Raw genomic sequence first — 114,140 nt, 5'->3', positions numbered from 1 at the left:
GGGCACGGACGGCGTCCACGAGCGCGTCCCTGACCCCCGCGACCGCGCTGTGCGGGTCGGCGGCGGGCGCGGCCGAGGCGAGGGAGGCGACGGGCTCGTACCCGGCGACCTCCCGTGCGCCCGCGCGCAGCACCAGCGCGTGTCCCGGGGGGACGCGCCGCACTCCCTCGTACGGCGTCGAGTCGTGCAGGGCGGCCGGTACGTCGGGGGCGGCGAGCAGGGCGGCCAGGTGGCCGAAGTCGAGGTTGGCCTCGATGAGGTCTGCGAGCGGCAGCGCGGCGGTCGCGTACGCGGTGCCGCCGGCCCACGGGGTGCAGAACACCGGCCGGGCGCCCGCGAGATCGCCGAAGACGGTGATCCGGCGGCCGGCCTTGACGACGGCGGTGTAGCTGCCCGCCCAGTTGGTCAGGTGGCGAAGTGCCCCGCCTCGCGCGGCGAACAGGCTCGCGCGCAGTTGCTCGTCGGTCGCCGCGCACAGGCCGAGGACCGCGATGCGGGTGTCCGGGTCGGCGGACACCACGCGTATCTCGTCGGGCCGCCAGTCGCCGACCGCCCACAGCGGATCCGGGTCGCCCCACAGGAGTTGGGAACCCACCGGGTGCACCGTCTCGCCGTCGTAGCCCGTGGACCCCGCCGGCCCGCCCGCGACAGGCCCAGCGGTGGTGCTGCTCCACCCCACCAACCACCGCATGCCGCCTCCACAGGCTGTGGACAACCAGTGCCCCCCAAGGGCTGGTTCACCATGCTGCCACGAAGAACGTACCCAGGAAGGGCCGTGAAGGCGCGCCGGATCGCCGGTGCGCCTGCTCGCGCACACCGGCGTGCGAGGGCGGACCGGCCCCGGGACCTGGGCATCGGCGGCGCGAATGCGCCCCCCGATGCGCTCCCGGAATCACTGTTCACGCCCTCAAGTACCGTGGTGGGAGCGGCAATCGCCGGCACGGCACGGTAGCGGTTTTCGGCCAAATCGGCGCGGGCCCGTCGGGCGCGCACACGCTCCGTACAGGCTTTGCGCACCGTACGGGCAGCGCGCGGTCCGGGAGACGGAGGCCGCCTCCCGGACCGTTCCGCCGCCTGCGGGGATGAAGGCGGCGGTGTCCCCCAGCCCACTGGATCCAGTACAGCGGGCCGACCCACGCGGAAACCATGGAACCGCTCCCGGGCCACCGTATGGAGAGCGCACGCACGGGCGCACGGCCGCGCGACGGGAGCACGCCGCAACTGACCGTGCCCGCCCCGCACTTCGGCACGGACCACAATCCCGCCATCCGGAACAATGCCTCTTAACGCATGGGATGCACCGAACTACGCTGTGTTTACGAATGCCGCATGGTTATGCCAGCGCGGCAGCCGTCTGTGTCGAGGGGTGGCGCATGTCCAGGGAGCAACGCGGGCCGAACGAAAAGCTCGGCGCCGTTCTCGCCCTCGCGGGAATCAGCAACGCAGGACTCGCGCGTCGCGTCAACGACCTTGGCGCCCAACGCGGGTTGACACTTCGCTACGACAAGACGTCGGTGGCGCGCTGGGTGTCGAAGGGCATGGTGCCGCAGGGTGCCGCCCCGCACCTCATCGCCGCCGCCATAGGGCAGAAGCTCGGCCGCCCGGTGCCGCTCCACGAGATCGGCCTGGCCGACGCCGACCCGACGCCCGAGGTGGGCCTCGCCTTCCCCCGGGACGTGGGGCAGGCGGTGCGCTCCGCGACCGACCTGTACCGGCTCGACCTGGCGGGACGCCGGGCCGGCTCCGGCGGCATCTGGCAGTCGCTGGCGGGCAGTTTCGCCGTCAGCGCCTACGCCACGCCCGCCTCCCGCTGGCTCATCACGCCTGCGGACAGCTCCGTCGCGCGCGAGGCCGGCCTGGCGGAGGGCACCTCGTCCTCCCTCAAGGTCGGCCACAGCGACGTGCAGAAGCTGCGCGAGGCCGCCGAGGACGCCCGCCGCTGGGACTCCAAGTACGGTGGCGGCGACTGGCGTTCGTCGATGGTGCCCGAGTGCCTGCGGGTCGAGGCGGCGCCGCTGCTGCTCGGCGCGTACTCCGACGAGGTGGGCCGCGCGCTGTTCGGCGCGAGTGCCGAACTCACGCGCCTGGCAGGGTGGATGGCGTTCGACACCGGCCAGCAGGAGGCCGCCCAGCGGTACTACATCCAGGCCCTGCGCCTGTCCCGTGCCGCGGCCGACGTCCCGCTCGGCGGTTACGTCCTCGCCTCCATGTCGCTCCAGGCCACCTACCGCGGGTTCGCCGACGAGGGCGTCGACCTCGCGCAGGCGGCCCTCGAACGCAACAGGGGCCTGGCCACCGCGCGCACGATGAGCTTCTTCCGGCTCGTCGAGGCCCGCGCGCACGCCCGCGCCGGCGACGCCCACGCCGCGGGCGCCGCGCTGCGGGCCGCCGAGGGCTGGCTGGAACGGGCCCGGGACGGCGACAACGACCCCTCCTGGCTCGGCTTCTACTCGTACGGCCGGTTCGCCGCCGACGCCGCCGAGTGCTACCGCGACCTGAAGATCCCGCGCCAGGTCCGGCACTTCACGGAGCAGGCGCTGTCGCAGCCGACGGAGGAGTTCGTGCGCTCGCACGGCCTGCGCCTGGTGGTCTCGGCCGTCGCGGAACTGGAGTCGGGCAATCTCGACGCGGCCTGCGAGCAGGGCGTACGGGCGGTGGAGGTGGCCGGCCGCATCTCCTCGGCCCGCACGACGGAGTACGTGAAGGACCTGCTGCACCGCCTGGAGCCGTACGGCGACGAGCCGCGCGTGGTGGAGCTGCGCGAGCGCGCCCGGCCGCTGCTGCGGGCACCGGCCTGACGGATCCGCCCGGCCTCGGCCGCGTCCGTCCCGTGGACGACGGTCCGTCCCGTGGACGGCGCCCGCTCCGGGCCCTCCACGGGACGCTCCCGCGCGCGCCCACGTAAAATCGACGCATTGTGTCTGACTCCGTGAACCCCTCCGCCGCCCCCGTACCCGCGTCGTCGCCCTCGCCGGTCCCCGCGCCCGCTCCCGGTCCCACCGGTGGCGGTGCCACGCGGGCCAAGGGCGAGCCCCGCTTCCCGGGCGGGCCGCAGGCCGACCCGGCGGGGTCGCACTTCGAGCGGCGGATCCGGAGCTTCCAGCCGCGGCGCAGCCGGGTCACCCAGGGGCAGGGCGACGCGCTCCAGCGGCTGTGGCCCGTGTGGGGCCTGGACATCGACGGCCACCCGGTCCCCGACCCCCGGGCCCTGTTCGACGACGCGCACCCCGTGGTGCTCGAAATCGGGTTCGGCATGGGCGAGGCCACCGCGCAGATGGCCGGCGCCGACCCGGACGTCAACATCCTCGCCGTGGACGTGCACACCCCGGGCCAGGGCAACCTGCTGAATCTCGCGGAACGGAACGGACTGTCCAACATCCGGGTCGCCAACGGGGACGCCATCATCCTGCTCCGCGAGATGCTGGACCCCGGGTGCCTCGACGGCCTGCGCGTCTACTTCCCCGACCCCTGGCCCAAGAAGCGGCACCACAAGCGCCGGCTGATCCAGCCCGAGTTCCTGACACTGGCCGCGACCCGGCTGCGGCCGGGGGCGCTCGTGCACTGCGCGACCGACTGGGAGCCGTACGCCGAGCAGATGCTCGAAGTGCTCACCGCGCACCCCGACTTCGAGAACACGGTGCCCGGCGGCGGTTACGCGCCGCGCCCCGCGTTCCGTCCCCTGACCCGCTTCGAGGGCCAGGGCCTCGACAAGGGCCACACCGTGCACGACCTGCTGTTCCGCCGCCGGGCCGCACAGCCGGCGGCCGAAGCGGCCCTGGCCCGACCGGCGCGGGAAGCGGAGCCGCCGGACCCGGCCGGAAACAGCTGACGGCGACTCCCGGCACCCGGCGCGCGGAAGCACGCGGCGCGCACCTCGATCCCCTCCGCGCCCCCTGAACTCCCGCCGGACACGGGCGGAACCGGACGCACCGTCGCGGCCCGCGCGTTCCGTCGTTAGGGTCGGTGACGTGGTCAGTCGTCCCCCGGCTCCGACGCACCCCGCCGCGCACACCGACGGGGTGCCGTCACCCGCGTCACGTCCCGCGCACTGGTGGCAGCGGCGCGGGGTGCGGTACACGGCGGTCAGCTCGCTGCTGGCCCTCTCCGGCCTGGTCATCCTCGCCCTGGTGCGCCGGCAGACCGGCAACGAGGGCTTCCTGGTCGGGCTCGGCCTCGCCGTCCTGCCCGTGCCGCTGCTCCTGTCCGCGTTCCGCTGGCTGGACCGGGTCGACCCGGCGCCCTGGCGGAACATGGTGTTCGCCCTCGCCTGGGGCGCGTGCGCCGCCGCCCTGATAGCGATCCTCGCCAACGGCTTCGCGACCCGGTGGATAGCCACCGCGACCACCGACCCGGCGGGCGCGGACAACCTCGGCGCGACGGTGATAGCCCCGTTCGTGGAGGAGTCGGCGAAGGGCGCCGCCGTGCTGCTCGTCTTCCTGTTCCGCAGACGGCACTTCACCGGCATCGTGGACGGGGTGGTGGTCGCCGGGGTCACCGCGACCGGCTTCGCGTTCACCGAGAACATCCTCTACCTCGGCACCGCGTTCGGCACCGACCGGCTCACCGGGGACCGTTGGCTCACCTCGGTGACGGCGGCGACGTTCTTCGTGCGGATCGTCATGTCCCCCTTCGCGCACCCCCTGTTCACGGTGCTCACCGGCGTCGGGCTCGGCCTCGCCGCCCGCTGCGGTCCGGGCAGGCGGGTGTCCCGCGTGCTGCTGCCGGCGGCCGGGCTGCTGCTCGCGATGTGCATGCACGCGGCGTGGAACGGCTCCTCGCGGTTCGGCGAGTACGGATTCCTCGTGGTGTACGGGGTGTTGATGGCTCCGGCGTTCGGACTGCTCACCTGGCTCGCGGTGTTCACCCGGCGGCGGGAGCTGCGGACCGTGCGAGAGGAACTGCCCGCGTACGCGGTCGCCGGGTGGCTGACCCCGGCCGAGCCGTACGTCCTCGGCTCGATGCGGGCCCGGCGGGTGGCCCGCGAGTACGCCCGGCACCATCTCGGCCGGGCGGGCGCCCGCGAGGTCGCCCGCTACGAGGCGGACGCCACCTCCCTCGCGCTGCTGCGCGACCGCGCTGCCGACGGCCGGGTGGGCCCCGAATTCGCGGCACGCGAACGGGAGTTGCTGCACGCCCTCTGGGGGCGCCGCCAGGTCGCCCGCCCCGCGCTGGCCCACGCGGCGCGGATCACGGCGCCCCCGGTGCCGGTGCTGCTGCCGCCGGTCCTGCTGCCGCCCGCGCCGTGGACGCCCTACGGCGCCGCCCCCTCGTACGCGGGGTGGACGGCGTACGGGCCGGCGCGGCAGCCCGCGTACAACCCGTACCGGGCGACGTAGCGCGTCCCGCGGAACGCGGGCCGTCCGGTACGGGTGTTGGCCGTACGGGCGCGGCGCCGGCCGGTACGGGCGGGCGTCAGGCGGAGGCCGTCGTCAGCTTCGCGAGGTCCTCGTCCGTGAGGGACAGGTCCACGACGCCGAGCAGCGCCGGGAGCTGCTCCACGGTCCGGGCGGAGGCGATCGGCGCGGTCACCGTGGCCTGCGCCGCGAGCCATGCCAGGGCGACGGTCGCGACGGGTGCGCCGTGGGCGCCGGCGACCTCGTCGAGGGCCGCGAGGACCCGCTGCCCGCGCTCGGACTCCAGGTGCTTGGCCGCGCCGCCGGCCCGCGCGCTGTCGACCTTCTCGCCCGCGCGGTACTTGCCGGTGAGGAAGCCCGCGGCCAGCGAGAAGTACGGGACGGCGGACAGGCCCTCCTTCGCGACGAGGTCCTGGAGGCCGCCCTCGTAGGTGTCGCGGGAGACCAGGTTGTAGTGCGGCTGGAGCGCCACGTACCGGGCCAGGCCCTCGCGGTCGGAGAAGTCGAGGGAGGCGCGCAGCCGCTCCGGGGAGATGTTGGAGGCGGCGATGTGCCGCACCTTGCCCGCGCGCACCAGTTCGTCGAGCGCCCCGACGATCTCCTCCACGGGCACGTCGGGCTGGTCGAAGTGCGTGTAGTAGAGGTCGATGTAGTCGGTGCCCAGGCGGGTGAGGGAGGCGTCCGCCGCGGCCTTGATGTTGGCGGCGGACAGGCCCCGGAAGTCGGGGTGCTGGCTGACCTTGGTGGCGAGCACGACCTCGGAGCGGTTGCCGCGTTCCTTGAACCACTTGCCGATGACGGTCTCGGACTCGCCGCCGTGGTTGCCGGGGGCGAAGGCCGAGTAGGAGTCGGCGGTGTCGACGAAGTTGCCGCCCGCCGCGGCGTAGGCGTCGAGGACGGCGAAGGACTGCGTCTCGTCGGCCGTCCAGCCGAAGACGTTGCCGCCGAGGCAGAGCGGGAAGATGTCGACGTCGGTCGTACCGAGCTTGCGAAGTGAGGTCATGCCCGAATTCAACAGGAGCGCCGGAAGCCCGTATTCCATGCGCCCCGCACCGGGCCGGAACGGGGCGTGCCCGGGACGGGACCGGCGGCCCCGGCGCCGGGGGGATGCCGTCAGGACCGCCGGAGAACGTCCCCCGGGTCCGTCAGGGGTTGACGCCGCGGGCCTGGAGCCAGGCCATCGGGTCGATCGCGGTGGCCTGGCCGTCGGGGTGGACCTCCAGGTGGAGGTGGGGCCCGGTGACGTTGCCGGTGGCGCCGACGCGGCCGATGACGTCACCGGTGGCGACCTTCTGGCCGACCGTGACGTTGATCGACGACTGGTGGCAGAACCACAGCTCGGTGCCGTCGTCCAGGGTGAGGATCGTGCGGTAGCCGTAGGAGCCGGCCCAGCCCGCCTCGGTGATCGTGCCGCTGTGGATCGCCTTGATCAGCGTGCCCGTGGGGGCCGCGAAGTCGAGGCCCGTGTGGTAGCCGGAGGACCAGAGCGAGCCGGCCTCGCCGAACCGCGACGTGAGCGTGTACGAGGAGGTGGGCAGCGTGTACTGCTTGGCCAGTTCGGCCAGGCGCTCGGCCTCGGCCTTCTTCTTGGCCTCCGCCTCCGCCTTCTCCTTCGCCGCGGTGGCCTTCGCCTCGGCCTCCTTGGCCGCCTTCGCGGCGACGGCGGCGACCTGCTTGGCGGCGGCCTTGGTGGCCTCGGCCTGGACCTTGCTGTCCGCCAGGTCCTGCTGCTTCTCGGCCTGCGCGAGGATGCGGGCGCGCAGTGCCTCACCGGCGTCGGAGGCGCCCTGCTCGGCGTCGGCGGTGCTGACGCCGACCGTGCTGAGCGCGGTCGCGGAGCCCTCCGGGGCGTCGGCGCCCGGCTCGACGTCGTCGATCAGCGCGCCGACGGACGGCAGGTGGGGCACGGATATGGAGACCGGCGGCTTGCCGGGCTGCGCGCTGGCCATGCCGCCCGCGCCGACGGCCGCGATGACACCGACACCGAGGACGGTGGAGCTGCGGGCGAGTCCGCCGCCGCGCTGCTTGCCCACGCGGTGCTTGCCCCGGACGACGGGGCGAATGGACTCCTCGGTGGGATTCCACTCTCCCCAGGGGGCCTCGTCGGCGCCGTCGCCGCGGGCGAGGGTCCCGGTCTCGGGGAACCGGGGCTCCGGTACCTGAGGCGCGTAGGGGGCAGGCCTGTTCGACGCCACTCGGGCGTGCTCCTTTCCTTCCGTCTCGCCTACCGGGTTAGCTGACGGGTTCGGAGCAGAAGGTCTCCTACGCGCGTATACGTCCCGTGCGGAGCACGGCCACATACGCTCGATTCACCCCAAGTTGGTGGTTCCCCGGTTCCCTCGCGGGATTCGGCGCGTGCGCACGGAGCCGCCTCTTGTGACGGCTGGGACGACCGCGCTGCGTTATCGAACGTTAATAGACAGGAGGCATGGTTTCCAAGCCGTTCTCCTTGATCATTAACGCTTCTCCGCCGGACACAACCGGCCACCGGTGGTCCAATCCGGGCGAGTTGACCGGCCCCCGCGCGACCTCTCTCATCTGACGGTGTGTCAGTCGTTATGCGCTGGGCTGCCGTCCGGGCACGCTCGGTGACAACGTCCGTGCGGGTGGCTGTCAGGGCCGGCGGACCGCGAGGAGCGCCATGTCGTCCGCGGTGCCGCCCCCGGAGTAGCGCCGCACCTCGGCGGCGACCGTCGCGACCAACTGGTCGGCGTCGTCGAAGGGGCGCCCCGAAAGGCGACGCGCGGGGTCGAAGAAGCGGCCCCGGGCGTCGCGCGCCTCGGACAGGCCGTCGGTGTAGAAGAGCAGGGTCGCCCCGCTCGGGAAGTCCGACTCCTCCACGCGGTCCGGCCACATCCCCAGGTCGCCCATCCCCAGCGGCAGCGACGGCTCGCGCACGAGCAGGGTGGTGACCGCGCCGTCCGCGTCCAGCAGCAGCGGCGGCGGGTGCCCGCGGCTGACGAGGCGGACGACGTCGAGGCCGTGCGGGATCTCGGCGAGGACCGCGGTGGTGAATCCCTCGAAGGCGTCGAGGCCGTTGCGCCGGGTGCCCTCGCGGGCCAGCGCGCGCTCCAGCCGCTGGGCGACCGCCTGGAGCGTGGCCTCCTGCTCGGCGGCCTCCCGGAACGATCCGATGACCACGGCGACCGCCGCCACCGCGCTCATCCCCTTGCCCCGCACGTCCCCGACGACGAGCCGCACCCCGTACGGGCTGTCCTGCACCGCGTAGAGGTCGCCGCCGATGAACGCGTCCGCCTGCGCCGCCTCGTACAGGGCCGCGATGTCCAGCCCGCCGATCCGGTGGGCGGGCTGCGGCAGCACGGCGCGCTGGGCCGCCTCGGCGATCTCCCGCGCGGAGGCGAGGCGTTCGTCGCTGCGCCGCACGACGAGGTTGATGACGACGGCGAGGACGGACACCGTGACCACGGTGATCACCTCGGTGATCGCGTCGACCCGGTCGACGGTGTCCAGCTCCGCCCGGAACAGCGCCACGACCAGGAGACCGGCGACACCGACGAGGACGGTGCCCCGCCGGGAGAGGATCGCCGCCGCGATCAGCGGGGCGGCGGTGAAGAACGGGACGGCCGTGAAATTGGTCGGCGTGAGGTAGTCGTAGCAGGCACCCCCGACGATCAGCAGCGCGGGCAGCATCCGCACGAGCGCGCGGGCGGTGAGCCGCCGCCTGGACTCCTCGTCGGCACGGAAGTGCCCGCGGGTCCCGGCGGGGGCCGGAGCGGTGGTGCCGAGTCCGGGGTCGGGCACCGCGTCGCCGGGAAGCCGGCCCCCGGCCCTGGCGTGCGGACCCACCGGGCCCTGCGGACCGTACGGGTAGGAGCCGCCGCGGCCGGCCGCGCCCTCCGCCGGACCGTCCTGCCCGCGACCGGGGTCGTACGGCTGTTCGCCCTCCACGCCACCAGGCCGCACTCTCGTCTCCTGCCACGTCCTTCACGCCGGACACCGCACCGCCTGTCCAGAGTCCCGGGGGCGGGGGCGCCGGGCGACCGGGGTGGCCCGACCGGATGACGTCCGGCGGGGCGGGGAGGGCGGACGACGAAAACACCGGAGGCCGGAATCCTTCAAAGGATTCCGGCCTCCGGCCTTCAGTAGCGGGGACAGGATTTGAACCTGCGACCTCTGGGTTATGAGCCCAGCGAGCTACCGAGCTGCTCCACCCCGCGTCGTTGTGACTCCAGTGTACGTCACTTTCGGGGCCGCTCGCACACACCTGTCCACGAGGGGCCCCTGAGCTGCTCCGGAGCCGCCCGCGCCGGGCGTGGCGCGGGCGGCCGGAGGGGTCGCGCGGGCCGCGTCAGTTGGCCGGGTTGTCGGCGTGCGTGAGGGTCTCCCAGGAGACGAAGAGGTCGTCGGTGCCGTTGGGCCGGTGCTGGGCGGTGAGCCGGTGCGCGGACGGCAGCGGCTTGTGCAGGCGGTTCTCCATGTGGTTCACGAGGACCTCCAGGTCGGGCCCCATGTTCCGGTCGACCTTGCCGCCGCACAGCCAGGACGGGGCGGCCTCGCCCAGTTGCAGCCTGGAGTGCAGTTCGGCCGCGGCGGTCAGCCGGTCGCCGACCTCCTTGTAGAGGTCGACGCCCTGGTGCCAGGCCGTCTCCGCGATGTGCGAGGAGGCGGCGAGCGAGTAGCCGACGTGCTTGAGGTTGCGGCAGGACTCCTGGGCGACGCCGTCCCGGTAGCTGGCCTGCTTGAACCAGTACGCCGTGAGTTCCGCGGGGGTGTCCACGCTGGAGCCGGCCGGGGCGACCGGGACCGCGCCGTCCTTGGCGACGTAGAAGTAGGCGGGCACCCGCGCGCGGAACCGCTTGAGGGCCGCGTCGAACGCCTTGTGGTCGTCGAGGAAGACGGCGATGCCGATCGCGGCGTCCGTCATCGCGAGGTCCCAGTTGCCGTTGTAGTCGGGCACCGGCGCGGCGACCGTGGGCAGGTACGCGGTGCGCAGCATGGTCCCGAACCGCTCGACGCGCGCCTCGGGCCACTTGGCGCCGGGCGCGTACCGGACGATCTCGGCGGCCCGCGCCCAGGTCGAACCGGACCACGCGGTCTGCAGGCCGGCGTCCTCCTCGGTGTGCCGCTTCATGCGCGCGGACCAGGCGTCCATGATCTCGATCGCCTTGTCGGCGTGCTGCCGCTGACCCGTGACCGTGTACAGCAGCGCCTGCGTATACGCGGCGATGGCGTCCTCGCGCTCCTCGACACAGCCCTGCGCGGGCCGGTCGGTGTGGTCGCCGCCGGGGCAGTCGACGCTCGCGTACGGCTCGGGCTTGTACTTGTACGAGCCGTACTTGCTGTCGCGCATGCCGAGGAACGCCTTGAGCCACGGCTGCTTGCCCGCGTTCACGTTCTTGCGGACGGTGTCCAGCTGGCCCCGGCTGACCAGCACCCCGGGGTGGGTGAACTCGGCGTCGGCGGGCAGGGCCCGCGCCATCGTCCGCGTGTGCGACTCGGTCGCCCCGCAGCCCGCCACCAGTCCCACGAGCCCCATGAGCAGGGGTGCGGCCACCACCGCCGCCGCACGTCTCCCCACTGACCTCATCGCCACTACCTCCGCGTCGTCGTCCGCTCCGGGTCGGCTCGCCGGCGCCGGATGATCACTGGCAGCGTGACCCGGCGGGGACGGGGGCGCAGAATCTGTTGGGCCGATCGGAGGGGGCGCGCCGCGGGGCCGCTCCGCGCGGGCGGGACGGCGTTACGGGAGGCGGACGACGCACGGCGGCACGCCTGCGGACGGGCGCAGGGGGCGGGCGGTGCGCACGGAGCCCCGGGGAGCGGGGCACGGCCCCGGGGCCGCGTGCGGGCGGATCCACGTGAACTCGCCTCCGGCGACGCCCGTTTGGCGAGGGGACCGTGGGCGCCGGGTGGCGGGGCGCGCACGCACCGCACCGTGTCGCACCTCGCCGCGCGCCGTACGTGCGCGTCGGTCGTTCCGTCCGAACGGGCCGCGCTCGCCGCCCGGTTGGCGGACCGCACGGGCCCGCCAGGTCCTCAGCCGTCCGGCAGGAGGTGGCGGTTGGGGGCCTTGGCCCGGTCCTCGTACTCGGGCAGGACGACGACGTCGGTACCGGCGGCCGCCAGCAGTCCGCTGCCGTCGGCGTCCTGGACGAACGTGTCGGGCTCCCACCAGGCCGTCACGACCCGTCGTACGCCCGCGTCGAGGATGAGCCGGGCGCAGGGTGCGGGCCGGGACGCGCGGCGGGCGCACGGCTCCAGGCTGCTGTAGACCGTCGCCGTCGCGAGCCTCGGGTCGGCGGGGTCGGTCTTCGCGAGCGCGGCCTCCTCGGCGTGCACGACCGGATCGTCACCCTCGCGGGAGTGGCCGCGGGCGATCTCGGTGCCGTCCGCGGCGACGACGACCGCGCCCACGCTGAACGCGGTCCGCGAGGGCGGGCACAGCGCGGCCAGTTCGCAGGCGACGCGCATCCAGTGGCGGTCGGCGGGCACCGCCGTCGGGCCGGTGCCGGGCGCGGTGGGCTCGTACCGCGCGAGGACGGTGTCGCCCACGGCCCGCGTCTCCACGAGGCGCAGCCGGCCGCGCCGGTAGCCGCCGGGCCCGAACAGACGCGGCGCGTCCGGCTCCCCCACGAGCAACGGCGTGAGGGCGAGCTGGAGTTCGTCGGCGAGCCCCTGCTGGATAAGCTGCGTGTGGACGAGCCCGCCGCCCTCGACCATGAGCCGCCGCACACCGCGCGCGTCGTGCAGGTGGGTGAGGAGCAGCCCCCAGTCGAGGGTGTCGCCGAGGGGGACGACGTCGGCGGCGACCGGCCCGCCCGGAGTGCCCGGGGTGCGGGAGGCGGCCCCGTGGAGCCGCTTCGCGCCGTCGTCCGTCGTGTAGACGACCTTCTCCCCGCCCGTGTGCCAGATCGCGGCGCCGGGGTCGAGGTCGCCGGAGCCGCTGACCACGACCTTCAGCGGGAACTCCGGCCGTCCCGCGGCGACCCGGGCGGCCCTGCGGGCGGGCGAGTTCACGAGGAGCCGGGGGTTGTCGGCGCGGACGGTGCCGGCGCCGACGAGGATCGCGTCGACGGACGCCCGCACCTCGTCGACCCGCTCGAAGTCCTCGGGCCCGGACAGCCGCAGCCGCTCGGGGCCCGTGTCGTCGAGGTGGCCGTCGAGGGAGACGGCGGCGGACAGCAGGACGTACGGATGGGGCATCGACGCGGTCTCCGTCGGAATCGGGCCGGGGGAGGTGGGGCTTCGGCAGGGGGCACGGGCCGGGACGGACGTGCTCGCGGCGCGGACGGCCCGGTGCGGACAACCGTACGCACGCGCGGCGGCGGACCGCCAAGCACGGGGGTGGCCCGCGCGGCCCGGCCCCTACTCGTCGTCCGTCCGCGGATCCGCGTCGTGCGACGGGGGTGCCGCGGGCACCGGGGGTGCCATGTCGAGGATGTCGCGGGCCTGCTCGGTGGCGCGGGCGAGGCTCTCGGCGACGAAGTCGAGGAAGCGCGCGACGTTCTCCAGGCGCACCGCGGCAGGGCTGCTGGGGCCGAGGACGGCGATGCCCTGCCGGGAGATCTCCGCCTGCTGGGTGAGGGCGCGGACGCTGGCGACCATCGACTGGTACCACAGGCTGTCGTCTATGACGTAGCGCTCCCGGCGGCGTTCGTCGCGCTCCCTGCGCACGAGGGCCTGGCTCTCCAGGAAGGCGATCGACTTGGAGATCGAGGCGGGGCTGACCTGGAGCCGCTTCACGAGTTCGGCGGCGGTCATGCTGCCGGAGTCGCTGGTGACGAGGCTGACCATCACCCGCGCCATCATCTTGTTCGAGAGGCCCGACTGCATCAGCACGGCGATGAACTGCTCCTCGTACTCCGCGACCGCCTCCGGGTCCCGCCCGTGCGGCAGCGCCGCGGCGGTCTGGTCGGCGCCCCGCGACGCGGCCGGCTTGCGCCGGTGCGCGCGGCGCTCGGTGGCGTGGTGGGCCAGGTCGGAGCGGTAGCCGGTGGGGCCCCCGTTGCGCATGACCTCGCGCGTGATCGTCGAGGTCGGACGCTCCAGGCGTCGGGCGATCTCGGCGTAGGGGAGGTTGTCCGCCAGCCCCAGCGCGATCTGCTGACGGTCCTTCTGGGTGAGCCTGCCGCCCGGCATCGCGCCTCCTTGGTGTGGTCGGACGTGGGACGGACGTGACGTCCGCAGCCCGACCATAGCGTTCGCACTCATTCCATTGCAACATTCGCCGCCCCGAAGTTGCGTTACGTTCAGAACCATCGCAACGAATATGTGGCATCCACCTGCACTTACGCAGTTCAGTCGCAACAACACCGTTGCCACACCCGTGAACGCAACGTAGCTTTTCCAATGTCGGAAACACCGACGGCGAGACCACGAGACACGGAGAACACCATGCAGAAGTTCGCCACCACCGCCCCGATCGCCGCCGTCCTCGACGTTCCCGCCGGGCGCGTGCAGATGATCGCCGCCGACCGCACGGACGCCACCGTCGACGTCCGCCCCGCGAACGCCTCGAAGAGCCGCGACGTGAAGGCGGCCGAGCAGACCTCGGTCGAGTACGCGGACGGGGTCCTGCGCATCGCGGTCCCGGCGCGCAACCAGTACATCGGCCCCGCCGGCTCCATCGAGGTGACCGTCCAGCTGCCCGCCGGCTCGCGGGTCGAGGCCAAGGCCGCCGCCACCGAGTTCCGTGCCGTCGGCCGCCTCGGCGACATCGTCTTCGACGGCGCCCACCAGCACATCAAGATCGACGAGGCGGCGAGCCTCCGCCTCACCGCGGTCGACGGCGACATCGAGGTCGGCCGCCTCAACGGCCCCGCGGAGATCAGCACCGCACGCGGTGACATCCGGATCGCCGAGGCCGTGCGCGGCGACGTCGTCCTGAGCACCCGGCAGGGCGACATCACGGTCACCGCCGCCGCCGGTGTCTCCGCCTCCCTGGACGCCGGTACCGCGCTGGGCCGCGTCAGCAACGAGCTGAAGAACGACGGCACCGCCCAGCTCGCCGTGCGGGCGACCACCACCCAGGGCGACATCACCGCCCGCAGCCTCTGACCAGAACCGGCGGCGGGGCCGGACACCACCTCCGGCCCGCCGCCGCCCAGACCCGCTTACCCCTCAACTCCCCCAAGGAGCAGCCCAGATGAGCACCAGCCCGGCCGACTCGGCCAGCCAGGTGAGCCCGGTGAGCACCACCGGCACCGCAAGCCCGGCCGGCGCGGCCATCACGGCCCGCGGACTGCGCAAGTCGTACGGCGACAAGGTCGTGCTCGACGGCATCGACCTGACGGTGCCCGCCGGAACGGTCTTCGCCCTGCTCGGCCCGAACGGCGCCGGCAAGACCACGGCGGTCAAGATCCTCTCCACCCTCATCCGCGCGGACGGCGGCGACCTGAGCGTCGCCGGCCACGACCTCGCCACCGCACCGCAGGCGGTACGGGCCGCGATCGGCGTGACCGGGCAGTTCTCGGCGGTCGACGGGCTGATCACCGGGGAGGAGAACATGCTCCTCATGGCGGACCTGCACCACCTGTCCAAGCGCGAGGGGCGGCGGGTCACCGCCGAACTCCTGGAACACTTCGACCTGTTGGAGGCGGCGAAGAAGCCCGCCGCCGGCTACTCCGGCGGCATGAAGCGCCGCCTGGACATCGCCATGACGCTGGTCGGCAGCCCCCGGATCATCTTCCTCGACGAACCGACCACCGGCCTGGACCCGCGCTCCCGGCACAACATGTGGCAGATCATCCGGGAGTTGGTCGCGGGCGGCGTCACCGTCTTCCTCACCACGCAGTACCTGGAGGAGGCGGACCAGCTCGCCGACCGCATCGCGGTGCTCAACGACGGCAGGATCGTCGCCGAGGGCAGCGCGGGCGAGCTGAAGCGGCTGATCCCCGGCGGACACGTGCGGCTGCGCTTCAACGACCCGGCCGCCTACCAGTCCGCCGCCGACGCCCTGCCCGACGTGGCGGCCCGGGACGACGAGGCGCTGTCGCTGCAGATCGCGAGCGACGGCAGCCAGCGCGAACTGCGGGCGCTGCTCGACCAGTTGGACGCGGCCGGTATCGAGGCCGAGGAACTGACCGTGCACACACCCGACCTCGACGACGTCTTCTTCGCCCTGACGGGCACCACGGTCCCGTCCCAGAACCGGCCCACCGACCCCGCAGCCACCTCCTCCGACTCCCCCAAGGAGAACCTCCGATGAGCGCCCTCTCCCTCGCCGTCCGCGACTCGTCCACGATGCTGCGCCGCAACCTCCTGCACGCCCGGCGCTACCCGTCATTGACCCTGAACCTGCTGCTCACCCCGGTGATGCTGCTGCTGCTCTTCGTCTACATCTTCGGCAACACGATGAGCGCGGGCATCTCCGGCGGCGGGGCGGACCGTTCCGACTACATCGCCTACGTCGTGCCCGGCATCCTGCTGATGACCATCGGCTCCACCGTCATCGGGGCCGCCGTGTCCGTCGCCACGGACATGTCGGAGGGCATCATCGCCCGCTTCCGCACCATGGCCATCCACCGCGGGTCGGTGCTGGTCGGGCACGTGGTCGGCAGCGTGCTCCAGTCGGTCGCCAGCGTGGTCCTGGTCGGCGCCGTCGGAGTGGCCATCGGCTTCCGCTCGACGGACGCCACCGCCCTGGAGTGGCTCGCGGCGTTCGGACTGCTCGTGCTCTTCGCCCTGGCCCTCACCTGGATCGCGGTGGGGATGGGCATGGCCAGCCCGAACGCGGAGGCCGCGAGCAACAGCGCGATGCCGCTGATCCTGCTGCCGCTCATCTCCAGCGCGTTCACCCCGCTCGACGCGATGCCGTCCTGGTTCCGGCCGATCGCGGAGTACCAGCCCTTCACGCCGGCCATCGAGACCCTGCGCGGCCTGCTGCTCGGCACGGAGATCGGGCACAACGGGTGGCTGGCGCTCGGCTGGTGCGTCGTGCTCGCCGCACTCGGCTACCGCTGGTCGACGGCGTCGTTCAACCGCGACCCGAAGTAACCATGGCGAACACGCGGGCCGCACCACCCCGCACCGCACGTCCCACCCGGGGCGGCGCCCACCGGCCACCACGCCGGGGACGCCGCCCCGTCGGCGTTCCACGACAGGAGGCGACGGAACACGACAGGACACGGCCGCGACAGGACACGGCCGCGACCCGGCGGGCGGCTACTCGCCGGTGGTGCCGTCGATCGCCTCGCGGAGCAGGTCCGCGTGGCCGACGTGGCGGGCGTACTCCTCGACCACGTGGAGCAGGACGAACCGCACGTCCGCGTCACCGAACTCCGGGTTGGGCACGATGCGCCCGAGGTCGGCGGTCACGTCCGCGAACACCTGCCGCGACTCCACGCACGCCTTCAGGTAGTCCTCGCGGACGACCGCGGCCGAGGTGGTGTCCGACTCGTCGTACCACTCGCCCCCGTCGGCGGCCGGGTAGGTCCGGTACGGGAAGAAGTGGGGCGCCGTGCCCGCCAACGCCCGCTGGAACCAGGCGCGTTCGACACCCTGGAGGTGGCGCATGAGTCCCAGCAGGGTCAACGCCGACGACCGCAGGGGATGCAGCCGCAGTTGCGCCTCCGAGAGCCCCTCGCACTTCCACAGGAAGGTGGCCCGGTGATGGTCGAGATTCGAGGCGATCACCTCCAGCCACGGGCCCGTTGTCGCACGCGCGGGCCGCACGACCCGCTCAACCACGATCTCACTCACGCCGGAGTCCCCTCACGGTTCGCCGGACCCGTTCGGGTCCGTGCCTGTGCCATGTACGCCGGGAAAGACCGCCGCGAACGCCGGAACTCATCGCCCCGAGCCTCCGAAAGATGACGACACTCCCGGGCGACTGCGACGAGGGCCGTGACCGTCAGCGGCTGATCGAGCGCGGGCGGCCGTGCGCGAGCCATGTGATCGAGAAGGGGCCGGGCGCGGCACCGAACGTGCTGCTTCGCAGCCTTCCGCGCGGGGCACCGCCTCACCGGGCGGCCGGACTCACCGAGAACGGGCGGAGCCCCAGGCCGGTTGACGACTGACCTGGGGCTCCGGAGGTAGGCCCTGTGGGACTCGAACCCACAACCAATGGATTAAAAGTCCACTGCTCTGCCAATTGAGCTAAGGGCCCTGGCGATGTTGCCCACCCGAGCATAGCCGCAGGAACGCGGGACTCCGATCGGGTATCCGGGTCATGGCCCCGTCCGGCGGACGTGCGGGGGCGCGCGGACCGGGACGGGACCGGAGGGATGGGGCGGCAGGGTACGGAACGGGAGCGCCCGCCCCGTTGCGGGGAGCCGGGCCGGAGGCCGGGGCCGCCGGGGGTCCGGGCGACGATGGAACCGGGGCCGGAGGCCGGAGGCCGGGGCGGCGGCGGTCCACGGCCGTGCGGGTGCCGCGGGACCGTCGTCCGGTGCCGGACCGCTCAGGGGTCCAGTGGTTCCGGCGCTCCCGCGCGTGCCGCCTCGCGGGCCCGGGTGCGCTCGTGGTCCGGGTTGAGGAACCAGTGCCGCGCCGAGGCCCACCACCACGTCGCCGCGAAGCCGAGGACGACGAGGACCGCCACCGGCGCGTAGTTGAAGCTGTCCGTGGTGACCGGGGAGACCTGCGGGAGCATGAACAGGATCGTGATGACCACGACCCACACGACCGCGACCACGCCGATCGGCCGCGACCACCGGCCCAGGTGCCACGGACCGCGGGCGAAGTCGTCGCCCCTGCGCAGCCGCAGCAGCGTCGGGATCACGTACGCGATGTAGAGACCGATCACCGCGATCGACGTCACCGCCGCGTACGCCGTGTAGTTGATCAGGTAGGGCAGCCCCAGGAGCAGGGCGCCGAACGCGGCCAGCCAGACCGCCGCGACGGGGGTGCGGGTGCGCGGGCTGACCGTGTGCCACACGTGCGAGAACGGCAGCGCGCCGTCGCGCGAGAAGGCGTAGATCATGCGGCTGTTGGCGGTCACCGAGGCCATCCCGCAGAACAACTGCGCCCCGATGACGACCAGCAGGAGCAGCTTGCCGGTGGTCGCGCCGAGCGCGTCCAGCAGGATCTGCGCGGGCGGCGCGCCCGTCGCCGACTTCAGCTCGCTGTCGTACGACTGGATGGCGTACGTGAAGCCGAGCAGCAGGACGAAGCCGGCGATCCACGACGTCCAGATGGAGCGGACGATGCCCTTCGGGCCGGCCGTGGACGCGTCGTGCGTCTCCTCCGTCATGTGCGCGGAGGCGTCGTACCCGGTGAACGTGTACTGGGCCATCAGCAGGCCGAGGCAGACGACGTAGATCCCGCTGCCCCAGCCGGTGTTGTTCACGAACTCGCCGAAGACGAACGACGTGGACTGGTGCGAGTCGGGGACGAGGGCCAGCGCGCCCACGATCACCGCGACGCCCAGCACGTGCCACCACACGCTGACGCTGTTGAGGATCGCGACGATGCGCACGCCGAAGGTGTTCAGCAGGCCGTGCAGGACGAGGATCGCGGCGAAGAGGAGGACCGTGCGGCCCGGGGTGACCTCGAAGTCGAACTGGAGGTTCAGGTAGGCGCCGAGGAACGACGCGGCGCCGAAGTCGATGCCGGCGGTCACGGCGACCTGGCCGAGCACGTTGAACCAGCCGGTGAACCACGCCCAGGCGGCTGCCGTGCGCCGCGGGGCGAGGCGGTGGGCCCAGAAGTAGAGGCCGGCGGAGGTCGGGTAGGCCGAACAGATTTCGGCCATCGCGAGCCCGACGAACAGCGTCATCAGGCCGACCCCGACCCACCCCCAGGTGATGACCGCGGGGCCGCCGGTGTTCATCCCGAACAGGTAGAGCGTCAGGCAGCCCGAGAGCACGGAGATGATCGTGAACGAGACGGCGTAGTTGGAGAAGGCGGACATGCGGCGGGCGAGGACCTGCGTGTAGCCCATCTCCGCGAGGAGTTCCTCGTCCGAGAGGGCGGACGGCGGCGGCGCGGCCGGCGCCGCGGCCGGAGTTCTGCGCGGTTCGGCGTCCGGTTCTGGTACGGCATCTTGTGTCATGCCCCCAGCGATTCCCTGGTCCGGAGCATGACATGCGCCGCCGGGCGGCCACGTTGGCCGGAACTTTTCCGGCGCCTCCCCGGGCCCAACTCCCTTTGCACGCACGGACGTTGATCACTTCCCGCGGAACGCGGCGACCCCGCCCGGAGGATTCCGGACGGGGTCGTCGTCAGTGCACGTCAGCCGCTCGTCGCGGCATCGGCGGCCAATGCGGCCGGTGCGTCAGCCGTTGCGCTTCCAGCGCGGCTTGTCGTCACGGCGGCCGAAGGAGCCGGTGCCCGTGCCGGTGCCGGTGCGGTCGTCACGACGGCCGTAGGGGCGCTCGTGACCGCCGGCGCGGAAGCCGGGGCGGTCGCCGCCCTGACGGTCGCGGTTGAACGGGCGGTCGCTGCCCCGGTGGCCACCGCGGTCGTCACGGCGGGGGGCCGCGGACCGGTCGTCGCGGCGGAAGCCGCCACGGTCGTCACGGCGGTCGCCGCCGTCGTTGGTGCGCGGGGCGAAGGAACGGCCGCCGCGGTCGTCGCGGCGCTCGAAGGAACGCCCGCCACGGTCACCGTCACGACGGTCGTCGCGGCGGAAACCACTGCCGCCACGGTCGTCACGACGCTCGAACGAACGACCACCGCGGTCGTCGCGGTCGTCGCGGCGGAAACCACTGCCACCGCGGTCGTCACGACGCTCGAACGAACGGCCGCCACGGTCACCGTCACGACGGTCGTCACGGCGGAAACCACTGCCGCCACGGTCGTCACGACGCTCGAACGAACGACCACCGCGGTCACCGCGGTCGTCACGACGGAATCCGCCGCGGTCGCCACCGCGGTCGTCGCGGCGCTCGAAGGAACGCCCGCCACGGTCGCCGTCACGACGGTCGTCACGGCGGAAACCACTGCCGCCACGGTCGTCACGACGCTCGAACGAGGAGGAGGACGTCGCAGCCGCCGGACGCTCGTCGCGCTCGGCGTCCTGGGCGCCCGCCTGCTCCGGCAGCGACACCTCGGCAGCGGCGGCCTGGGCGGCGGCCACGGCCGCCTCCGGGTCCTCGCCCTGCTCGCGCGCGACGCGGGCGACCAGTCGGTCGGCCTCCTCGCGCAGCTCGGTGGCGCGGCGCTGGGCACGCTCCAACTGCTTGGCCAGGTGGGTGACTTCGCGCTCGGCCTGCTGCGCGGCGTTGCCCGCCGACTCGGCCTGCACCTCGGTCATCGACCGGGCGCCGGTGATCTCGGCGACCTCCGGGCTGAAGGTGTCCCCGCCCTGGATCATGTGGCGCGAGGCGTCGACGCCCGCGTCCTCCATGAGGCGGAAGATCTGGCGGCGCTGGTGCGGCAGCGCCAGGGAGACGACCGAACCGGTGCGGCCGGCACGCGCCGTGCGGCCCGCGCGGTGCAGGTAGTCCTTGTGGTCGCCGGCCGGGTCCACGTTGAGGACGAGGTCGATGCCGTCGACGTGGATGCCGCGCGCGGCGACGTCGGTGGCGACGAGGACGTTGACGTAACCGTCCTTGAAGTCGGCCAGCGTCCGGGTGCGGGCGCCCTGGGTCATGCCGCCGTGCAGGGCGTCGGCCTTGACCCCGGAGTCGCGCAGCTGCTCGGCGACGCGGTCGGCGCCGAGCTGGGTGCGCACGAAGATGATGGTGCGGCCCTTGCGGGAGGCGATGGCCGCGGTGACCGGCGCCTTGTCCTTGGGCTTCACGACGAAGATGTGGTGCGACATGGTCGTCACGGCGCCCTGCGCGGCGTCGACCTCGTGCGTCATCGGGTCGGTGAGGTACCGGTCGACGAGGGTGCGGATCTCGTTCTCCATGGTGGCGGAGAAGAGCATGCGCTGGCCGCCGGACGGGACCTGGTCCAGAAGCTCGGTGACCTCGGGCAGGAAGCCCAGGTCCGACATCTGGTCGGCCTCGTCGAGGACGGTGATCTCCACCGACTCCAGCGAGCAGGCGCCGCGGTTGATGATGTCGCGCAGCCGGCCCGGGGTGGCGACGAGGACGTCGACGCCGCGCTCCAAGGCGTAGATCTGGTTGCTCATCGAGGTGCCGCCGCAGACGACCTTCATCTTCAGGCCGAGCACGTCGCCGTACGGCTGAAGGGCGTCGGCCACCTGCATGGCCAGCTCGCGGGTCGGGGTGAGGATGACCGCGCGCGGCTTCTTGCGCTCGGAGCGGCTGCCGGACAGCGTCGCGAGGGTCGGCAGACCGAAGGAGAGGGTCTTGCCGGAGCCGGTGCGGCCGCGGCCCAGGATGTCCTTGCCCTGCAGCGCGTCCGGGATGGTCGCGGCCTGGATCGGGAAGGGGCTGGTGACGCCGTTCTGCGCGAGCTTGCGCACGACGCCCTCGGGCAGACCGAGGTCGGTGAAGGTGAGCTGCGGGGCCTCGTCGGCCTCCGCGGCCTCGGCACCCTCGTGCTCGGCGGTCTCGGCGGCGTCCACCGTCTCGGCGTCCACGGCCGCGACGGCCTCGGCCTCGACGGCCTCGACGACGTCCGAGATGCTCAGGACCTGCTGGTCCTGGGACTGGTCGTTCGGGATGTTCTGGGGGTCCTCGGGCACGACGATGTGGTCAGTGCTGGAAAGGGACATGCGAATGCGAAACCTTCCGGAGTCTCTTCGGCACGCGCCCGTCAACTCCGTGTTTGTTTCGCACAACGACCGCCTCAATGCGGTCAGCCACGGCAAAGGAGAGTACGCGCCCCGCGGCGCGCTCTTAGTGGCGCCGGGCAAATGGGATCAAACGATCTACCACCATACGCACCCATCACCCGTCAAGGCAAACCGAGCACCAAAGTCCAGGTCAACGGGGTCCGTCAACCGGATGGACTCGTTCCGTCACTCCCCGGGAGCCGGTTTTCGCCGGTCACACCGTGGAGGAGCACGAGTGCGTACCCCTTGAGCATGACACCCCGGGCCCCGGAACGACCACCGCTCGCGGGGCAAAGTGACGCGTCAGACACCGCGCCGGGGGCGTGCGCCGACGGCGCCCCGGCCGCGACCCGCGCGCCCGGGGCGTCGCCTCACGCGGGGGTGCCCGCCTCCGGTGCCGGTTCGCGCTGGGCGAGTTGGGGCCCGGAGCCGGTGTCCTCGTGCGCCGAGGACGACGGTTCGGCGGCCGAGGGCGGCGGCTCCGCGGACGGCGGCGGCACGACGACCGGCGGGGCGGGCGGCACGGGGTCGTCGGTCCGCGGCGGGCTCGGCGCCGCCCCCGACGGGGACGGCGCCCCGGGCACCACCGGCCGTCCCGGCCGCGCCCCGGCCGCCGCCGACGCGCTCGACCCGGCCGACGGCGAGGCCGCGGGGGACGCGGGCCGCTCCCCCTTCCTCCCCTTGCCGCGGTGGCCGTGCGGCGCACCGCCCGGGTCGCCGTCGCCGCCCTCCGCGCGGTCCGGGGCGGCGACCCCGCCGTCGGGTGCGTCGCCGCCGCGCTCCGCCGCGGAGTGCGCGGGCCGGGCGGTGCCGCCCCGGGCGTTCTCACCCACGCTCATGCAGCCGGCGGCGGTGGCCACGGCCAGGACCGTGACGGCGAGACGGACGGGTACGTGCAGGGAGGGCACGTGGGCCACCTCCGGGGGCGGGCGTAGGGGGAGTCGTGGTGTCCAACTCCCGTCGCCCGCGCCAGGACACGCGCCGGACCCGGGCGGGCCCGCGACGTCACCCCGGCCCGGGGGACGCGGCACCGCCGCCGGGTACGCGCGTGCCCGTACCCGGACGTCTGCTCGGGCGGGCGGGCCGGTGGGCGGGGAGGCGCGGCCCCGGCCGGGCGGACGGGCGCGTCACCCGTAGCCGAGTGCGTGCAGCCGGGCGTCGTCGATGCCGAAGTGGTGTGCGATCTCGTGGACGACGGTCACCTCCGTCTCCGCGACGACCTCCTCGCGCGACCCGCAGATCCGCAGCGTCGGCATCCGGTAGACGGTGATCCGGTCGGGCAGCACGCCCGCGTACCACTCGCCCCGGTCCGTGAGCGGCGTGCCCTCGTACAGGCCGAGCAGTTCGGGGTCGTCGGCGGGCGGCTCGTCCTCGACGAACACCGCGACGTTGTCCATCAGCCGAGTCAGCTCCGCCGGAATCCGGTCGAGCGCCTCGGCGACCAGTTCCTCGAACTCCTCGCGCGTCATCTCCAGCACGGGCCCCATTGTCCGCCACCCGACGCCCCGACGGGCGCCCACGGACGCATCCGGACACCGGCGCACGCCGCGCGCACGCCGGTGTCGCGCCCCGCCCGGCGGGCACCCGCGCCCGCTGCCCGCACGTACCGGCCCTTCGGCGCGCACCCGCCGCACCGCATGGCGGACCCGCCCGGTGGGCATGTGCGCCGAATGGCCCGCGTCCGCGTCGCAGCCCTGTCCCGCACCGGCACCCGAACCCTGTCCCGCTCCGCGACCCGCGCCGTGCGCCGCCTCCGCGAGGCGGCGCACGGCGGCCGGGGGCGGGCCGGGCGCACGCTGCCCGTGCTCGAACTCGCCCCGCGGCCACGCCTGGCGGCCCGCGCGGCCGGTCTCGTCGCGGTGGTCCTCCTCGGGGCGTGGCTGGGCCTGCTCGCGGTGGGCGACGTGCGCGTGCCGGTCGGCCCGATGGACACCACCATGACGCTGCGCCCGTCCCTCACCGGCGGCACGAAGATCAACGTGCCGCCGCTGGGCGCGCTCCGGCTCGACAGCCACGTCGCGCCCGTACGCCTCGACGTGGACGTCGACCGGCTCGACCCGGAGCGCTCCCAGGCCCTGGTCGACCACCCCGAGCGGCTGTCCGGGCTCCAGGACGAGGTCACCCGCGACGTGGAGCGCGGCACCCTCGACCTCGCGGTGCGGTCCTGCCTGGCCGTGGTCCTCGGCGCGAGCGCGCTCGGCCTCGCGGTCTACCGGCGGCCCCGCCCGGCGCTGACCGCCGGCGGCCTCGCGCTCGCCGTGCTCGCCGTGTCCGGCGCGACGGCCTGGGCCACCTGGAACCCGAAGTCGGTCCTGGAGCCGAAGTTCTCCGGACTGCTCTCCTCCGCCCCCTCGCTGGTCGGCGACGCCCGCAGCATCGTCACCGAATTCGACGTCTACCAGAAGGAGTTGGCGCGCCTGGTGACGAACGTGACGAAGCTCTACGACGTCACGTCCACGCTCCCGGCGTACGCCCCCGACCCGACGACCGTCCGCGTCCTGCACGTCTCGGACATCCACCTGAACCCGGCCGGCTGGAAGATCGTCGCCTCGCTGGTGACGCAGTACAAGATCGACGTGATCGTGGACTCCGGCGACACCATGGACCACGGCTCGGCCGCCGAGAACGCCTTCCTCGACCCGATCCCCGACCTCGGTGCGCCGTACGTGTGGGTGCGCGGCAACCACGACTCGGCGGAGACGCAGAAGTACCTGGAGCACATGAAGAACGTGCACGTCCTGGACGACGGGCACGCCGTGACCGTGGCCGGGCTGCGCTTCGCGGGCATCGGCGACCCGCAGTTCACGCCCGACCGCTCGTCCACGCCGGGCGGCGACGCGGCGGAGGCCCTGGCCGGCGCCCGGCTGGCGTCGGCGCTGCGCGACCAGCGCGCGGCGGGCACGCCCGTCGACATCGCGGTCACCCACGAACCGGCGGCGGCGCGCGGCACGGACGGGGAGGTGCCGCTGGTGCTGGCCGGGCACCTCCACCACGAGGGCATGGAGGTCATGAAGTACGGCACGCGGCTGCGCACCGAGGGCTCGACGGGCGGCAGCGGACTGCGCGCGGTGGAGGGGAAGTACCCGGACCCCATCGAGGCGTCGGTGCTCTACGTCGACCGCGACAGCCGCCGCCTCCAGGCGTGGGACGAGATCAGGCTGGGCGGCCTCGGCCTGACGACGGCGGAGGTGAGCCGCCACCTCCCGAAGGAGAACCTGCCGGGGGCGACGCCGGGCCCGTCGGCCGGCGCGTCCGCGAGCCCGTCCGCGAGCGCGTCGCCGGGCACCCCGCCCGGCGCCCCGGGCACCTCCCCCGGCCCGTCCGGAACCGGCTCCCCGGCGCCGTCCCCGAGCCGGTCGCGCAAGGCTCCCTGACCGGGCCGGGAAACCGTTTTGGCGATACCTCCCGCCATCCCATATGCTTCTCACGTCCCCGACGCGCTGCAAGGCGCTCAGGCGGGCCGATAGCCCTCATCGTCTAGCGGCCTAGGACGCCGCCCTTTCAAGGCGGTAGCACGGGTTCGAATCCCGTTGGGGGTACGCAACACCGTGTGCGACACTGAGTTCCGGTTCGCACACAAAGCTTGGTCCTGTGGAGCAGTTTGGAGTGCTCGCCACCCTGTCAAGGTGGAGGCCGCGGGTTCAAATCCCGTCAGGACCGCTGAGGTTCCCCCGCGGAACCTCGTGGCTGGGTAGCTCAGTTGGTACGAGCGATCGCCTGAAAAGCGATAGGTCGCCGGTTCGACCCCGGCCCCAGCCACAACTCGAAGGTCCCGTCCGACGGACGGGGCCTTCGTCGTGTCCGCCTCTCCGCCGGAGCCCCGGCCGCCCTCATTCCGCCGCGTGCGCAGGGGACTTGGGCCGGCCGCCCGGGTGGCGGTGACGCCAGATCAGGAAGACCGCGCAGGACACGATCGCCCAGGCGGCCAGCACCAGGTACGGCATGATCCGCTGGTGTCCCGCGAAGTACACGGCGGTGTGCTGGGCGTCGACGGAGGCGCCCGGCGGCAGCCAGCGGCCGATGTGGCCGAGCGCCGACGGCAGCAGCGCCCAGGACACGGCGCCGCCCGAGGACGGGTTGCCCAGGAGGACCATCAGGCCCCAGGTCGGGATCATCGCCCAGCGCCCGACGAGGGTGTTGAACATCGTGAAGACCATCCCGGACGCGAACATCGTGAGCGCCAGGATCATCCAGGAGTGCACGAACGGCAGGTGCAGCGCGCCCAGCAGCCAGTCCACCACCGCGGCGATGACGAACCCGCCCAGCAGCGCGTAGACGACGGTGAACGCGATGCGCTCCAGGGGGTTCAGCCCGCGCGCGTGCACGCTGAGCTGGATGGCGCCGACGAAGCCGATGATCACGGCGGCGAGCGAGATGTAGAAGATGGCCAGGCCCCGGGGGTCGCCCTTCTGGAGCGGGTTGAGGTCCCGCACCGTAACGGCGACCCCCGTGGCCTTGCCGACCTGCGGGGCGGCCTGTTCCAGCACCTCGGCGACGGAGGCACCGGACGCCCCGGAGACGTCGAAGGTGACGGCCCTGCCGTTCTCCCGCACCTCGAAGACGGCGAACACCTTCTGCTCGTCCACGGCGGTGACGGCGGCCTGTCGGTCGGGGTAGACGCGCAGCTTCAGCGAGGCGTCCAGCGCCTTCTCCATACCGGCGACGAACCGGTCCGCCTGCGCCTGGTCGTACGTGCCGACGACGGCGGTCGGGATCGTGTGCGGGGTCGGGTTGGCCATGGCGTACGTGTAGGACCCGGCGAACAGGCCCGCCGCGGCGGCGAGGATCAGCACCAGCACGCTGGCGGGCAGGAACGGCGACTCGCGGAAGGCGTTCCAGCGCTCCCGCCCGGTGGGCGACCGGCCGTGGACCCCGTGCGGCACCTGCGGCGACTCGGACATAAGGGTCACGCTAGATGACCTCGGCGGCCCCCGCCCCGGGCGGCGTCCGTCCGGGGCACGGACCCGCCGGGGCGGGGAGAGGGCGCCCGGACCGGCGGGAACGGACGGCGGCCGGACGCGCCCCGGTCCCGGTGGGCAAAAGCGTTCGCCACCCGTTTCGCCGAGGTGAGATCCTGGACGGCGTATGTCTACGCACCCTGCCCCCGCATTCGGCCCGCTGGCCGCCCGCCTGACCGAGCTGTCGCTGCGCGACGAGCACCGGCTCGGGCGCAGGCTCGACGGCGCGCGCCGCATCCGCAAGCCGGAGGCCCGCGCGGCCGTCGTCGCCGAGATCGAGGCGGAGACCGCCAGGGCCGAGGCCCGGATGGCCGAGCGGCGTGCCCGCGTGCCGGCCGTCTCGTACCCCGAGCAGCTTCCGGTCAGCCAGAAGAAGGACGACATCGCCGCGGCCATCCGCGACCACCAGGTCGTGATCGTCGCCGGTGAGACCGGGTCCGGCAAGACCACGCAGATCCCGAAGATCTGCATGGAGCTGGGGCGCGGCGTGCGGGGCATGATCGGGCACACCCAGCCCCGCCGGATCGCCGCCCGCACGGTCGCGGAACGCGTGGCGGACGAGCTGGACACGCCGCTGGGCGAGGCCGTGGGCTGGAAGGTCCGGTTCACCGACCAGGTGAGCCCCGAGGCGACCTTCGTGAAGCTGATGACGGACGGCATCCTGCTCGCCGAGATCCAGACGGACCGCGAGCTGCGCGCCTACGACACGATCATCATCGACGAGGCCCACGAGCGGTCCCTCAACATCGACTTCCTGCTCGGCTACCTGGCCCAACTGCTGCCCAGGCGGCCGGACCTGAAGGTCGTCATCACCTCGGCGACCATCGACCCGGAGCGCTTCTCCCGGCACTTCGGCGACGCCCCGATCGTCGAGGTCAGCGGGCGCACCTTCCCGGTGGAGGTGCGGTACCGGCCGCTGCTCGAAGAGGACTCCGACGACGCCGACCGCGACCAGATCACCGCGATCGGCGACGCCGTCGAGGAGCTGATGGCGGAGGGCAAGGGCGACATCCTGGTCTTCCTGTCCGGCGAGCGCGAGATCCGGGACACCGCGGACGCGCTGACGAAGAAGCAGTACCGGTTCACGGAGATCGTGCCGCTGTACGCGCGCCTCTCGCACGCCGAGCAGCACCGGGTGTTCCAGCAGCACACCGGCCGCCGGATCGTGCTCGCGACGAACGTCGCCGAGACGTCGCTGACGGTGCCCGGCATCAAGTACGTCATCGACCCGGGCTTCGCCCGCATCTCGCGCTACAGCCACCGCACCAAGGTGCAGCGGCTGCCGATCGAGGCGGTGTCGCAGGCCAGCGCGAACCAGCGCAAGGGCCGCTGCGGCCGTACGTCGGACGGCATCTGCGTCCGGCTGTACTCCGAGGACGACTTCCTCGCGCGCCCGGAGTTCACCGACGCGGAGATCCTGCGCACCAACCTGGCGTCCGTCATCCTCCAGATGACCGCGGCCGGGCTCGGCGACATCGAGAAGTTCCCCTTCATCGACCCGCCGGACCACCGCAACATCCGTGACGGTGTCCAACTCCTTCAGGAACTGGGCGCGTTGGACCCGGCGCAGAAGGACGTCCGCAAGCGTCTGACGGACACCGGGCGCAAGCTGGCGCAGCTGCCCGTCGACCCGCGCCTGGCCCGCATGGTCCTGGAGGCCGACCGCAACGGCTGCGCGCGCGAGGTGATGGTGATCGCCGCCGCGCTGTCCATCCAGGACCCGCGCGAGCGCCCCGCCGAGAAGCAGGCGCAGGCCGACCAGCAGCACGCCCGGTTCCGCGACGAGACCAGCGACTTCCTCGCCTTCCTCAACCTGTGGCGCTACGTGCGCGAGCAGCAGAAGGAGCGCGGCTCCTCGTCGTTCCGCCGGATGTGCAAGCAGGAGTACCTGAACTTCCTGCGCATCCGCGAATGGCAGGACATCTACACCCAACTGCGCACGGTGGCACGGCAGATGGGCGTCCAGCTCAACGAGGACGACGCCCCCGCCGACCGGGTGCACGTCTCGCTGCTCGCGGGCCTGCTGTCGCACATCGGCATGAAGGACGTGAAGGACAGCAAGACCTCGGGCACCGACAGCGCCAAGTCGGCCGGGCGCGAGGGTGCCCGCGGCGGTGGCCGCAACGAGTATCTGGGCGCCCGCAACGCCAAGTTCGCGATCTTCCCGGGCTCGGCGCTGTTCAAGAAGCCGCCGCAGTTCGTGATGTCGGCGGAGCTGGTGGAGACGTCCCGGCTGTGGGCGCGCGTCAACGCCCGCATCGACCCCGAGTGGGTCGAGCCGCTGGCCGGCCACCTCCTCAAGCGCACGTACAGCGAACCGCACTGGGAGAAGGACCAGGCGGCCGTGATGGCCTTCGAGAAGGTCACGCTGTACGGCGTCCCGATCGTCGCGCACCGCAAGGTCAACTACGGCCGCATCGACGCCGAGGCCTCGCGCGAGCTGTTCATCCGCAACGCCCTGGTGGAGGGCGACTGGCGCACGCACCACAAGTTCTTCGCGGACAACCGCCGGCTGCTCACCGAGGTCGAGGAGCTGGAGCACCGCGCGCGGCGCCGCAACATCCTCGTCGACGACGAGACGCTGTACGACTTCTACGACCAGCGGGTGCCCGAACACGTCGTGTCCGGCGCCCACTTCGACTCGTGGTGGAAGCACAAGCGGCACGAGCAGCCCGACTTCCTCGACTTCGAGCGCGAGATGCTCATCCGCGAGTCGGCCGAGGCGGTCACCAAGGACGACTACCCCGACTCGTGGCGGCAGGGCCCGCTGAAGTTCCGGGTGACCTACCAGTTCGAGCCGGGCGCGGACGCCGACGGCGTGACCGTGCACATCCCGCTCCAGGTCCTCAACCAGGTCACGGACGAGGGCTTCGACTGGCAGATCCCGGGCCTGCGCGAGGAGTTGGTCACCGAGCTGATCCGCTCGCTGCCCAAGCCGGTGCGCCGCAACTACGTGCCCGCGCCCAACTTCGCGAAGCGGTTCCTGGCGACCGCGGCCCCGCTCCAGGAGCCGCTGACGGTCACCATGGCACGCGAACTGAAGCGCATGGTCGGCGTGCCCTTCGACGCGGAGGACTTCGACGAGTCGAAGGTCCCCGACCACCTGAAGATCACCTTCAGGATCGTCGACGAGCGGCGCCGCAAGGTCGACGAGGACAAGGACCTGGAGGTGCTGCGGCAGCGGCTGCGCCCGAAGGCCCGCAAGGCGATCTCGCAGGCCGCCGCGGCCACCGCCGAGCGCGAGGGCGGCACCTCGCTGGAGCGCACGGGCCTGACCGACTGGACGATCGGCTCGCTGACCCGCGTCTTCGAGACCCGCCGCGCCGGCCAGCCGGTGAAGGCCTACCCGGCGCTGGTCGACGACGGCGACACCGTCTCCGTACGGCTCTTCGACACGGAGGCCGAGCAGGCGCAGGCGATGTGGCGCGGCACGCGCCGGCTGATCCTGCGCAACATCCCGGTCAACCCGGCGAAGTTCGCGTCCGACAAGCTCACCAACGCGCAGAAGCTCGCCCTGTCCGCGAACCCGCACGGCACGATCCAGGCGCTGTTCGACGACTGCGCCATGGCCGCCGCCGACAAGCTGATCGGCGACTTCGGCGGCCCGGTGTGGGACGAGGAGTCGTACCGCAAGCTGTACGAGCGGGTGCGCGCGGAGATCGTCGACACGACCGTCCGCGCCGTCGGGCAGGTGCAGCAGGTCCTCGCCGCCTGGCAGGCCTGTGAGCGCCGTCTGAAGGGGGTGCGCAGCCCCGCGCTGCTCGCGAATCTGGCGGACGTCCGCGCCCAGCTCGACGCCCTCGTGCGGCCCGGTTTCGTCACGGCGACCGGGATACGGCGGCTGCCCGACCTGATGCGCTACCTCGTGGCCGCCGACCGGCGCCTCCAGCAGATGCCGACGGCCGTGCAGCGGGACACCGCCCGCATGGAGAAGGTCCACGAGATGCGGGACGAGTACGCGTGGCTGCTCGAACAGCTTCCGCAGGGGCGCCCGGTGCCGCAGCAGGTGCTGGACGTCCGCTGGATGATCGAGGAGCTGCGGGTCAGCTACTTCGCCCACGCGCTGGGCACCGCGTACCCGGTCTCCGACAAGCGGATCGTGAAGGCGATCGACGCGCTCGCGCCGTAGGAACGGCCCCCGGAAACCGTGACGAGCCCTTCACCCTGGGTGAGTTCGACCGGGGCCCCACCCCTCCTGTATTGTCCTTCTCGCAGCGCACCGCACTGCGGGGCCGGACTTCCGGCACCGGCGGTTGAGCCGCAAAGCCTGGTCCTGTGGAGCAGTTTGGAGTGCTCGCCACCCTGTCAAGGTGGAGGCCGCGGGTTCAAATCCCGTCAGGACCGCATCAGTCGAGAGGCCCGCTTCCCTTCGGGGAAGCGGGCCTCTCGCATTCCCGCCCCGCGCGCGCTCTTCCGCCCGCGGCCTCCCCAACTCCTTCACGGCGCACCGCCGTTCCGCCCGAACGCCCCACGACGGGCCCCCGTCGCCCCGTACGCCCACTCCCGCCCCCCGCCGCGCGCCGCAACGCCCCCGGTGCCTCCGGCGCGCCCCCGGGGCCGGGCGGCCGGTCCGGCCCGTGTCCGGCCGAGGCGGTCTTGACGGCATCGCCGGCCGTCGGTACCCACGAGAGTGGGCCCGTTCCCCGTACCGCTCACGGAGGTGGCGCATGGCCGAACCGACGAGGCACGAGACACGGGCACTGCTCCGCGCTCACCTGGCGGCCGCCGCCTCGTCCTACGGCCACCGGACCCGCCACTGTCCCGTCTGCCACCACCTGTTGCGGATGGTGACGGACGCGCCGCCGCGGGCCGCGGAGGGGCCGCGGGAGGACGAAGGGCACGCCGGGCACGAGGAGTTCGACGAGCGACCCGAGCCGTCCCACGGCGGCCGGACGGCCGTGCGGCCCGCCGACGGGACCGCACGGCCCGGCAAGGACGAAAGTCCCTCCCCCGCGTGACCGTCGGCGGCATCCGCCGCCCTCGCGCCGTGCGACGCTGGAAGCCGGAACTCCTCTAGCGCACCGGAGTCCGGGGCAACAAGACAGCCGGGGTGTGACGGGTGTCACCGCATGAGTTTTGAAAAGGGCGGTATTTACCCCCGTCCTACAACTGGTCAATTTAATATGTGCAATTGCACTCGCCCGGAGGATGGTCCGGACCACTCCGCAGGGCCGGCCCACAGGAGATCCGACAGGCCTCCCCAGACTCCGACAAGGCCGCGCACAGGCCCGCCCGCGACCGGCCGGAACCGCGCGGACCGCGTCGCGCGGAGCCCAACTCCCGCCCGCCGGGGGCGATCCGCGGGCCATCCGCACCAGGGCATGAAAAATCGCGCCGGACCCGGCGGAGTCCGGCGCGATCGACGACGCACCCAGTCATGTGTCTGAAAAGCTCGGGCGGGGGCTCCGTTGGGGCAGAGCCCGCGTCGTGTGGCGCTGTGGTGTGGGGTCCTCGACGGTTTGGGGGAGCCGCCGATTCATCCGGTCATGCGGTACTACGCGTACTTTCAGGCCTCGCTGCGCTGCTGGGGGATGCCCGCGAGCAACGCACGGACCTCCGCCTCGCGGTAGCGGCGGTGCCCGCCGAGCGTACGAATCGACGTGAGCTTGCCGGCCTTCGCCCACCGCGTGACTGTCTTGGGGTCGACGCGGAACATGGTGGCGACCTCAGCCGGGGTCAGCAGCGGCTCGGCATCAGGGGTGCGAGCGGTCATGAGCGGCCTCCTCGGGAGAACCGACGTTCTCGGTTCTTTCCTCTAAATTCTGCACCTTGACCCGCGTTGCCCGAAATGGCGGACGCGGGTCGAGTCGGTTATAGGACGAACGGCTTGTCCTCGGCACTACAACTACACCATCTGTCCAGCCACGTCGGCCAAACCGATGGAATTGCCCTCCCAGGTGTCCAACGGCGACGGAAGCCGATGGACCATGCCATAGCGGACAGTCACACCACTGTGACGATCAGTCACAGGACGATCGGGAGTCACCAGACCCCCCAAAGCACACATTGCATAAATATCCACCCACAACGGGTCGGACAGAGTCCTCCCCGGACTCCTTGTCCTATTTTGGCATGAGGAGGGGCAAGCGGCGCAAGGGCCGCGTAAGTGTGCTCCGTCACCCGCGGGCGGCAGAAGGTCAGTTCGCGGAACGCCGGTCCCGCACCGCGCGCCAGCGCCGCGCCAGCCGTCCGTACGCCTCGCCCGCGGCGGCCCCGTCCCCCTCGCGCAGCGCCCTGATGCTCTCGGCGACGTCCGCCGCCGAGTGGTCGTCCTCCAGGTCGTCGGCCGGCAGCACGTGCACCAGGCCGCCGTAGTCCACCTCGACCAGGGACCGCGGGTGGAACTCCTCCAGCCAGCGGCCCACGTCTACCAGGCCGTCGGTCAGCGGCCCCTCGTCGACCGTCTCCTTCAGCGTCCGCAGCGCCCGCGCCACCCGGCGCCGGGCCTGCACCATCGGCGTGCGGTAGCGCAGCACGCCCGGGTCGTCGCCCGACCCCTTGTCGTACTCGCGCTCCTCGTCGGCCACCAGCACGAACCAGTCGAGCGGCACCTGCCAGGTCGCGGTGCGGATCCAGGGGCGGGCGTCCGGGTTGCGCGCGAGCCACCGCTCGTAGTCGAGGGACGCCTGCCGCCTGACGAGCGGGGGCAGCACCGCGTCCAGCACCGGGGCGGGCAGCTCCTCCGCGAGGTCGTCCAGCGCCAGCCAGCCGCGCAGCCGGGTGCGCCACGGGCAGACGCAGACCACGCCCTCCACGTCGAGCACGAACGCGTCGCCGCTCTCGTGCACCGGCACCGCGACCGGCGGGGTGGGCAGCAGGTCGGCCAGCGCCCGGCGCAGTTCGTCCTGACTGGAGGGAAGCCGGGGGCGCCGCGCGTACCGCTCCCAGTGGGCGCGCTCCGGCTCCGGGAAGGCCGCCAGCGGTTCGTAGACGCGCAGGTAGGTCGCGTAGGGAACGGTCACCGAGGACACCTTGGGCACGCCTGCTCCCTCCCCATCGGGCTCGTCGCGCAACCCGCCCGGCGCCGGATCGGCCGTGGCCGGCCCCGGGGGGCACGGCCCGCGTACGGACGGGAAACCACAGGGAATCGTCCCACGCGCGGGTCCGCGCGCACCGCGCGGGAGGGTGATCCTCGGCACTGATCGGATGACGGTCCGTCGGAGGCCATAGTCTCGGTCCACGGACTCCCACCATCCGCATGGGAGCCTGATCCCAACCGCCGCTAGATACCGGGGAGTCACCACCGTGACCGACGTTGCCGACGGCGTCCTGCACACCCTGTTCCGGTCCGACCGGGGAGGCCATGAGCAGGTCGTGCTCTGCCAGGACCGCGCCAGCGGTCTGAAGGCCGTCATCGCCATCCACAGCACCGCCCTGGGCCCCGCCCTGGGCGGCACGCGCTTCTACCCGTACGCGACCGAGGAGGACGCCGTCGCCGACGCGCTCAACCTCGCCCGCGGGATGTCCTACAAGAACGCCATGGCCGGCCTCGACCACGGTGGCGGCAAGGCCGTCATCATCGGCGACCCGGAGGTCCACAAGAGCGAGGAACTGCTGCTCGCCTACGGGCGGTTCGTGGCCTCGCTCGGCGGCCGGTACGTGACCGCCTGCGACGTCGGCACCTACGTGGCCGACATGGACGTGGTGGCGCGCGAGTGCCGCTGGACCACCGGCCGCTCCCCGGAGAACGGGGGCGCGGGCGACTCGTCGGTGCTCACCGCGTTCGGGGTGTACCAGGGCATGCGGGCCAGCGCCGAGCACCTGTGGGGCGACCCGTCGCTGCGCGACCGCACGGTGGGCATCGCCGGCGTGGGCAAGGTCGGGCACCACCTGGTGGAGCACCTGCTGGCGGACGGCGCCCGCGTGGTGATCACCGACGTACGGCAGGACGCGGTCCGGCGCGTGGCCGACGCGCACCCCGGCGTCCGCGTCGTCGCCGACACGGAGTCGCTGATCCGCGTGGAGGGCCTCGACATCTACGCCCCGTGCGCGCTCGGCGGCGCCCTCGACGACACCACTGTCCCCGTGCTCACCGCGAAGGTGGTGTGCGGCGCGGCCAACAACCAGCTCGCGCACCCGGGCGTCGAGAAGGACCTCGCCGACCGCGGGATCCTGTACGCCCCCGACTACGTGGTGAACGCGGGCGGCGTGATCCAGGTGGCGGACGAGCTGCACGGCTTCGACTTCGAGCGGTGCCGCGCGAAGGCCGCCCGTATCTACGACACGACGCTGGAGATCTTCGCACGTGCGAAGCAGGACGGTGTTCCGCCGGCCGCCGCGGCCGACCGGATCGCCGAGCAGCGCATGGCCGAGGCCCGCGCGACCCGCTGAGCCCCGGTCCCGGGCCCCCGCGTCCGCCGACCGCCGCGCGCCCCGCCCGGGGCGCGCGGCGGTCCGTGCGGTGCGGACGGCGGGGCGCGGGGCACCGGCCGGGGCCGACCCCGGGAGCACCCCGGTGACACAGGGGTGACATCGCGCCGTCCGGCGACCGAATTCCGGCTTCCGCCGGCCCGCCGGGCATGCGCCGCGGGCCGAAAAAGTACCGACGCTTGGAGAGAACTCTCACTTCCAGTGGCGGGTCGCGCGCCGATAAGTGGTTAAAATCGCGATTGACCAGCGAGGACGGGGCACCTCGCAGGTCCTGTGCACACGCGCGTGCTGCGGGCGACGTACCGTATGGGCGTGGGCTCAGGTACCGTGGAAGCCCTACGGACCGGTCTCTCCACGGAGAGTCCGTTCCGGATCATGAACGCGTGTCAAGACTCTGGGGCCGTCGAGCCCCGTCGTTGAGGGGGTCGAGCCATGGGGCGCGGCCGGGCCAAGGCCAAGCAGACGAAGGTCGCCCGCCAGCTGAAGTACAACAGCGGTGGGACGGATCTCTCACGCCTGGCCGAGGAGCTGGGCGCATCGCCGTCGAATCCGCCGCCACCGCCTACTACAGGTGGCGAGCGGTTCGAAGACGATGAGCAAGACGACGACCTGTATTCACGGTACGCCGACCTCTACGAGGACGACGACGCGGATCAGGACGGCAATTCCTCGCAACAGCGTCGCGGCGCTTGACCCGTCGCTGATCACGTACCCGGTCCGTGGCTTCGGCCACGGACCGGGTTCTGTGCTGTCCGGAGCATCCGGGTACCGTCCGGCGTGGCCCAGGAGCCGCGCCGGCGCTTTCCGCTGCCCTGCCGCGGTTCCCGCCGGTGCGGCCGCCGAGGTCGTGGCCGCCGGGCGGCCACGACCTCGTGCTGGTCAGCTCGCGTAGTCCCCGACCAGGGCGGCGCCGGTGGTGTGCTCGCCGCGGTCCGTGATCTCGCCGGCGACCCAGGCCTCGACTCCGCGGTCGGCGAGCGTCGTCAGTGCGACGTCCGTTGACTCCTCGGGCACGATCGCGATCATGCCGACGCCCATGTTCAGCGTCTTCTCCAGCTCCAGGCGCTCGACGTCGCCGGTGCGGCCCACAAGGTCGAAGACCGGGCCCGGCGCCCAGGTGGAGCGGTCCACCACGGCGTGCAGCCCGTCGGGCACCACGCGCGCGAGGTTCGCGGCCAGGCCGCCGCCGGTGATGTGGCTGAAGGCGTGCACGTCGGTGGTGCGGGTCAGCGCCAGGCAGTCCAGCGAGTAGATCTTGGTCGGCTCCAGCAGCTCCTCGCCGAGGGTGCGGCCCAGCTCGTCGATCCGGGCCTCCAGGGCGAGCCCGGCCCGCTCCAGCAGCACGTGCCGGACCAGCGAGTACCCGTTCGAGTGAAGACCGGACGCGGCCATCGCGACGACCGTGTCCCCCGTACGGATGCGGTCCGCGCCCAGCAGCCGGTCCGCCTCGACGACGCCCGTGCCGGCGCCCGCCACGTCGAAGTCGTCGGGGCCCAGCAGGCCCGGGTGCTCGGCCGTCTCGCCGCCGACGAGGGCGCAGCCGGCGAGCACGCAGCCCTCGGCGATGCCCTTGACGATCGCGGCGACACGCTCGGGGTGGACCTTGCCGACACAGATGTAGTCGGTCATGAACAGCGGCTCGGCGCCGCACACCACGATGTCGTCCATGACCATCGCGACCAGGTCGTGGCCGATGGTGTCGTACACGCCGAGCCGGCGCGCGATGTCGACCTTCGTGCCGACACCGTCGGTCGCGGAGGCCAGCAGGGGCCGCTCGTAGCGCTTGAGCGCGGACGCGTCGAAGAGACCGGCGAAGCCGCCGATACCGCCGAGGACCTCGGGACGGCGGGTCTTCCTGACCCATTCCTTCATGAGTTCCACGGCGCGGTCGCCCGCTTCGATGTCGACGCCCGCGGCTGCGTAGCTGGCACCAGTCGTCTCAGACATGGGAAGTGAGAACTTTCGTGTCGTACGGCAGGGAGAACGGACCCGTTACGGGCGACGGATCGCGTCGACCGCGGCGGTGACCGCCGGGCTCGCCAGTTCGGTCTCCAGAAGCTGCTTGCCCAGCAGTTCGGGGTCCGGGAGCTCCATCGGGTACTCCCCGTCGAAGCAGGCGCGGCACAGGTTCGGCTTGGCGATCTTCGTGGCCTCGATCATGCCGTCGATGGAGATGTACGACAGCGAGTCGGCCCCCAGCGAGGCACCGATCTCGTCGATGGTCATCCCGTTGGCGATGAGCTCGGCGCGGGTCGCGAAGTCGATGCCGAAGAAGCACGGCCACTTCACGGGCGGGGACGAGATGCGGATGTGCACCTCGGCGGCGCCCGCCTCGCGGAGCATGCGGACCAGGGCGCGCTGGGTGTTGCCGCGCACGATCGAGTCGTCGACGACGACCAGCTTCTTGCCCCGGATGACTTCCTTGAGCGGGTTCAGCTTCAGACGGATGCCGAGCTGGCGGATCGTCTGCGACGGCTGGATGAAGGTGCGGCCGACGTAGGCGTTCTTCACCAGGCCGTTGCCGAAGGGGATGCCGCTGGCCTCCGCGTAACCGATGGCCGCGGGCGTGCCGGACTCCGGTGTCGCTATGACCAGGTCGGCGTCGGCGGGCGCCTCCGCGGCGAGCCGGCGGCCCATCTCCACGCGGGACAGGTAGACGTTCCGCCCGGCGATGTCGGTGTCGGGGCGGGCCAGGTACACGTACTCGAAGACGCAGCCCTTGGGCTTCGCTTCCGCGAATCGCGAGCTGCGCAGGCCGTTCTCGTCGATGGCGACGAACTCGCCCGGCTCGATCTCACGGACGTAGCTGGCACCCGTGATGTCGAGCGCCGCGCTCTCCGATGCGACGACCCAGCCGCGCTCCAGCCGGCCGAGGACCAGCGGGCGGATGCCCTGCGGGTCGCGGGCCGCGTAGAGGGTGTGCTCGTCCATGAAGACGAGGGAGAAGGCGCCCTTGACCTGGGGGAGAACGGCGCTCGCCGCTTCCTCCACGGTCAGCGGACGGCCCTCGGCGTCGGCCTGGCCCGCGAGGAGCGCGGTCACCAGGTCGGTGTCGTTGGTGGCCGCGACGCGGGTCGAGCGGCCATTGTTGTCCTTGGGCAGGTCGGCGACCATCTCGGCGAGCTGCGCCGTGTTGACCAGGTTGCCGTTGTGTCCGAGCGCGATCGAGCCGTGCGCGGTGGCACGGAACGTCGGCTGGGCGTTCTCCCACACGGAGGCGCCGGTGGTCGAGTAGCGGGCGTGACCGACCGCGATGTGACCCTGGAGCGAACCGAGCGAGGTCTCGTCGAAGACCTGGGAAACGAGCCCCATGTCCTTGAAGACGAGGATCTGGGAGCCGTTGCTGACCGCGATTCCCGCGGATTCCTGACCCCGGTGTTGGAGGGCGTAGAGCCCGAAGTAAGTGAGCTTGGCGACCTCTTCACCCGGGGCCCAGACACCGAAGACGCCGCAAGCGTCCTGGGGGCCCTTCTCGCCGGGGAGCAGATCATGATTGAGTCGACCGTCACCACGTGGCACGGTCCCGAGTGTAGGCGAGATCGACCACTGGTCCGAATTGGGGACGACGGGCCCGCTTTCGGGCAGCGATCCGGCGCCCGGCCGCCGTCTTCCGGGTTTCCGCAGGTCAGAGCCACCGCTACGCGGGTTGCACCGATCGCCCCGCAACCGTCCCGGGCCGCCGCGGAGCTGCCCTTCCCCGTGCGTGAGTGAGGCTTCGCACATCATTCGGGTCGAGAGCGCCCTGCCGAGGGTGATATGGCCGTCGCGCAGGGTGGCGCGGACGCCGGCCGGGGCCCGCCCCGCCGGTCAGGACATCAGCGGGAGCAGGCCGCCGAGGTCGGCCCGTTCGCCGCTCGCGCTGACGAGCGCCTCGTGCCGGGCCTCCTGCCAGCTCAGCCGTCCGGTGGCCAGCCGGATCCAGGTGAGCGGATCGGTCTCCACTACGTTCGGCGGAGTGCCCCGCGTGTGCCGCGGCCCCTCGACGCACTGCACGACGGCGAACGGCGGCACGCGCACCTCGGTCGAGGCGCCGGGGGCCTTCGCGGCGACGGCGTCGGCGAGCAGCCGGGTGCACGCGGCGAGGGCCTGGCGGTCGAGCGGCACGTCGAGGCCGGGCACGGCGGCGTTCAGGTCGTCGGTGTGGACGACGAGTTCGACGGTCCGGGTGACCAGGTAGTCGGTGAGGGTCATGGCCCCGGTCGGCAGCGCCAGCAGCCGGACGTCGGGGGCGAGGGCCAGCCGTTCGGCGACCCGCTCCCCGGTACGCGCGTACAGCTCGGCGAGGTCGGGGTGCTCGGCGGCCAGTTCGCTGCTGCGGTCGGAGATGGCACCGGCGCCGTCCGCGGTGGCGAACGGCCAGTCCAGGAGCGCCATTTCCGTCTTCCGCGGCTCCTCCCGGTCGAGGGCCCGGCTCAACGCCTCGACACTCATGGTCAGATGCGCGGCGAGGACGCGTACGGTCCACCCGTCGAGCCGTGTCGGCAGGGCGAGTTGCCCGTCCGTGAGGGTGCCGACCGCCGCCCGTACGTGGGCGAACTGGGCGAGGACCGCCGCACGGGTCCGGGCCGGGTCGTAGGTGCGCGCGCGCTTCTTGGCCGGAGGCATGACGGCGAGCCTATGCGAGCGGCTACCGCCTGACCGCGTAGCCCTTCAGACCGTTCTCGACGAGACCGAAGGCCTGCCGGGCGCGCTCGGCGGCGTCGGCCGCCACGTCGTCCGGGCTCTCCCCCGCCTCGATGCGCCGGTGGTGCTCCTCGACCAGGGCGTTGCGCGCGGCGCTGAGGGTGGCGGCGGCGACGGTGGCGAGCACGGCGTCGCCGGTCTCGGCGGCGAGCAGCGCGGCCAGGCTGCGGGTGCCCTTCTGGGCGGCGAGGAAGGCGCGTTCCATCAGGACGGGTGTCTCCATGACGAGCCTGCGCACCTGGCGGGCGAAGGGCTCCGCGTTCAGACCGACCGCCGGGTCCCGGTTCTCGACCATCTCCAGGTACCCCCGGAGCACGGCGTCGACGGCGGACTCTCCCGGGCGGCGGTCGCGCACGGCGTTGGCCGCGTCCTCGAAGTGCTCCTCCATGGGGCCGAAGACCAGGTCCTCCTTGGTCCTGAAGTAGTTGAAGACGGTCATCTTCGAGACCTCGGCGGCGTCGGCGATCTCCTGCACGGAGACGTTGTCGAAGCCGCGCTCGGCGAACAGCTCGACCGCCGTCCGGTAGATCCGCCGGCCCGCCTGGAGCTTCTTGCGCTCGCGGAGTCCCATCGCTGCCTCAGCCGCTTCCGCCGTTTCCGCCATGTCGGCACTGTACCAAGATGAATTTTTGGCCCGGCCTAACTTTGTTCGCGGATGAAACATTGACCGGGTACACAATGATGGGCATGCTGATGCGAGCAACGGTCGCCGAACGGCGAACACCGGGCCGAAACAGGGGGTACAGCCATGTCCGCGACCACACCGGACGACTCGACCGCGCACCACACACCGCGGCCGCCGGGGGAGTTGACCCCGCTCCAGCGCGGACTCGGCCTGGCGGTCTGCCTGGTGACGATCGTGCTGGCCGTGCTGGACATCCAGATCGTGTCCGCGGCGACCGTCCCGATCGTGCGGGACCTCGACCCCGCGCACGGGATCGACCGCATCCCCTGGCTGGTCAGCGCCTTCGCGCTCGCGTCGGCCGCGGTGCTGCCGCTGTACGGGAAGCTGTGCGACGTCCTCGGCCCGAAGCGGGTCTTCCTCGGCGCGGTCACCACGTTCCTGACCGGGTCGGCGCTGTGCGGCGCCGCGCAGACCATCGGCGAACTCGTCGCGGCCCGCGCCCTGCAAGGTGTCGGCGCGGGCGGCCTGATGAGCGTGACGATGGTCGTGCTCGCCCACCTCAAGGCACCCGGTGACGACAACGGCGGCCGGGGCGGCAGTCTCGGCGGTGTCGTCGCGGGCGGCGGCATGGCGCTGGGGCCGTGGCTCGGCGGAGTGCTGTCCGACCACGCGAGCTGGCGCTGGATCTTCTACGTCAACCTGCCGCTGGGCCTCGCGGTGCTGGTCGTCGGCTCCCTCGTGCTGAAGCTGCCGGGACGGACTGCGCACCGGTCGATCGACTTCCCCGGCGCCGCCCTCGCCGCCTGCTTCTCGGCCGCGCTGATCCTGGTCACCGAGTGGGGCGGCAAGCAGTACGCCTGGTCGTCCCCGGTGATCGTCGGGCTCGCCCTCGGGTCCGCGCTCTCGCTCGGGCTGTTCCTGTGGCGGCAGACGACGGCCGCCGAGCCGGTCCTGCCGCTGTCCATGTTCCGGGTGCCGACACTGCGCTGGAGTTTCGCGATCCAGGGCCTGATGGGCGCCGCGATGACCGGCGCCATCTACTACGTCCTGCTGTACCTCCAGGTCGTCCGCGCGGTCCCCAGTTCCTCCGCCGGGCTCTACCTCATCCCCATGGCCGCGGGCATGACCGCGGTCGGGCTGCTCTCCGGGCGGCTGGCCCAACACGGCTGGTCGGAACGGACGTTCGCGATCTGCGGTGCCGTGGTCAGCACGGCGGCGTTCCTGCTCCTCGCGACCACCGGGACCGCCACCAGCCTGTGGACGGTCCGGGGAGCCCTGCTCCTGCTCGGCATCGGGTTCGGCCAACTCATCGGTCTGCTCATCCAGTTGGTGCAGAACACCGCACCGCCGGCCCAGCTCGGCGTGGCGACCACGTCGATCCGGTTCTTCCAGACCCTGGGCCAGGCCATGGGCGCCGCCCTGCTCGGCACCCTGCTGACCCGGCTCTACGCGGCCCACGGACCCGGCGGCGACACCACCGCGCTCACCACCCTCACCGGGACGGCGCACGCGGCGGGACTGCGGGCGTACGTGTCGGCCACCGACAAGGTGTTCCTGTGCGGTGCCGCGCTGATGGGGCTGGCCCTGGTGTGCGCGTTGCTGCTGCCGCGCAGGACACCGGCGGACCGCCCGGCCGAGGGCCCCGCACCCGAGGGGGACCGGGAACCGGTGCCGGCCTGAACGGTGCGCGCTCCGCGGCGAGAGCCAAGTGGGTCGCGGACAGCCATGGTTGACCACGACGACGTGAAGGGGCCCGCCCCGGCGAGAACCGGGCGGGCCCCCGCCGGTGTTCGCGTTGCGGCTGCCACGCAGGGCTCGGTGATCCGCCCGGCCACGGGTCCCGCACCCGAGGACGACCGCGAACCGGCGACGGGCTGAGCGGGGGCCAGCCGGGCGGGGCCCAAGTGAGTCGCGGGCAGGCTTGGTTGACCAGGGCACCGCACAGGGGCCCGCCCCGGCGGGCCCCTTCACGCACGCATGCCCGCTACCGCAGCGCCCCGGGTCGCACCGCAACACGACACACCCCTGGCGTCGGGCCAAGGCGCCCGGCCTCCCCCTCCGGCGTCCCGATCGCCGCAGCGCAGCCGGACACCGGGCAACACCCGTGCACCCCGGCCCGACGCAGCACCCACCACCCCGCTGCCGCCAAGGGCCGCCCCCTGGGTTCGGGGCGCCCGCATTCGTCACCCGGGCCCCCAGCCACCCCACGGCACGACGCACCCCGCACAGCGCGGCCCCCGCTCAGCACCTCGGCGGCACGACCGTCACCCATCGGCTCGCACCGTCCACCTCCCGCACAGAGCAGGGACGTTGCTCCCCCGCGCAAGGCCACCCGCGCGTGAGCGTCTCCCCGCCCGCGGCCCCGCACGCGAAAGGGCCCGCCCGGCGAAACCCGGGCGGGCCCTCACGTACTGCGGTGGATCGCGTCGGCTAGACGAACAGCGCCGGGATCGTGCCCTCGTGGGCCTCCCGGAGTTCGGCGAGCGTCAGGGTGAACTCGCCCTGGACCTCCACCGATTCGCCGTCGACGACTCCGATGCGGGTGACGGGCAGGCCGCGCGCGCCGCACATGTCGTTGAAGCGGACCTCCTCGGAGCGCGGCACCGCGACGACCGCGCGGCCGGCCGATTCGGAGAACAGCAGCGTGAACGCGTCGAGGCCGTCGGGGACGACCAGCCGCGCGCCCTTGCCGCCGAGCAGCGCCGACTCGACCACGGCCTGGACCAGGCCGCCGTCGGACAGGTCGTGCGCCGAGTCGATCATGCCGTCGCGCGAGGCGGAGATCAGGATCTCGCCGAGCAGCCGCTCGCGCTCCAGGTCGACCTCGGGCGGCAGACCGCCGAGGTGGTCGTGGACGACCTGGGACCAGGCCGAACCGCCGAACTCCTCGCGGGTGTCGCCGAGGAGGTAGAGCAGCTGCCCCTCCTCCTGGAAGGCGACCGGGGTGCGCCGCGACACGTCGTCGATCACGCCGAGAACGGCGACGACCGGCGTCGGGTGGATGGCGGCCTCGCCGGTCTGGTTGTACAGCGAGACGTTGCCGCCGGTGACCGGGGTGCCCAACTGGAGGCAGCCGTCGGCCAGTCCGCGGATCGCCTCGGCGAACTGCCACATGACCGCCGGGTCCTCGGGCGAACCGAAGTTGAGGCAGTCGGAGACGGCGAGCGGCTTCGCGCCGGTGGTGGCGACGTTGCGGTACGCCTCCGCGAGCGCCAACTGCGCGCCCTTGTACGGGTCGAGCTTCGCGTACCGGCCGTTGCCGTCGGTGGCGATGGCGACGCCGAGCCCGGTCTCCTCGTCGATCCGGATCATCCCGGAGTCCTCGGGCTGGGCGAGCACGGTGTTGCCCTGCACGAAGTGGTCGTACTGGGAGGTGATCCAGGACTTCGACGCCTGGTTCGGGGACGACACCAGCTTCAGGACCTGGGCCTTCAGCTCGTCCGACGTCGCGGGCCGCGCCAGCTTGTTGGCGTCGTCGGCCTGGAGCGCGTCCTGCCAGTCGGGGCGGGCGTAGGGGCGCTCGTAGACCGGGCCGTCGTGCGCGACCGTGCGCGGGTCGACGTCGACGATCTTGCCGCCGTGCCAGAAGATCTCCAGCCGGTCGCCGTCGGTGACCTCACCGATGACGGTGGCGATGACGTCCCACTTGTCGCAGATCTCCAGGAACCGGTCGACCTTGCCCGGTTCGACGACCGCGCACATGCGCTCCTGCGACTCGCTCATGAGGATTTCCTCGGGCGAGAGCGTGTTGTCGCGCAGCGGTACGTCGTCCAGGGTGACGCGCATGCCGCCGGAGCCGTTGGACGCCAACTCGCTGGTGGCGCAGGACAGTCCGGCCGCGCCGAGGTCCTGGATGCCGACGACGAGCTTCTCGGCGAAGGCCTCCAGGGTGCACTCGATGAGGAGCTTCTCCTGGAACGGGTCGCCGACCTGGACCGCGGGGCGCTTCGACGGCTTGGCGTCGTCGAAGGTCTCCGAGGCGAGGATCGAGGCGCCGCCGATGCCGTCGCCACCGGTGCGGGCCCCGTAGAGGATGACCTTGTTGCCGGAGCCGGACGCCTTCGCGAGGTGGATGTCCTCGTGCCGCATCACGCCGATGGCACCGGCGTTGACCAGCGGGTTGCCCTGGTAGCAGGCGTCGAAGACGACCTCGCCGCCGATGTTCGGCAGGCCCAGGCAGTTGCCGTAGCCGCCGATGCCAGCGACGACGCCGGGCAGCACGCGCTTGGTGTCGGGGTGGTCGGCCGCACCGAAGCGCAGCGGGTCCACCACGGCGACCGGGCGCGCGCCCATCGCGATGATGTCGCGCACGATGCCGCCGACGCCGGTGGCCGCGCCCTGGTAGGGCTCCACGTACGAGGGGTGGTTGTGCGACTCGACCTTGAAGGTGACCGCGTAGCCCTGGCCGACGTCGACGACGCCCGCGTTCTCGCCGATGCCGACGAGCAGCGCGTCGGACTGCGGGGCCTTCTCGCCGAACTGGCGCAGGTGCACCTTGGACGACTTGTACGAGCAGTGCTCGGACCACATGACCGAGTACATGGCGAGCTCGGCACCGGTCGGACGGCGGCCGAGGATCTCCACGACCCGCTCGTACTCGTCCTTCTTCAGGCCGAGTTCGGCCCAGGGCAGCTCGGTGTCGGGGGTCGCGGCCGCGTTCTCGACCGTGTCCAGAGGAGTGCGGCTCATGCGCTGACCAGCTTCTTGAGGATCGAGGTGAAGAAGGGGAGGCCGTCGGTGCGGCCGGACCCGACGAGCGGCTCGACGGCGTGCTCCGGGTGCGGCATCAGACCGACGACGTTGCCCGCCTCGTTGGTGACGCCGGCGATGTCGCGCAGCGAACCGTTCGGGTTGACGTCGAGGTAGCGGAAGACGACGCGGCCCTCCGCCTCCAGCTTGTCGAGCGTGTACTCGTCGGCGACGTACCGGCCGTCCATGTTCTTCAGCGGAACGTGGATCTCCTGGCCGGCCGTGTAGTCGGCGGTCCAGGCGGTGTCCGCGTTCTCGACCCGCAGCTTCTGGTCGCGGCAGATGAAGTGGAGGTGGTTGTTGCCGAGCATCGCGCCCGGGAGGAGGTGCGCCTCGGTCAGCACCTGGAAGCCGTTGCAGATGCCGAGGACCGGCAGCCCGGCCTTCGCCTGCTCGACGACGGTGTCCATGACCGGCGAGAAACGGGAGATGGCACCGGCCCGCAGATAGTCGCCGTAGGAGAAACCACCCGGGAGCACCACGGCGTCGACCTGGTGGAGGTCCTTGTCCTTGTGCCAGAGCGCGACCGGTTCGGCACCGGCGAGACGGATCGCCCGCTGCGTGTCACGGTCGTCGAGACTGCCCGGGAAAGTGACGACGCCAATACGAGCGGTCACTTCGCGGCCTCCGCGACTTCCTCCACCTTGACGGTGAAGTCCTCGATCACGGTGTTGGCGAGGAAGGATTCCGCAAGATCGTGAATGCGGGCGAGCGCGGCCTCGTCGACCGGCCCGTCAACTTCCAGTTCGAATCGCTTTCCCTGACGGACGTCCGAGATGCCTTCGAAACCGAGGCGCGGCAGCGCACGCTGCACCGCCTGGCCCTGGGGGTCGAGGATCTCGGGCTTGAGCATGACGTCGACTACGACGCGTGCCACTGGCACTCCCGGTGTTGGTGCTGAGCTGGTCCCATCAGACTACCCGGACAAAATTTCTACGCGGGTAGATTCGTAGGAATCTACGTGACGGTGATCACGACTGCCGTTCCGGTCAAGGGCCTTCACGAAAAGATCCGGGAAAGATCAGGATCCGCCACGGATCTCATCCGGATCTCCCGGTGCGGCTTATTGCGCCCGGACACGCGGACAGATTTTGTCGGTCTTCACTTCACAATGCTTGGCACTGTACAAATGAATTGGCAATAGCCGATACTTTCCTCAATAACAGGCGGACAGTCGACATCTGCCGGCGTTCACGTCCTCGCATGTCATCGCCGAGGTGTCGCACGAAGGGACCGATATTCGTGGCGCAGCGTGTCGTGGTCACTCTCTCCGACGACATCGACGGCTCGGAAGCGGCGGAAACGATCGCCTTCGGACTCGACGGCAGGTCGTACGAGATCGATCTGAACCAGGCGAACGCCAGCCGGCTCCGCACGGCCCTCGCGCCCTACGTCGAGGCCGGCCGCAAGCGCGCCAAGTCCGGCAAGGCCTACCGGCAGACGGAGGTCGCCCCGGACCCCGCGGCCGTACGGGCATGGGCCCAGGCGAACAAGCTCGACGTCCCGGCCCGCGGCCGGATCCCCAAGAAGGTCTACGAGGCCTTCGCGGAAGCCCAGTAAGGCCGAAGGGGCCGCTCCCGGCGGCCCCGAGCCGGCGGACGGCCCGGCGCCGCGGCGCGCGTTCCGGTGCACCCGGGACGCGTGCCCGGTGTACCCGTGACGTGCGCCCGGCGTCCTCCGGGCGTCTCCCAGCGGGCCCCGGGGCCAACCGACTTGCGCAACCCCCCTGCTGATCAGCTAATGTCTGGAGCACGCCGAGGGGCAAGGCCGAAAGGCCCGGCTCACGGAGTCACGCGGGTGTAGTTCAGTAGTAGAACATCCCCCTTCCAGGGGGAAGGCGCAGTGTGCAATTCCTGTCACCCGCTCTGCATCGCCGTCCGGACCACTCTTGTGGATCAGGTAGGCTGGTGCCCGCGCCGATCGGTGAAAGCCGGTCGGAGGCAATGCGGACGTAGCTCAGTTGGTAGAGCGCAACCTTGCCAAGGTTGAGGTCGCGAGTTCGAGCCTCGTCGTCCGCTCAGCAGACAAGACCCCCGGTCATCGACCGGGGGTCTTGTTCGTGTGCCGTCCGTCCCCGTCCCCGTCCGCCGGTCGCACCACGGCTCTCGCAAATGCCGCCCGGCGGGCGGACGTTGGGCCCGCCCCCGGAATGTGAGGGCGGACACATCCGGGTCGCCCGGCACGTTCGGGCGGGTCACGGGGTGTGCCGGACAAGGGAGTTGGGCGGGCCGCCCGGCTCCCGGACTCGTCGGCCGGGGCACCGCCCCGCGCGAACGGTCTCGCGGCCCGGCCCGGTTGGGTATAGTTGCTCCCGCGCCACGGCGCATGCGGACGTAGCTCAGTTGGTAGAGCGCAACCTTGCCAAGGTTGAGGTCGCGAGTTCGAGCCTCGTCGTCCGCTCAGTACACAGGCCCCCCGGTCATCGACCGGGGGGCCTGTTCGTGTGCGGGGGACCCGCGCCGCGGATCCTCCCCGCCGGCTACGACCAGCGCGTGCCGGTGAGGCGCTCGTAGGCGTCCACGTACTTCGCGCGCGTGGCCTCCACGACCTGCTCGGGCAGCGGCGGCGGGGGCTGCTCGCCGTGGCGGTCCCAGCCCGACTCGGCGGACGTGAGCCAGTCACGGACGAACTGCTTGTCGTAGGACGGCTGCGAACGGCCCGGCTCCCACTGGTCCGCCGGCCAGAACCGCGACGAGTCCGGCGTCAGCACCTCGTCCGCCAGGACCAGGTCGTCGCCCTCGAAGCCGAACTCGAACTTCGTGTCCGCCAGGATGATCCCGCGTTCCTTCGCGATGTCCCGGGCCCTGCCGTAGACGGCCAGCGTCGTCTGGCGCAGCTGCGCGGCGGTGTCGGCGCCGACCCGGCGGGCGACCTCCTCGTAGGAGACGTTCTCGTCGTGCTCGCCGACCTCGGCCTTGGTGGCCGGGGTGAAGATCGGGGCGGGCAGTTCCGAGCCGTCCACGAGGCCCTCGGGCAGCGCGAGGCCGCAGACGGTGCGGCTCCGGTCGTACTCGACCAGACCCGAACCGGTGAGATAACCGCGGGCGACGCACTCCACCGGGACCATGTCCAGCGACTTGCAGACAAGGGTGCGGCCCGCCCAGTCGGCGGGGGCGCCCTCGGGGAGCCGCGTGCTGAGGACGTGGTGGGGCACGAGATCGGCGAGCAGGTCGAACCACCACAGCGAAAGCTGCGTGAGAATGCGGCCCTTGTCGGGAATTGCCGACGGAAGTACCCAGTCGTACGCGGACATTCGGTCACTGGCGACCATCACGAGGTCGCCCGCCTCGTTCTGGTACAGGTCGCGCACCTTGCCGGTGTGCAGGTGCACCAAGCCCGGAACCTCGATCGGCTCGGGCTTTTCTACGAATCCGGACACGGTTCCTCCCCGTGGTTCTGTCCAATGACTCGATTCTCCCGTATGCGAGGTCCGGCCCCCGCGCCGGGGGCCGGGACGGACGCGGAGGACCGGTCGCCGGACGGGGCGGTCAGTCGTGTTTGCAGATGCGGTCGAGGAGGTTGGCGGTGGCGCGCTGCACACGGGCGTCCACGTGCCCCGGGCGGTCCAGGGCGGGCGACCACGCGAACGTCCCGGACGCGAACACCAGGGCGCCCGATGGTGCCCGGTAGAGGGACGTCTCCTGGTGGCGCCGGGCGCCGTCGGTGTCCACGTACGGCGAGTGGGCCAGCAGGATGCGGTCCTGGTGCTCGGGGAGCCTGCTGCGCGGGAAGTAACGGTCCGCCTCGCCCGCCACCAGTCCGGCGATCTCGTCGTTCTCGCGGGCGCCGGTCGCCTCCCACAGCCAGTGGCTCGCGTTGCGGACGACGAGCGGGGACGGCTCGGGCACGCGGCCCGCGTACTGGATGCCGACCACCTCCTGCTCCGGGCGGTCGACCTCCCGCCACAGCACCGGGCGACCGGGGCCGCGCCGCTTGCGGCAGGTCAGCAACCGGTCCGGGACGCCGGACGGCGCGGGCCCCAACTCCACTTGCCAGTAGATGGAGTTGGCGGACAGGAAGACCAGCGAGGTGCCGTGGTCGCGGGCCCGCTCGACCGCGCGGCGCATGTTCACCGACCAGTACTCGTCGTGCCCCGGGAAGACCAGGCCCCGGTAGCGGGTCGGGTCGACCCGGCCGGCGTGCAGGTCGCGGGCGTCCGCGTACGCGAGGTCGTAGCCGTAGCGCTCCGCCCAGCGGATGAAGTCGTAGGCGTGCCCGACGTGCAGCGGCAGGCCCGCGCCCGCGTACGGGCGGTCGAACGAGACGGTGGTCGCGGCCTCGGCCTCGCCGAGCAGGCGGCCCTCGTCGTCCCACGCGTGGTAGAGGCTGGCGCCGGTGCGGCCGTCCTCGGGGTAGAGGTTGTACGCCTGCCACGTCACGTCCGGGAGCAGCAGGAGCAGGTCGGCGGGGCTGTCGTCCCGCACGGTGAACGGGACGTGGGAGCGGTAGCCGTCCGCCGTGGTCAGCACGGCCACGTACGCCCCGGTGTTCCAGTACGACGGGACCTGGAGCCGCCAGGACAGCCACCAGTGGTGGCAGGAGACCGTGCGGTCGGCGGTCAGCGGCGGGGGCTGGACGATCCCGGACAGGCGGGGGCTCGTGGTGATCTTCGCCGCGCCGTCGCCCCCGTAGTGACCGATGCGGTAGATGTCGACGCTGAACTCCTGCGGCGGGTCCACCGTGACACGGAAGTCGATGGCCTCGCCGGGTGCGACGGCCCCCGTCGACGTGAACCCCTTGATCTGGCGGCCGACGTCGTCCGCCGAGCGCGGGCCGACCGGACCGCGCGGCGCCGGGACCGGACGGCCGGTTCGGCGCCGGACTCCGGCGGGGTCGGTGGCGGCCGGCGGAGTGGCCTCCACGTACCAGGGGACGACGTGACCGGTGTCGTCGAAATAGGTCTCGCTGCCGCGCAGCCACGGGAGGGGTCCCTGACCGAAGGGGTCCGTCACCGCGTGCGCGAGCGCTCCCGACTCCCACCGGCGGATCTGCTCCGACACCATGACCGCTCCCCTCTGCCGTGCCACGCGTCCGTACCGCGCGCACCTCTCCCCCGCCGCATCCGCCCGGCGCACGCCCCGCACGGCCGCCACCGGGTGGTGCGCCGCACCCGGGGGTGGCCCGACGGGGCACGGCTCCTTGCGTGTGCACGGGTCGCACCCACTCGGCCCCGTACGGGCTTCGTACGGGCTCGCGGTGGGCGCGATCGGTCCCAGCACATCACATGACGCACGCACTCCGTCACTGTTCGTTGCGAATTACTCGTAAGCGGAACAAGGGGCTCCGCAACCGGGGCGCGGAGGGGCCGCCGAGCGGGCGCGGGCGGGCGCGGGCGGACCCTCACACCAGGCGCAGGGGTTTCTCGGGACGTATGCCGGCCTCGACGAGCCAGGCGCGCAGGGGCACCGAGTCGCCGTCCTCGATGAGGCTCAGGACGCGCGGCGCCAGGTCGGCCGCACGCTCGCCGTCGATCAGCAGGGTCGGCCCGTCGAGCCAGTCGAGGCCCGGCACCGCACCGGCGGTGTCCATCGCCGCGCAGCACACCATGGCCGTCACATGGTCGGCCAGCAACTCCCGCCCCGTGCGCGGCGGTTGGAGGGGGAACAGCGGCAGGGTGCCGTCGTCCCAGAGCACGGCGTCCGGCCCCTGGCCCGGCGCGGGCGCACAGGCGGGCAGCGGGTCGGCGGGTGTCGCGGACGCCTCCTCGCGGGCGAGTTCCGCGCTGAGCACGGCGGCGAGGGCGGCGCTGCGGGGAGTGCCCCCGATGACCTCGTCGTCCTCGTCCGGGGGGAAGAGCGCGGGGGCGGTGGTCCCGACCGGCTCGGCGACAGCCGGGGCGCTGCTCTCCGGGCCGGGCCCGGGGGCGGTCGCCGTGACGGTGGCGGACTCCGCGGGCCCGTCCGGCGCCGGGCGGGCGGCCGGTTCGGCGGCCGTGCGCTCCCGCACCGTCAGGTGGTCGAGGACGCGGGCCAGGGTGGGACTGCCGGCCGGGCCGTCCGCGGGCGGTGCCGCGGCCGTCGCCTCCGGGGAGCGGCGCACTCCGAGGGTGTCGAGGACCCGGTGCAGACGGGCCGCGTCGGTGCGCCAGGTGCGGTCGACGACCTCGTCCGGGTACTCCTGCCAGTCGACCGGCAGCCAGTCCGGGCCGGCCTCGGCCGGGCCGCCGTGGAAGAGGCGCGCGGCGAGCAGGGAGGTCGCCTCGTCGATCAGGCCGGGCTCCTCCAGCAGGTCGCAGGCGGGGCGCTCGGCGAGCCGCGAGGTGAAGCCCTCGGCCAGCCGGTCGCGCCGGGACAGCTCGGTCAGCGCGGCGACGACACCCGCGTCGAGGCGCGAGGGCCAGCGGCCCATCCGCCACGCGGGCAGCGCGACCCGGGTGAGCAGCCGGTCCCAGCCCGCGTACGCGAGGCCCACCTGTTCCTGGGCGACGATCCGCAGTCCGTAGTCCACGCCCTGGGCGCGCAACGCGCCGGCCGCCGCCACCGCGCGTTCCATCTCGGCCGCGTGCACACGGCAGTCGCGCAGCAGTACGCGGGCGATCCGGCCGACACCGGCCAGCACCAGGCGGGCCAGCGGGCCGCGGGCGGGCGAGGCGGCGACGCCGACCGCCGCGTCGAGGCCGCGGACGAACCGGCGGGCGGCGGCTATGTCGGGGTGCGCCGACGGCCCCGTACCGGCGACGACCGGGGCCAGCACGGCGCGCAGCTCGCCGACGCGCATCCACCACATGAAGGGGGAACCGATGACCAGCACCGGCGCCGTCACGTCCGCGGCCCCCGGACGCCCCCGGTCCGCGGGGACGGCCCGCGCGCGGGCCGTCCTGTGCGCGGCGTGGGAACGGTCCTCCAGCCAGCTGTCGCAGTCCGGGGTGAGCGCTATCGCGGACGGGGCGGGCACGCCCAGCCGGTCGGCGAGGTCCCGCACCATGCGGTAGAGGTCCGGGGCGGACGACTCGGCGATCGGGACCGTGGGGCTGAGGGCGGGCCGGGCGCGGGCAACGACCAGCGCGACGGCTCCCGCGACCAGCAGCACGAGCACGGCGACCGCGCCGACGGCCCAGCGCGCCGCGTCCCAGCCGCCGCCGACGAGATGGCCGGTGGCCCCGCCCGCGAGCAGGATCACGGCCGCGGCAGCGGGCAGCAGCGCCACGGCCAGTGCCCTGCTGCGACTGTGCAGCACCGCCACCGCCCGCATCCGCGCGGCCTGTGCGGCGCCCTCCACCTCCGTACCGGTCACGACCGGACGTCACCCCCTTCCTGCTGCCTGATCCCGCTGCCGTACTGCTTCTCCGGTCCCGTTCTCCGGTCCCGCTTCAGAGCTGCTTCCGTCCTGCTTGTCCGGCACTGTCCACTCCCCACTGTGGCAGCCGGCACCGACATCGCAATGCCGGTGGGCCAAGTGCCGGAACGCTTGCGCCGCACCATAGTTGGGGCCCTGGGTCACGTCAGCCGGATAGCCCATCGGTCACCCGATGGAATGGCTCTGGTCATAGCCCGTCAACGGAACGCAACGATCAGGCCCCGGCTCCTCCGGGGGTGCGGAGGAGCCGGGGCCCTGGACGTTCTGGCCTGTCGGGGTGCGGAGAACGGTGGCGCGCACCCGCGGAGGCGGGGCTTCCGCGCCCTGGCGCGGCGGCGCGTGTTTGCGTTCGTTCGCGTTCGTTCGCGTTGGTGGACGGGTACGGCGCGCCCCGCGTGCGGGAGGGCGGGGCGGTGGTCTCGGACCGGCGTCCGGCCGGACGCCGCGAGGGGGGACGGGTGCCGTCCCCCCGGCGGTCAGTGGGCGGTCGCGCTCTCCGCCGCCGCCTTCGCGGCGATGTCCGTGCGGTGCTGTGAACCGTCGAGGTCGATGCGCCCGAGGGCCGCGTACGCGCGCTCCCGTGCGGCGGACAGGTCCTTGCCGGTCGCGGTGACGGACAGGACGCGTCCGCCCGCGCTCACGACGTCGTCGCCCTTGCGCGCGGTGCCCGCGTGCAGCACGTACGCGTGCGGGGCGTCCCGCTCGGCGACCGCGTCGAGCCCGGTGATCGGGTCGCCGGTGCGCGGGGCGGCCGGGTAGTTGTGCGAGGCGACGACCACGGTCACGGCCGCGTCGTCGTGCCAGCGCAGCGGTTCCAGGTCCGCGAGGGTGCCGTTGGCCGCGGCGAGCAGCACACCGGCGAGCGGGGTGCGCAGGCGGGCGAGGACCACCTGGGTCTCGGGATCGCCGAACCGGGCGTTGAACTCGATCACGCGGACACCGCGGCCGGTGATCGCGAGCCCGGCGTAGAGCAGGCCGGAGAACGGGGTGCCCCGGCGCCGCATCTCGTCGACGGTCGGCTGGAGGACCGTCTGGAGGACTTCCTCGACCAGCTTCGGGTCCGCCCACGGCAGCGGCGAGTACGCGCCCATGCCACCGGTGTTCGGGCCCTCGTCGCCGTCGAGCGCGCGCTTGAAGTCCTGGGCCGGCTGGAGCGGTACGACGGTCACACCGTCGGTGATCGCGAAGAGGGAGACCTCGGGGCCGTCGAGGAACTCCTCGATGACCACGCGGTCGCACCCGGCGGCGTGCGCCTTCGCCTCCTCGACGTCGTCGGTGACGACGACACCCTTGCCGGCGGCGAGTCCGTCGTCCTTGACGACGTACGGGGCGCCGAACGCGTCGAGCGCGGTCGCCGTCTCCGCCGCCTCCGTGCAGACGTACGAGCGGGCGGTCGGCACGCCGGCCGCCGCCATCACGTCCTTGGCGAACGCCTTGGAGCCCTCCAGTTGCGCGGCCTCCCCGGAGGGGCCGAACACCGGGATGCCCACGGCGCGCACGGCGTCGGCGACACCGGCGACCAGCGGGGCCTCCGGGCCCACGACGACCAGTTCGGCGCCGAGTTCCGTGGCGAGCGCGGAGACGGCGGCACCGTCGAGCGCGTCGACCGGGTGCAGTTGGGCGACCTCGGCGATACCTGCGTTGCCGGGCGCGCAGTGCAGCGCGGTGACGTCGGGGTCGAGGGACAGAGAACGGCACAGGGCGTGTTCGCGGGCACCGTTGCCGATGACGAGGACCTTCACGGGTTCAGCCTAACGGGCGCGGGGGCGGGCGTTTTGTGCGGCCGCCCGAAGGGGAGGCGGGAGCGGGCTTGTGCGTTCCCACCAAGGGGGCCGCCGTCGGGCGGGCGGGGGGGCCGGCTAGGGGCTGCGGACCAGGTCCGGCGACGTGGCCGCGGGCGGGGCTGCGGGCGGGCCGCAGGGCGGGCGGGCCTGCGGACGAGGTCCTGACGAGTTGGCGGCGGGGGCCGCGGACGGGCCTGTTGACCGCAGGCCACCACCCGGCGGTAACGCGTGCTCGCCCGCTACTGGTTGGAGATCTCCTCGACCACCGTGGCGCCGAGTTCCCGGACGATCAGGTCGTGCCCGGAGAGGGCGGACTCCACGAGGTCGGGGTCGTCGTCCTCGGGCACGTCGTCCTCGGGCGCGACGGGCTGGGGGCGCGGGGCCGCGGGCTGGGACGGCGGAGACTGCGGCCTCCCACCCTGGGGCTGCCCGTGCCCCTGCCCCTGGCCCTGCCCCTGGCTCTGGTCCTGGAAGGAGGGCCCGGCCTGGGGCGACTGCTGCCCGTACGAGGAGCCCTGCGGCTGCGCGCCGCCCGGGTGCTCGGCCGGAGCCCCGGACGGTGCGGAAGCGGCGGGGCGCTGCGGCGCGGGGGCTCCGCCGTAACCGCCGCCGCCGAACCCGGGGGTGCCGCCCGCGGGCGGGGCCGAGCCGCCGGACGGGTCGACGATCGCCTCGATCTTCCACTGGACGTTGAACAACTCGGCCAGCGCCTGGCGCAGTACGTCCTCGCTGCCGCTGCTCGCGAAGTTGTCACGGGCGCCCGCGTTCACGAAGCCGACCTGGAGCGTGGTGCCGTCGAAGCCGGTGACCTGGGCGTTCTGGCTGAGCAGGATCCAGGTGAAGCGGCGGCGGTTCTTGACCGCCTCCAGGATGTTCGGCCACAGCGTGCGGGGATCAGGACCGCCGCCGGCCGCGGGCGGCGGAACCGGGGCGGCCGAGGCGGGGGCGGACACGGGCGTCTGCGGGGCCGCGGGCGGCGGCGCCGCAGGCGTCCGGGGCGCGGGTGCGGCACCGCCGCTGCCGGCGGAGGCGGCCGTGGGCCACCCGCCGGGGCGCCGCGCCCCGGCACCGGCGCCGCCGCCCGAGGCCGCGGAGGGCCAGGCGCCCGGCGCGGGGGCGGCGGCCGGTTCCTCGTGCGGGGCGGCTGCCTGCGGCGGCTGGGCGGGCGGTGCGGACTGCGTGGCCTGCGCGGACTCCGCGGGCTGCGGCGGCTGGGGGGCCTGCTGCACCGCCCCGCTCTCGCCCCGCACGGCGGCACGGGCGGCGGCGGGACCTCCCTGCGCGGGCGCCTCCGCGTAGGGCTGGGCGGGCTGGGGCTGGACGGGCTGGGGCTGGACGTGGGGCTGCTGCGGAGCCTGGCCGGGGCCGGCACCGTGGCCCTGCGCGCCGGGACCGGGGACGTACCCCATGGCGGGAGCACCGGCCCCCGCCGAGAAGTTCACGCCGCGTTCGACGCGGTCGAGCCGGGCCATCACGGAACGCTCGTCGCCGTAGGCGGCCGGGAGCAGTACGCGCGCGCAGATCAGTTCGAGCTGGAGGCGGGGGGAGTTCGCGCCCCGCATCTCGGTGAGCCCCTGGTTGACGAGGTCGGCGGCCCTGCTCAGTTCGGCGGCGCCGAACACCTCGGCCTGGGCCTGCATGCGTTCGACGACGTCGGCGGGGGCGTCGATGAGCCCCTTCTCCCCGGCGTCCGGGACGGCGGCGAGGATCACCAGGTCGCGCAGGCGTTCCAGCAGGTCGGCGACGAAGCGGCGCGGGTCGTTGCCGCCCTCGATGATCCGGTCCACGACCTCGAAGGCGGCGGCGCCGTCACCGGAGGCGAACGCCTCGACGACGGAGTCCAGCAGCGACCCGTCCGTGTACCCGAGCAGGGAGGTGGCCATCGTGTACGTCACGCCGTCGGTGCCGGCGCCCGCGAGGAGCTGGTCCATGACGGACATGGAGTCACGCACGGAGCCGCCGCCCGCGCGCACCACCAGGGGCAGCACGCCGTCGGCGACCGCCATCTTCTCCATCTCGCAGACCTCGCCGAGGTACTTGCGCAGGGTGCCGGGCGGGACGAGCCGGAAGGGGTAGTGATGCGTGCGCGACCGGATGGTGCCGATGACCTTCTCGGGCTCCGTGGTCGCGAAGATGAACTTGAGGTGCTCCGGCGGCTCCTCGACGACCTTGAGCAGGGCGTTGAAGCCGGCCGGCGTGACCATGTGGGCCTCGTCGATGATGTAGATCTTGTACCGGCTGCGCGCGGGCCCGAAGAATGCCTTCTCCCGCAGGTCACGGGCGTCGTCCACACCACCGTGCGACGCGGCGTCGATCTCGATGACGTCGATGGAGCCCGGCCCGTTGCGCGCCAGGTCACGGCAGGACTCGCACTCGCCGCACGGCGTCGGCGTCGGGCCCTGCTCGCAGTTCAGGCAACGGGCCAGGATGCGTGCGCTCGTGGTCTTGCCGCAGCCGCGGGGCCCGCTGAACAGGTACGCGTGATTGACCCGGTTGTTCCGCAGCGCCTGCTGCAGCGGGTCGGTGACATGTTCCTGCCCGATGACCTCGGCGAACGACTCCGGGCGATAGCGGCGGTAGAGCGCGAGAGACGACACGCTTACGAGGTTATAGGCGTCCGCCGACAACGGGCCCCGCCCAGGAAGACCGGCGGACCGCCCGCCCGCGAAAAGAGAGGCGAGCACCGGGCGAGGGCCGCTCCGCGGGCCGCCCGACAGTCGGCGAGGTCACATCCGCACGCGCCGACCGAGCCGGGCACCGGAGCGGAAAATCAGACGCCCCCCACGCACCCGCCAGAGCCAACCTACCCTTGCTGCCTTCCGGCCCTGGGGGAGTTCAGTCAGATAGCGCCGCGTGAGGGGCTGGGCACAGCGTACCCGATCCCACCGGCGGGAACGAGTTCGCGAGCACGGCCCAGGGTCATGTAATGTTCCGACCGGAGGATTCGCCTAGTGGCCTAGGGCGCACGCTTGGAAAGCGTGTTGGGGGCAACCCCTCACGAGTTCGAATCTCGTATCCTCCGCCAGTGCCTCACCGGGCACGATGTCGAAGGGCCCCACCGCAAGGTGGGGCCCTTCGTCGTTGTCCTCAGCCTTCGTTGTCCTGGTTTTTGTCCACAGCGCGGGACTTCGGAGCTCCCCAGATGGCTTCGGCGATCTTGCGGGCGACGTCCTTCAGCATCGCGTCGGGCACGTGCAGGTACCTCGCCCTCATGCTGTCGGAGGTTCCCGGTTCCCATCCCATGATCTGGTCGATGACGCGAGCCGGGACACCGAGCAGCATGAGCACGGTGGCGGCCGTGTGCCGGGCATCGTGCAGCCGGCCGTCCCGGACCCCGGCGTCTTCCAGCAGCCGTTTCCAGTCGTGGTAGTCCGTGTTCGGGCTCAGGGGCCCGCCCAGTTGTTTGGTGAACACGTAGTCGGACTCGGTCCAGAGGTCGCCGGCCGCCTTGCGCTCCCTCGCTTGCGTCTCGGCATGAGCACGGAGCATCGAGACCAGCGGTCCGGGCAGGGGAACGGCCCGCCGGCCCGCCTTGGACTTCGTGTTCTTGGTCTCGCGCCGGACCTGCACCCGGTCCGGGCAGTACCCCGCCTTCCGGCTGCACGGCGAAGCGTCCGGGCACCCGTGTTCGTACCGGGGGCGCAGGCGGTTCCGTCGCAGCTTCAGGTACTCGTTGGCGAGGTCAACATCGGACCACCGCAATCCGAGCGTCTCGCCCTGCCGGAGCCCGAGAGCGAGAGCGAGCATCCAGCGGGCGCTGTTCCGGCGCTTGTTGGCTTCGATCAGCAACCGCTGCACTTCGTCAACGGAGTACGGCTCGACCTCGGATTCGTCCTCTTCCATCCGCGGCGGCTTCGCCAACGCGGCAGCGTTCCTCGCCGCGTGGCCGCGCCGTACGGCCTCCCCCAGGGCCGTCCGGGCGGTGCGGTGCGCCTGATGCGCCGTGCCCGCCTTGCGCGCCCCGTTCGCCTGCATGCGGCGGTACAGGCTTTCCAGGTGTTCGGGCTCCAAGCGGTCCAAGCGGTGCTTGCCGACTCCGGGCACCAAGTGGACGCGAACGGCCACTTCGTAGCCGTCGTAGGTGTTCTCGCTGACAGTCGGCTTAGCGATGTTCTCGACCCAGTGCTCAAGCCACTTCCCCACCGTCCACGCTTTGCCCGGCTGGCGTGCGGAGCCTGCGTCGCGCTGCTTCTCCAGCTTCTTAACCTCTTCGACCAGGTCTTCGCGCGTCTTGCGTGTCAGGTGCCGGCGGTACGGCTCGCCGGTGTCCTTGTAGCCCATGGGCACACGGGCGTGCCAACGGCCGTCCTTTCCGAAGTAGATCGCTGATTCGCCGTTCGCGCGGCGGGTGCCCTTCTTCTCTGCCACGGGCCTTCCTTCTGAATCGGGATGCAGGCGGGGGCGGTGACGCTGCCTGTTCGGCAGTGCCACCGCCCCCGGCTTCGTTAGGCGGACGGATTACGCGGCGCGGCGTTTGGTGGCGCGGCGGCGGGCGACGAATTCGGCGGGCGCGTCCGCGGGGACGCGGCGGAGCCGGCCGACGTCGATGGACTCCAGCTCTCCGGTTCGGATGAGGGCGAAGCAGGTGGTTCGGCCGATGCGGAGGCGGCGGGCGGCTTCCTCAACGGTGAGCAGTACGAGGGTGTTGTCGAGTTCTTCGGCGGGGGCGGTGTCCATGCGATCTCCCGTGGCGAGGAAGGGGCTTGGGTGCCGTGCGTCTGTCCGAGGTTCGGATTTCTGCGTCACAGCGTCACGTGCGTCACGCAGGGGCTCTGACCTGCGGGTTTGCTGTGACGCAGACGGGTGGGGGTGCGTCATCCGTGACGCAGGCTGTCCGTCACGGGTGACGCACGTGACGCGGCGTGACGCAGAGAAAGGCCGTCTGCGTCACGCCCTTCTGCGCAGCTCACAGGCCGTTTTTCAAGATCGTGTGACGCTGTGACGCAGCCGTCCCCTACTTAGGAAAAAGAGGGGCTGTCTGTAGTGGTGCGGTGCGGCTCAGAGCGTGAAGAACGGGCCGCTTCGCGGCGCGACCGTCGCAGGGCGGCGCCGCCGCCGAACAGCAAGAGGAGCACACACGCGGGGGTGTGCTCCTCTTGCTGTTGAGGCGCGGACCACGGCCGCGGTATCGGCGGGCGCTCAGAGCGACTGCTGTTCGCCCGGCGGCGCCGGCGTGCGGGCCAGCTCGATGTACCGGGCTCCGCGGGTGCGGCCGGAGTCGATGATGACGCCCCGGGCGGCGAGGGTGGGCTGGAGCCTTTTGAGCCTGTCGGAGAGCACCTTGCCCGTGGTGGGCCATCCCTTGGGCAGGGCCCGGCAGTCATCCCCGCTGTAGAGACGGGTGAGGAGGTGCAGCCACTCCGTGGACGTCATCTGCTGTCCGGCGCCCGGGGCGATGTCCGCGGCGTGCCGGAGAACGGTCTGTGCGAGCAGGTCGCCTTCGATGACGTCGTCATTCAGGTCGTCGAGGGTGGCCCGGTAGGCGGTGAGCGATCCCCAACCAGTCGCGGCGTCGAGCTGTGCGCACAGGTGCGCGAAGTCCGCCATCCGCAGATCCGTGGGCGTCTCCGCGGCGACCGCACGGACCTTGACCGTGAGGTTGAGCAGTGAGCCGAGGACCACGGGCAGGGCTTCCTCGTACTCGGCCCACAGTTCCGCTTCGGTGCGCCTCACCCGGGGCCGTTCCAGCCGCAACGGCAGGAGCCGTTCCGCGAGGTCGGGGCGGATGACGCCGACGTCGATCCCGGTCAGGAGCAGGGGGCGGCGGTAGCGGGCACGGAAGACGTCTCCGTCGGTGAACAGGGCGCGCTTGACGTTCTCGGCCCCGGTGACGATGCAGCACATCGCGTCGGAGAGTTCCGGGGTCATGTGGGAGAGGTTGTCCAGCGCGGTGACCCAGCCCGCCGCAACGGCGGTGATCAGGTTCTCTTCGTCTTTGGGTGCGCGGCGCAGGTCGCCGGTCATGCCTTCCACGATCCGCACGAGCATCCGCCCGGCGGTCGACTTGCCCGCTCCCTGCGGTCCGGTGAGGAACGGGGCGGGCACCGGTACGGACGGCCCGAGACACCCGATGAGCCAGGCAACGGCCAGGCACTCGGTCTCCGCGGTGGCGAAGTTGGTGAGCCGGAGCAGGCGGTCAATGCCCTTGTCGCCGGCGTCCTTCGCGGGCAGCGGGAGTTCCCCGGTGAGCTGTGTACGGCGCCAGGACACCTCACGGGGGTCGGGGGTCAGGACGTCCCACCCGGTGGGGTGGATACGGACGGACTGGCCGTCGGCGCGTCCGAGGTCGAGCCAGGTGGCCCCGTCGAAGCCGGGGGCGACGCGGATGTGGACGGGCTGCACGTCCTCGGTGAGGGCGAGTGCTTCGATCAAGTCCAGTGCCTCCTTGAGAGCGGTGCCGTTGAAGACGCCGCGGCCGTCGCGGAAGAGACCGACCATGAGTTCCTGGCGGTGGCTGCCGGTGGTGCCCTGCGAGCGGATCGGGCGGGCCACGGGGTGGCCGTTGCGCTGGGCGTAGACGGTGCCGTCCGCGGTGCGGAAGTACCGGAAGTGGGATTGCGCGTAGGTGGTGATGACTTCGCGCGCCGGGTCCTTGTCGTCGTCGGCCACGGTCACACCCCCAGCCGGGCACGGGCGTTGGCCCACGCGTCGGAGCAGTGCCGCACGCTCTCGCCCTTCGCGTGCGCCGCGGCGAACAGCCGGCCGACGTGGACGTCGGTGAGGCAGCCGCACCGGCCGTGCGTGGACAGCACCGCGAGGAACGTCCGGTACACAGCCGCGTGCACGCCCTCGGACGCTCCGGTGATGCGCTGTTCCGCCATGGTGATCCCGCGTTCGAGATAGGCGGGCGAACGGTGCGGGCACGCCCCCTGCCCGCCCGTCAAGGGCACCGCAAGGGGCCGTGGGATGCCGCGGAGCGGGGAAGGGGCCTTCACTGCCAGCGCGCGCACAGCGGGCGGGAGAGGGGCCGTGAAGCCCTCTCCCTTCCCAAGCCAACGGGTGTACGACATGCGGGACTTGATGTCGGTGCCGGGCCGGACCGCGTTCGAGGACTGCATGGCGCCGGAGTAGATCCAGTGCTCACCGCGGGTCGTGGCCACGGTCCGGGTCGTGGGCAGGGTCGTGCGGGCCCAGTCGACGGCCGCCGCGTTGTCGAGGTCGACCACGGTGAGGCCGGCGGCGCCGGGGTGGTAGGCAACGCAGACCGCCCGCCGCCACGCCCCCGCCCACGCGGGCGAGGCGATGACGTCCGGGTCGGTGGTGGCCGCGGCCCACGCGTGGCAGACACCCGGGCACCGGCACGGGCCGGAGCTGACCATGTTCGGCCGGCCGCCGCACGCGTTGCCCGCGCACGCACGGCAGTTGCCGAACGGCGCCTTGCCCGCCCGCAGCGGCAGCACCGGCAGACCGGTCGTGGCGAGGTGAAGGGCGGTACGCAGGGGTTCGGGGTTCATGCGGCGGCGCTCCCTTCGAGGGTGAGGAACTGTGCGGCGATGAAGTGGGTGTAGGCGGGGGGTACGGCTTTGCGGGCTTCGCGGTTGGTCATCCAGGCGCAGCCCATGGCGTCGGCGTAGGCGCGTTCGCCCTTGTGCTCGAAGGCGAGCAGGGTCTTGGGGTGCCAGCAGGGCGGGAGGAGGTCTCCGCCGCCGCCCCATGACGTTTCGAAGGCGCGGTGGCGGCGGATGTTGAGGGCGAACTGGGTTCCGCACAGCAGGTAGTCCGGGCGCAGGAGGCCGGCGGTGGCGGTTTCGGGGACGTTCTCCATGACCCAGGGGCGGCCGGTGGCCTGCATGACCTGGCGTCCGGGCCCGATCAGGTCGGGGTGATCGGCCGGGTTGCCGCGCCACCTGGTGACGGTGGCGTAGCGCTCGCAGGGCCAGGATCCGTGGACCAGGTCGAAGGCGTGCCCGTGGCGGGTGCCGTAGTTGAGGGCGTCGGCCTGGACGAAGGGGAAGGGGTAGTTGGGCTGGGGGCGGATGTCGACGCCGACGACGTCGAAGCCGGCCAGCCAGTAGCCCATCGACAGACCCCCGGCACCGCAGCACAGGTCCAGCACGCGCAGGCCGTTGGGCCGCCGGAGCGGCAGGACGCGGGCGTTCATGCGGCCACCGCCACCGGCTGTGCGGCGAGTTGGGCGAGGGCGGCGGTGCCGATGTGCCGGGTGTAGGCGGGCGGGATGCATTCGCGGATGCCGTCGCGGTTCATCCACGGCACACCCAGGACCCGCCTGGCCAGGTCGACGCCGGAGAAGTTCCCGACGAACTGCCCGTAGTGGCCCGGCGGGACGGGGCGGCCCATCTTCGCCTGGGGGACCAAGTGCGCGGGGTGGCCAGGCGCGCTGAGGGCGAAGCCGCCGCCGGGCTCGAAGAACCGGTGGCGGTAGTTGGCCAGCCCGAACATCGTCGCGCAGAGCATCACCGGCTCCCGGAGCTTGGGTGCCGCACCGCGCACGTTCTCCATCACCCACGGCCGCCCGGTCAGTTCAAGGGCGGCCCGCGTGGGGGCGATCAGGTCGGGGTGGTCGTTGCCGCGGATGCGCTGGCATTCGGTGTCGTGCTGGCACGGCGGGGAGGCGTGGATGAAGTCGAAGCCGGCGCCGTGTTCGAGGACGAACGCGATCGCGTCGGCCTGCACGAACCGGAACGGGTACCGCGGCTGCGGGGCGATGTCGACGCCGGTCACGTCGAAGCCGGCCGCCGCGTAGCCCGCGGCGGCGCCGCCCTGGCAGCAGTACAAGTCCAGCAGCGTCGGCCTGCGGCCGAACAGGCGCAGGAACACAGCTGCCAATGCGGCCGGTTGGCGCACTCGCCGAACGTCGGTGGGATGGGTCATGCTGGAGGTCTCCAGTCCTGTGAAGGGTGCTGGTGGACAAGAGCGGCCCCGGATTCTTGGTCGGATACGGGGGCCGCTCTTGGTGTGTCCGGGCAGGTCAGGCCGCTTCGCGGTGGTCCGGGAAGATGCCCGGCGCTGCCGGAGCGGGGTCCGGTGCGGGCCGCCGCTTGCGCGGGCGGGCGGCTGGGGTGCCGGGCAGGGTGGTTTCGGTGGCGTCCTTGTCCGGGTCGACGCGGGCGATTTCCGCGCCGCGGTAGAAGACACGGCCGTCCTCTGCGATCCACAGCGGGACGGACCCGGGGCGCGGCGGGAGCATCCGCGCGGTGAGGACCCGGTGTCCGTCGACCAGGATTCCGGCGGTGTCGACGATGACCGTGTGTCCGGCGCCGCGGGCCCACGACGGCCCGTCCGGCCCGAACACCTCGGGCGGGCGGTCGTGTTGGAGGCGGGCGACGATGCGGCCGTGGGAGACGACCGTGCCGTCCTTGGTGATCTGGAACGCGGGACTGACGTAGGGGTCGCGGACGTCCTTGGACTCCCGGGCGGTCGGCGGGCGGGGGTCCGCCCGCCGACCGTCGATGCTCACGCCCCGGTGGTCCACGACCACGGTGTGACCGTGGCTTTCCACGACCAGCCGGGACTGTGCCAGGGTCGGCATGACGGCCCGGTAGTCGTTGAAGCGTCCGGCGCCGATGCGCTCGTCACTGTCGTAGTGCCACGACGGGCGCGGGGCCATGACCGCGTGCAGCCGGTCCCACTCCCGCGCCGCGGCAGGCGCCCCGTACTCGCGGCCGGTCATGTCGCCGGCCCCCAGGGGTCGGGGGCGTTCGTGTGGCGGCGCAGCACGCGGGGCCGGTGGGGCAGGGGGAACAGGAAACAGGTGCGGCCGGTGAAGCAGCCGCAGGGTTCCCATTCGGTGCCGGCGTACTCGCCCTGTTCGTCGCCGTAGTCCCACTCGGTCCCGCCCGCGCCCTCACAGTCCGGGCAGTCGGGGCGGGGGGTGTCGGCGAGGACCAACGCCCGGCGGGGCCAGGTGATGATCTGGAGTCGCAGTCGCACGAGGGGTCTCCCGTCAGCCGTAGAACTTGTTCCGCTTGATCACTGCCTTGCGGATGTTGACCGTGGTCCCGCCGCGGTGACCGCCCGTGCGGCAGACCTGCACGGCCACGAACCCGCCGAAGCAGACCGCGGCGAACACGATCAACTGCGTGATGAGCGCGGTGAGTGCGGTGATGAACGCGGTGAGCAGGAACAGCCCGCCGCACACCGCGAGGAACCCGACCCCGCCCGCCATGACGTTCACGGCGGTGCGGGAGACCGCCGGCTTCACCGTGAGGGGTTCGGGCTGCACCGGGCTCATGGCGTAGCCGGTGACCACTTGGCCGTTCGGGAGCACGATGCTCGCCACGGCCGGGACCGTGCCGGGCTGCACCGCGGCGACGGGCGCCGACATGGCCACGGCGGGCGGGAGCGGAACCGGCGTGTGGACGTCCACGGCCCGCGACACGGGGCCGTGGGAGGCGTGTTCGGGGTACATACGGAATCCCTTCCGAACATGAGGCAGGGAGGCAAAGACACCCCCTGCCGGGAGGCTTCTGAGGGGGGTTTTCAGGGTCTGACCTGCGTGCCTCCCTGCCTCCCTGACTGATCATTTGTGCAGGTCAGGTGCAGGGAGGCGAGTCAGGGAGGCGTTCAGGGAGTTCTCCCTGCCTCCCTGACCCGTCAGGGGTCGGCTCCCTGTTACTCGGCAGCGGAAGCGGAACCCTCGTCCCAGTGGGCGGCGAGGGCGCGCTGCACGCGCTCGCGGTGGACGACCATGACCCCGTCCGACTTGCTCGGGGAGGCGCCGGCGTCGTCCAGGACGCGCTTGAGGTCGATGAACGACCAGCCGCCGTAAATGCTCGGGAGCAGCGTGCTGAGGCGCGCGAGGACGTCCTTGGTCCGCACGCGTGTGGCATCTCCGATGACGTCGATGATGTCCACGAGCGGATTGCGTTCCTCGGTGCGGTCGATGCTGTGCAGAGTGGTGATCCCGTCCCGGAGCGCCTTCGCCCGGGTCGCGATCTCCTTTGCGTCGTCGGTGCTGATGTAGTGCGTGCGGACCGTGATGGACGCCTGTCCGGCCGGGATGTCGATCCCGTCTGAGGCGACGACGACGGTTCCCCTGTCGAGCCCGGGACGCAGCAGGTTCGGTGCCGCGCCCCCGTCAACGGCCTTGTCTCCGAGCGCCATACGAGCCTGCGACTCCGTGCCCAGCGCGAGGGAGGCGCGGGTATGGGCGCCTTCCCGGACCAGCTTGGGAAGGTTCTGGTCGGTCGGGTCCTGCGTGCCCTGCCACATCAGCACGTTCACCGCACGGCCCTGGTTGTGAATCTTGCGCACCGCCATGAAGTACCGGGAGGTGGCCTTGCTCCCGCCGTAGGGCCGCTTGTCGTCCCCCACGGCCGGGCACATGAACGCCATCTGCGCCTCATCCACGATCACCATGAGCGGCGGGAACACCGTGCCGGGCGGTTCCTGGATACGCCGGTTCATCTCGGTGACCGCGTCCTCGACCATCTCCGTGACCTGGATCACGTGCTCATCGGTCGGCCCCTGGATCAGCCGGGCGGCGAGACCGTCGAACATCGCCCAGTCGCCCACGCCCTTGAGGTCTCCCATCCAGAACTCAACGGACTTGTCGAAGGCAAGCCACAGGGCGAGCGAGCGCAGCGAGGCGGTCTTGCCCTGGTTCGACAATCCCGTGATGAGTAGGTGCCGCTGATACAGGCTCAGCGAGGCGGCATCGCCCCGCAGGTCCTGCCCCCATGGCGCCTTGCCCTTGGTGTAGTCGGCGGTCAGCGCCTCGTCGGTGACCAGCGGAGACGGACCGATCGGCTCATCGAGCGCCCCAGAGTCCGCCACCCACAGGCGCACCGTGCGGGCCGCGGCGGGGATGGTGATGAACACCTCGTGCTCGTGCCGGCTCAGGTTCTCCGCGAGCTTCCGGCGGCGCTGCTGCACCTCGTTCGTGGACACCCCGGACGGCAGGGTGACGTCCACTTCGACACCGCATCCGGCGATCCGGATCGGCCCGAGCATCGACGCGCCGGCGTCTCCCATCTCCTTGATCGCAGTGCGCAGCGCGGGGACTCCGAGGTCCCGCAGCGCCTTGACCACGATCGAGGGGGTGATCGGCTCGCCCTCGCCGTTGCGAACGTTGTCGGGCAGGGCCCACGCGGGTGCGGCGTGCTGCTTGGACCCGACCGCCCACAGCGCGAGCAGGGCCAGGAACGGGGTGATCGTGAGGGCGGGTCCCCAGACCACGGTCACGATGGTGACCATGAGCTGGATGAAGTTGATGACCGCCATGATCGGGGTGACCGTCTCGGTCACGTCCTTCGTGGCGATCGCGAGGGCGACACCCAGGGCGAGCAGGCCACCGACACCGACGCCGGTACCGACGACGATGCTGCGGGCCGCGTCGACGGGTGAGGTCAGCAGGTCCATGCGGCGGCGGTGGCGGGCCTCGCGGTAGCGCTGCCCCCGCTCCTCCCACTCCGCCGCCAACTCCATGTTCCCAGCGGCCTCTGCGGTGCGCATGTACCGCTCGTAGCGGGCGGTGGTCCGGGCGTCCCACGTGCGCTTGCCGACGATGCGCGCCCCACCGGCGACGTAGAGGGTGTGGCGGGCGACGGCACGGGCGCCGGTCCTGGTGTTCTCGTGCGTGAGGGCGGTCTTCACGGCCCGTCCGGAGCGCACCCACAGCGGGACGGGCACGGCCGGGGAGGGCACCGGGTCGGAGACCACGGTGAGCGTGGTCGGCGGAACCGGGTCCGGTCCGGGGTTCTTGTAGAGGCTGACGACGTTCTCACTCATGCTGGAGGTCTCCAGAACTGCCCCTTCGGGGGCGGTGGTTGGGAGCCGGGGCGGCCCGTGGTCCGGGCAGGGCAATGGGGCCGCCCCGGCGTCATGACTCCGTGCTGGGCGTTGCGACGTGCAGGGGTGATCGCGGTTGAGGACCTGAACAGTGATCAGGCGGTGCGGCTGGAGGCGCCGGGAACGAGGTGGTCGGCCAGGTGCTCGCGGCTGTACGCCTCGCGCTCGTGCTCGTCCAACTGCCGGTCGAACTCGCGGCGGGCCCGGCTCGACATCCGCTCGACGCGGAAGCGGTCGCGCTCGCTGGCAATGACCTTGTCGACAACCTTGGGTCGGCTGACCTGCATGGCGTGCACCAGCTGGTGCACGAGGGTCACGGCGAGCAGGGCCGGAGTCGGGTGCCGGTCGACGTTGACCAGGACCAGCACCCGACCGTCACGGCGCGGGATGGAGCACGCCGAGATGTCCCGCAGGGCCCGGCGCGCCCCCTTCTCGACGCGAGTACGGGTGCGGGAGTCGAGCACGCCGGCCAGCTCCGCATCCGCGGCGGTGGCCAGCTCGGCCAGGCCGCGGGGGTCGGTCAGGATCACTTCGACGTCCGGCATCCGACCCGACACCGACCGGGCGACCAACCGCATGGCCTCCTCGGTCAGGCGCTGTGCGGTGCGGACGGTACCGCCGTAGCCGCGCACCCGGTGCGCGCTCACCTTGGCTTTCACGCTGCCTCCGAACCGGCCGAAGTGGTGGTGGGGTTGGTGCGGGAGCTCTGTTCCGCGGCGAGGATGCACAGCCCGCACATGCCGTACGTGCGCGAGATGCAGTAGCCGACGTCGAGCAGGCAGGCGGGGCAGGTGCGGCGGGCGAGCATCGCCAGCGCGAGCGCGCCCCACTTCCGCGACGTCATCGGCCGTACCGGCAGGGCCAGTTCGACGCGGTACAGGTAAGCGACGCGGGGGCCGGTGGTACGGCGGTTGATCCGCATGACCTGCGCCGCTATCGGCTGCCCGCCGGGCCTCAGGCCCTGCTCCCGCAGTTGGCGGCGGGTGGCGTAGCCGTCCGGGGCGTACCGCCACGGGTAGGTGGGCACCCCGTGGACGGTTCCGGTCGGGTCGTAGCACTCGCCGAACCGGCCGCTCATCAGGCGACCACGCGCTTCCACGCGGCCCGCAGGCGGACCTCGGACGCGGAGTGGCCGGCGGCCCGGAAGCGCACCGACATCTCGCGGTAGGACAGGGGCGGGTTCTGGCTGTAGCGGATCTCGTCTACGAGCGTGTCGAGCTCCGCGTCGCTCAGCGCAGGCCCGGAGTCGAGGGCGCGCACGGGCTCGAACGGCCCCCACACCGGGAGCTCCCACCGGGGTGCGACGTCGGGTGTGACGCGGCCCGTCACGCTGGTCAGCGCCCTGCCCGAGTCCTCGCCCTCACGGGCGGATTCCAGGGTGGACCATGCTTTGGCGAGTGCCTGTGACGTCTGCGCCTGGATGCGGGCGACGCGGGCGCCGGCCTGCGTCACGGCCGTCAGCCGGGTCTCCTCGGTCGCCGCTTCGGCCCGCAGGCGGGCGCGGGCAACGGCCGCTTCGTCCCGGGCTTCCTGCTGGATGCCGCGGATCGCACCGAGGGCCTTGTCGGTGAGGGCGGTCCGCTCCCACATTCCGTGCACCAGCCACAAGGCTTTGGCGGCGACTGGCAGCCAGGCCACGGCCAGCCACGCACTCACGGAGTGGTGGGCGGTCAGGGCGTGCGCGATGAGGACCGTGGTGGCGAGCAGGCCGAACGACCAGCCGACCGCGGTCACGGTGGTGTTGTGGTCGCCCTGCGCGGCAAGCCGGCGCTCGTAGGCGAGCGTGGCCAGCCACCCTCCGTCGATTCCCAGCCCGACGACCAGAGCGACGGGCCACGGCATGGCCGTGCCCAGCCACATCACGACCACCGCCAGGGTGAGGACCATGGACACGGCCGTCATCGCGACGGCCGGCAGTACGGTCTTCGCCTTCATGCCGCACCCCCGTCCTGCGAGGCGCGGAACTGGGCCTCCGTCAGTTCGGCTTCTACGTCGGTGACCTGGCCGTCCACGATGCGCTGGTAGACGGCTTCGCTCTCCAGGAACATGCGGTCCTGGAAGTTCGGGTCCTCGCTCACGCCGCACCGCCCGACGTGCGGTCGGTGGCGGCCTGGTTGACCAGGTCGCGGCGCGCGGCGCACAGCCGGCGCCGGGCCCGGCGGATGCGCTGCCTGTCCAGCTCGGTCGGCGTGCGGTCCATCGCGATGATCAGCGCGTCCAACAGATCGACGTCCGCCAGCAACTCGGGCATCTCCCGCTCGATCGCCTCCAGTTCACCGGGCGTCGGCTCCATGTAGTCCGCGAACGCCGTGACAGCCGTCTGAACTGTCATGATGTGTTCCATGGGTCGTGGTCTCCCTTGCAGGTAAACGGCCCGTACAGCGGTCCCGGTGTTCCAGCACCGGGACCGCGCGCCGTTGAAGTCGGTAGCTCCGGCTCCCCTCAGCCCCGCCCGTACCGGCCCGCTCCGCAGAGCGGCCAGCACGGGCGAGGGAGGCAACCGGCGCGGCGATAGCCGTCGCGAAGCGGTCGAAGATGACCGGTCGGCCCATGACGCTCGTTCGCGCTCACGGGCCAAGAAGTGGAGCGGCGCTGCCGTGTCGGTCGATCACGGCCGCGCCCATCGCTTTCGTCGACTCACTTGCCACTCCTTCACGTCGCTGACCAGGGGATACGCACTGCAAGGGGGACCTTGTCCCCACACTCCGGCCGTTGCTCGCGGTCACCGGGCCACCTCGCCAGTCGGGCCGAAGCCCTGTCCCCTGGCCTTTAGCGGGATTGCAGCGTCCCCGCCCTGTGCGTTCGTGCAGGTGAAGCAGGTCGATCAAGTGCCGGGCCGTCGTACTCGCCCTCGCGGGCTTTCCTCCGGGCTGTCAGCACAAGCAGGCACACTCAATGGTGTTGCACCACTTGCTCAACTTGTTGGTACAAGTTGATGCAGTGATGCTGCACCCACGGACAGTGAGTCGTCAAGGGGATCGGGGCTACATGTACCAACAAGTTGGTCGAGTGAGTGATGATGGACCCATGAGCAAGCAGCCGAAGTACCGCCAGGTGGCCGACGCGCTGCGTCGCGAGATCGACAGCGGCACCTATGCGCGGGGGGCGCGGCTGCCGTCTGAGAACGACTTGCAGCAGCGTTTCGACGCGTCGCGGAACACGGTCCGCAACGGCCTGAGTCTCTTGGTCAGCGAGGGTCTGATCACGTCAAGTCAAGGGCTTGGCTACGAGGTCAGAGCACACGAGGTCTTCGAGCTGAACGCGTCGCGGTTCGAGAATCTGACCTTCCCGCAGACAGGGGACGCCTACAGCACCGACGTGACGAATGCCGGCCGCCGCCCCTCGCAGACCTTCCGAGTCGAGGTTCTCCCGTCGTCGGACTACGTCGCCGAACGACTGAAGATCACTGCGGGTACGACGACCGTATTGCGGTTCTGTCATCGCTATGTGGACGACGTTCCTTGGTCAACGCAGGCGACCTACTATCCGTCGTGGCTGGTCGAAGAGTCGCCGCGCCTGGCCGAACCGGGTGACATCGAAGAGGGCACGACCCGGTACCTCGCTTCGAGCGGAATCGAGCAGGTTGGCTACTTCGACGAAGTGGCCGCCAGGATGCCCACCCCCGAAGAGGCTCGCCTTTTGGAGGTGGGGGCAGGTGTGCCCGTGATGCTCTGGACGCGCACCGGGTACTCCGCGGAACGGCCTATCCGCTGCACGATCACGACGTTCCGGGGGGACCTGAACCGCATGAACTACGAGATCGGCGACTTGTCCGCCCGAAGTGAGAACGCGTGATCATCGCACCCGCTGAACCGCACGACGTCGCCAAGCTGCTCGCCTTCCGTGAGCAGGCGGCAGCCTGGCTGCGCGGCCTTGGCTCTGACCAGTGGAGCCGCCCCTATCCCGCGGACAAGCTCCTTGCCACGATCGAACAGGGCACGGTGTTCATGCTGCGCGACGGACACACGACCGCAGGAACAATCACGCTGACCCCGGACGCCGAAGCAGGCTTGTGGACCGCCGACGAACTCGCCGAGCCGTCGATGTTCGTCAACAAGCTCACCATTGCCCGGGAGTACAGCGGGCAGAACCTCGGCGGCCGACTACTCGACTGGGCCGGAGACCGCGCCCACCGCGCAGGCGCCAGGTGGGTACGGCTTGACGCATGGACAACCAACGAGGCCCTTCAGCGGTACTACCTGAACCATGGCTTCCAGCATGTCCGCACGGTCCGCGAGGGCGGCGCGGTGAACGGCGGCCCAAGGGTTTCCGGGTGGCTCGCCCAGCGTCCCGCCACGTCGGTAGACCACGAGTTCTCAGACCGGACACCTACGCCGGAACGGCTCCGCTTCGCTGCCTGAGCGAGCGGCCGCATTCCGTACGTGCGGGCGCGCCGATGCCCGCCCACTGCGGATAGCCCGGAAGCCATGAGTCGGCCACCCGGCCTCGCGGCCCATGGCCACAGATGACGCCTCCGGCAAGGGGCAGCCGGCGCCGGGCGGGAGGGGGCGTCGTTCCCGGCCACGGGCACCTTGCGGGGAACGGGGACTCTCATTCCATCCACCGGCGCCAAGGGCAGAGCCGAACAGGCGCGGTACACGGTGGATGGGATGAGAGCTAAAGGCGGAGTCGAGGACGGGCTTGCTGCCGTCTACTCAGCTTCTACTTCGGCGTCTTCAAATGAGGCAACAGACCGGTCAGCATCGAAAGCAGTCACCTCCATTGTTGCGCGTCGCCCTGGAGGAGCGTCAAGGAATCCTCGCACAATGACAGGCCGACGTTCGCCGTGATAATGCGCTGCTCGACGATAAACGTGAAGCGGCAGATCAAAACCTACCGTTCGCGGCTTACCGTCAAGCATCGTCTCAAGAGTGACGTGGCCAGTCGCGTCATTCTTCCCCAAGGCGAGACGCCTAATTACCCCGTACAGAATTCGCTCGGCTGGAGCGTTTGTTTCCTTTAGTTCGAACTCGACACGTTCAATCAACTCTGCGGCCGCGCCAGGAAACTCAATTTTTTCTGGCAGCCCTCTGGGGGCTGGTGAACTCGGCGCCCAATTGAAGGTGACATCAAAGGCTTCAACGCCGCCTTTTCCGATGACATCTAGGACAGCTGCGCAAAGTTCACTTGAGACACCTTCATCGACAGCGCCGAGGACATCCAACTTGCTTGGTGTTCGCCCGTGTACCACTGTCAATTGCGAAAGAGTTTCGAGCGCGCGAGAAAGGGTGGTCAACATTCGGCGTTCAAAGTACGATTCATCAGCTGTTGCCTCAAGCCTTGGTTCACCAAACTCCTCTGAAACCAGAGCGCCGAATCTCGCGCTACTGATTACGGGAACGATGTAAGAGCCTGGCCTGGTTTGCCCTAGCCGCATGCGACGGGCATGCTTATGGGCAGCACGAGGCATCGAGTTACCGTAGTAGCTCTGGCGGTGCAGTGTGGCGGCGGCAGCAGACACCATCATGCGATGAGCAGAGTTAAACAGCCCTATTCCGACAGACAGCGGAATTGTGCCGTCGGCAATGTCCTCATCCTCTGCGCGCAGATCCGTAACATCAACGAATTGGCGCGAAATTTCGAGGTTGATATCCCTTTCGGGTCGATTCTCGATGCGCGAAACTTCTTTGGTGAGAATCTTGAGGGCGGTCAAGAAGTCGGGCGAGTCTTTCTCTCTGGGGACGAATACCGAACACTGGTCGTCGCCTCTCGGGTGCCAAATTTCGGCAAAGGGGCCGGAGAGGGAGCGGCGCCACCCGGAACCTCGAAGATAAGATGCAATTTCTTCGAAACCAATTTCAACCATGTTCACTGACCCCCTTCCTCGGACTGCGGCTTGAAAAGCCGGTCAAAGGCGTACCCGAAGACTCTGTCCAGGCCATCCGAATCGATCCTCTGCTGTTTTGGCAGATGGATGCGAGTCGTGCTCTCCGTCGTCGCTGCCGGAAGGTTCTGGATTCTTGCGTAGTAGCCGACGCAGTGCATCAGAAGAGATTCATCGTCATGCACAAGCCAGTCGTTCAAGTCGCGCGGAACGACTACGAGGCCGAGGAAGCCAGCGGCTGACCTGTTCTTGTGCCGCAGGCAGTCATAGGTGCGGATATCCAAGTCGAAAGCGTAGGTCTCGCCGTCAGCCAGGAGGGTGGGCGAAAATGAGCATTTCATCTGGAATTCGACTTGGATGTGATCTCGCTTCAGAGTCACATCTACGCCGTCTTTATCGACGTTCCACTGAGCAGAGGTGGCGCCGGCCCGGGTAGCTACGGCAGACAGGTAGGCAAGGCTGATCTGCTCCTGTTGCCAGGTTTCCAGCTCCCCCACACGGCCCCCTCCCGTCACGCTACGGCAAGCGTAGCCCAACCCCCGGTGGCGAGCGGGGGGACGGGTGGCGTTCGCCCTGAAGCCGCGGCGAGGGCCTCGGCGCTTCAGCTTCTGCTTCACTGTCACGCTCCCGCTTTGCGTTGGCACGGAGGCGGTGGACCGGGATCGCAGTCTCGCACGCACGTACGACACTGCGCAGCCAGATATCAGCCAACATGACTTAAATGCCACCAGGCGTCTCGGCAGTATCACCGAAGCGATGGGCCCTGCGGAGTAATACCCAGAAAGATGAACGTGAGCAGTCTCGCGGGGATACGGGCTTCCGAGGAGGAGTCTTGGCAGCTTGGCTAAGACAGCTGAGCGCCGTACAGCACGGAAGTACAGCAACCTCAGCGACCGGCCTCCGCCCGGCGTGATCCGCTGGGACTGCTGTGTGACGTTTGGGGCCTCAGAGCCGTGCAGATAGCTGGAAAGCGGGTTCGTAGGCGAGGCCGAGCAGAGCTCGAAGCGACGCTCTGGCCAACCTCTGGCCAAGCGGCCTCCCTGGCGGCGGTTATAGGCGGAGTGAGTCCTGGTCGGATGGCGATTGACCCCGCCCTGCAGACCGGTCTTGAAAGCCGCTGTGGAAACGCCCCCTCCGCGTGACGCGCCGCTAGCAGAACTAGCCACAGGTTAGATCAAATCGTACATAACGTAAGCAACGTACAAACAACCCCGAACAAAGTCACTTGCCGCCTGAGGTGTGACTACAGCGGTTCCATGGACTGTGGAGTTACGCAAGCGACGCAGATCATGCATCACGTTTACGGCTTCCGGGTCCAATCCCGCCTCTTGCAGCATCCGCACCAACTCGCCCGGCGCCGCCCGCCCCGGTGTCGGATGACGCGGCCGCACACTTGGGTGCAGGGTCAGGATTTCCTCAGCAAACGTCTGCAAGGCATTCCAAGCAGACACGATCGCTCCCGTCGGAGACCGTTCGATTACGTCATCCGGTTGATCAATTGCCGCAAAGAGGGCGAAAAAGCGGTTACGTACCGCCTCGGCTCGAGATTCCCAAGACGGCTCAGGCTCAGGGCGCGGCTCGGGCTCAGGCTCAGGGCGCGGCTCGGGCTCAGGCTCAGGGCGCGGCTCGGGCTCAGGCTCAGGGCGCGGCTCGGGCTCAGGCTCAGGGCGCGGCTCGGGCTCAGGCTCAGGGCGCGGCCGAGGTGCGGTTCCAGTCGGTGCCGACTCTTCTTCCGCTACCGCTGCGGCGCGATCACGGACACGCCGCGCTTCATTCTGGAACTCCAAGGCCCCCGCTGGCGTTTCCACACGACTCAACCGCCCGATAGCCTCACCAACGCGGTCGCGCCATGTCCAAAGCAATGTCAGCGTGACGAGGGGCCACACGAGGGCCTTCACGTACCTGAGTACCAGCTCGGCAACTTCCACGCACGTATAGTGCCGTCCCTCGATGAGTCGCGTCACGTGATCGCCGTACACAGATAGGCTCACTCTGGGCTGGGACGTTCATTGTCCTAGTTTTTGTCCAGTGCGCCGAGGGTCGCTCTCGTTCATCGACGTGCGTATAGCTCTCTGGCCTGCAAGGCGAACCTCTACGTACGCCCCTGACCGGCCGCGCGGACAGTTGGAAAGCGTGTTGGGGGCAACCCCTCACGAGTTCGAATCTCGTATCCTCCGCCAGTGCCTCACCGGGCACGATGTCGAAGGGCCCCACCGCAAGGTGGGGCCCTTCGTCGTGTGCGGGCTCAGTTGCGCAGGGCAGACATGGGCGGCCGGGCCACCGTTACTTGTCCGGTCCGCCGCCGGTGCGGTCCAGTTCCGTGGCCCGGCTGGTGAGGTCCGGGGCGAACGTGTCCCAGTCGGGCGCCGAGGGAGAGCAGGCTCGGGGCGGCTTCCGGGAACAGCCGCGGATCGTCGGGGCGGTTGCGGGACATGCACCGTCGGGCCGTTGGATGACGCGACAGCCGATTGCCATGCCCGTCGATCCGCACAGACCGGTCGAGCAGGCCGGCGAACGCGGGAGTCCGGGCACAGGGAACGGCGCTGGTCTCGGGCGACCCGGTCTACTTCGGCAAGAGCACCACCACGGTGGGCTACGACGAGCGCACCCTGAACAACCGGGTGCGGCGTGCGGGGGCTCGGTTGCGCGGGGTGGGTGCCCGGGGCGCAGTGCGGTCGGTCGGTGCTCAGTTGCAGCTGCCCTCGCTGTCCTGTGCCGGCGGCAGTGGGGCACCGGATCCGGCGGTGGCGGACGCGGTGGCGGGCTTGGTCGCTCGGACGATGGCGGAGTGCATGCCGTCGGCGACCGCGTGGGTCGGGGTGAGGGCGATGTCCGTGAATCCTGCCGCCGCCAGGCCCTCGTGGTACTCGGCGAAGGACAGCGCGCCGGCGATGCAGCCGACGTGGTCGCCGCGTTCGGCGCGCTGGGCCGGGGTGAGTCCGTCGTCGGCGACGACGTCCGAGATGCCGATCCGGCCGCCCGGCGCCAGGACGCGGAACATCTCGGCGAACACCGCGGGCTTGTCGGTGGACAGGTTGACGACGCAGTTGGAGATCACGACGTCGATGCTGCTCGCCGGGAGGGGGATCGCTTCGATGGTGCCCTTGAGGAACTCGACGTTGGCGGCACCGGCCTTCTTCTGGTTGGCCAGCGCGAGGGCGAGCATCTCCTCGGTCATGTCCAGGCCGTACGCCTTGCCGCTCGCGCCGACACGGCGGGCGGAGAGCAGGACGTCGATGCCGCCTCCCGAGCCGAGGTCGAGGACGCGCTCTCCTTCGCGGAGGTCCGCCACCGCGGTGGGGTTGCCGCAGCCGAGGGAGGCGGCGATCGCCTCGGCGGGCAGGGACGCGCGCTCGTCGGCCGCGTACAGCGCGGAGCCGAAGTTGTCGTCGACCTCCACGGCCTGCGGGCCGCAACAGGCCGAGCCGCCCTCGGTGACCTGGACCGCCGCGGCGGCATAACGCCTGCGGACGGTTTCGCGCAGGTCGGTGGACTGCTCGCTCATGGCATGCCTCCTGGATGGGCAAGGGCTGCAGCGGTTGATTCGATGTTTCTCGATGCAAGGTTGCGCCTTGGATCGAAGTTCGTCAACATAGACGCATGTCGAAACAAGAAGGGGTGGCGCGCGGCCAGGACGGCACCCGCACCAGCACCAGCACCAGCACCAGCACCGACGGGTGCTGCCCGGGACTGCTGACCACACCTCTGGGCGAGGAGCGGGCCGTCGAACTGGCCAAGGTGTTCAAGGCGCTCGGCGATCCGGTCCGCCTGCGGCTGCTGTCGATGATCGCCTCGCGCGAGGGCGGTGAGATCTGCGTCTGCGACCTCACTCCGGCGTTCGACCTGTCCCAGCCGACCATCTCCCACCACCTGAAGCTGCTGCGGCAGGCCGGCCTGATCGACTGCGAGCGGCGCGGGACCTGGGTCTACTACTGGCTGCTGCCGGAGACGACCGACAAACTCGCCGGAGTCCTCACCCGCCCCGCACAGCCCGCCGACGCGGAGGCGTCCTCGTGAGCGACCCCACCACGCCGGCCGCCGGGCGGCTGTCCTTCGTGGACCGCTGGCTCGCCCTGTGGATCCTCGTCGCCATGGGCGCCGGCCTGGGCCTGGGCCGGCTCGTGCCCGGTCTCGGTGACGCACTGGCGAAGGTGACCGTCACCGGCGTCTCGCTGCCGATCGCGCTCGGCCTGCTCGTGATGATGTACCCGGTCCTGGCCAAGGTGCGCTACGACCGGCTGGACACCGTCACCCGCGACCGCCGCCTGCTCGTCCCGTCGCTGCTGCTGAACTGGGTGCTCGGCCCGGCGCTGATGTTCGCGCTCGCCTGGATCTTCCTGCCGGACCTGCCCGAGTACCGAACGGGGCTCATCATCGTCGGGCTGGCCCGCTGCATCGCCATGGTCGTCATCTGGAACGACCTCGCGTGCGGCGACCGTGAAGCCGCCGCCGTCCTGGTCGCCCTCAACTCCGTCTTCCAGGTACTGGCGTTCAGCCTGCTCGGCTGGTTCTACCTCTCCTTCCTGCCCGGCCGGCTCGGCCTGGAACAGACCGAACTGACCGTGTCGGTGTGGGAGATCGCCCGCAGCGTCCTGATCTTCCTCGGCATCCCGCTGGCCGCCGGATTCCTGACCCGCCGCCTCGGCGAGAAGGCCAGGGGGAGTGCCTGGTACGAGACGAGGCTGATCCCGCGCATCGGCCCGTTCGCCCTGTACGGGCTGCTGTTCACCATCGTGGTGCTGTTCGCGCTCCAGGGCGACGCGATCACCTCGAAGCCTCTCGACGTCGCCCGGATCGCGCTGCCGCTGCTGGTGTACTTCGCGCTCGTGTGGGCCGGGTCCATGGCCCTGGGCAGGGCGGTCGGGCTCGACCACCCGAAAGCCACGACACTCGCCTTCACCGCCGCGGGCAACAACTTCGAGCTGGCCATCGCCGTCGCCATCGCCACCTTCGGCGCCACCAGCGGCCAGGCCCTCGCCGGAGTCGTCGGCCCGCTCATCGAGGTCCCCGTGCTGATCGGCCTCGTGCGTGTCGCCCTCGCCGTTCGCCGCCACTTCCCCGACACCTCGGCCCCGGCAGCCGCACCGGCAGCCGTCCCGGAAGGTTCCGCCCGTGTCTGACGCGACCAAGCCCTCGGTCCTGTTCGTCTGCGTCCACAATGCCGGGCGCTCCCAGATGGCCGCCGGCTTTCTCGCCCACCTCGCCGGCACCCGTATCGAGGTCCGCTCCGCGGGCTCCCTTCCCGCCGGCGAGGTCAACCCGGCCGCCGTCGAAGCCATGGCCGAGGTCGGCATCGACATCACCGCCGCGACGCCGAAGGTGCTGACGACCGAGGCCGTCCAGGCATCCGACTACGTCATCACCATGGGCTGCGGCGACGCCTGCCCGGTCTTCCCCGGCAAGACCTACCTCGACTGGCAGCTCGACGACCCCGCCGGCCAGGGCGTCGAAGCCGTACGCACGATCCGCGACGAGATCCGGCGACGAGTGCGGACGCTGATCGCCGACATCCGCGCCACGGGGGTGGCCGTCGACGGATGACCTGGCCGTCCGTGGGAGAACAGTCGTTGAGGGCTCGTCCCGAAGCCCGCACCGACCAGCCCGAGCGCCGCGCTCCGCGGTCTCGGTTCCGGTCTCGTTCACCCTCGTCCGTCAGGGTTCAGCGGCGCACCGGCCCAGCTCCGCCGCGGTTCAGGGCGGCCCCCACGAGTTCGAATCTCGCATCCTCCGCCCGTGGCGGCGGACGGGGTGGGGGACGGGGGCGGGGGAACTCCACCCGTAGCTCCACCCATGGGTCCAGGTGTTCGGCGGCCTCTGACAACAGGCTGTACCCATGACCACGACCGACTGGATCACCGACATCGCCCTCCTCCTCGTCGTCTTCCGGCAGCTGCGGGAGGGCCGCCTGGACGCGAAGTCCTACCTCATCCCCCTGGGGATCGTAAGCTACGTGGCCCACACCTACCTGAACACCGTGCCCACCGGGGGGAACGACCTCGTGCTGATCGGCACCCTGGTCGCCATCGGCGCGGCCCTCGGTGTCGCGGGCGGTGTGTACACCCGTATCCGCAGTGTCGGCACGCACCTCTTCATCAAGGCGGGCGCGGTCTCCGCGACCCTGTGGGTGCTGGGCATGGGGGCGCGGATGGGCTTCCAGCTGTGGGTCGACCACGGCGGCGCCGACAACCTGGCCCGGTTCAGCGCCTCCCACCAGATCACCACGGGAGACGCGTGGGTCGCCGCGTTCGTGCTGATGGCGCTCACCGAGGTGGTCACGCGGCTCGCCACGATCTTCGTCCGTGGCCGCATGGTCGCCCGCGCCCAGCAGCCGGCCGTGGACGGGCAGCGTTCCGCGGTCGCCGCCGACCGGGCCCTCTGAGCGGACGGGTACCGTCGCGCCGTGTCCGTCTCCGTCAGTTCCTCCGCCCCAGGGCCGGTCCCCGAACGGGAGCCCGGCCCTCGGGCCGTGCCCCGGCACGACCCCCGCGTGCAGTGGGCCGTCACCCTGCTGATCATCGCCGTCGCGGTCGCCACCGTCCGGCCGGTGGGCATCGGCGGCCGCGGCCTGGCCGTGACCGCCCTGCTCGTGGTCAACTCCGTCGCCCTGCTGGTCAGACATCTGCCGCCCGCGTTCCCGCCCCGGGCCGCCCTCATCTGGCTGACCACCGGCGTCGTGGCGGCCGCCGCCCTGCTGGAGGTCAGCACCAGCGGTTCCGGCTACCTCTTCGCCTACTTCCTCGTCGGCCACGCCGGCTACCGTCTCGCCCTCAAGCGGGCCCTGGCGGTCGCCGCCCTGTCCAGCCTGCTGTGCGGCGCCGTCCTGTACTTCTACCTCGGCCCCGGTCACCAGGTGCTGACCTGGACCTTCGGCCTCGGAACCGGCGTACCGGTGGTCGTCGGCATCCTGAGCCGCAGCAGGCAGCAGGCCGTGGAGGCCATGGTCGAGGCCGTCGAGTCCACCGCGCGGGCCGCACAGGCCGAGGCGCGGACGGCCGTGCTCACCGAACGGGGACGCATCGCCCGGGACGTGCACGACGTGCTGGCGCACTCGCTGGCGGGGATCAGCATGCATCTGGAACTGGCCGACGCGCTGATCGAGACCGGCGACCTCGACAAGGTGCGCGCGGCCCACGACAAGGCGCACAGCCTGGTCAGGGAGAGCCTGAAGCAGGCCCAGTGGACCGTGCACGCGCTGCGCGAGGACGCCCTTCCGCTGGTGGAGAGCCTGAGCGCCATGGTCGAGTCGTCCGGTCACCGTGACGTCCTCACCGTCACCGGGCACGTCCGTGAGCTGCCTGCCCAGGTCACCCAGAACCTGCTGCGCATCGCGCAGGAGGCGCTGACCAACGCGGCCCGGCACGCCCCCGGGAGCGAGACCGGGGTGGAGCTGGCCTTCGACGCCGCCTCGACCTCCCTCACCGTCCACAACGGACCCGCCACCGCCGAACCGACCGCCGGTACGAGCAGCGGCATGGGGCTGATAGGAATGCGCGAACGCGTCGCCCTGCTGGGCGGCACCATCACCGCGGGTCCCCTCACCGAGGGACCCGACCGGGGCGGCTGGCAGGTGGAGGCAGTGATACCGGGATGACGACCGACGAACCGAACCAGGACGACGTGAAGGGCCCGGGGGACGGACGGACCTCCGGGAACGAGCAGATCGAGTGGGACCGGCAGCCCGAGCAGGACCGCCGGCCCGAGCAGGACCGCCGGAGCCCTCACGTCCCGCGGATTCCGCAGGCGGCCCCGGCCCCGCAGGCGGCCCCGGCCACGCAGACCCCGCAGGCCCCCCAGAGTCCGCCGCCGCTGCGCGTGATCGTCGCCGATGATCAGGCCGCCGTGCGCGAGCCGCTGGCCGCGGTGCTCGGCATGGCCGAGGACATCGACGTCGTGGCCGCCGCCGCGAACGGCGCCGAGGTGCTCGCCGCCGTGGCCGCCGCACCGCCCGCCGCGCCCGTCGACGTGGTGCTGATGGACCTGCGCATGCCCGTCATGGACGGTACCGAGGCCACCCGTCGGCTGAGCGAGGAGCACCCGCGGACGGCCGTGGTCGTGCTGACCACCTTCGCCGACGACGACTCGATCCTGGCCGCCCTGAACGCCGGGGCCCGCGGCTATCTGACGAAGAACGCGGGGCGCCAGGACATCGTCCGCGCGATCCGGGCGGCCGCCGCGGGGCAGTCGGTGCTCGACCTGGAGGTCCAGAACCGCCTCCTGGCCACCGTCCGCACCCGCCCGTCGGCCGACGCGCAGCCGCTCCCCCAGGACCTCACCCGCCGCGAACGCGAAGTCCTCACCCTCATCGGGCAGGGCCTGCCCAACCGGGCCATCGCCGAGAAGCTCTTCATCAGCGAGGCCACGGTCAAGACCCACATCAACAACCTGTTCGCCAAGGCCGGTTTCCAGGACCGCGCCGACGCCGTCCGCCGCGCCATCGCGGCCGGCCTGGCGTGACCCGACCGCCGGAACGACCCACCGAGGGCAATCACGGCGGGCGGCCCCGGCGTCCCGGGCATCCCCGGCGACCCCGCCTGTTCCGCCCGCCCCGCCGCCCCGGCACGAGTTCGCACGCCGACGCCCCACCGGGTCAACTGCCTTGCTGCGGAACGTCGTTGACCACGATGCGCGGTCCGACGCAACCCGGGGCCGCCCGCCGAAGGCCGACCACGCACCAGCTGCGTCACGCCCTCGCCGTACGCCCCATACGGAGCGCGGAGACGAGGAAGAAGACGCCGCCGAGCAGGGCGTAGCCGGCCAGGTTGCGCAACGAGGCGCCCGTCGCGCCCGCCTGGGCGAAGAACGAGGCGCCCGCGAGAGTGGAGATGGCACCGCTGGCGATCATCGCCCACTGGCCGCCGAGTTGGCGCCGCACGGCGCCGACGACGAGCTGGACGATGCCCGCGGTGACGGCCCAGGCGCCCCAGACCCGCAGGACGGCCGGGATCCCGGAGGTGGCGGCGAATGCGAGGCCGACGCCGGTGAGGGCGCTGAGCGCGATGTTCAGGTAGAGGGCGCGCGCCGACCGGCCGCTCGTCCCCGCGGACCTGATGTCGACGATCGCGCAGGCCACGTCGAACAGGGGATAGACCACCAGCAGGGTGGCGGTGAGCGTGCCGAGCGTGTCGGCCGTCGTGAACAGCAGGGCCGCCCACACCGCCGCGAACGCGAAGCGCAGGAAGTACAGCCTGCGCAGGGTGACGGGGACGTTGACGGGAGCGGTACCGACGAGGGTGTCCACGGTGGTTCCTTTCGGGGCGGGCGGGCCCGGCACGGCATGACGGCCGGCACCGCCCATGAAGGAGAACGTTCGGTCTCTCTCCAGACTCACGGGGCGGGGCCGGGCTGTCAAGACCGAACGTTCTCCCTCACTCGTGCGGTAATCTGGCCGCATGAGTGAGGGCAAGGGCGGAAGCAGCACGTCCGCGGCGCGGGCGCGGCTGCTCGACACGGCGACGAAGGTCTTCTACGCGGAGGGCATCCACTCCGTCGGCGTCGACCGGGTCATCGCGGAGGCGCAGGTCACCCGGGCCACGCTGTACCGGCACTTCACCGGCAAGGAAGAACTCGTCCTCGCCTACCTCGACCGGGCCGACCGGGGGATCCGGGCGGGTACCGAGCAGGCCCTGACGGGCGCGCGGCCGGGAGCCGACGCGGTCCGGGCGGTCTGCCGGTTCGTCGTCGAGGGCATCCAGAGCCCCGGCTTCCGCGGCTGCGCCTTCCTCAACGCGGTGGCCGAGTACCCGGACCCCGCCCACCCCGTCCACCGGGCCGTCCTCGCCCACCGCGCGTGGTTCCTGGACACCGTCACCGCGCTGCTGGCACAGGTCGGCGACCGCCCCGCCGACGAAGCGGGCCGGCGCCTCGTCATGCTCCGCGACGGCGCCATGGCCGCCGGCTGCCTCTTCGACCCGGCCCTGATCGCCGAGACCTTCCTCCTGGGCGTCGAGGGAATCCTGCGGGAACGCGGCGCCTGAGCGGCTTCCGCCGGCCGGTCACCGTCCCGCGCCGCCGGAGCGGCCGGAACCGCCGGCCCGCGAACCGCCGCCCCGGCGGGCAACCTGCGGGGGGCCGGCCCCCCGCACGCCGACGGGCCCCGCGGCAGTGCCGCGGGACCCGTCGGTGTACCGGAGAAGGGATGGGGCTCAGGCCACGGAGAACTTCTGGGCCGCCGAGCCGTTGCAGTCGTAGATCTGGAGGCGGGTGCCGTTGGCCGTGGCGCCCGACGGGGAGTCGATGCAGCGGCCCGTGGTCGGGTTGGAGATCGAACCGTTGGCGTTGGCCACCCAGTTCTGGTAGCCGCCGCCGTTGCAGGTGGCCAGTTGGAGCTTGGTGCCGTTGGCGTTGACTCCCCCGGCGATGTCCAGGCACTTGCCCAGGGTGCGCAGGGTCTGGCCGCTCCAGGTCCACTTCTGGTCGAGCGCGGTCGCCTGCTGGCAGTCCCAGAGCTGGACCGCGGTGCCGTCACCGCCGGTGTTGTCGCCCGCCACGTCCACGCACTTGCCGCCGGGGCCGTAGACCGGGGCGCCGACGGTGAACTTCTGCGCGGCCGAGCCGTTGCAGTCGTAGATCTGCAGGCGGGTGCCGTTGGCCGTGGCGCCCGACGGGGAGTCGACGCAGCGGCCCGTGGTCGGGTTCTTCAGGGAACCGTCGCTCTGGCTCACCCAGTTCTGGTAGCCGCTGCTGTTGCAGGTGGCCAGTTGGAGCTTGGTGCTGTTGGCGTTGACGCCGCCCGCGATGTCCAGGCACTTGCCGAGGGTCTGGAGGGTCTGGCCGTTCCAGGTCCAGTGCTGGTCCTTCGCCGCCGACTGGCAGTCCCAGAGCTGGACCGCGGTGCCGTCACCGCCGGTGTCGTCGCCCGCCACGTCCACGCACTTGCCGCCGGGGCCGGTGATCGTCTGCCCGGTCGCCGAACCGGTGCCGCCGCCGCCCGAGCCGGGCGCCTTGTTGTACACGGCCACCGAGTCGATCACCAGCTTGCCACCGGAGACCGTGGCCGCGTTGGGGCCACCGCCGAACGCGGCCGGGAAGCCGCCGCCGATCGCCAGGTCGTAGATGATGAAGAAGGGGTGGTCGATCGCGTCGGCCCAGGTGGTCGCGTCGACCTGGTTGGCGTTGACGGTGAAGAAGTTGGACCCGTCGAGGTAGAAGCGGACCTGCTCCGGCGAGACGGAGCGGTCGATCTCCACCGCGTAGTCGTGGAAACCGGTCTGGCAGCCCGAACAGGCGCGCTCGCCGGAACCGATGCCGGTCGACTCGTTGCACGGGCCGCCCGGGTTCACACCGCAGTGGATGGTGCTGAAGTCGCTGCTGCGGCCGTTGATGTCCTCCATGATGTCGACCTCGCCGGACTTCGGCCAGGTCACGCCGTCGCGCAGCGTCGAGCCGAGCATCCAGAAGGCCGGCCAGTAGCCCGCGCCGTTGGCCGTGGTGACGTTGGGCTGCTGGAGGACGGACTCCATGCGGACGACACCGCCGGCCGGGGCGCCGAAGGTCGCCGCCTGGGTCTCCACCCGGCCGGAGGTCCAGCCGCTCGCCGGGTCGGACCCGGAGTGCAGGGCCTGGAGCACCAAGTGGCTCTGGCCGTCGTAGTAGACGTTGGACGTGCTGTTGGTCATGGTCTCGATCTCACCGGTGCCGAACGAGCTGCCGGGACCGGTGTCGTACTTCCACAGGCCCTGGTCGATACCGGTTCCGGAGGCGCCGTTGAAGTCGTCGCTCCAGGTGAGGGTGAAGCCCGAGGGGGTCGGGGGGACCGCCGCCTGGGCGTTCGTCGAACCGACGAGGGTGGTGGCCGCCACCGTGAGGGCGACCACCGGGAGCAGTGAGAGCGCTCTCAATCGCGCACGAGGGCGTCTTGCCCAGCTCAAACGCATTTCGTCCGACCTCCGCGGGGGATGGGGGGATGGGCGGGCTCTCACCCGCCGCTGCACCGCTTCTGACGGATCGTCACCAAGGCGCGGTGCCGACGCGCGTCGGTCCGTACCGGGGGGTGCGGGCGACTCTGCGTGTCATGAACACAGCTTGTCGGCGGGTGGGGAGTTCGACAAGACGGTCGACACACACAACTTTCGTACAGGCAGCCGCACTTGTGCCGCGGACGGCGGCACCGCCGCCTCCGGCGCCCCACCGCCCGGCCTGTTCGGTTTCCGTCCGTATCGGTAGCAACTGCGCCTGTCCGGTGTTTACTTGACGTAGGCGACAGCGTGGGAGGGACGGGGACGGTGCCCATACCCGGACTGGAACTGGTGGCGGGAGCAGCGGTCGGCTACCTCGTGCGGAAGGTTCGGCGGGTGGGTTCACGCGCCGACGGCGAGGTCGACCGGGTGCTCGACGAGGGCATGGACGCCCTGCACGACCTGGTCAGCGGAGTCGTCGGCGACGATCCCGCCGTCAACCGGCTGCTGGAACAGGCCGGCGACGGCGAGGTGACCGAGCGCACCACCCGGCGCGCCACGGACGCGATCGCCGACACGGCCGAGGAACACCCGGATTTCGCCGACGAGTTGGCCGGTCTCGTCGACCGGTTGCAGCGCCACGAGGCGGGCCTCGTGCAGCACGGCGACGGCGGTGTCGCCGCGGGGCGCGACGTGCGGGCCGAGACCGGCGGCGTCGTCGTCGGCGGGGACGTGTCGGGGGGAGTGACGACCGGGCCCCACCCTCCGCAGCCGGAACCGCGCGAGGGCTGAGCGGTTCCGGGGAGACGTCCGCCCAGCCGTCGATCACGGCCGGCACCGCGGCGATCGGCGGCGGAGTCGTCGCCGCGCACATCGACCACGTGCACGTGGGGCCGCCCACGCCCGCCCTGTCGTCCAACGGCGCGCCCGCCCGGTCCCGGCCGATCCGCGCGCTTCCGTCGCGCAACCAGGCCTTCACCGGGCGGGCCGCCCTCCTGGAACGCGTCGACGCCGGCGTGCGGCGGGCCGGGGAGGCCGGGGCCGAGGACCGCGGTGTCGTGTCGCTCATCGGGACGGGCGGCATGGGCAAGACCCAGCTCGCCCTGGAGTACGCGCACCGTCACGCCGACGAGTACGGGCTCGTGTGGTGGGTGGGCGCCGACCAGCTCGACGCGGTCATGGCGAGCCTCACCGCCCTGGCCTCCCAGCTCGGGCTCACCGCGGTCCAGCCGACCCTGCTGATCCGGGCGCTGTGGGTCGAACTGGCCGCCAGGCGGGACTGGTTGCTGGTCTACGACAACCTCGACGACCTCGGCGCCATGAACGACCTCCTGCCGCCCGACGGGGGCAAGCTGCTCATCACCGGCCGTGATCCCCGCGTCGGACGGATCGGCAGGCGCATCGACGTCACCGAGTTCGAGCGGGACGAGTCGATCACGCTGCTGTCGCGCCGCTGCCCGTCCCTGTCCCCCGGCGACGCGGACCTGGTGGCCGCCGCGGTGGGCGATCTGCCCCTCTCGGTGGAGCAGGTCGGCTGCTTCCTGGACGAGACCGGGCTGGCGACCGCCGACTACCTCACGCTCCTGCGCTCCCAGCCGACCGAGAGCGGCCTGGACGACCGTACGGTCGCGGCGCACCCCGGGCTGGTATCGGTCGTCGTCGCCAGCCGGGACCGGCTGCTGACGACCGGCGGTCCGGCGGCCACCGGCCTGCTCGACCGGCTGGCGTTCCTCGCCCCGGAACCGATCCCGCTGGGCTCCGACCCCGCCGTGGGACCGCCCCGGTTCGGCGTCCGGCTCGGCGACACCGCGACGGCCGCGCTCGCCGTCCGCAAGATCGTCGCCCTGGGGCTGGCGCGGCACGCCGACAACGCCCTCCAGATGCACCGCCTCGTGCACTCCCTGCTCCGGGCGAGACTGCCGCTGGCCGAGCACGCGGTGACGCACCACGCCGCCGAGGAGCTGCTCGCCACGATCACGCCGGGCGACCCGGACACCCCCGAGTCGTGGCCCGAGTACGGACTCGTCGTCCCGCACGTGCGCGAACTCCTGTCGGCGGCGGCGACGTTGCCCGGGATCCAGCTCGACGCGGAGGCGTTCCGCACCCTGGTGCTGAAGGTGCAGCGGTATCTCTACGTCTCGGGCCAGTCCCGGTCGGCGGTCGGCATCTGCCGGATGACGCGGGAGTCCTGGACGGCCCGGCTCGGCCCCGACCACCCGGACACGCTCCACTCCGGCCACAACCTCGCCTCCAACCTCTTCGAGGTCGGTGAGTACGCGCAGGCGCGGGAGGTCGACCAGGACGTCTGGGAACGTCGTTCCCGGGTCCTCGGCACGGACCACCCGGACACCATCCGCTCGGCGCACCAGCTGGCGGCCGACCTGTGCGACCTGGGGGACTTCGCGGGGGCGCGGGCGCTGGACGAGGAGGGCTGGGGGCACCGCCGCCGCCTGCTCGGCGAGCACCACCCCGACACGCTCCAGTCGGCCCACTACCTCGGCTCCGACCTGTACGAACTCGGTGAGCTGGAGCAGGCCCGCGACATCAACGCGGAGGTCTGGAAGTGGCGGCGGCAGGTCCTCGGCGAGGACCACCCCGACACCCTGCACTCCGCGCACCACTACGCCTCCGACCTGTGCGACACCGGCGAACCGGAGCGGGCCCTGGAGCTGGAGCGGTGGGTGCTGGAGCGGCGGCGCCGGCTGCTGGGCGCGGACCACCCGGACACCCTGCGCTCCACGCACTACCTGGCCATCACCCTGCACCGGATGGCCGACTACCCCCAGGCGCGCGCGCTCAACGAGGACGTCTGGAACCGGCGCCGGCTGCTGAACGGCGAGGACCACCCCGACACCCTGCGCTCGGCGTACAGCCTCGCGGACGACCTGCGCGCCCTGGACGACCACACGGGCGCCCGCGACCTGCACCGGGACACCTGGGAACGGCGGTGCCGGGTGCTGGGCGAGAACCACCCGGACACCCTGCGCTCGGCCCGCGCGTACGCGGTCGAGGTGCCCGGGGACGCGCAGGAGCCGCCAGCCCCGGTGGCGGAGGTGCCCCAGTCCCCGTGATCAGCCGGTGCGGATCTCGTCCCAGAGGTCCGCGATCACCGTCGCGGCGTGGCCGATGATGTCCGGGTCGCGCAGCAGGGCCATGCGCAGGTGGTTGCGGCCCAGGTGCGGTGACGACCAGTAGAACCGCTCGCCGGACAGGACGTGGACACCGCGTGCGGCGAGGAGCTTGCGCACGTCCTCCCCGTCCAGTCCGTCGGCGGTCACCTCCAGCCAGGCCAGGCCCAGCTTCCCGGTGTCGTCCGCCCGCAGGAACGAGGACGGGACCGCGTCCAGGAAGAGCTTCCGGTTCGCCGTGACCAGTTCCCGCAGGTAGCGGCCGCCGTCGGCCTCCGCGAGCCGCGCGAACTCCGTGATCAGCCGGACGGTGAACGGCGAGAGGTGGAGCAGGAAGTCCGAGTGCGTGCCCACCACCCCGTCGACCAGCCGCGGCGAGACGCTGAGGAAGGGGGCCTTCAACTCGGCGGCGGGCCACACCTTTCCGGTGTCCTCGATCACGAAGCAGTCGATGCCGGACGCGGCGAGGATGCCGTAGTGGTCGTAGACCTGGTCGCCGGTGAGGTAGACCCGGAAGCAGCCGTCGAGAACGAGGATCTTCCGCTCGGCGCGGCAGTACTCGACGATCCGGGTGAAGGCCTCCTCCCCGACCACCGTGCCGGTGGGGTTGTTGGGGCTCACCAGGAAGATCACGTCCGCGGTGAGCGACGCGAGCAGTTCGTCCAGTACGGCGGTTCCGCCGGTCAGCGCGGTCTCCGGAAGCGGCTGGAGGGGCACGCCGTGGCGCAGCAGGATGTCCGCGATGTTGTCGAAGCAGGGCTCGATCAGGGCCACCGAAAGCCCCCTGACACGCAGCAGGTTGGCCACGATCTCGACGCCCATCGACGCGGAGTAGCACATCAGGCCGGTGAAGTGGTCCGGCAGGTACGACTGCGCCCCGAGCGCGAGGTAGCGGCGGATGTAGTCGGCCTCGGCCCGTCGCCCGCCCCGGCGGTCGGACTCGGCGAAGTAGCGTGCCGAGTCGGCGATGATCGCGGACTCGGCCTCGGTCCAGGAGCGGAACGCGTGACCGTCCGACAGATTGTGTTCGAACGGGAGAGCATCCACCTCCTCCTGTGTGAGATTGCGCTCGACCACCATCACCCCTCGTGTGTCCGGATCGACCGTTCCTCGCCACGTATCGCCTCTGATCGTCTCTCTCCGCCCTCGCTGTCCGCAAGGTCCGGGCTCATCTGCTCATGACCCAACTCACCTTGTTCGCAAGGGTCGTGGTGCATTTGCGCAGCCGAACAGGGCGCATCTCCGTTGCGCATGTACCTTGTTGGTTACGTACCGAGCGGGATACATTCACGTCGTGGATGCTGCTCTGCACGCGATGTCGGACCCGAACCGGCGCGTCATTCTGGAAGCGTTGCTGCGAGGACCGGCCACCGCCGGAGACCTGGCGGGACTCGTGCCCATCGCCCGGCCCGGGGTCTCACGGCACCTGCGGGTACTGCGCGAGGCCGGACTCGTCGAGGTCGAGCAGGACGCGCAGTGGCGCGTCTACCGGCTGCGCCCGGACCCGTTCGCCGAGGTCCACCAATGGCTGGAGCACTACCGGCAGTTGTGGGAACAGCGCCTGGACGCCCTGCACACCGAAGTGGCGCGGGGAAAACACGAGCGAGGGAGCACGACATGACCGACGTCGCACCCGGCGGCCCCCGGATCACGGGAACCCTGCGGGACGAGGGCGGGCGGGGGGTCGTCCGCGTGGAGGACGTGTACGACACCGACGCCGCCGACCTGTGGCAGGCGCTGACGCGGCCGCAGCGGCTCGAACGCTGGCTCGCGCGCGTGGAGGGCGACCTGGAGGTGGGCGGCGAGTTCCACATCCTGTTCACGAGCGGCTGGGAGGGGCCGGGGCGGGTGGACGTGTGCGACGAGCCGCACCGCCTGGCGGTGACCACCGGCCGGGGTTCCGACGAGACGGTCGTCGAGGCGGTGCTGACTCCCGAGGGGACGAAGACCCGCCTGGTGATCGAGGAACGCGGCGTCGGACTGGGCGAGTTGGCCGCGCACGGCGCCGGCTGGCAGGTGCACACGGAGGACCTGGCCGCCCACCTGGCGGGTCGGGAACCCAGCGACTGGCTCACCGGCCAGCAGGCCCTCGCCCCGGCCTACCGCGCCATGGAGGTCGCCCGGGTCGAGGGGTAGCGGCCCCGGCGGTGCGCCGGGGCCGGGGACGCCGCCCCGGCCCCGGCCGCTCCGTCAGAGGTCGACGCTGTCGCCCACCGGGAGGATGGTGAGCGGAACGCCGGTGAGGCCGTTCTCGCCGAGGAGGCCCACCGCGGACTGCTGGCCCAGCTCGCTGAGCAGCAGCTCGTGGATCTGGATGGCGCGGCGCGGGCGCACCGCGCGGACATAGTCGGCCGCCTCGCCGAACTTCGCCCAGGGGCCGCTGGTGGGCAGCAGCAGGGTCTCGACCTCGGCGTCCGGCACGAAGTACGCGTCGCCGGGGTGGTAGACCGAGCCGTCGACCAGGTAGCCGACGTTGTCCACGCACGGGATGTCCGCGTGGATCACCGCGTGCTCGTCGCCGAAGACCTTCACGTCGAAGGCGCCGACCGTGAACGCGTCACCGGCCACGACCGTGCGCACCCGCCCGTCGTGGTCGCCCAGCTTCTCCAGGACCACGGCGGGGCCGAAGACCAGCAGCTCGGGCTGCTCCTTCAGGGCGGTGGCGAGCAGGTCCTCGTGGAAGTGGTCGAAGTGCTCGTGCGTGACCAGGACGGCTGCGGAGCCCGCGACGGTGTCCGCGGCGTCGGGCGTCATGGTGCCCGGGTCGACGACGATCTTCGTGCCGTCCTTCTCCAGTACGACGCAGGCGTGGGCGTGCTTCGTCAGCTTCATGTGCTTCTCTCCCGGATACCGCGACCAGCGAAGCGCAAATCGCAAACAACATGTACAGCGTAACTGTACACCTGAAGGCATGCCTCCGCCCTGCGAGAGGTCCGGGCGCGCGGCCGGCCCGCGGCCCGGGGCGGGGCCCGGGGCGGGGTCAGTCCTCCGGCGAGTACGCGGAGAGGCGGTTCAACAGGTCGGGCAGGGCCTCCAGTTGGGCCCGCTCGTGATCGTCGAGCACGTCCGCGATGCCCGCGGCCACCCAGCGGCGTCGCGCCTGGCGGTCCTGTTCGAGTGCCCCCACCCCGCCCGGGGTGATCGTGAAGAGGAAGCCGCGCCCGTCCGCCGGGTTGCGGCGGCGCTCCACGTACCGGAGTTCCTCCAGCTCCACGATCGTGCGGCTCATGCTCTGGTGCCGGACGCCCCGGCGGTCGGCGAGCGCGGCGATCGAGAGGTCGCCCTCGCGGTCGAGGAAGCCCAGCGCCAGCGAGTGGGGCAGCGGGAGCGCGTCCGTGTGGGAGCGGGTGGCCCGCACGAACCGGCCCACGGAGACGCGCAGCCGCTCGGCGAGTTCTTCGTTGGCAGTCATGGCGGAACTTTACAGATTTGCTGTGCGGCGGCTCTCGTCCGGCGGTCGCGCGACCCGCTCCCGCGCCGCCGCGCGGGCGGACTCCGCCAGCCGGGCGAGCCGGCCCGCCGACTCGGTGTGCGGCTCGGCTGTGTACATGACGATGCGCAGGTCACCGCGCTGCGCGGCCAGGACGTCGCAGTCCAGTTCGAGGCGGCCGGCCTCAGGGTGCAGCAGCACCTTCGCCGCATGCTCGTGGTCCGCCACCCGGCGGGCGTCCCAGAGCGTGCGGAAGCGTTCGCTGCCCGCGCACAGGTCGGCGATCAGGCCCGCGAGCCGCGGGTCGTCGGGGTAGGTCGCGGTGCTCATGCGCAGGTCGGCGACCATCGACACCTCCAGCGGGTCCTCGTCGCCCGGTGCATGCACCCAGCGTCCGCCGCCGACGACGAAGTGCCGCCAGAGGGCGTTGCGGGCGTGTCCGGGGCCGGGAGCCGACGGCGCGGGACGCGTGTCCGGCGGGCCGAGCGCGTCCTCCGGTTCCCGCGCCGGGTCCCCGACCACGGCCGTCCACACCGGGTTCCACAGCAGCAGCGACCACATCGCGTCGTAGACGGCGACCGGGTACTCGTCCGTGCGGTCCAGCAGCCGGCGGACGCTGGACGGCACCACGCCGCTGATCCGGCGGGCGCCCACCACGTGGCCCGCGAGCCGGAACAGGTACGTCTGCTCGTCGTCCGTGAGCTGGAGCGCGCGGGCGAGCGCCGCGCAGACCTGGGCGGACGGCGCGGCGGCGCGGCCCTGCTCCAGCCGCACGACGTAGTCCGCGGACACCCCCGCCAGCATCGCCAGCTCCTCGCGGCGCAGGCCCCGGGTGCGGCGCCGGCCGTTGACCGGGAGGCCCAGGTCGGCGGGGGCGAGACGCTCGCGCCAGGTGCGCAGGGACGTCGCGAGTCCACCGTTCGGTTCGCCGGCGCCGTGGGCGCCGTTGGCGCCGTTCGCGCCGTTCGCGCCGGGCGGTGCCCCCCGCGCCGCTCCGGACCCGTCGCCGGGTGGGGTTCCGGGCGCCGTCGCGCGGCGCGGCTGGGGTCTGGGCGCGTACCTCGGTCCGTCCGTCATCCTCTCCATCGTCGCAGCCCCGGCGACGTCACGGGCGCCCGATCCTGGTACCGCCGGTCCCAGGAAGAGGCTTCGCTGGCACGGCCCCGCACCCGGACGCACTGTGGGGACATGACCACCGACACCGCCGGTACCGCCGGCCCCACCGTCACCCTGATCACCGGCGCCAACAAGGGCCTCGGGTTCGAGACCGCGCGGCAGCTCGTCGCCGCGGGGCACACCGTCTACGCCGGCGCCCGCACCGAGGAGAACGCCGTCCGGGCGGCGAAGGAACTGGGCGCCCGCCCGCTGCTCGTCGACGTCACCGACGACGCCTCCGTGCGGGCCGCCGCCGAGCAGGTCGCCGCCGAGGCGGGCGTGCTCGACGTGCTCGTGAACAACGCCGGCATCGCGGGCAGCCACCAGCCGGCCGACGAGCTCACCGGCGACGCCGTCGCCCACGTCCTGGCCACCAACACCGTCGGTCCGGTCCGCGTCCTGCACGCCTTCCTGCCGCTGCTGCGGCGCAGCGCGCACGGTGTCGTCGTCAACGTGGGCAGCGGGCTCGGCTCGTTCGGCCGCGTGCACGAGACCGACCGCGTCGAGTCGCAGATCGTGGCACCGGCGTACACCGCCTCCAAGGCCGCCCTGTCCATGCTGACCGTGCAGTACGCGAAGGCCTTCCCCGAACTGCGCGTCAACGTCGTCGACCCCGGCTACACCGCCACCGACCTGAACGGCTTCAGCGGCCCCCAGACCATCGAGGAGGGCGTCGCGCCCATCGTGCGGGCGGCCCTGCTCGGCGCGGACGGGCCGACCGGGACGTTCTTCGACGGGGCCGGGGTGTGCCCCTGGTGAACCCGCGCCGCCGCGCGGCCGCGCGGCGGTGAACAGCGGTCCGGTGGGCGCTAGTCGACGATCGTCACGCGCCTGGTCACGGTCACCTCGTCCAGTTCCGAGACCCTCACCGTGGTCCGCATCAACCAGGTCCCCGGGAGGGGGAGGTTGAGGTCCGCCGTGCCCCAGTACCCGCCCTCGTCGGTCAGCCCGGCGTCGAACGGGCCCAGGTCGCGGCCCGGGTGCGTGAACGTCACGCGGAGCTCGGGAACCGTGGCCAGCCCGCCGTCCGGGCCGAACACCACCGCCTGCACGGTGTTCACCCCCACCCGGCCCGGCTCCAGGGTGACCTGCACGCTGCCGTGGCCGTTCGGCGTGCCGACGTCGAAGGGCACGCTCGTCACGAGCGCCCCCGGACCGGCCGCGGGGGCCGCGGAGGCGACCCGCGCCGCCTCCGCCCGCGCCCGCCCCGGCTCCGCGCCGGTCAGCACGGTCGTGAGCACCAACACGAGGACACCCAGGGCGACTTCGGCCAGAACGGAGCGTCGGAGGATCCGGACGTCCGGACGGACCCGCCCGGGGGCCGGCAACCCGGGCTCAGCGGGGCGGGTCCCCGCGTCGCCCCGGGCGGCCCGCTCCCCCCGACCGCCGCAAGCCCCGGCCGCCTCCTCGACCTCGGCAGCGGGGGCCAACACCCCGGCGGTACCGACCGGTTCGGGGAGCGAAATCCCCCGCACCGCGACACCCCCGTGAGTCCACGGCAGGTCGGCGCGAGCCCCGGCCGCCTCCTCGGCCTCGGCAGCGGGGGACAACGCCTCGGCGACATGGACCGGTTCGGGGACCGAAGGATCGGGGCTCGCGTCGCCCCGGGAGGACCGCCCCCGGTCGGAGCAGGCACGGGTCGCCTCCTCAACCTCGGCAGCCGGGGACAACACCCGCGCTGCGCCCGCCGGTTCAGACACCGAAGCCCCCGGCACCGCGACACCCCGCCCGGAGCCAGCACCGGCCATCCCTTCCACCTCGGCGATCGGGGTCAACTGCTCGCTGCCACACGCCGGTTCGGACGCCGAGGCCCCCAGCACCCCGACGCCCCGGGCGGGCCGCCCCCGGTCGGCGTGGGCCCCGGTCGCCCCCGCGACCCCGGGAGCCGGGGACAACACCCGCGCTGCGCCTGCCCGTTCGGGCACCGGAGTCTCCGGCATCGCGACACCCCGGGCGGTTCGGCGCCGGTCGGTGGTGGTCCGGCGGGACGTCCAGCGGCGGGAGTACGCGGCCGCTGCGAGGAGGAGTACGACGGTGATCGTCTTGGCGAGGAGGATCCGGCCGTACGCCGTGCCGGTGAGCGCCTGCCAGGAGCCGAGGCCGCGCCAGGACTGGTAGACCCCCGTCACGACCAGCACGGTCACGGCGGCGAACGCCGCTCGGGAGAAGCGCGCGACCGTCTCCGCGGCGGCTTCCACGTCCCGGCCCCCGCCCCCGGCACCGCGGTTGAGCATGGTCAGCAGGGCCACCAGGCCGCCCATCCACACCGCCATGGCCAGCAGGTGCAGCACCGCCGACGCCACCGCCAGGGGCACCTGCACCCCGGCCGACGCGTGGTCGGCGGCGGCCCAGGTCAGTGCCAGTGCCACGGCGAGCGCGCCCCCGGCCGCCGCCACCCCCGGCGGCATCCGCCCCGGCGCGGGGCGCGCGGTGCGCACGGACCGGCGCGCGAGGACGGCGGCAGCCGCCAGCAGCACCAGCCGGGCGAGGAGTGCCTGCCCGGGGCGGCCCGTGAGGGTGCGGGTGGCCGCGGAGCCGCTGAAGGCGGCGGCCGGCCCCTGTCCCGTCTCGTACGGGGCGCGCAGCACCAGCAGCACCAGCGTGGAGGCGAGCAGCGTCCACGCCCCGGCCGCGAACGGCGTGCGCAGGGCGGCCGGTTCGGGCGGCCGGCACAGCATGACGAACGCGGCCGTTCCGACGAGCAGGGCCACGGCGACGTAGGCGACGTACCGCGCGAGGTCGTACAGCGCGCCGGTCAGCGGGTCCTCGACCGGGCCGGGCCGCACGGTCGCGGCCGTCGCGGACGGTCTGCCGACCGAGAAGGTGAACGCCCCGGACACCGGGTGGCTGTCCGCCGAGACCGCCCGCCACGCCACCGTGAAGGTGCCGCGTCCGCCGCCGGAACTCCCGCCGGGCCGGGCGGGCAGCGCGACGCGGACCGTGTCGGGCCGTCCGGCGGCGTGCCGGGGCGTCCCCGTGCGCACGCGGTGCCCGTCGGGGCCGAACATCCGCAGGGAGTCGTCGAGCAGGCCCACCGACTCCGTGAACGTCAGCGTGACGAACCGGGGCGCGACCGCGAGAACGCTTCCGTCCTGCGGATCGCTCGCGCGCAGGACCGCGTGGGCGGACGCGGTTCCCGCGCCGCCGAGCACGAGCAGCAGCGCCGACAACGCGAGCGAGAGCGGCAGTGCCGCCCACTTCAACCGCCGCGTGTAAGGCAGGAGATGGAACGATGTTGCCCGTTTTCCGCCTGCCCGTGACGGCAGTTGACGCACCCCTGGCCGACGGCCGGCCGTCTCCCCCTTCAACTGCGCCTCCCCATGAGCCCGTACGCCCCCGCCCCCTCGGTGGTCGACCGAGGGGGCGGACCGCCCGGTGGCGCGGGGACGGAGGCGGTCCGCCACCCACTAGGTACGGACGGGGGCGGCGCGATGCTCAGCGCCCCTTCGCCGCGGGTCCGGGCCGGACCCGCCCGGCCGTCCGTGTCCGGGTCCCGCCCCGGTTCCGGCGGCCCAGCACCACGGCCGCGACGAGCACACCGGCCGCCACCAGCGCCGTGTTCCAGGCGACGGCCACGGTGACCCCGTGCAGCAGGGCCGTGCCGGTCGCGGCGCCGCCCGCCGTGGCGGTGACGATCGCGGACATGACGGGCGTGCCCAGCGTGATGCCGATCTGCTGGGACATGGTGGCCAGCCCGGTGGCGAGCCCCTGTTCGCCGTCGGGGAGACCGGAGGTCGCGGTCACCATGAAGCCCACGATCACCAGCATGTTGCCGACCCCGCCGAGGAAGGTGGCCGGCAGCAGCAGGCCGAGCCACCCGGTGGAAGGGCCCAGCAGGAGCAGTGCCGCCGTGCCCGCCACCTGGACGGTGCCGCCGGCCACGAGCGCGGTCAGTGTCGACGTACGGGCGATGACGCGCGGGGCGAGCAGCCCGCCGACCAGCGTTCCGGCACCCAGGACGCCGAAGGAGAGACCGGCCGCGAGGGCGGAGAAGCCGAGGGTCCTCTGGAGGTACAGGGTGAGCAGGTACACGAGGGAGGTCTCGGTGACGAAGGCGAGCAGCCCGATCACGTTGCCGCCCGCGACGGTACGGCGGCGCAGGACGGCGAGCGGCACGAGGGGCGCCGCGACCCTGCGTTCGACCAGCCCGAACACCGCGAGGAGCACGGCGCCCGCGAGCAGCCCGGCCAGTGCGCGCGGGTCGGTCCAGCCGGCCTCGCCGGCCTGCGTCAGGCCGTAGACGACGCCGAGCAGGCCGAGGGTGACGGTCACCGCGCCGGGCAGGTCGAGCCGGGGACGCACGGCCGGGCGGGACTCCTTGATCACGACGGGCGCCACGACCAGGACGGCCAGCGCGACGGGCACGTTGACGAAGAACGACCAGCGCCAGGAGAGCAGGTCGGTCAGGACACCGCCGAGCACCGCGCCGGTGGTGAACCCGGCCGACATCAGCGCCCCGTTGAGGCCCAACGCCCGCTGCCTCAGCGGCCCTTCGGGGAACGACGTGGTCAGCAGGGACAGTCCGGCCGGGGTCACCGCCGCCGTCGCCAGGCCCTGTGCCACGCGGGCGGCGAGGAGCACCCCGGGGGACGTGGCGAGGCCGCCCGCCAGCGAGGCGGCGCCGAGCACCGCGAGACCCACGAGGAAGATGCGCCGACGCCCGACGAGGTCGCCGATGCGCCCGAAGAAGAGCGTGAACCCGGCCGCACACAGGGCGAAGGCGGTGGCGACCCATTGCAGGTTGCCGAGGGAGAAGCCGAGGTCGTCGCCGAGCGCGGGGAGCGCGACGTTCAGGATCGAGAAGTCGACGGCCAGCATGAACTGCGCGACCAGCAGCACCGCGAGCACCACCCTCGCGCGGCCGGTCAGCCGACCGTCGGCGGGGGCGGGAGCCGGGGCCGACCCGGCGGTCGCGGGGGCGGCCGTCCGCGCGGATGGCGGTGCCGGGGTCTCCGGTACGGGCGTCGACGATGTGGACGTCGACGGTGTGGGCGTTGGTGTCGGTGCCATGACAGACAGGTCCTCTCGGTGTCCGTCCGTCCACGCGGGCGGGGCGGCGGAGCGTTGGGCGTTCGACGACTGCGGGCACCCCGGACCATGCAAACGGTTCCGGAGTCCCGTTATGCTGGACCGTAGCACCGACCGACCCCGTAATGGAACTGGAGACCCGATATGAGTTCGGACGAGGACGTCCCCGCCGACGCCCACCCGGCCGCCGCCCCCGCTCCCGCTCCCGGTTCCGTCCGGCCCGGGGGCCGCACCGCGCGCGTACGGGACGCCGTACTGCGTGCGGCCGGTGACGCCCTGGCCGAGGAGGGGTTCGACCGGCTCGACCTCGCGGAGGTCGCCCGCCGGGCGGGGGTCGGCAAGACCACCGTCTACCGGCGCTGGGGCTCACCCGCCCTGCTGGCGGCCGACCTGCTCGACGAGATGGCGGCCGAGTCGCTGCCCCGCGCGCGTACCGGCGAACTCGACCTGGACCTTCGCGCCAACGCGCGGCTCGTGGTGTCCACCCTCACCGACCCGCGCCAGGGCAGGCTGTTCACCGCCCTCATCGCGGCGGCGATCTGCGACCCCCAGGCCGCCGAGGCCCTGCACCGCTTCTACGCGGTACGGATCGACGAGTGGGCGGGCTGCGTCACCGACGCCGTCGCACGGGGGGAACTGCCGCGGGACACCGACGCCCGCGCGGTCGTCCGCAGCGTGTCCGCCCCGCTCTACTACGCGCTCCTCAACACCGGCGAACCGCTCGACGAGAGGGCGGCCGACCGCGCGGCGGCCGCGGCGGCGGCGGCCGCGCGGGCCGGGGTGCACCGTTCCGCGCCGGAGTGAGGAGCGCGCGGGCGCGGAGCGGGCAGGCGCGGAGCGGGCAGGCGCGGAGCGGGCAGGCGCGGCCGGAAGCGCGGGGCCCGGCGTCGCGCGGCATCATCGGATCATGGACGTCACCCTGCACATCGCCCAGGACCCCGAGGCCGACGAGCTCCTCGGCCGCAGCCCGCTGGCCGCGCTGGTCGGCATGCTGCTGGACCAGCAGGTGCCGATGGAGTGGGCGTTCAAAGGCCCGGCGACCGTCGCGGCACGCCTCGGCGCGGACGACCTCGACGCGCACGTGATCGCCGCGTACGACCCGGAGGCCTTCGCCGCCCTGCTGTCCGCGAAACCGGCCGTGCACCGCTACCCGGGGTCGATGGCCCAGCGGATCCAGCAGCTCTGCCAGTACCTCGTCGAGCACTACGACGGTGACGCGAGCGCCGTGTGGACCGGCGCCGGCGACGGCCCGGACCTGCTGCGACGACTGAAGGACCTGCCCGGCTTCGGCACCCAGAAGGCGCAGATCTTCCTCGCCCTGCTGGGCAAGCAACTCGGCGTGCGCCCCGACGGCTGGCGTGAGGCGGCCGGCGACTACGGCGCCCCGCAGGCGTACCGCTCCGTCGCCGACATCACCGGACCGGACTCGCTGGCGAAGGTGCGCGCACACAAGCAGGAGATCAAGGCGGCGGCCAGAGCGGCGAAGTCCGCGAAACCCCCGAAGTCCGCGAAGTAGGCGCGCGGCGCCCTCCCGAGTGGCGGGGTCGGCGGGTAGGGGCCCAGCATGAAACATGACCGAGGCACCAAGCGGTTCCCCACGTGACCCCTCGTACGACGACCGTCAGGCGCACGCGCACACCGCGCGCGACCCGCACGGGCCGAACCCGTCCGGCGACCCGCGGCCGCCGGGCCAAGGACCCCGTCCCCCGTTCGACTTCGAACGGCACCCGCTGTCGCGCGCCGCCTGGCAGGCCGTGCTGTTCGCCGGTGTCGCCGCGCTGGTCCTGGGCATCCTCGTGCTGGTGTGGCCAGGGGCGTCGCTGGTGGCCGCCGGTGTCCTCTTCGGCCTCTACCTCGTGATCAGCGGCGTCCTCCAGCTCGTGTCCGCCTTCGGGACGCACCGGACGACCGCGCTGCGCGTGCTGGCCTTCGTCAGCGGCACCGTGTCGATCCTCCTGGGCCTGTTCTGCTTCCGCGGCGCCACGCAGTCGATCCTGCTGCTGGGCCTGTGGATCGGCATCGGCTGGGTGATCCGCGGCATCACGCAGACGCTGGCCGCCTTCTCCGACCCGACCGTGCCGGCCCGCGGCTGGCAGGCGTTCCTCGGCGTGCTGACGTTCATCGCCGGCATCGTCCTGATCGACTCCCCGTACGCGTCGGTGGCCGTGCTCACCATCCTCGGCGGGTGGTGGCTGGTGGCGGTCGGCATCGTCGAGATCGTCACCGCCTTCCGCATCCGCGGCCGCACCCAGGACGGCAGGTCCGCGGCCCCGACGCCGTCGGCACCGGGCCGCCCGGCCCACACGTAACCCGCCGCGCGCCGGTCCCCCCGCAGGGCGTTCGCGTACGCCGTGCGGGGGGATCGGTGCGCGAGTGCGGTGAACGGGCGGACGGAACCGGGGAGGGTGACCCCCGTGAGCCCCGTCCCGCCGTCCTCCCGCGCCGCGCGCCCCGGGAACCGCCGCAGTCCGGCGGGAACCCGGCGGAGCGGCGCGGCCGTGCGGGCACGGCGGCCGGGGCGGGCACCGTGGACCGGGCGGGTGCTGCGCGTCCTCGGGCTGCTCCTCGCCCTGCTGGTGCCCGCCGGGTACGCCGAGGCGCTGCCGCCGGGCGGCACCGCCGTCTCCGCCGAGTACGGCACCGGGTCCGGGGCCGGTGCCGAGTACGACCTCCTCTCCGACGCCGCCCTGCGCCCGGCCGTACGCGTCGCCCCGCGCGCCGCCCCGCCGCCGCGTGCCGCCGGCGTCCCGCGCACCGCCCCGCGCCCGGCCCGCCCCCTGCTCCCGCGCGCCCGGCCCGCCGCGGCCGGGGCGCGGTCCGTCGTCCTGCGCTGCTGAGCGTCCCCGGTGCCGCTCCCCGGTACCGCCCACGGGCCACCGGGGAACGGCACCGCCGCCCGCACTGAACTCAGCACGTACGCGCGTACGCACGCACTCAGGTACGCACGCGGCCCGTCACGCGCGTACGCATCACGGACGGACGACACAGCCATGCCCCACGACCCCTACGCGGTCCTGCGCGCCCTGCTGCGCGCCGAGGCCAGCCGCGCCACCGCGGAACCGGACGCACGCACCCCCCGGCCTCCCGCGGGCACCGTCTCCCCGGACGGCCGGCCCGCGCCCGCACCGACACCGCCCGCGGCCACCGCGACCCCCGAGGTTCCCGTCGCCGGGCGGGAGCAGGACGGCGGTTGACCGGGCCGGTCACCCCGATCGGGTGATCCGGGCGCCCGGACGTGCGACGGGCGGGTACGCGCGCGGGTGAGCCGGACACCCGCCGCCGGGCGCCCGGTTCCGGACCGCCGGACGCCCGGCCGCCCGCCCGCGGCCGGCCCCGGCGGCGGTCCGCGTCGCCCCCGTACGCCCGTGAACGCCGACAAGGGCTCCCGGGCGTACGGGTGCCGTCCGTGAGGCGGCCGGGACACCGGGTGACGACACGGGCGGGCCGTCTACGGGCGAGGCGCCGGCCGGGAGCCGCCGGGCGGCGACCGGGTGTCGGGTACACCGAGCCCGGCGTTCCGTTATGCCCCGCTTGGGGGCGGCTTTTCCAGCATCGTGCTGCCCCTCCATGGCTGCGCCCGGAACGCCTGGGCCGGTAGGCTTTCCGTGTGATCTTCAAGCGCATCGGAAACGGCCGGCCGTACCCCGATCACGGCCGGGAGAGCACCCGGCAGTGGGCGGACGTGGCGCCCCGCCCGGTCCGCCTCGATCAGCTCGTGACCACCAAGCAGCAACTCGACCTGGAGACCCTGCTCGCGGAGGACTCGACGTTCTACGGCGACCTGTTCGCCCACGTCGTGAAGTGGCAGGGCGACCTCTACCTGGAGGACGGACTGCACCGCGCGGTGCGGGCCGCCCTCCAGCAGCGCCAGGTGCTGCACGCGCGCGTGCTCGAACTCGGCTGATACCGGCGCCCGCTGACGTCCCGTCCGCGGCACTCCCGCGGTCCTCCCGCGACCGTCTCCGGCCGGACCGGATCGGGCGTTGACCCTTTCGGGTCGCAGTGTGTTGTGTCGAATGATCATCTAGTAGGAATCGCTGCACAGGCGCACTACGCTGCGCCCATGAGCATGCTGACTCCCCCCGGCATGGGCGGCCGGTACCGGATCACGGGGAACAAGTACCCGAGGATGCGACGGCCCCGGAGGCGCGGCAGGCTCGTGGTTCTGGTGGCCGCGTCCGTCGCCGTCCTGGGTGTCCTCGGCTGGGGCACCCTGCAACTCGTCCACGTGTTCACCGGCGGCGGCAAGAAGGCGTCGGCGGCCGGTGCGCGGGCGGGCTGTTCCCCCACGGCGAGCCCCTCGCCCGCCGTCGCCGCGAGCGTCCCGGCACCCGCCCGGATCACCGTCAACGTCCTGAACGCCACGGCCCGCAGCGGTCTCGCCAAGGAGACCGCGGACGAGCTGAAGAAGCGCGGGTTCCACATCGGCGACGTGGGCAACGCGACCGCGCAGTACGACAAGAAGGTGAAGGGCACCGGGCTGCTGCTCGGCCCCGCCGCCTCCCTGAAGTCCTCGCTGCCGGTGCTGGCCACCCAGCTGGCCGGCGCCGAGAGCCGCACCGACGTCGCCCGCAAGGGCACCGACGTGGACCTCATCATCGGCGACGACTTCAAGTCGCTGACCGCGAAGGCGGCGGCCGACAGGGCCATCGCCCGGCTTGACCGGACCACGGCCACCAACGCCGCCGCGAAGAAGACCTGCTGACGGCCCGTCGCCGTGTCGTGCGTGGGGGCCCGGACCATGTCGGTCCGGGCCCCCACGCACGACACGCGGCGTTCAACCGTCCTAGTCGACGACCCCGTACATGCGGTCGCCCGCGTCGCCGAGGCCCGGCACGATGTAGCCGTTCTCGTTGAGACGCTCGTCGACCGACGCGGTCACGACCGTCACCGGAGTGCCCGCCAGTTCCCGTTCCATGACCTCGACGCCCTCGGGGGCGGCCAGCAGCACGACGGCGGTCACGTCGTCGGCGCCGCGCGCGATCAGCTCCTGGATCGCGGCGACCAGGGTGCCGCCGGTGGCGAGCATCGGGTCGAGGACGTAGACCTGCCGACCCGAGAGGTCCTCGGGCATGCGGGCGGCGTACGTGGACGCCCGGAGGGTCTCCTCGTCGCGGATCATGCCGAGGAAGCCGACCTCCGCCGTGGGCAGCAGCCGCACCATGCCGTCGAGCATGCCCAGACCGGCGCGCAGGATCGGCACGACCAGCGGGCGGGGGTAGGACAGCTTGACGCCGGTGGTCGTGGCGACCGGCGTGCTGATGTCGACCTGCTCGGTCCGTACGTCGCGGGTGGCCTCGTAGGCGAGCAGGGTGACCAGTTCGTCGGCGAGCCGCCGGAAGGTCGCGGAGTCGGTACGCCGGTCGCGCAGCGTGGTGAGCTTGTGAGCGACCAGGGGGTGGTCGACGACGTGGAGACGCATGCCCCCACAGTAACCGGGCCCCCGGACCGGCGCCCGCACGCAGAGGCAACCCTTGGCCCTGACCGCGCGCCGGGGCGGCGGCGGAACCGGAATCCTCGCAACCGCCGTAACCGCCGCATCCGCTGCCCGCCGCCACGGTGTCGCGGTGCCCTGGCATCAATCCGCTCCCGCGCGGGAACGCGGGAGGGACGGACTGGGGTGGTGTGCCTATGCCTGACCGCGAATTCCGACGCGATCCCTCGCCGCGCGAGCAGGGCGGGCGGGGTGAGCAGGCCGGCCCGCGCGCGTCGCCGGAACCGCGAGAGCGCCGCGAGCAGGGGCCCGGTGTTCCGGGCGACCCGCCCGGCTCCCTCGTCCCGCGCCGCCTGCGCGACCCCCGTGACCTGCGCGACCTGCGCGACCCCGGCGACCCGCGCGAACCTGGCCTGCTCGGCGCGGCCGGACCGGCGGCCCTGTCCGCCCCGCTCCGCCCGCCCGGCGGCGCCGAGACGGCGGCCGAGCGCAGGCGCCGCCGGGCGGAGTTCCTGCGCGACCTGACCGAGGCCCGCGAACTGCGCGCCCGGGTGCACCCCCGCCGCACCAAGGCGGCCCGCCTCCGGCACGAGATGCTCATGCGCACCTTCCGGTACTGACCGCGCGCGGGCACCGCCACGCCGGAGGACGCGCCCGAACCGGAGTACGCGCCCGGCCCGGCGTCCGCGCCGCCGGCCCGCCCCGGCCGCCCCCGTCCCGGCGAACTGCTTGGCGGGCGCACGGAATTCGGTGCGGACGGCACCGAACGCGCCGCTCACGCGGGCGTACCGGCGGTCACGGGGCGGTGGTGCGCGACCCGCGGGGAAACCCGCGTACGATCCGCAGGTGGCGGCGACGAGTGCGCTGGTGGTCCTTGCCGGACGCGCGATCAAAATGCCGGACACAGGGAGACGAAGAGTCCCCCTGGACGCCTTGTTTCTGCCACGATTCCGAGTGGGCGGGGCCCCAAGCAAGCTCCCCCGCCCGCAGCCTCCGCCGGGGGGATCCCCAACCGGCACGCCTATGACCAGTGGGAGAGTCACGGTGTACTTCGCCGCACTGCTCGCGCGCACCGAAGACGGGTGGGAAGCGAGCGACACAGAGCTCGACGATGTGGAGACCCTGGCGGATCTGGCCGATCTGGCCCGCGAGGTCTCCACCGAGGACGACACGGTGCTCGTCCTGATCGAACAGGAGGACGCCTGGTTCGGCGTCGTCCGCCTGGACGGGGAGGACGACCCGCGCATCTACGTCTCGGACGCCGCCGCGGCGGCCCGCAGTTCGTACGGGGAGATCCTGCTCACCGACGAACTCCTCGGCAGGAATCCGGGCGACGACGTCGCCGACCTGGACTCCCTCGACCTCGACGGTACCGAGGACGGTGCCGGCGGGGACTCCGAGGAGGACGACGAGGACGGCGAGCCGGCCGACGCGGTGCCGCACAGCCCGCTCGGCGACGGCGCGATCCTCGACGACCTCGGGGTCGGCGAGAAGGAACTGCGCGCCCTCGACGCGGAGGACGCGCTCGGCGCGATCGCCGAGGCGCTGGGTGCCTCGGAGGTTCTGGAGACCGTCCGCTGAACGCACCCCCGTCGGCGCCGCGGGCGGCACCACCGCCCGGGGCACCGGACCCGGTGCGCGACCCGTGGCGGCCCGCGATGCGGCTCGCCCTGGCCGAGGCGGGGCGGGCCGGCCTGGCCGGAGACGTGCCCGTGGGTGCCGTCGTGCTGTCCCCGGACGGCACGACCGTGCTCGCGTCCGCGCACAACGAGCGCGAACTGACGGGCGATCCGACCGCGCACGCCGAGGTCCTGGCGCTCCGGCGGGCCGCCGCCGAACTCGGCGAGTGGCGGCTGACCGGCTGCACGCTCGTGGTGACCCTGGAGCCCTGCACGATGTGCGCGGGCGCCCTCGTGCAGGCCCGGGTCGACCGGGTCGTCCAGGGCGCCCGCGACGAGAAGGCCGGCGCGGTCGGCTCCCTCTGGGACGTCGTCCGCGACCGGCGGCTCAACCACCGCCCCGAGGTGATCGGGGACGTGCTCGCCGACGACTGCGCGCGCCTGCTCACGGAGTTCTTCCGCACCCGCTGAGCACGCCCCGGGGGTCCGTCGGGGGCGGCCGGCGGCCGCTCTCCCGCGATCACGGAAACGGATTTCGGAGCACGGCCCACCGTGCGGTAAGGTCTCTCTCGGTAGCGTGTCCGAGCGGCCGAAGGAGCTCGCCTCGAAAGCGAGTGTGGCGCAAGTCACCGAGGGTTCAAATCCCTCCGCTACCGCCGATGAAGGGCCCGGTCCACTGGACCGGGCCCTTCGTGCTGTCCGGGTGCGGGCGCCGCAGGGGGAGCCGGGGGACCGGGGGCGCGGCCACGGGGGGCGGGCCTGGCGCCCCCGGTCCGTCCGGGCCGCCCGCGCGTGCCGCCGGCCGGGGGAAGCCGTGGCACGTTCCCGCGCGGGGGCCCGTTCCGCGGGCCCGCCGGAGACCTGTCCGCTCCATCGGGCCGTGTGATCCACGCTGCGCCCCACATTGATCACGCGCCCCGGGCGAAAGCCCTGTACCCACGGGCCGTTGGTCCCGAGAATGGTCTTGGTGGCTACACTCGCCGCCGGCAGCAGCGGGCCCTCGGGGCACGCCCGTTCCCAGGGGAGGCCGCGGTGGCGGTGAACGCCAAGAAGATCGCCGTCTACATCGTCGTCGTCTTCGCGCTGTACGTGATCATCACGGATCCGGCCAAGGCGGCCGACTACGTCCAGATAGGGTTCGAGGGCATATCGGACGCCGCCAAGTCCATAGGCGACTTCATGACCTGGGTCGCCGACGGGGCCCACTGACAGCGGGCGGTCCCGCACCGGCCGGACGCGGCGGCGCCGCCGTCCCTCCCTGGAGTGCTCATGATCCGCCACTTGGTCCTCTTCAAACTGAACGACGGCGTCGAGCGTGACGACCCGCGCGTGGTGGAGGGCGACGCCGCCTTCCGCGCACTCGGCGGGACCATCGACGACCTGCGCGTGTGGGAGGCCGCCTGGAACATCAGCGACCGTCCCATCGCCTACGACTACGCGATCAACGCCGCCGTCGAGGACGCCGCCGCCCTCCGGCGCTACCTCGAACACCCCGCGCATCAGGCGGGCGTGGCGCTGTGGCGCGAGTTCGCGACCTGGGTCGTCGCCGACTACGAGTTCTGAGCGGGCCGCGCCGGAACCGTCGCGCGGACCCGCGCCCCCGGGGCGACGGGAGTCGCCGCCGCCGTGCCGCGCACCTCGTTCGCCGTCCCCGCACCTCTTCCGGTGCGGGGATTTTTCGTGCCCGGAACGGGGCCCGGGGCCGGGCGGGCACCGGGCCGGCACCCGGCCGCGCGTCCAACACGGCGTTATCGGGTGCTTGCACACATTGCACATGTCTTGTGATGCTATGACCGCTTTTGACGGATGAGTTGACCGATAACGAGGTGGAGTTGACCGTGCCGGCCAGTACTGCGCCTCAAGCGCCGCCCCGCGCCACCGAGGAGCCCGCCCCTCGCAGCGCCGGACCCACCGCTGCCATCGCGCCACCGGCGCCCACAGCTCCCCCCGCTCCTCCCGCTCCTCCCGCTTCCCCCGCGGTCACCGCGCCGTTCGCCCCCGCCGCGCCCGTCGACGCCACCGCCTCCGCCGAGCCCGCGGCGCCCGTCGCGCAGCGCAGCCGGGGGGCCGACACCCGGGCGCTCACCCAGGTCCTCTTCGGCCAGCTCAAGGACATGGAACCGGGCACCCCCGAGCACAACCGCGTCCGGGGTGCGCTCATCGAGGCGAACCTGCCGCTGGTGCGGTACGCCGCCGCCCGGTTCCGCTCCCGCAACGAGCCGATGGAGGACGTCGTCCAGGTCGGCACCATCGGCCTCATCAACGCCATCGACCGCTTCGACCCCGAACGCGGGGTGCAGTTCCCGACGTTCGCCATGCCCACCGTGGTCGGCGAGATCAAGCGCTACTTCCGCGACAACGTGCGCACCGTCCACGTCCCGCGCCGGCTGCACGAGCTGTGGGTGCAGGTGAACAGCGCCACCGAGGACCTGACGACCGCCTTCGGACGCTCCCCCACCACCGGTGAGATCGCCGCACGGCTGCGCATCGGCGAGGACGAGGTGCTGTCCTGCATCGAGGCCGGGCGCTCGTACCACGCCACCTCGCTGGAGGCCGCCCAGGAGGGCGACGGACTGCCCGGACTGCTCGACCGGCTCGGCTACGAGGACCCCGCCCTCGACGGCGTCGAACACCGCGACCTCGTCCGGCACCTGCTCGTCCAGCTCCCCGAGCGGGAGCAGCGCATCCTGCTGCTGCGCTACTACAGCAACCTGACCCAGTCGCAGATCAGCGCCGAACTCGGCGTCAGCCAGATGCACGTCTCCCGGTTGCTCGCGCGGAGCTTCCAGCGGCTGCGGTCCGCAAACAGGATCGAGGCGTAACCGGTTCGAGCGAATCGCTCACCAGGGCGATTCCCGGCCGTTCCCGAGCAGAAAAACCGTCACACCCCTTCTGTGCAGGGGCTATTCGCGATTTCCGTGTCGACATGTCACTACAGCGTGTTGCCGACATGTGACATTCTGCGGGAAGCGCGTTTGCCGTGGCTCCGGCTCCGGTATTCAGGTGAAGGCTGCGCTCCCCGGTGGGGCGTTCGCCGCGACCGTCCCGCGACCCAAAGGGGGTGGCATGTCCGCAGACCAGGGCAGCTCCAAGGTGCTCACGCTCGCCAAGAGCGAGTCCGCGCCGGACACGCTCGACGACGTAACGGCCCCCGTGGCCACTCCGGCCCCGGCCACCACGGCCCCGGAAGCCATCGACACACGCACCCTGTCCCGCTCCCTTTTCCTGCGGCTCGCCGCACTCGACGAGAACAGCCCGGAACGTGTCTACGTCCGGGACACCCTCATCGAGCTGAACCTCCCCCTCGTCCGGTACGCGGCGGCACGCTTCCGCTCGCGCAACGAGCCGATGGAGGACATCGTCCAGGTCGGCACCATCGGCCTGATCAAGGCGATCGACCGCTTCGACTGCGAACGCGGCGTCGAGTTCCCCACGTTCGCGATGCCGACCGTGGTGGGCGAGATCAAGCGGTTCTTCCGCGACACCTCCTGGTCGGTCCGCGTCCCGCGCCGCCTCCAGGAGCTGCGGCTCGCGCTGACGAAGGCCAGCGACGAGCTCTCGCAGAAGCTGGACCGCTCGCCGACCGTCCCCGAACTCGCCGTCGTACTGGGCGTGTCCGAGGAGGACGTCGTCGACGGCCTCGCGGTCGGCAACGCCTACACGGCCTCCTCGCTGGACTCCCCGGCCCCGGAGGACGACGGCGGCGAGGGCTCGCTGGCGGACCGCCTGGGCTACGAGGACACCGCGCTGGAGGGTGTGGAGTACCGCGAGTCCCTGAAGCCGCTGCTGGCCAAACTGCCGCCCCGCGAACGGCGGATCATCATGCTGCGCTTCTTCGCCAACATGACCCAGTCGCAGATCGGCGAGGAGGTCGGCATCTCCCAGATGCACGTCTCCCGGCTGCTGACCAGGACACTGGCGCAGCTCCGCGAGGGTCTCATCTCCGACTGAGACCCGGCCGGCCCCTCCTGCCGGAGGGTGACGCGAGGGCGGGGAACGGTGCCCGCGGGCACGGTGTCGCCGCCTCGCAGCGCGTCGCCGTGCCCGGTCATGGGGACGGCGCCCGCCGTCCGCCGCTCACGGCCCTCTGCGGTCCGCCCTCAACAGCGGTCCGCGGAGGGTGCGTTGACGTTCGCCTCCGGACGCCGCTCCGGAGCTCCCGCCCACGTCCGCGTCCGCCGCACGCCGGCCCGCGCGCCCGTCCGTGTGCCGCGGTGATCCCTTCCCGGCCGTACGGGTGCCCGACGGCGAGCGGTGCAATCCCCTTGTCCGGAAACGTACTTGGCCCGGTGCCCCGGCCGTCCCGCGCCCGTCGTCGCGACCCGTCGGCGGACCCGGCGGCGCGGCACACGTGTGCACCCCGCACGTGAATCGGCCCGCGGCGGCGCCGCGCGGTCCCGTCCGGGCACGCGCCCCGGCGCTCGCGCCGCCGGCCCCGGACATGCCGAAGCCGGGCCCCGCCCCCTCCGGCACCCGGGCGTGCTCGCCCGGACCGGAGCGGGACCGGAGGCCCGTCGGGTGTCCGCGCGGGCGGGGGCCCGGCCCGGACTGCCCTGCCGCGTCGGTTACTTGAGCGCGAGCCAGGCCACCGCGGCGATGACCACCACGGCGACGACGACGCCGATGATCAGGCCGACGCGGGGGCCGGAGGAGGTCTGCGCCTGCTGGGTCTGGGGGGTGGGGCCGTCGTCGACGAAGGCACGGAACATCTGGGTGCTGCCGGCAGGGTCGTGGTTGCCCTGGGGGCCCTGGGTGTTAGCCATGGGCCGAGACACTAGCGAAAAGGCGGTGCGGGCCCAAGTGCCGGGTCCCTCAAGGCCGTCGGGACGGCGGGACGGGTCGTTCCGGTCCCCTCGCGCACCCCGGGGACCAAACACCACGTACCGGCCTCACCGTCCGCGACCGCGGCCGCTCTCCCGTGACGCGCACTCGTGGCGCTTCGGGAACACGTGAACGCGCGGCACGTCCGCCGGGCACCCCCGCCGCACGCCGCCCCGCGCCTCCGCACACCCGCCCCACGCCCCCGACCTGCACTTTTACCGCACAGAAATTCGACAAGATCCACCACCGACCCTCCCGGACCTCCAGGTCGAGCGGCTCATCAGCAGGTTTACGCCAGCAATACTTGCCTTTGCCAACTTTTTGCTGCCCTTAACACCTATTTATTTGCCTGTGGCAACCAAGCGCTTCTATGGTTGCCTTAAGCAACGAATACGGGAGTCGAGATGGCCGAGCGGGCGCAGTACGAGGAGCTGGCACGCCAGCTCAGCGCCGTCGGGATCGTGAAGCGGGACATGGGGCGCATACTGCCGCCCGACTGCCCCGCCGGTTCCGCCGCCGTGCTGACACTGCTGGGCCGTCACGGGGACATGCGGATGAGCAAGCTCGCCGAGCTGCTCGCCGTCGACATGTCGGTCACGAGTCGCCATGTCGCGCACGTCGCGGCACGGGACTGGATCGAACGTTCGCCCGACCCCGCGGACAAGCGCTCGCGCATCCTCCACCTGACGGACGCCGGTCAGGAGCAGCTCGACGAGCTGAACCGGCGGACCTCGGAGCTGCTGGCGAGCCGGCTGAGCGACTGGAGCGACGACGAGGTCGGTCTGCTCGTGGAGCTGATGACACGTCTGCGCGACAGCTTCGGCGACTGCCGGCCGACCACCCACCGGCCCCCGGCACCCGTGGACGAAGAGACCACCCGTACACCCGCGTAAGCAACGTCAGTAAAGGAAGCCCATGGCAACGACCACACCAGCCGGTGTGCGGGCTCATGCCAAGCACGGGGGAACGGGCGCCGACGACGCCCCGATGACCCACCGGCAGATCATGGAAGCACTCTCCGGGCTCCTGCTCGGTCTGTTCGCCGCCATCATCTCCTCCACGATCGTCACCAACGCCCTGCCGACGATCATCGGCGACATCGGCGGCGGCCAGGAGGCCTACACCTGGGTCGTCACCGCGGCCCTGCTCGCCCTGACGGCGTCGGTGCCGATCTGGGGCAAGATGGCCGACCTGGTCAGCAAGAAGGCCCTGGTCCAGATAGCCCTGGTCGTCTACATCGCCGGATCGGTCCTCGCCGGTCTGTCCCAGAACCCCGCGATGCTGATCTCCGCGCGCGTGGTGCAGGGCCTCGGCGCCGGCGGTCTGTCCGCCCTCGCGCAGGTCGTGATGGCCGCGATGATCTCCCCTCGCGAGCGGGGCCGGTACTCCGGCTACACCGGTGCGACGTTCGCCGTCGCGACCGTCGGCGGTCCGCTGCTGGGCGGTGTCATCACCGACACCTCGTTCCTCGGCTGGCGCTACTGCCTCTTCGTCGGCATCCCGTTCGCGCTGGTCGCGCTGGTCGTGCTCCAGAAGACGCTGCACCTGCCCGTCACCAAGCGGAAGGTCAAGATCGACTGGGCGGGCGCGTTCTTCATCACCGCCGCCGCCTCGCTGCTGCTGCTCTGGGTGACCTTCGCGGACGACAAGTACGACTGGATCTCGTGGCAGACCTACACGATGGTCGGCGGAGTGATCCTGCTCGCGCTGCTGTTCGTGTTCACCGAGACCCGCGCCAGCGAGCCGATCATCCCGCTGCGCCTGTTCCGCAACCGCACCATCTCGCTGGCCGCGCTGGCGTCGCTGTTCGTCGGTGTCGGCATGTACTCGGGCACCGTCTTCTTCTCGCAGTACTTCCAGCTCGCCCGTGACAAGTCGCCGACGATGTCGGGCGTCATGACGATCCCGATGATCGGCGGTCTGTTCGTCGCCTCCCTGGTCTCCGGCCGGTTCATCACCCGCACCGGACGCTGGAAGGTCTGGCTGGTCAGCGGCGCCGTCTCGCTCACCGCGGGTCTCGCGCTGCTCGGCACCATCAAGTACGACACCCCGTACTGGCGCGTCGGCGTCTTCATGGCGCTGCTCGGCATCGGCGTCGGCACGATGATGCAGAACCTCGTGCTCGCCACGCAGAACCAGGTCAAGCCGAAGGACCTCGGCGCGACCTCGTCCACCGTGAGCTTCTTCCGCTCCCTCGGCGGTGCCGTCGGCGTCGGCGTGCTCGGCTCGGTCATGTCGACCCGGATCGCGCACTACGCCACCGGCAGCATCGGCTCGCTGGACCCGAAGTCGCAGGCCGCGGCGGCCAAGTCGCTCGGCAGCAGCGCGCTCCCGGACATGGACGCCCTGCCCGGCGCGGTCCGCGGCTGGCTGGAGAGCGCCTACGGCAACGGCATCGCCGACGTCTTCCTGTACGCCGCCCCGTTCGCCCTGATCGCGTTCCTGGTCGTCATCTTCATCAAGGAGGTGCCGCTGCGCACGACGGGCGCCCTGGCCCAGGCCGCCGAGTCGACCGCCGAGGCCCCCGGCGCCACCGCCGGAGTGCCCGCCCCCGCCGGAGTGCCCGCCCCCGTCCTGGAGGAAACAGTGCCGGACGATTCCCGGTTCGCGACGGTCGCCTCCGCCGCGTCCGCCCCGCAGAGCGGTCCCGAGGGCACGCAGCGGCTCGCCGCCGTCGACTCGGCCGCCGGTGCGCAGCCCGCCGGTGCGCAGCCCGTCGGCGGGTCCGGCACGCCGGTGCGCGGTTTCGTCCGCGGCGCCGAGAGCGCACCGGTCCCGCAGGCCGCGGTCACGCTGATCTCCCTCGCGGGACGCCAGCTCGGCCGGTCGGTCGCGCAGTACGACGGCTCGTACGCGGTGGACGCGCCCGGCGCGGGTTCGTACGTGCTGATCGCCTCGGCCGACGGCTACCAGCCGCAGGCCTCCACGGTCCTGGTCGGTGAGGAGCCCGTCGCCTACGACATCCTCCTCAGCGGCACCAGCGGCCTGGAGGGCGTCGTGCGCGCCGCCGAGGACGGCACTCCCGTCCAGGGCGCCATGGTCATCGTCACCGACGTCCGCGGCGACCTGCTCGCCACCGGCACCACCGCCCCCGACGGCACGTTCGACTTCGCCGAGCTGGTGCCCGGCACGGTCACCGTCGCCGTCAACGCGGCCGGCTTCCGGCCCCGCGCGCTGCCCGTCGAGGTGGGCGGCACCGGCGTCACCCGCGTCGACGTCGACCTCCAGTCGGGCGCGCAGGTCCAGGGCGTCGTCAACGCTCCCCACGGCCCCCTCGCCGACGCCCGGGTCACCCTGGTCGACGCGGCGGGCAACGTGGTCGCCACCTCCACCACCGGTACGGACGGCGCCTACGCGTTCACCGACCTGGACAACGGCGAGTACACCGTCATCGCCACCGGCTACCCCCCGGTCGCCACGGCGCTGACGGTCGCCGGGCAGGGCGTCGACGACCACCGGATCGACCTCGCCCACCCGGGCGAGTAGCACCACCACCCCGGCCCGCGGCACCACGGGCGGGCGTCCCCGGCACCCCGCGGGACGTCCGCCCGGGGACGCGGGCCGGCGCCGGACCGACACCGCGGGACGCCACGGGCGTTCCCGGTACGGAGGGCGCCGCCGGCGCCCCGGCACCACGAGCAATCCGTTCAGCCTTGCAGGGAGAAGAATCGGGATGGCACTGTCCGCGAAGATCCAGACGCGGGACGGATGGGCCGTGTCGCACGCGGTCGTCACCGTGACCGACATGACCGGCACCCAGGTGCTGCGCGCCGAGGCCGGGCAGGACGGCACGATCAGCGACGCCACCGCGCTGGCCCCGGGCGCCTACACCGTCATCGTCACCGCGGTCGGCTACGCCCCCGCCGCCTCCAGCGCGATCGTCACCGCGAGCGGCCGGGCCACCGCCGGCACCATCACCCTGGCCCGCCAGGGCGGCACCGAACTGCCGCCGCCCGGCCCCTGGACCGTCGACCCCGCGCACTCCGGTGTCGCCGCGGTCGCCCAGCACCTCGGCATCTCCAGCGTGCGGGGCCGGTTCACCGACTTCGCCGCCGTCGTCGAGATCGCCCCGGACGACATCGCCCGGTCCCGGGTCGACGCCCGCATCAACGCCGCGTCCATCGACACGGGCAACACCATGCGGGACACCCACCTGCGGTCGGCCGACTTCCTCGACGTCGACACGTATCCCGAGATCACCTACCGGTCCAGCGGGCTCAGCCCGGCCGGTTCCGACCGGTGGACCGTGCACGGCGAGCTGGCCATGCGCGGTGTCGTCCGGCCCGTCGACCTCGACCTCGCCTACCTCGGCACCGGCGCCGACCCGTGGGGCGGCACGCGTGCCGCGTTCCGCGCGACCACCGAACTGCGCCGCGAGGACTTCGCGATGAACTACAACCAGATCGTCCAGGCGGGCATCGCCGCCATCGGCACCACCCTCAAGGTGGAGCTGGACATCCAGGCGGTCCAGGGGAGCACCCTCCCGCAGGCGTGAACCGCGCCCCGCGAGGTTCCCGCACAGCGGCGGGGGGGGGGCCGCGGCGGGGGGGCCCCCCCGCGGGGCCCCCCCCCCCGCCGGGGGCCCCGCCCCCCCCCCCGGGGGGGCCCCCCCCCCGGGGGGGGCGGGGGGGGGGGCCCGAGGGTGCC

At 72.3% G+C, this 114,140-nt stretch carries 99 protein-coding genes, 11 tRNA genes, 1 other RNA gene and 1 riboswitch (1 of these 112 only partly in view); of the genes, 53 read left to right on the top strand and 58 right to left on the bottom strand.

The features are described 5' to 3' along the window. Window positions 1-691: the 5' end (the start) of an asparagine synthase-related protein gene (locus ACFZA0_RS11745; RefSeq protein WP_391014398.1), read on the bottom strand. It extends 1,409 nt beyond the left edge of the window; only the first 691 of its 2,100 coding nucleotides appear in the window; it begins with the start codon at window positions 689-691; the stop codon falls past the left edge of the window. Window positions 692-1,373: 682 nt separating this feature from the next. Between ACFZA0_RS11745 and ACFZA0_RS11740 the strand changes: the two genes are divergently transcribed. The 3 genes from ACFZA0_RS11740 to ACFZA0_RS11730 all read left to right on the top strand — a co-directional run bounded on the left by ACFZA0_RS11740 (window position 1,374) and on the right by ACFZA0_RS11730 (window position 5,336). Continuing rightward, window positions 1,374-2,798: an MFS transporter gene (locus tag ACFZA0_RS11740; RefSeq protein ID WP_391014396.1), complete on the top strand. Its 1,425-nt coding sequence runs from the start codon at window positions 1,374-1,376 to the stop codon at window positions 2,796-2,798. A gap of 119 nt (window positions 2,799-2,917) precedes the next feature. Beyond that, window positions 2,918-3,829 (top strand): tRNA (guanosine(46)-N7)-methyltransferase TrmB, encoded by a 912-nt coding sequence (gene trmB, locus ACFZA0_RS11735; protein ID WP_391014394.1) that lies wholly within the window; start codon window positions 2,918-2,920, stop codon window positions 3,827-3,829. A gap of 139 nt (window positions 3,830-3,968) precedes the next feature. Continuing rightward, window positions 3,969-5,336, top strand: coding sequence for a PrsW family glutamic-type intramembrane protease (locus tag ACFZA0_RS11730; RefSeq protein WP_391014392.1), 1,368 nt, complete (start codon window positions 3,969-3,971; stop codon window positions 5,334-5,336). Window positions 5,337-5,412: 76 nt separating this feature from the next. Here the strand turns inward: ACFZA0_RS11730 and ACFZA0_RS11725 are convergent, their stop codons facing one another. The 7 genes from ACFZA0_RS11725 to ACFZA0_RS11695 all read right to left on the bottom strand — a co-directional run bounded on the left by ACFZA0_RS11725 (window position 5,413) and on the right by ACFZA0_RS11695 (window position 13,454). After that, window positions 5,413-6,357: an aldo/keto reductase gene (locus ACFZA0_RS11725; protein WP_391014391.1), complete on the bottom strand. Its 945-nt coding sequence runs from the start codon at window positions 6,355-6,357 to the stop codon at window positions 5,413-5,415. A 142-nt stretch (window positions 6,358-6,499) separates the two neighbouring features. After that, window positions 6,500-7,549 (bottom strand): peptidoglycan DD-metalloendopeptidase family protein, encoded by a 1,050-nt coding sequence (locus ACFZA0_RS11720; RefSeq protein ID WP_391014389.1) that lies wholly within the window; start codon window positions 7,547-7,549, stop codon window positions 6,500-6,502. A gap of 11 nt (window positions 7,550-7,560) precedes the next feature. Beyond that, a riboswitch (cyclic di-AMP (ydaO/yuaA leader) is annotated at window positions 7,561-7,718 on the bottom strand. A 249-nt stretch (window positions 7,719-7,967) separates the two neighbouring features. Continuing rightward, the gene (locus tag ACFZA0_RS11715; protein WP_391014387.1) at window positions 7,968-9,278 is read right to left on the bottom strand and encodes a SpoIIE family protein phosphatase; all 1,311 of its coding nucleotides are present in this window, start codon (window positions 9,276-9,278) and stop codon (window positions 7,968-7,970) included. 180 nt (window positions 9,279-9,458) lie between these two features. Continuing rightward, window positions 9,459-9,532: transfer RNA gene (locus tag ACFZA0_RS11710), tRNA-Met, on the bottom strand. A gap of 131 nt (window positions 9,533-9,663) precedes the next feature. Then, window positions 9,664-10,902, bottom strand: coding sequence for an alginate lyase family protein (locus ACFZA0_RS11705; RefSeq protein ID WP_391014385.1), 1,239 nt, complete (start codon window positions 10,900-10,902; stop codon window positions 9,664-9,666). A gap of 449 nt (window positions 10,903-11,351) precedes the next feature. Then, window positions 11,352-12,518 (bottom strand): dihydrofolate reductase family protein, encoded by a 1,167-nt coding sequence (locus ACFZA0_RS11700; protein WP_391014383.1) that lies wholly within the window; start codon window positions 12,516-12,518, stop codon window positions 11,352-11,354. Window positions 12,519-12,680: 162 nt separating this feature from the next. Further along, window positions 12,681-13,454, bottom strand: a complete 774-nt coding sequence (locus ACFZA0_RS11695) for a helix-turn-helix domain-containing protein (protein ID WP_391014382.1) — start codon at window positions 13,452-13,454, stop codon at window positions 12,681-12,683. 255 nt (window positions 13,455-13,709) lie between these two features. On the opposite strand from ACFZA0_RS11695, the gene ACFZA0_RS11690 reads away from it, so the two are divergent. The 3 genes from ACFZA0_RS11690 (at window position 13,710) to ACFZA0_RS11680 (ending at window position 16,310) form a co-directional block, all read left to right on the top strand. Next, complete coding sequence (locus ACFZA0_RS11690) at window positions 13,710-14,372, top strand: DUF4097 family beta strand repeat-containing protein (RefSeq protein ID WP_391014380.1); 663 nt, start codon at window positions 13,710-13,712, stop codon at window positions 14,370-14,372. Between the two features lie 88 nt (window positions 14,373-14,460). Next, window positions 14,461-15,522: an ATP-binding cassette domain-containing protein gene (locus ACFZA0_RS11685; protein WP_391014378.1), complete on the top strand. Its 1,062-nt coding sequence runs from the start codon at window positions 14,461-14,463 to the stop codon at window positions 15,520-15,522. Next, window positions 15,519-16,310: an ABC transporter permease gene (locus ACFZA0_RS11680; RefSeq protein WP_391014376.1), complete on the top strand. Its 792-nt coding sequence runs from the start codon at window positions 15,519-15,521 to the stop codon at window positions 16,308-16,310. Before ACFZA0_RS11685 ends, ACFZA0_RS11680 begins: the two co-directional genes overlap by 4 nt. Before the next feature lie 168 nt (window positions 16,311-16,478). Here the strand turns inward: ACFZA0_RS11680 and ACFZA0_RS11675 are convergent, their stop codons facing one another. The 6 genes from ACFZA0_RS11675 to ACFZA0_RS11650 all read right to left on the bottom strand — a co-directional run bounded on the left by ACFZA0_RS11675 (window position 16,479) and on the right by ACFZA0_RS11650 (window position 23,423). Beyond that, window positions 16,479-17,015, bottom strand: a complete 537-nt coding sequence (locus ACFZA0_RS11675; protein WP_391014374.1) for a DUF664 domain-containing protein — start codon at window positions 17,013-17,015, stop codon at window positions 16,479-16,481. A 333-nt stretch (window positions 17,016-17,348) separates the two neighbouring features. After that, a tRNA-Lys gene (locus tag ACFZA0_RS11670) sits at window positions 17,349-17,421 on the bottom strand. A gap of 294 nt (window positions 17,422-17,715) precedes the next feature. Further along, window positions 17,716-19,197, bottom strand: a complete 1,482-nt coding sequence (locus ACFZA0_RS11665) for an amino acid permease (protein WP_391014442.1) — start codon at window positions 19,195-19,197, stop codon at window positions 17,716-17,718. Between the two features lie 333 nt (window positions 19,198-19,530). Then, a complete protein-coding gene (locus tag ACFZA0_RS11660; RefSeq protein WP_391014372.1) occupies window positions 19,531-21,885 on the bottom strand; it encodes a DEAD/DEAH box helicase in 2,355 nt (784 codons plus the stop codon). A 431-nt stretch (window positions 21,886-22,316) separates the two neighbouring features. Continuing rightward, window positions 22,317-22,853, bottom strand: coding sequence for a hypothetical protein (locus ACFZA0_RS11655; RefSeq protein ID WP_391014370.1), 537 nt, complete (start codon window positions 22,851-22,853; stop codon window positions 22,317-22,319). 219 nt (window positions 22,854-23,072) lie between these two features. After that, on the bottom strand, window positions 23,073-23,423 hold the full coding sequence (locus ACFZA0_RS11650) for a metallopeptidase family protein (RefSeq protein WP_391014369.1): 351 nt from the start codon (window positions 23,421-23,423) through the stop codon (window positions 23,073-23,075). Window positions 23,424-23,615: 192 nt separating this feature from the next. Between ACFZA0_RS11650 and ACFZA0_RS11645 the strand changes: the two genes are divergently transcribed. The 4 genes from ACFZA0_RS11645 to ACFZA0_RS11630 all read left to right on the top strand — a co-directional run bounded on the left by ACFZA0_RS11645 (window position 23,616) and on the right by ACFZA0_RS11630 (window position 25,704). Further along, a complete protein-coding gene (locus ACFZA0_RS11645) occupies window positions 23,616-25,319 on the top strand; it encodes a metallophosphoesterase (protein WP_391014367.1) in 1,704 nt (567 codons plus the stop codon). Window positions 25,320-25,411: 92 nt separating this feature from the next. After that, a tRNA-Glu gene (locus ACFZA0_RS11640) sits at window positions 25,412-25,484 on the top strand. A gap of 46 nt (window positions 25,485-25,530) precedes the next feature. After that, window positions 25,531-25,605 (top strand) — tRNA-Asp (locus ACFZA0_RS11635). 25 nt (window positions 25,606-25,630) lie between these two features. Continuing rightward, window positions 25,631-25,704: transfer RNA gene (locus ACFZA0_RS11630), tRNA-Phe, on the top strand. Between the two features lie 71 nt (window positions 25,705-25,775). Here ACFZA0_RS11630 and ACFZA0_RS11625 read toward each other — a convergent pair. Then, window positions 25,776-26,846 (bottom strand): ABC transporter permease, encoded by a 1,071-nt coding sequence (locus ACFZA0_RS11625; RefSeq protein ID WP_391014365.1) that lies wholly within the window; start codon window positions 26,844-26,846, stop codon window positions 25,776-25,778. A 184-nt stretch (window positions 26,847-27,030) separates the two neighbouring features. On the opposite strand from ACFZA0_RS11625, the gene hrpA reads away from it, so the two are divergent. From hrpA to ACFZA0_RS11610, 3 genes are all read left to right on the top strand, one after another. After that, the gene (gene hrpA / locus ACFZA0_RS11620; protein ID WP_391014364.1) at window positions 27,031-31,032 is read left to right on the top strand and encodes an ATP-dependent RNA helicase HrpA; all 4,002 of its coding nucleotides are present in this window, start codon (window positions 27,031-27,033) and stop codon (window positions 31,030-31,032) included. A gap of 140 nt (window positions 31,033-31,172) precedes the next feature. Further along, window positions 31,173-31,247, top strand: a tRNA-Asp gene (locus tag ACFZA0_RS11615). Between the two features lie 323 nt (window positions 31,248-31,570). Further along, complete coding sequence (locus tag ACFZA0_RS11610) at window positions 31,571-31,861, top strand: DUF6274 family protein (protein WP_391014362.1); 291 nt, start codon at window positions 31,571-31,573, stop codon at window positions 31,859-31,861. Window positions 31,862-32,409: 548 nt separating this feature from the next. Here the strand turns inward: ACFZA0_RS11610 and bldC are convergent. Together bldC and ACFZA0_RS11600 are read right to left on the bottom strand one after the other, a co-directional pair. Beyond that, a complete protein-coding gene (gene bldC / locus ACFZA0_RS11605; RefSeq protein WP_003949541.1) occupies window positions 32,410-32,616 on the bottom strand; it encodes a developmental transcriptional regulator BldC in 207 nt (68 codons plus the stop codon). Window positions 32,617-33,040: 424 nt separating this feature from the next. Further along, on the bottom strand, window positions 33,041-33,883 hold the full coding sequence (locus tag ACFZA0_RS11600; protein ID WP_391014360.1) for a hypothetical protein: 843 nt from the start codon (window positions 33,881-33,883) through the stop codon (window positions 33,041-33,043). Between the two features lie 265 nt (window positions 33,884-34,148). Here ACFZA0_RS11600 and ACFZA0_RS11595 point away from each other — a divergent pair, with 265 nt between their 5' ends. Both ACFZA0_RS11595 and ACFZA0_RS11590 read left to right on the top strand, forming a co-directional pair. Beyond that, window positions 34,149-35,234, top strand: a complete 1,086-nt coding sequence (locus ACFZA0_RS11595; protein ID WP_391014359.1) for a Glu/Leu/Phe/Val dehydrogenase dimerization domain-containing protein — start codon at window positions 34,149-34,151, stop codon at window positions 35,232-35,234. Between the two features lie 471 nt (window positions 35,235-35,705). After that, window positions 35,706-35,966, top strand: a complete 261-nt coding sequence (locus tag ACFZA0_RS11590; protein ID WP_391014357.1) for a DUF3073 family protein — start codon at window positions 35,706-35,708, stop codon at window positions 35,964-35,966. 186 nt (window positions 35,967-36,152) lie between these two features. Here the strand turns inward: ACFZA0_RS11590 and purM are convergent, their stop codons facing one another. The 4 genes from purM to ACFZA0_RS11570 all read right to left on the bottom strand — a co-directional run bounded on the left by purM (window position 36,153) and on the right by ACFZA0_RS11570 (window position 40,560). Next, a complete protein-coding gene (purM, locus tag ACFZA0_RS11585) occupies window positions 36,153-37,220 on the bottom strand; it encodes a phosphoribosylformylglycinamidine cyclo-ligase (RefSeq protein WP_391014355.1) in 1,068 nt (355 codons plus the stop codon). A gap of 45 nt (window positions 37,221-37,265) precedes the next feature. Further along, on the bottom strand, window positions 37,266-38,792 hold the full coding sequence (gene purF / locus ACFZA0_RS11580) for an amidophosphoribosyltransferase (protein ID WP_391014353.1): 1,527 nt from the start codon (window positions 38,790-38,792) through the stop codon (window positions 37,266-37,268). 288 nt (window positions 38,793-39,080) lie between these two features. Next, window positions 39,081-39,878, bottom strand: coding sequence for a sterol carrier family protein (locus tag ACFZA0_RS11575; RefSeq protein WP_391014352.1), 798 nt, complete (start codon window positions 39,876-39,878; stop codon window positions 39,081-39,083). 22 nt (window positions 39,879-39,900) lie between these two features. Then, window positions 39,901-40,560, bottom strand: a complete 660-nt coding sequence (locus ACFZA0_RS11570) for a TetR family transcriptional regulator (protein WP_391014350.1) — start codon at window positions 40,558-40,560, stop codon at window positions 39,901-39,903. A gap of 144 nt (window positions 40,561-40,704) precedes the next feature. Here ACFZA0_RS11570 and ACFZA0_RS11565 point away from each other — a divergent pair, with 144 nt between their 5' ends. Then, window positions 40,705-42,261: an MFS transporter gene (locus ACFZA0_RS11565; protein WP_391014348.1), complete on the top strand. Its 1,557-nt coding sequence runs from the start codon at window positions 40,705-40,707 to the stop codon at window positions 42,259-42,261. 750 nt (window positions 42,262-43,011) lie between these two features. Here the strand turns inward: ACFZA0_RS11565 and purL are convergent. Genes purL through purS form a run of 3 tightly spaced genes read right to left on the bottom strand, consistent with a single transcriptional unit; the run spans window position 43,012 to window position 46,207 of the window. Then, complete coding sequence (purL, locus tag ACFZA0_RS11560; RefSeq protein WP_391014347.1) at window positions 43,012-45,270, bottom strand: phosphoribosylformylglycinamidine synthase subunit PurL; 2,259 nt, start codon at window positions 45,268-45,270, stop codon at window positions 43,012-43,014. Then, entirely contained in the window at window positions 45,267-45,947 is a 681-nt protein-coding gene (gene purQ / locus ACFZA0_RS11555; protein ID WP_391014345.1) for a phosphoribosylformylglycinamidine synthase subunit PurQ, read from the bottom strand. Before purQ ends, purL begins: the two co-directional genes overlap by 4 nt. Beyond that, complete coding sequence (purS, locus tag ACFZA0_RS11550) at window positions 45,944-46,207, bottom strand: phosphoribosylformylglycinamidine synthase subunit PurS (protein ID WP_015659417.1); 264 nt, start codon at window positions 46,205-46,207, stop codon at window positions 45,944-45,946. Before purS ends, purQ begins: the two co-directional genes overlap by 4 nt. Window positions 46,208-46,572: 365 nt before the next feature. On the opposite strand from purS, the gene ACFZA0_RS11545 reads away from it, so the two are divergent. From ACFZA0_RS11545 to ACFZA0_RS11530, 4 genes are all read left to right on the top strand, one after another. After that, complete coding sequence (locus ACFZA0_RS11545; RefSeq protein ID WP_391014343.1) at window positions 46,573-46,890, top strand: histone-like nucleoid-structuring protein Lsr2; 318 nt, start codon at window positions 46,573-46,575, stop codon at window positions 46,888-46,890. A gap of 233 nt (window positions 46,891-47,123) precedes the next feature. Further along, window positions 47,124-47,195: transfer RNA gene (locus tag ACFZA0_RS11540), tRNA-Gly, on the top strand. A gap of 80 nt (window positions 47,196-47,275) precedes the next feature. Beyond that, a tRNA-Gly gene (locus ACFZA0_RS11535) sits at window positions 47,276-47,348 on the top strand. A gap of 309 nt (window positions 47,349-47,657) precedes the next feature. Then, window positions 47,658-47,730 (top strand) — tRNA-Gly (locus ACFZA0_RS11530). Between the two features lie 79 nt (window positions 47,731-47,809). Here the strand turns inward: ACFZA0_RS11530 and ACFZA0_RS11525 are convergent. From ACFZA0_RS11525 to ffs, 6 genes are all read right to left on the bottom strand, one after another. Further along, window positions 47,810-48,709: a phosphoribosylaminoimidazolesuccinocarboxamide synthase gene (locus tag ACFZA0_RS11525; RefSeq protein WP_391014341.1), complete on the bottom strand. Its 900-nt coding sequence runs from the start codon at window positions 48,707-48,709 to the stop codon at window positions 47,810-47,812. Between the two features lie 109 nt (window positions 48,710-48,818). Then, a complete protein-coding gene (locus ACFZA0_RS11520) occupies window positions 48,819-50,333 on the bottom strand; it encodes a N,N-dimethylformamidase beta subunit family domain-containing protein (protein WP_391014339.1) in 1,515 nt (504 codons plus the stop codon). Between the two features lie 337 nt (window positions 50,334-50,670). Next, entirely contained in the window at window positions 50,671-52,521 is a 1,851-nt protein-coding gene (locus ACFZA0_RS11515) for a hypothetical protein (RefSeq protein WP_391014440.1), read from the bottom strand. A 581-nt stretch (window positions 52,522-53,102) separates the two neighbouring features. Beyond that, window positions 53,103-54,368, bottom strand: a complete 1,266-nt coding sequence (gene purD / locus ACFZA0_RS11510; RefSeq protein ID WP_391014337.1) for a phosphoribosylamine--glycine ligase — start codon at window positions 54,366-54,368, stop codon at window positions 53,103-53,105. 281 nt (window positions 54,369-54,649) lie between these two features. Beyond that, window positions 54,650-57,007, bottom strand: a complete 2,358-nt coding sequence (locus ACFZA0_RS11505; RefSeq protein ID WP_391014335.1) for a DNA polymerase III subunit gamma and tau — start codon at window positions 57,005-57,007, stop codon at window positions 54,650-54,652. A 172-nt stretch (window positions 57,008-57,179) separates the two neighbouring features. Continuing rightward, window positions 57,180-57,276: signal recognition particle sRNA small type (ffs, locus tag ACFZA0_RS11500), an RNA gene on the bottom strand. A gap of 71 nt (window positions 57,277-57,347) precedes the next feature. On the opposite strand from ffs, the gene ACFZA0_RS11495 reads away from it, so the two are divergent. Continuing rightward, a tRNA-Ser gene (locus tag ACFZA0_RS11495) sits at window positions 57,348-57,435 on the top strand. Window positions 57,436-57,497: 62 nt separating this feature from the next. On the opposite strand, the gene ACFZA0_RS11490 is transcribed toward ACFZA0_RS11495, so the two are convergent. The 15 genes from ACFZA0_RS11490 to ACFZA0_RS11420 all read right to left on the bottom strand — a co-directional run bounded on the left by ACFZA0_RS11490 (window position 57,498) and on the right by ACFZA0_RS11420 (window position 69,504). Beyond that, window positions 57,498-58,778, bottom strand: a complete 1,281-nt coding sequence (locus ACFZA0_RS11490) for a tyrosine-type recombinase/integrase (protein ID WP_391014333.1) — start codon at window positions 58,776-58,778, stop codon at window positions 57,498-57,500. A 90-nt stretch (window positions 58,779-58,868) separates the two neighbouring features. Beyond that, window positions 58,869-59,087 (bottom strand): excisionase family DNA-binding protein, encoded by a 219-nt coding sequence (locus ACFZA0_RS11485; RefSeq protein ID WP_391014331.1) that lies wholly within the window; start codon window positions 59,085-59,087, stop codon window positions 58,869-58,871. A gap of 462 nt (window positions 59,088-59,549) precedes the next feature. Next, complete coding sequence (locus ACFZA0_RS11480) at window positions 59,550-61,019, bottom strand: ATP-binding protein (RefSeq protein ID WP_391014329.1); 1,470 nt, start codon at window positions 61,017-61,019, stop codon at window positions 59,550-59,552. Window positions 61,020-61,021: 2 nt separating this feature from the next. Beyond that, complete coding sequence (locus ACFZA0_RS11475) at window positions 61,022-61,864, bottom strand: bifunctional DNA primase/polymerase (protein WP_391014328.1); 843 nt, start codon at window positions 61,862-61,864, stop codon at window positions 61,022-61,024. Continuing rightward, window positions 61,861-62,511, bottom strand: a complete 651-nt coding sequence (locus ACFZA0_RS11470) for a class I SAM-dependent methyltransferase (RefSeq protein ID WP_391014326.1) — start codon at window positions 62,509-62,511, stop codon at window positions 61,861-61,863. The genes ACFZA0_RS11475 and ACFZA0_RS11470 overlap by 4 nt, the downstream gene beginning before the upstream one ends. After that, window positions 62,508-63,242, bottom strand: coding sequence for an SAM-dependent methyltransferase (locus ACFZA0_RS11465; protein WP_391014325.1), 735 nt, complete (start codon window positions 63,240-63,242; stop codon window positions 62,508-62,510). The genes ACFZA0_RS11470 and ACFZA0_RS11465 overlap by 4 nt, the downstream gene beginning before the upstream one ends. 97 nt (window positions 63,243-63,339) lie before the next feature. Continuing rightward, entirely contained in the window at window positions 63,340-64,041 is a 702-nt protein-coding gene (locus ACFZA0_RS11460; RefSeq protein WP_391014323.1) for a hypothetical protein, read from the bottom strand. Then, the gene (locus tag ACFZA0_RS11455; protein WP_391014321.1) at window positions 64,038-64,301 is read right to left on the bottom strand and encodes a hypothetical protein; all 264 of its coding nucleotides are present in this window, start codon (window positions 64,299-64,301) and stop codon (window positions 64,038-64,040) included. The genes ACFZA0_RS11460 and ACFZA0_RS11455 overlap by 4 nt, the downstream gene beginning before the upstream one ends. A 13-nt stretch (window positions 64,302-64,314) precedes the next feature. Then, complete coding sequence (locus ACFZA0_RS11450; protein WP_391014319.1) at window positions 64,315-64,779, bottom strand: hypothetical protein; 465 nt, start codon at window positions 64,777-64,779, stop codon at window positions 64,315-64,317. A 203-nt stretch (window positions 64,780-64,982) separates the two neighbouring features. Next, window positions 64,983-67,100 carry an ATP-binding protein gene (locus ACFZA0_RS11445; RefSeq protein ID WP_391014318.1) on the bottom strand — a complete coding sequence of 706 codons (2,118 nt, stop codon included), beginning with the start codon at window positions 67,098-67,100 and terminating at the stop codon, window positions 64,983-64,985. A 155-nt stretch (window positions 67,101-67,255) separates the two neighbouring features. After that, window positions 67,256-67,819, bottom strand: a complete 564-nt coding sequence (locus ACFZA0_RS11440; protein WP_391014316.1) for a hypothetical protein — start codon at window positions 67,817-67,819, stop codon at window positions 67,256-67,258. After that, window positions 67,816-68,238, bottom strand: coding sequence for an RRQRL motif-containing zinc-binding protein (locus ACFZA0_RS11435; RefSeq protein ID WP_391014314.1), 423 nt, complete (start codon window positions 68,236-68,238; stop codon window positions 67,816-67,818). Before ACFZA0_RS11435 ends, ACFZA0_RS11440 begins: the two co-directional genes overlap by 4 nt. Continuing rightward, window positions 68,238-69,095, bottom strand: coding sequence for a protein spdB (locus tag ACFZA0_RS11430; protein WP_391014312.1), 858 nt, complete (start codon window positions 69,093-69,095; stop codon window positions 68,238-68,240). The genes ACFZA0_RS11435 and ACFZA0_RS11430 overlap by 1 nt, the downstream gene beginning before the upstream one ends. Further along, window positions 69,092-69,238 (bottom strand): hypothetical protein, encoded by a 147-nt coding sequence (locus ACFZA0_RS11425; RefSeq protein WP_391014310.1) that lies wholly within the window; start codon window positions 69,236-69,238, stop codon window positions 69,092-69,094. The genes ACFZA0_RS11430 and ACFZA0_RS11425 overlap by 4 nt, the downstream gene beginning before the upstream one ends. Further along, window positions 69,235-69,504 (bottom strand): DUF6284 family protein, encoded by a 270-nt coding sequence (locus tag ACFZA0_RS11420; protein ID WP_391014308.1) that lies wholly within the window; start codon window positions 69,502-69,504, stop codon window positions 69,235-69,237. The genes ACFZA0_RS11425 and ACFZA0_RS11420 overlap by 4 nt, the downstream gene beginning before the upstream one ends. A gap of 683 nt (window positions 69,505-70,187) precedes the next feature. Between ACFZA0_RS11420 and ACFZA0_RS11415 the strand changes: the two genes are divergently transcribed. Together ACFZA0_RS11415 and ACFZA0_RS11410 are read left to right on the top strand one after the other, a co-directional pair. Beyond that, the gene (locus ACFZA0_RS11415) at window positions 70,188-70,955 is read left to right on the top strand and encodes a UTRA domain-containing protein (protein ID WP_391014306.1); all 768 of its coding nucleotides are present in this window, start codon (window positions 70,188-70,190) and stop codon (window positions 70,953-70,955) included. Further along, on the top strand, window positions 70,952-71,521 hold the full coding sequence (locus tag ACFZA0_RS11410) for a GNAT family N-acetyltransferase (protein ID WP_391014304.1): 570 nt from the start codon (window positions 70,952-70,954) through the stop codon (window positions 71,519-71,521). Before ACFZA0_RS11415 ends, ACFZA0_RS11410 begins: the two co-directional genes overlap by 4 nt. A 290-nt stretch (window positions 71,522-71,811) precedes the next feature. Here the strand turns inward: ACFZA0_RS11410 and ACFZA0_RS11405 are convergent, their stop codons facing one another. From ACFZA0_RS11405 to arsM, 3 genes are all read right to left on the bottom strand, one after another. Further along, window positions 71,812-72,972: a hypothetical protein gene (locus tag ACFZA0_RS11405; RefSeq protein ID WP_391014302.1), complete on the bottom strand. Its 1,161-nt coding sequence runs from the start codon at window positions 72,970-72,972 to the stop codon at window positions 71,812-71,814. Continuing rightward, window positions 72,969-73,481: a DUF4365 domain-containing protein gene (locus tag ACFZA0_RS11400; protein ID WP_391014300.1), complete on the bottom strand. Its 513-nt coding sequence runs from the start codon at window positions 73,479-73,481 to the stop codon at window positions 72,969-72,971. The genes ACFZA0_RS11405 and ACFZA0_RS11400 overlap by 4 nt, the downstream gene beginning before the upstream one ends. A gap of 2,189 nt (window positions 73,482-75,670) precedes the next feature. Then, entirely contained in the window at window positions 75,671-76,489 is an 819-nt protein-coding gene (gene arsM / locus ACFZA0_RS11395; protein ID WP_391014298.1) for an arsenite methyltransferase, read from the bottom strand. Window positions 76,490-76,584: 95 nt separating this feature from the next. On the opposite strand from arsM, the gene ACFZA0_RS11390 reads away from it, so the two are divergent. The 6 genes from ACFZA0_RS11390 (at window position 76,585) to ACFZA0_RS11365 (ending at window position 81,438) form a co-directional block, all read left to right on the top strand. Next, the gene (locus tag ACFZA0_RS11390; RefSeq protein ID WP_391014297.1) at window positions 76,585-77,001 is read left to right on the top strand and encodes a metalloregulator ArsR/SmtB family transcription factor; all 417 of its coding nucleotides are present in this window, start codon (window positions 76,585-76,587) and stop codon (window positions 76,999-77,001) included. After that, complete coding sequence (gene arsB / locus ACFZA0_RS11385; RefSeq protein WP_391014295.1) at window positions 76,998-78,104, top strand: ACR3 family arsenite efflux transporter; 1,107 nt, start codon at window positions 76,998-77,000, stop codon at window positions 78,102-78,104. Before ACFZA0_RS11390 ends, arsB begins: the two co-directional genes overlap by 4 nt. Further along, the gene (locus ACFZA0_RS11380; protein ID WP_391014294.1) at window positions 78,097-78,525 is read left to right on the top strand and encodes an arsenate reductase ArsC; all 429 of its coding nucleotides are present in this window, start codon (window positions 78,097-78,099) and stop codon (window positions 78,523-78,525) included. Before arsB ends, ACFZA0_RS11380 begins: the two co-directional genes overlap by 8 nt. Window positions 78,526-78,817: 292 nt before the next feature. Further along, complete coding sequence (locus ACFZA0_RS11375) at window positions 78,818-79,363, top strand: hypothetical protein (protein WP_391014292.1); 546 nt, start codon at window positions 78,818-78,820, stop codon at window positions 79,361-79,363. A 108-nt stretch (window positions 79,364-79,471) separates the two neighbouring features. Further along, window positions 79,472-80,575 (top strand): histidine kinase, encoded by a 1,104-nt coding sequence (locus ACFZA0_RS11370; protein WP_391014438.1) that lies wholly within the window; start codon window positions 79,472-79,474, stop codon window positions 80,573-80,575. Between the two features lie 221 nt (window positions 80,576-80,796). Next, complete coding sequence (locus tag ACFZA0_RS11365; RefSeq protein ID WP_391014436.1) at window positions 80,797-81,438, top strand: response regulator; 642 nt, start codon at window positions 80,797-80,799, stop codon at window positions 81,436-81,438. Window positions 81,439-81,664: 226 nt separating this feature from the next. On the opposite strand, the gene ACFZA0_RS11360 is transcribed toward ACFZA0_RS11365, so the two are convergent. Continuing rightward, a complete protein-coding gene (locus tag ACFZA0_RS11360) occupies window positions 81,665-82,222 on the bottom strand; it encodes a hypothetical protein (RefSeq protein WP_391014290.1) in 558 nt (185 codons plus the stop codon). Window positions 82,223-82,373: 151 nt separating this feature from the next. Here ACFZA0_RS11360 and ACFZA0_RS11355 point away from each other — a divergent pair, with 151 nt between their 5' ends. Continuing rightward, window positions 82,374-82,958 (top strand): TetR family transcriptional regulator, encoded by a 585-nt coding sequence (locus ACFZA0_RS11355; protein WP_391014288.1) that lies wholly within the window; start codon window positions 82,374-82,376, stop codon window positions 82,956-82,958. Between the two features lie 168 nt (window positions 82,959-83,126). Here ACFZA0_RS11355 and ACFZA0_RS11350 read toward each other — a convergent pair whose 3' ends face one another. Further along, window positions 83,127-84,821 carry a ricin-type beta-trefoil lectin domain protein gene (locus ACFZA0_RS11350; protein ID WP_391014286.1) on the bottom strand — a complete coding sequence of 565 codons (1,695 nt, stop codon included), beginning with the start codon at window positions 84,819-84,821 and terminating at the stop codon, window positions 83,127-83,129. A 384-nt stretch (window positions 84,822-85,205) separates the two neighbouring features. Between ACFZA0_RS11350 and ACFZA0_RS11345 the strand changes: the two genes are divergently transcribed. Together ACFZA0_RS11345 and fxsT are read left to right on the top strand one after the other, a co-directional pair. Next, window positions 85,206-85,670, top strand: a complete 465-nt coding sequence (locus tag ACFZA0_RS11345; RefSeq protein ID WP_391014284.1) for a hypothetical protein — start codon at window positions 85,206-85,208, stop codon at window positions 85,668-85,670. Between the two features lie 95 nt (window positions 85,671-85,765). Continuing rightward, window positions 85,766-87,949: an FxSxx-COOH system tetratricopeptide repeat protein gene (fxsT, locus tag ACFZA0_RS11340; RefSeq protein WP_391014282.1), complete on the top strand. Its 2,184-nt coding sequence runs from the start codon at window positions 85,766-85,768 to the stop codon at window positions 87,947-87,949. On the opposite strand, the gene ACFZA0_RS11335 is transcribed toward fxsT, so the two are convergent. Continuing rightward, on the bottom strand, window positions 87,950-89,053 hold the full coding sequence (locus tag ACFZA0_RS11335; protein WP_391014280.1) for an aminotransferase class I/II-fold pyridoxal phosphate-dependent enzyme: 1,104 nt from the start codon (window positions 89,051-89,053) through the stop codon (window positions 87,950-87,952). Between the two features lie 247 nt (window positions 89,054-89,300). Between ACFZA0_RS11335 and ACFZA0_RS11330 the strand changes: the two genes are divergently transcribed. After that, window positions 89,301-89,627: a metalloregulator ArsR/SmtB family transcription factor gene (locus tag ACFZA0_RS11330; protein WP_391014278.1), complete on the top strand. Its 327-nt coding sequence runs from the start codon at window positions 89,301-89,303 to the stop codon at window positions 89,625-89,627. Beyond that, the gene (locus ACFZA0_RS11325) at window positions 89,624-90,142 is read left to right on the top strand and encodes an SRPBCC domain-containing protein (protein WP_391014277.1); all 519 of its coding nucleotides are present in this window, start codon (window positions 89,624-89,626) and stop codon (window positions 90,140-90,142) included. Before ACFZA0_RS11330 ends, ACFZA0_RS11325 begins: the two co-directional genes overlap by 4 nt. Before the next feature lie 54 nt (window positions 90,143-90,196). On the opposite strand, the gene ACFZA0_RS11320 is transcribed toward ACFZA0_RS11325, so the two are convergent. The 3 genes from ACFZA0_RS11320 to ACFZA0_RS11310 all read right to left on the bottom strand — a co-directional run bounded on the left by ACFZA0_RS11320 (window position 90,197) and on the right by ACFZA0_RS11310 (window position 92,513). Continuing rightward, the gene (locus ACFZA0_RS11320) at window positions 90,197-90,838 is read right to left on the bottom strand and encodes an MBL fold metallo-hydrolase (RefSeq protein WP_391014275.1); all 642 of its coding nucleotides are present in this window, start codon (window positions 90,836-90,838) and stop codon (window positions 90,197-90,199) included. Window positions 90,839-90,986: 148 nt separating this feature from the next. After that, on the bottom strand, window positions 90,987-91,418 hold the full coding sequence (locus tag ACFZA0_RS11315) for a MarR family transcriptional regulator (protein ID WP_391014273.1): 432 nt from the start codon (window positions 91,416-91,418) through the stop codon (window positions 90,987-90,989). A 9-nt stretch (window positions 91,419-91,427) separates the two neighbouring features. Continuing rightward, window positions 91,428-92,513 carry a helix-turn-helix domain-containing protein gene (locus tag ACFZA0_RS11310; protein WP_391014271.1) on the bottom strand — a complete coding sequence of 362 codons (1,086 nt, stop codon included), beginning with the start codon at window positions 92,511-92,513 and terminating at the stop codon, window positions 91,428-91,430. A 111-nt stretch (window positions 92,514-92,624) separates the two neighbouring features. Between ACFZA0_RS11310 and ACFZA0_RS11305 the strand changes: the two genes are divergently transcribed. Continuing rightward, a complete protein-coding gene (locus ACFZA0_RS11305) occupies window positions 92,625-93,350 on the top strand; it encodes an SDR family NAD(P)-dependent oxidoreductase (RefSeq protein ID WP_391014269.1) in 726 nt (241 codons plus the stop codon). Window positions 93,351-93,400: 50 nt separating this feature from the next. Here ACFZA0_RS11305 and ACFZA0_RS11300 read toward each other — a convergent pair whose 3' ends face one another. Further along, complete coding sequence (locus ACFZA0_RS11300) at window positions 93,401-95,794, bottom strand: copper resistance protein CopC (RefSeq protein WP_391014267.1); 2,394 nt, start codon at window positions 95,792-95,794, stop codon at window positions 93,401-93,403. A gap of 232 nt (window positions 95,795-96,026) precedes the next feature. Continuing rightward, window positions 96,027-97,601: an MFS transporter gene (locus ACFZA0_RS11295; protein WP_391014265.1), complete on the bottom strand. Its 1,575-nt coding sequence runs from the start codon at window positions 97,599-97,601 to the stop codon at window positions 96,027-96,029. A 162-nt stretch (window positions 97,602-97,763) separates the two neighbouring features. Between ACFZA0_RS11295 and ACFZA0_RS11290 the strand changes: the two genes are divergently transcribed. The 7 genes from ACFZA0_RS11290 to ACFZA0_RS11260 all read left to right on the top strand — a co-directional run bounded on the left by ACFZA0_RS11290 (window position 97,764) and on the right by ACFZA0_RS11260 (window position 102,324). Next, entirely contained in the window at window positions 97,764-98,423 is a 660-nt protein-coding gene (locus ACFZA0_RS11290) for a TetR/AcrR family transcriptional regulator C-terminal ligand-binding domain-containing protein (RefSeq protein ID WP_391014263.1), read from the top strand. Between the two features lie 103 nt (window positions 98,424-98,526). Beyond that, complete coding sequence (locus ACFZA0_RS11285; protein WP_391014261.1) at window positions 98,527-99,135, top strand: HhH-GPD-type base excision DNA repair protein; 609 nt, start codon at window positions 98,527-98,529, stop codon at window positions 99,133-99,135. 55 nt (window positions 99,136-99,190) lie between these two features. Continuing rightward, complete coding sequence (locus ACFZA0_RS11280; protein ID WP_391014259.1) at window positions 99,191-99,928, top strand: DUF308 domain-containing protein; 738 nt, start codon at window positions 99,191-99,193, stop codon at window positions 99,926-99,928. A gap of 189 nt (window positions 99,929-100,117) precedes the next feature. After that, entirely contained in the window at window positions 100,118-100,456 is a 339-nt protein-coding gene (locus tag ACFZA0_RS11275) for a hypothetical protein (RefSeq protein WP_391014257.1), read from the top strand. 153 nt (window positions 100,457-100,609) lie between these two features. Further along, window positions 100,610-100,813 (top strand): hypothetical protein, encoded by a 204-nt coding sequence (locus ACFZA0_RS11270; protein WP_391014255.1) that lies wholly within the window; start codon window positions 100,610-100,612, stop codon window positions 100,811-100,813. Window positions 100,814-101,226: 413 nt separating this feature from the next. Beyond that, window positions 101,227-101,523 carry a type II toxin-antitoxin system VapB family antitoxin gene (locus ACFZA0_RS11265; RefSeq protein WP_003986294.1) on the top strand — a complete coding sequence of 99 codons (297 nt, stop codon included), beginning with the start codon at window positions 101,227-101,229 and terminating at the stop codon, window positions 101,521-101,523. A gap of 159 nt (window positions 101,524-101,682) precedes the next feature. Beyond that, window positions 101,683-102,324, top strand: a complete 642-nt coding sequence (locus ACFZA0_RS11260; RefSeq protein ID WP_391014253.1) for a LytR C-terminal domain-containing protein — start codon at window positions 101,683-101,685, stop codon at window positions 102,322-102,324. An 81-nt stretch (window positions 102,325-102,405) separates the two neighbouring features. Here the strand turns inward: ACFZA0_RS11260 and upp are convergent, their stop codons facing one another. Further along, window positions 102,406-103,041 carry a uracil phosphoribosyltransferase gene (upp, locus tag ACFZA0_RS11255; protein WP_391014251.1) on the bottom strand — a complete coding sequence of 212 codons (636 nt, stop codon included), beginning with the start codon at window positions 103,039-103,041 and terminating at the stop codon, window positions 102,406-102,408. Between the two features lie 209 nt (window positions 103,042-103,250). On the opposite strand from upp, the gene ACFZA0_RS11250 reads away from it, so the two are divergent. The 8 genes from ACFZA0_RS11250 to ACFZA0_RS11215 all read left to right on the top strand — a co-directional run bounded on the left by ACFZA0_RS11250 (window position 103,251) and on the right by ACFZA0_RS11215 (window position 108,623). Further along, window positions 103,251-103,673 (top strand): hypothetical protein, encoded by a 423-nt coding sequence (locus ACFZA0_RS11250; protein WP_391014249.1) that lies wholly within the window; start codon window positions 103,251-103,253, stop codon window positions 103,671-103,673. A 424-nt stretch (window positions 103,674-104,097) separates the two neighbouring features. Then, a complete protein-coding gene (locus ACFZA0_RS11245; RefSeq protein WP_391014435.1) occupies window positions 104,098-104,634 on the top strand; it encodes a hypothetical protein in 537 nt (178 codons plus the stop codon). A gap of 77 nt (window positions 104,635-104,711) precedes the next feature. Beyond that, window positions 104,712-105,143: a tRNA adenosine(34) deaminase TadA gene (gene tadA, locus ACFZA0_RS11240; RefSeq protein ID WP_391014433.1), complete on the top strand. Its 432-nt coding sequence runs from the start codon at window positions 104,712-104,714 to the stop codon at window positions 105,141-105,143. A 100-nt stretch (window positions 105,144-105,243) separates the two neighbouring features. Continuing rightward, window positions 105,244-105,328: transfer RNA gene (locus ACFZA0_RS11235), tRNA-Ser, on the top strand. A gap of 376 nt (window positions 105,329-105,704) precedes the next feature. Beyond that, window positions 105,705-105,881 carry a hypothetical protein gene (locus tag ACFZA0_RS11230; RefSeq protein WP_391014247.1) on the top strand — a complete coding sequence of 59 codons (177 nt, stop codon included), beginning with the start codon at window positions 105,705-105,707 and terminating at the stop codon, window positions 105,879-105,881. Window positions 105,882-105,941: 60 nt separating this feature from the next. After that, a complete protein-coding gene (locus tag ACFZA0_RS11225; RefSeq protein WP_391014245.1) occupies window positions 105,942-106,235 on the top strand; it encodes a Dabb family protein in 294 nt (97 codons plus the stop codon). A gap of 236 nt (window positions 106,236-106,471) precedes the next feature. Further along, window positions 106,472-107,494 carry a SigB/SigF/SigG family RNA polymerase sigma factor gene (locus ACFZA0_RS11220; protein ID WP_391014244.1) on the top strand — a complete coding sequence of 341 codons (1,023 nt, stop codon included), beginning with the start codon at window positions 106,472-106,474 and terminating at the stop codon, window positions 107,492-107,494. Window positions 107,495-107,738: 244 nt separating this feature from the next. After that, window positions 107,739-108,623, top strand: a complete 885-nt coding sequence (locus ACFZA0_RS11215) for a SigB/SigF/SigG family RNA polymerase sigma factor (RefSeq protein ID WP_391014242.1) — start codon at window positions 107,739-107,741, stop codon at window positions 108,621-108,623. Between the two features lie 614 nt (window positions 108,624-109,237). Here ACFZA0_RS11215 and ACFZA0_RS11210 read toward each other — a convergent pair. Then, window positions 109,238-109,435 (bottom strand): hypothetical protein, encoded by a 198-nt coding sequence (locus tag ACFZA0_RS11210; RefSeq protein WP_391014241.1) that lies wholly within the window; start codon window positions 109,433-109,435, stop codon window positions 109,238-109,240. A gap of 462 nt (window positions 109,436-109,897) precedes the next feature. On the opposite strand from ACFZA0_RS11210, the gene ACFZA0_RS11205 reads away from it, so the two are divergent. From ACFZA0_RS11205 to ACFZA0_RS11195, 3 genes are all read left to right on the top strand, one after another. Beyond that, on the top strand, window positions 109,898-110,386 hold the full coding sequence (locus tag ACFZA0_RS11205) for a MarR family transcriptional regulator (protein ID WP_391014239.1): 489 nt from the start codon (window positions 109,898-109,900) through the stop codon (window positions 110,384-110,386). 22 nt (window positions 110,387-110,408) lie between these two features. After that, complete coding sequence (locus tag ACFZA0_RS11200) at window positions 110,409-112,979, top strand: MFS transporter (RefSeq protein ID WP_391014237.1); 2,571 nt, start codon at window positions 110,409-110,411, stop codon at window positions 112,977-112,979. Between the two features lie 187 nt (window positions 112,980-113,166). After that, window positions 113,167-113,988 (top strand): YceI family protein, encoded by an 822-nt coding sequence (locus ACFZA0_RS11195; protein WP_391014235.1) that lies wholly within the window; start codon window positions 113,167-113,169, stop codon window positions 113,986-113,988. The last annotated feature ends 152 nt before the right edge of the window (window positions 113,989-114,140 follow it).

It is taken from the genome of Streptomyces sp. NPDC008150, assembly GCF_042956945.1.
Taxonomy (GTDB): Bacteria; Actinomycetota; Actinomycetes; order Streptomycetales; family Streptomycetaceae; genus Streptomyces.
The sequence above is the reverse complement of the archived record's forward strand: the minus strand, read 5'-3'. Positions and strand labels throughout refer to the sequence as shown.

Bases quoted from the DNA above. Each gene is read 5' to 3' on its own strand.
- ACFZA0_RS11740 (WP_391014396.1), top strand. From the start codon at position 1,374: ATGTCCAGGGAGCAACGCGGGCCGAACGAAAAGCTCGGCGCCGTTCTC.
- ACFZA0_RS11725 (WP_391014391.1), bottom strand. From the start codon at position 6,357: ATGACCTCACTTCGCAAGCTCGGTACGACCGACGTCGACATCTTCCCG.
- ACFZA0_RS11705 (WP_391014385.1), bottom strand. From the start codon at position 10,902: ATGAGGTCAGTGGGGAGACGTGCGGCGGCGGTGGTGGCCGCACCCCTG.
- ACFZA0_RS11700 (WP_391014383.1), bottom strand. From the start codon at position 12,518: ATGCCCCATCCGTACGTCCTGCTGTCCGCCGCCGTCTCCCTCGACGGC.
- ACFZA0_RS11695 (WP_391014382.1), bottom strand. From the start codon at position 13,454: ATGCCGGGCGGCAGGCTCACCCAGAAGGACCGTCAGCAGATCGCGCTG.
- ACFZA0_RS11690 (WP_391014380.1), top strand. From the start codon at position 13,710: ATGCAGAAGTTCGCCACCACCGCCCCGATCGCCGCCGTCCTCGACGTT.
- ACFZA0_RS11685 (WP_391014378.1), top strand. From the start codon at position 14,461: ATGAGCACCAGCCCGGCCGACTCGGCCAGCCAGGTGAGCCCGGTGAGC.
- ACFZA0_RS11680 (WP_391014376.1), top strand. From the start codon at position 15,519: ATGAGCGCCCTCTCCCTCGCCGTCCGCGACTCGTCCACGATGCTGCGC.
- ACFZA0_RS11665 (WP_391014442.1), bottom strand. From the start codon at position 19,197: ATGGGCTACACGCAGGTCCTCGCCCGCCGCATGTCCGCCTTCTCCAAC.
- ACFZA0_RS11660 (WP_391014372.1), bottom strand. From the start codon at position 21,885: ATGTCCCTTTCCAGCACTGACCACATCGTCGTGCCCGAGGACCCCCAG.
- ACFZA0_RS11645 (WP_391014367.1), top strand. From the start codon at position 23,616: ATGGCCCGCGTCCGCGTCGCAGCCCTGTCCCGCACCGGCACCCGAACC.
- ACFZA0_RS11625 (WP_391014365.1), bottom strand. From the start codon at position 26,846: ATGTCCGAGTCGCCGCAGGTGCCGCACGGGGTCCACGGCCGGTCGCCC.
- hrpA (WP_391014364.1), top strand. From the start codon at position 27,031: ATGTCTACGCACCCTGCCCCCGCATTCGGCCCGCTGGCCGCCCGCCTG.
- ACFZA0_RS11610 (WP_391014362.1), top strand. From the start codon at position 31,571: ATGGCCGAACCGACGAGGCACGAGACACGGGCACTGCTCCGCGCTCAC.
- bldC (WP_003949541.1), bottom strand. From the start codon at position 32,616: ATGACCGCTCGCACCCCTGATGCCGAGCCGCTGCTGACCCCGGCTGAG.
- ACFZA0_RS11590 (WP_391014357.1), top strand. From the start codon at position 35,706: ATGGGGCGCGGCCGGGCCAAGGCCAAGCAGACGAAGGTCGCCCGCCAG.
- purM (WP_391014355.1), bottom strand. From the start codon at position 37,220: ATGTCTGAGACGACTGGTGCCAGCTACGCAGCCGCGGGCGTCGACATC.
- ACFZA0_RS11575 (WP_391014352.1), bottom strand. From the start codon at position 39,878: ATGCCTCCGGCCAAGAAGCGCGCGCGCACCTACGACCCGGCCCGGACC.
- ACFZA0_RS11570 (WP_391014350.1), bottom strand. From the start codon at position 40,560: ATGGCGGAAACGGCGGAAGCGGCTGAGGCAGCGATGGGACTCCGCGAG.
- ACFZA0_RS11565 (WP_391014348.1), top strand. From the start codon at position 40,705: ATGTCCGCGACCACACCGGACGACTCGACCGCGCACCACACACCGCGG.
- purL (WP_391014347.1), bottom strand. From the start codon at position 45,270: ATGAGCCGCACTCCTCTGGACACGGTCGAGAACGCGGCCGCGACCCCC.
- ACFZA0_RS11520 (WP_391014339.1), bottom strand. From the start codon at position 50,333: ATGGTGTCGGAGCAGATCCGCCGGTGGGAGTCGGGAGCGCTCGCGCAC.
- ACFZA0_RS11515 (WP_391014440.1), bottom strand. From the start codon at position 52,521: ATGCGGGCGGTGGCGGTGCTGCACAGTCGCAGCAGGGCACTGGCCGTG.
- ACFZA0_RS11485 (WP_391014331.1), bottom strand. From the start codon at position 59,087: ATGGACACCGCCCCCGCCGAAGAACTCGACAACACCCTCGTACTGCTC.
- ACFZA0_RS11475 (WP_391014328.1), bottom strand. From the start codon at position 61,864: ATGAACCCCGAACCCCTGCGTACCGCCCTTCACCTCGCCACGACCGGT.
- ACFZA0_RS11470 (WP_391014326.1), bottom strand. From the start codon at position 62,511: ATGAACGCCCGCGTCCTGCCGCTCCGGCGGCCCAACGGCCTGCGCGTG.
- ACFZA0_RS11465 (WP_391014325.1), bottom strand. From the start codon at position 63,242: ATGACCCATCCCACCGACGTTCGGCGAGTGCGCCAACCGGCCGCATTG.
- ACFZA0_RS11460 (WP_391014323.1), bottom strand. From the start codon at position 64,041: ATGACCGGCCGCGAGTACGGGGCGCCTGCCGCGGCGCGGGAGTGGGAC.
- ACFZA0_RS11450 (WP_391014319.1), bottom strand. From the start codon at position 64,779: ATGTACCCCGAACACGCCTCCCACGGCCCCGTGTCGCGGGCCGTGGAC.
- ACFZA0_RS11445 (WP_391014318.1), bottom strand. From the start codon at position 67,100: ATGAGTGAGAACGTCGTCAGCCTCTACAAGAACCCCGGACCGGACCCG.
- ACFZA0_RS11435 (WP_391014314.1), bottom strand. From the start codon at position 68,238: ATGAGCGGCCGGTTCGGCGAGTGCTACGACCCGACCGGAACCGTCCAC.
- ACFZA0_RS11430 (WP_391014312.1), bottom strand. From the start codon at position 69,095: ATGAAGGCGAAGACCGTACTGCCGGCCGTCGCGATGACGGCCGTGTCC.
- ACFZA0_RS11420 (WP_391014308.1), bottom strand. From the start codon at position 69,504: ATGGAACACATCATGACAGTTCAGACGGCTGTCACGGCGTTCGCGGAC.
- ACFZA0_RS11415 (WP_391014306.1), top strand. From the start codon at position 70,188: ATGAGCAAGCAGCCGAAGTACCGCCAGGTGGCCGACGCGCTGCGTCGC.
- arsM (WP_391014298.1), bottom strand. From the start codon at position 76,489: ATGAGCGAGCAGTCCACCGACCTGCGCGAAACCGTCCGCAGGCGTTAT.
- ACFZA0_RS11390 (WP_391014297.1), top strand. From the start codon at position 76,585: ATGTCGAAACAAGAAGGGGTGGCGCGCGGCCAGGACGGCACCCGCACC.
- ACFZA0_RS11375 (WP_391014292.1), top strand. From the start codon at position 78,818: ATGACCACGACCGACTGGATCACCGACATCGCCCTCCTCCTCGTCGTC.
- ACFZA0_RS11355 (WP_391014288.1), top strand. From the start codon at position 82,374: ATGAGTGAGGGCAAGGGCGGAAGCAGCACGTCCGCGGCGCGGGCGCGG.
- ACFZA0_RS11325 (WP_391014277.1), top strand. From the start codon at position 89,624: ATGACCGACGTCGCACCCGGCGGCCCCCGGATCACGGGAACCCTGCGG.
- ACFZA0_RS11320 (WP_391014275.1), bottom strand. From the start codon at position 90,838: ATGAAGCTGACGAAGCACGCCCACGCCTGCGTCGTACTGGAGAAGGAC.
- ACFZA0_RS11315 (WP_391014273.1), bottom strand. From the start codon at position 91,418: ATGACTGCCAACGAAGAACTCGCCGAGCGGCTGCGCGTCTCCGTGGGC.
- ACFZA0_RS11310 (WP_391014271.1), bottom strand. From the start codon at position 92,513: ATGACGGACGGACCGAGGTACGCGCCCAGACCCCAGCCGCGCCGCGCG.
- ACFZA0_RS11305 (WP_391014269.1), top strand. From the start codon at position 92,625: ATGACCACCGACACCGCCGGTACCGCCGGCCCCACCGTCACCCTGATC.
- ACFZA0_RS11295 (WP_391014265.1), bottom strand. From the start codon at position 97,601: ATGGCACCGACACCAACGCCCACACCGTCGACGTCCACATCGTCGACG.
- ACFZA0_RS11290 (WP_391014263.1), top strand. From the start codon at position 97,764: ATGAGTTCGGACGAGGACGTCCCCGCCGACGCCCACCCGGCCGCCGCC.
- ACFZA0_RS11285 (WP_391014261.1), top strand. From the start codon at position 98,527: ATGGACGTCACCCTGCACATCGCCCAGGACCCCGAGGCCGACGAGCTC.
- ACFZA0_RS11280 (WP_391014259.1), top strand. From the start codon at position 99,191: ATGACCGAGGCACCAAGCGGTTCCCCACGTGACCCCTCGTACGACGAC.
- ACFZA0_RS11270 (WP_391014255.1), top strand. From the start codon at position 100,610: ATGCCCCACGACCCCTACGCGGTCCTGCGCGCCCTGCTGCGCGCCGAG.
- ACFZA0_RS11260 (WP_391014253.1), top strand. From the start codon at position 101,683: ATGAGCATGCTGACTCCCCCCGGCATGGGCGGCCGGTACCGGATCACG.
- upp (WP_391014251.1), bottom strand. From the start codon at position 103,041: ATGCGTCTCCACGTCGTCGACCACCCCCTGGTCGCTCACAAGCTCACC.
- ACFZA0_RS11250 (WP_391014249.1), top strand. From the start codon at position 103,251: ATGCCTGACCGCGAATTCCGACGCGATCCCTCGCCGCGCGAGCAGGGC.
- tadA (WP_391014433.1), top strand. From the start codon at position 104,712: ATGCGGCTCGCCCTGGCCGAGGCGGGGCGGGCCGGCCTGGCCGGAGAC.
- ACFZA0_RS11225 (WP_391014245.1), top strand. From the start codon at position 105,942: ATGATCCGCCACTTGGTCCTCTTCAAACTGAACGACGGCGTCGAGCGT.
- ACFZA0_RS11215 (WP_391014242.1), top strand. From the start codon at position 107,739: ATGTCCGCAGACCAGGGCAGCTCCAAGGTGCTCACGCTCGCCAAGAGC.
- ACFZA0_RS11210 (WP_391014241.1), bottom strand. From the start codon at position 109,435: ATGGCTAACACCCAGGGCCCCCAGGGCAACCACGACCCTGCCGGCAGC.
- ACFZA0_RS11205 (WP_391014239.1), top strand. From the start codon at position 109,898: ATGGCCGAGCGGGCGCAGTACGAGGAGCTGGCACGCCAGCTCAGCGCC.
- ACFZA0_RS11200 (WP_391014237.1), top strand. From the start codon at position 110,409: ATGGCAACGACCACACCAGCCGGTGTGCGGGCTCATGCCAAGCACGGG.
- ACFZA0_RS11195 (WP_391014235.1), top strand. From the start codon at position 113,167: ATGGCACTGTCCGCGAAGATCCAGACGCGGGACGGATGGGCCGTGTCG.